This window comes from Aeromonas sp. ANP5, from assembly GCF_963870295.1.
Classification (GTDB): domain Bacteria; phylum Pseudomonadota; class Gammaproteobacteria; order Enterobacterales; family Aeromonadaceae; genus Aeromonas; species Aeromonas veronii.
In genome coordinates this window covers 56,284-139,503 of the sequence record NZ_CAWMRY010000008.1, presented here as the reverse complement: position 1 = coordinate 139,503, position 83,220 = coordinate 56,284, and the positions used below count along the sequence as shown (strand labels likewise).

Sequence of the window (83,220 nt, the reverse complement as noted above, 5' to 3'; positions counted from 1 at the left end):
CGGGACAGAGTCGATAAAAAAGCCCGCCGGTGTGAACCGGCGGGCTTTTTGTTTTCTGGTGTTCGGGAAGATCAGACCCCGACGTGGAACGCCTGTTTGAGGTTGCGGATAAACTCCGCATCCCGGCAGAGGGTCTTGCCCGGGCTATCGGAGATCTTGGCAACCGGGCCGCCATTGCACTCGATCAGCTTGAAGACGATGTTCATCGGGCTGACGCCGGGCAGATCGCAGGTGAGCTTGGTGCCGATGCCGAAGCTGGTGTTGATGCGGCCACGGAAGTGACGGAACAGCTGCACCGCCTTGTCGAGGTTGAGCCCGTCGGAGAAGACCAGGGTCTTGTCGGTGGGGTCGATGCCGAGCCGCTGATAGTGGCTGATCGCCTTCTCGCCCCACACCACGGGATCGCCGGAGTCGTGGCGCAAGCCCTGATAGCTGCTGGCCAGCTCGAAGTCGAAGTCCCGCAGGAAGGCATCCATGGTGATGCAGTCGGTCAGGGCGATACCGAGATGGTCGGTGAACTCGTCCAGCCAGCTGGTGAGGGCAGCGCGCTGGCTGTGCTCCAGCGGGAAGCCGAGTTGCTGGTGCGCCTGGAACCACTCATGGGCCTGGGTGCCGACCGCGGGCAGCTTGTACTTCTGGGCCAGCATGTAGTTGCTGGTGCCGCGAAACGCCGGCAGCCGCTCCTTGAGGCGACCCACTACCGCATCCTGTACCGCATGGGAGAAGCGGCGGCGGGTGCCGAAGTCGATGAGGTTGAACTCGCTCATCTCGTCGCTGCTCAGCTCCTTCTCCAGCTTGTCGATCTTCTGATCGAGCCGCTCCAGCGCATGGCTGACGCCGAACTGGGGGTAGCGGAAGCGGTTACGCATCTCGCTGATGATGGCAAGCACCGGGATTTCCCACAGGATCACATCCTGCCAGGGGCCCTCGACCCGCACATTGATGCGGCCATCCTGCTCGAACACCTTGAGCAGGGAGGCGTCGAGCGGCTTGCGGCGCAGGTGGTCGAGGTAGTCAGGAGTGAAGAAGGGACGCTCGGCCAGAAAATCGAGCTCTGGCCTGGTCAGTCGCAGGGAGCCGGCGAGGCGCAGTTGCTCCTCGATCTGCCCCATCATGGGCAGCAGATCCTCTTCATTGCGGCTGTGAAACTCGGCCACCACCTCGGCATCCGGATAGCGATGGAACACCGCCTGCTGCATATGCAGCTTGTAGGCGTCGGTGTCGAGCAGGCTGGTGAGGATTGGGGGCATATCAGGCTCCTCGCAGACTGGTGAGCACGATGGAGCTCCCCTGCCGCATATGTAACGTGCAGGCGTCGGTGTCGAGAAGGCTGGTAAGAATCGGTGGCATATCAGGCGTCCAGCAGGCGTTGTACATCGATCAGGGTCTGGGCCAGTTCGGCCCCTGCCTCGATCATCTGGGTGTGGGCGCTGGCAACCGTCGCGGGGGCGATGCCACGGCAGGCGTCGAGATGGACGATTACCCGGAAACCGGCGCGGCGCAGTTGCAGCACGCTGGTTTTGACACAGTAGTCGGTGGCAAGGCCGCCGACCAGTACGGTATCGACCTTGCGGGCTTGCAGGAATTCGATGAGTCCGGTGCTGCGCCGTTCGGCCAGGTCGTGGAAGCAGGTGCCGTAGGGATGGAGATCCGGTTCGACCCCCTTCCAGACGAAGAAGTCATAGTCGATGGGAGCGGGCAGGCCGTCGAGCAGCTCGAAGCCTTTGCTGCCCGGTACGCAGTGCACCGGCCAGGTGAGGTCGGCGTTGGGCAGATCCAGCGGCAGCAGCATGCCGGCGGGGTCAGAAACGGCCCAGTCGGCATTGGCGGGGTGAGAGTCCTTGCTGCCGATCCGCAGCGTGGCGAGGGTGGCCTGAGCGTTGAGCGCAGCCACAATATCATCACCGCCCGCAACGGGCAGTTCGTTCGGGCAGAGGGGGGTAAAGCCCTTCTGCGCATCAATATCCAGGCTGGCGACGGTTCCCATGATTGGCTCCTGCACATACTATTCGTGTGATATTATCTACCAAACATTAATGGAAGGCGAGCAGGGCGATCGGCATGCTGAGAATGAGTCTGGATATGGTGGTGCTGCGGTTGCATGAGGAGCGGCTCGAGCTGCTGCTCGAGACCCGCGATCGCCCCCCCTTTGCCCACTGCTGGCAACTGCCTGCGCTGCGCATCGACGAGACCCGGGATCGGGATCTGGATGCCGCCCAGCGCCGTCTGCTGGCGGAGTGGGGGCTCGGTCACTGCTACAGCGAGCAGGTCTGCACCCTCGGCAATCTGGAGCGGGATCCCCGCGGCTGGTCCACGACCCTGGTCTATCTCTGCCTTGTGGATCCGGAAGTGGAAGCGATCCACGGCTGCTGGCATCCACTCGCCAACCTGCCGGGGCTGAGCCTCGCCTTCGACCATGTTCAGCTCATCGCCAAGGGGCTGGAGCGGCTGCGGATCAAGAGCCGTTACAGCACCCTGCCGCTACAACTGCTGGGGCCCGAGTTCACCCTCTCCGAGGTGCAGCGCGCCTTTGAAATCATCCTGCAAACACCCATGAATACGGCGGCATTTCGCAAGCGGATCCATCGCGCCGACATTCTGGTGGATACCGGCCGCAAGCGCACCGGCAAACAGCGTCCCGCCATCCTCTACCGGCTGGAGAGCCCCTGCTGCGTGATGTTCGATCAAGTGATGCATGGAGCGGAAGCATGAGTGATACCAGCGTGCACAAGGTGCTGGTGAGTGCCTGCTTGCTGGGTCAGCCGGTGCGTTACGACGGTCAGAGCAAGGGGATCGTCAGCGACTGGCTGAGTGAGCTGGGTGCCGAGGGGCGGGCGCTGGCGTTTTGCCCCGAAGTGGCTGGCGGTTTGCCGACCCCGCGCCCTCCTGCCGAGCGGCAGGGCGAGCGCGTAGTGACGGCGAGCGGACTGGATGTGACTGCCGAGTTTGATCGCGGCGCCGAGCTGGCGCTGGAAATCTGTCAGACGCAGGGCATTCGCTTCGCCCTGCTGAAAGAGGGGAGCCCCTCATGTGGTAGCGGCCGTATCTATAACGGCCGCTTCGAAGGTGTTTCTGTGGCGGGCGAGGGCAAGACCACTGCCCTGCTGCGCCGCCACGGGATTGCAGTCTTTTCCGAAGATCAGTTGGCCGAGTTGGCCTCGGCACTCTCTTTGGATTCCTCCCCGGATTTGGCGGCAACTGGCAGCGGTGACTGACCGCTCTGCCACCCCTCCAGCACCTCGTCCTTCTCCTGCCAGCGCTGGTTTAGCCACTCCTGAAAACCGCGCTTGAACTGCTTGTCGTTGAAGTAATCTCCAATCAGCTGCTCATTCACCGGCAGCTCCTCAATCCGCACCTGAATGCGTTTTACCCGTCCCATCAGGAAGTCCTTGAACGGGGTCTCGGCGTTGTCCGGATAGCGGATGGTGACGTTGATCAGGCTGTCGAACTGCTCGCCCATGGCCGCCAGTGTAAAGGCCAGTCCTGCCGCCTTGGGCGGCATCAGGTGACGATAGCGGGAGCGGGCCGCATCCCGTTTCTGCTCGGTGAAGCGGGTTCCTTCCACGAAGTTGATGACGGTAGTGGGGATGTGGCGAAACTTCTCGCAGGCGTTGCGGGTGGTCTCGATATCCTTGCCGCGCAGATGGGGATTTCTTAACAGAAACTCTCTCGAATAGCGGCGCATAAAGGGCATATCGAGCCCCCAGCAGGCGAGCCCCAGCAGCGGGATGTAGATGAGCTCGTGCTTCATGAAGAACTTGGGCACCGGCAGCCTATCGCGGAACAGGTGGCCGAGCACCACGATATCGGTCCAGCTCATATGGTTGCTGATGATGAGATACCAGCCATCCTTGCGCAGCTTGGTATTGTCCTCTACCTGCCAGTCAATACGGGTGGTGAGGCGGATCACCAGCGCATTGCAGGCCAGCCACAGACGCATGAAGCGGTTGTTGAGGCGGCTGCAGGCGCGGCCAAAGGCCGGGATCGGCAGTACTAGTTTGGCCAGCGACACCAGCAGGATCAGGCTGGCGCACAAGGCGGTGAAAAGGATGGTCAGGCCCGCGCTGATGATCAGCACCAGCGGGCCGGGAAGCAGGGATAGCATGAATGTTTACTGCGCCTTGGTTGCCAGCAGTTGGCTCAGGGTCTGGTCCTTTTCGTGCCAGATCCCGTTCAACCACTGTTGAAACTCTTGTTGGAACTCGGGGTCATTGAAGTAATCCCCCACCAGCTTGCGGTCGATCGGCAAATAGCGGACCTGAACCTTGATTTGCCCGACCCGGCCACACATGAAGTCCCAGTAGCTGGGGATGCCGTCCGGATAGGCGATAGTGACATCCACCAGTTGATGCAACTGGTCACCCATGGCTGCCAGGGTAAAGGCGATGCCGCCTGCTTTCGGTTGGAGCAGGTGACGATAGGGCGAACCCTGCTTCTGATGTTTGCCCTTGGTGAAGCGGGTGCCTTCGACGAAGTTCATCACACTCACTGGAATGTGGCGGAACCTGGCACAGGCTTTACGGGTTGTTTCTATGTCTTTTCCCTTCAGATGGGGATGCTTTTCCAGAAATTTCCTGGAATATCGCCGCATGAAGGGGAAGTCGAGCGCCCACCATGCCAGACCGAGAAAAGGTACCCAAATCAGCTCTTTCTTGAGGAAAAACTTCAGGAAGGGGATTTTTTGGTTAAAAACCCGCTGCAATACCAGTATGTCGACCCAGGATTGATGGTTGGCAATCACCATATACCACTCATTCCGGCGCCCTTTGTCCACTCCGACCACCTCGAAAGGGGTTTTGATGATGGTTTTCTGGATCAGATTGTTGAAACCGATCCAGCAGCTGGCACAGCTATCGAGCAGCCAGTTGCAGAGGGTGCGCCACCCCTTGAGGGGGAGCAGGAGCTTGAGCAGACCCAGCGAGAAGATGGGGACAAACCAGAAGAGGGTGTTGAAAAAATAGAGCAGGGTGGAGAGGCTGCCGCGCAGTCGCTCTGTCAGCTTGTTGGGCATGAGTCGGGTCCGTCTTGCTGTCGATAAAGGGCCATCAAGTGGTCAGATCTGTGGCCATAATATCAGCCGATTGCCCGTGAGACCATTCAGAGCCGTTACGGGGTTGGACTCACCCTTTCCCTTCTGTCAGCTGCTGCGCAATCGCGACAGCAGCCTGTCCATGGCGCGATAACCGAGCGCCTCGATAAGATGCTCCTTGCCGATGGCGGGTTGCCCGGCCAGATCGGCGATGGTGCGTGACACCCGCAGGATGCGATGCCAGGCCCGGATGCTGAGCCCCAGCTTCTGGATGGCGTTCTCCAAAAATTCGGCATCTTGCGGTGATAAGCGGCAAATATCCTCTATCTCACGGCTATCCAGCAGGTTGTTGAGCTTGCCGTTACGACTCAGCATGCGCTCTCGCGCCGCCAGCACCCGATCGCGGATCTGCTGGCTCGACTCCCCCCGCTCCGCCTTGCCGGTCAGGCTCCCCTTGGGCAGCTGCGGCACCTCAACTGTCAGGTCGAAGCGGTCGAGAAAGGGGCCGGAGAGCTTGCCGAGGTAGCGCAAGATCTGATCCGGGCTGGAGCGGGTCTGGCCGTCGCCATAGTGGCCACAGGGGCTGGGATTCATGGCGCCGACCAGCTGGAAGCGGGCGGGAAAATCCACCTGGCGGGCGGCCCGGCTGATGGTGATGTGGCCCGTCTCCAGCGGCTCACGCAGGGAGTCGAGCACCTTGCGCTCGAATTCGGGCAGTTCGTCGAGAAACAGCACCCCGTTGTGGGCCAGCGAAATTTCGCCGGGCCGCGGGTGGCTGCCACCGCCCACCAGCGCCACCGCTGAGGCACTGTGGTGGGGCGTGCGATAGGGTCTGTGGTGCCAGTGACCGGCGCGCGGGGTGAGGCCACCGATGGAGTGGATTGCGGCGGTCTGCTGCGCCTCCTGCTCGCTGAGCGGCGGCAAGATGCCGGGCAATCGGCTCGCCAGCATGCTCTTGCCGGTGCCGGGCGGGCCGATGAACAGCAGGTTGTGGCTGCCGGCGGCGGCGATCTCCAGCGCCCGCTTGGCCTGAGACTGGCCGATAACATCCTGCAGATCTGGTACGTCGGGCAGGCTCTCCGAGCTTTGGGGGGCCGGCAGCGGCAGTTCGTACTGACCCGCCAGCCAGGCGGTGACGGCCAGCAACTGGTGGGCGGTGCGCACCTCGGCATCCTGAATGAGGGACGCTTCCGGGCCGTTCTCTCGCGGTACCAGCAGGGTGCGCCCCGCATCCCGGCAGGCGAGCACGGCGGGCAGCACCCCTAGTACGGGCCGGATCTCGCCGGTCAGGGCCAACTCGCCTAAAAATTCGTGATCGAGCAGATATTTTGCCGGTATCTGCTTGGAAGCGGCGAGAATGCCGATAGCGATAGCCAGATCAAAACGGCCTCCCTCCTTGGGCAGATCAGCGGGGGCCAGATTGACTGTGATGTGTTTGCTCGGGAACTCGAAATTGCCGTTGAGCAGGGCGCTGCGGACCCGATCTCGCGACTCCTTCACCGAGGTTTCTGGTAGGCCGACCATATTGAAGGCGGGCAGGCCGTTGGAGAGGTGAACTTCCACCGTAACTTGCGGGGCCGCGATCCCGAGGCTGGCACGGCTATAAACCACAGCTAATGACATAAATCCCGTCCTTGAGTTGATATATGTTCTGACTAACTGCTTGTTGTTGGTTTTTTATTCCAAAGTTCCGGCTGGGGAATAGCCAAAATCAGTGGGTTGTCACAGAAAAAAGTCTTGCCCAATAAAAATCACCGTGCTAGTTCTAATAGCCATTCGCGGTGAAAATCGCCCCAATTTCACAGGATTTCCGGTTGTAACTATGAACATGGCCTCCCGTTTCGTCAGCATTATTGTGGTCCTAGTGGTGATTATTATCTCACCGCTCGGGGCTCGTTTAGCTGTACGGAACAAGGGATAGACCCACCACCGGACAGAACGAAACAAGCGACCCCCGAGCCTCACAGCTCGGGGGTTTTTTTTCGACCAAAGGACAGGATTTTCCACATGAACGGCGCGCAGTTTTTGGTACAGGCTCTCAAGAAACAGGGTGTGACCCAGGTGTTTGGTTACCCGGGCGGGGCCATCATGCCGGTCTACGATGCTCTGTATGACGGTGGTCTGGCCCATCAGCTCTGCCGCCACGAGCAGGGCGCCGCCATGGCTGCGGTTGGTTATGCCCGCGCCTCTGGTCAGGTGGGCGTCTGCATCGCCACCTCCGGCCCCGGCGCCACCAATCTGGTGACCGGTCTGGCGGAGGCGCTGCTCGATTCGGTGCCGCTGGTGGCCATCAGCGGTCAGGTGCCCTGTTCCGCCATCGGCACCGATGCGTTTCAGGAGGTCGACGTGCTCGGCATGTCCCTCTCCTGTACCAAGCACTCCTTCATGGTGACGGATGCCGCCGATCTGGGGCGCGTGCTGGCAGAAGCTTTCGCTATCGCCACCGAAGGTCGCCCCGGCCCTGTGCTGATCGATCTCCCCAAGGATGTGCAACTGGCCGCGGTGCCTGCCCAGAGCCCGCTGTTTGCAGTGGAAGAGCCGGAGGCGCTCAACCCCTCGGAACTGACCGCAGCCCGCACTCTGATCGCTGCTGCCGAGCGCCCGGTACTCTACGTCGGTGGCGGGGTAGGCATGGCCAATGCCGAGCAGCAGCTGCGTGACTTTGCCGCCGTCACCGGCATGCCTGCGGTCACCACCCTCAAGGGGATCGGTGCACTCGACCCCGACAGCCCCGTTTATCTCGGCATGCTCGGCATGCACGGCACCAAGGCCGCCAACTACGCGGTGCAGCAGTGCGATCTGCTGCTGGTGGTGGGTGCCCGTTTCGACGACAGGGTGACTGGCAAGCTGGAAGAGTTCGCTCCCGAGGCCAAGGTGATCCATCTCGATGTGGATGCTGCCGAGTTCGGCAAGCGCCGCGCTGCCGAGGTGGGTATCACCACGGATCTCAAACAGGTGCTGCCGCGCCTCGCCATGACTCTCGACATTGCCCCCTGGCGTGAACACTGTGCCGCCATGGCCCGTGAATATGCGTTTCGCTACGACCATCCTGGTCAGGCCATCTATGCCCCGGCTCTGCTCAAGCAGCTCTCTGCCCGGCTGCTGGAGAGCAGCGTGGTGGCCTGCGATGTGGGTCAGCACCAGATGTGGGTCGCCCAACACATGCGCTTCACCAGCCCACGCAACCACCTTTCCAGCGCCGGTCTCGGCACCATGGGCTTTGGTCTGCCCGCCGCCATCGGCGCCAAGATGTCGCGTCCGGAGGATGAAGTGGTACTGGTGAGCGGTGACGGCTCTTTCATGATGAATGTGCAGGAGCTTGGCACCATCCGCCGCGCCCAGCTCAAGGTGAAGATGGTGCTGCTGGATAATCAGCGCCTCGGTATGGTGCGCCAGTGGCAGGAGCTGTTCTTCGACGGCCGCTACAGCGAGACCATCCTCTCCGACAACCCCGATTTCGTCGCCCTGGCTGCCGCCTTCGGCATTCCGGGCGAGACCATCACATACAAGGAGCAGATAGCCGGTGCCCTCGATCGCCTGCTGGCAAGCGAGAGTGCCTACCTGCTGCATGTGGCCATTTCAGAGGAAGAAAACGTCTGGCCCCTGGTTCCGCCGGGAGTCGCCAACCACCAGATGATGGAGCAACGCCCATGAACCCGCACACCCTTGCCCAGCCAGCATTTGCACAACACACCCTGCATATCCACGCCCAGCCCAGACCCGAAGTGATGGAGCGGGTGCTGCGGGTGGTGCGTCACCGCGGTTTCAATCTCTGCGCCCTTAATATGGAGCAGGATTGCCAACAGCTGCGGATCACGGTTACTGTCGAGTCGGTGCGTCCCATCCAGCAGTTGTGGAGCCAGCTGGTGAAGCTGGTGGACGTCTCCCGGGTCGATGCACTGGAACAGCAACCCCGGATCAGAGCTTAAGGAGCCAAGCCAATGTCACAGCCTTCCCAATCAGCCTCTCAACCAAAGTACATCTGGTTCAACGGCACACTGGTGCCCTGGCAAGATGCTCAGGTGCACGTGATGAGCCACGCCCTGCACTACGGCTCCTCGGTGTTTGAGGGTGTGCGCGCCTACGATACCCCCAAAGGAACCTGTATCTTCCGTCTGCAGGAGCACACCCGCCGCCTGTTCGACTCCGCCAAGATTTACTGGATGGACGTCCCCTACAGCGAGTCCGAAGTGAATGAAGCCTGCCGCACCGTGGTGCGCGAGAACGGCCTGAAGAGCGGCTACCTGCGCCCGCTGGCCTTTGTCGGCAACGTGGGGCTGGGGCTGCATCCGCCGCTGGATGCCAAGGCTGATCTGATGGTGGCAGCCCTGCCTTGGGGCGCTTATCTGGGGGAAGAGGGGCTGAAAAACGGGGTGGATGTCTGTGTCACCTCATGGAACCGGCTCGCTCCCAACACCATCCCCACCGGCGCCAAGGCGGGTGGCAACTATTTGTCATCCCAGCTGATCAGCCGCGAGGCCAAGCGCAACGGCTTTGCCGAGGGGCTGGCGCTGGATGTGAACGGCTACCTGAGCGAAGGGGCGGGGGAGAACCTGTTCCTGGTGAAGAATGGCGTGCTGTTTACCCCGCCTGCTACTGCTGCCATCCTGCCCGGCATCACCCGCGACACCATCATGACGCTGGCCCGTGATCTGGGTTACGAGGTGCGTGAGCAGGCGCTGCCCCGCGAGGCGCTCTATGTCGCAGATGAAATCTTTATGACCGGCACCGCCGCCGAGGTGACCCCGGTGCGCTCCGTCGATCGGATGAAGGTGGGCGCTGGCAGCCGTGGCCCGGTGACCGAGCAGCTGCAAAACGCCTTCTTCGGCCTGTTCAATGGCCAGACCGAGGACAAGTGGGGCTGGCTGACGCCCGTCAACGACTGATGAGAGAGGGGAGGCTCCATGCCTCCCCGAGTCGCTTCCGGTGAGCGCTTCCCAGAGGAGCCTTCACCAGGATCGATTCCGATCCACTCGTATCATCACCGCATAACGCATCGAGCCCATATGGGCATTCAGGGAGTAGAGACAATGCCGAAGTTGAGATCCGCCACCACCACCCACGGACGTAACATGGCCGGGGCTCGCGCCCTGTGGCGTGCCACCGGAATGACCGATCAGGATTTCGGCAAACCCATCATCGCCGTGGTCAACTCCTTCACCCAGTTCGTGCCGGGCCACGTCCACCTCAAGGATCTGGGTCAGCTGGTGGCGCGCGAGATTGAAGCCGCTGGCGGGGTGGCCAAGGAGTTCAACACCATCGCCGTAGATGACGGCATCGCCATGGGCCATGGCGGCATGCTCTACTCCCTGCCGTCGCGCGAGCTGATTGCCGACTCGGTGGAGTATATGGTCAACGCCCACTGCGCCGACGCCATGGTCTGTATCTCCAACTGCGACAAGATCACCCCGGGGATGCTGATGGCGGCCCTGCGCATCAACATTCCGGTGATCTTCGTCTCCGGCGGCCCGATGGAAGCGGGCAAGACCAAGCTCTCCGACCAGATCATCAAGCTGGATCTGGTAGACGCCATGATCCAGGGCGCCGACCCCAAGGTCTCCGATGCCCAGAGCGAACAGGTGGAACGCAGTGCTTGCCCCACCTGCGGCTCCTGCTCCGGCATGTTTACCGCCAACTCCATGAACTGCCTGACAGAGGCGCTTGGCCTCTCCCAGCCGGGCAACGGCTCAATGCTGGCAACCCACAGCGACCGCGAGCAACTGTTCAAGCTGGCGGGTCAGCGCATCGTGACTTTGGCCAAGCGCTGGTATGAGCAGGACGATGCCTCGGCACTGCCGCGCAATATCGCCACCAAGGCGGCATTTGAGAACGCCATGGCGCTCGATATCGCCATGGGCGGCTCTACCAATACCGTGCTGCACCTGCTGGCGGCAGCGCAGGAGGCGGGCGTCGACTTCACCATGGCTGATATCGACCGCATGTCCCGCAAGGTGCCGCAACTGTGCAAGGTGGCGCCCTCCACCCAGAAATATCACATGGAAGATGTGCACCGTGCCGGCGGCGTGGTCGCCATTCTGGGCCAGCTGGAAAAAGCGGGTCTGGTGCATGGGGATACCCGTACCGTGCTGGGTTGCTCTCTCGTCGAGCAGCTCGATGAATATGACGTCAGCCGCCAGCCGAGTCAGGAGGTGGTGGACTTCTACCGAGCTGGTCCGGCCGGCATCCGCACCACCAAGGCGTTCAGTCAGGATTGTCGCTGGCCAGAGCTGGATCTGGACCGCGCCGAAGGCTGCATCCGCTCGCTGGACAACGCTTACAGCCAGGAGGGCGGCCTGGCGGTGCTCTCTGGCAACCTCGCGGTCAACGGTGCCATCGTCAAGACTGCCGGGGTAGATGAGGAGAACCTCACCTTCCGTGGTCCGGCCCGGGTGTTCGAGAGTCAGGAGAGCGCGGTGAACGGCATCCTCGATGGTACCGTGAAAGCAGGCGAGGTAGTGGTGATCCGCTACGAAGGGCCGAAAGGGGGGCCGGGCATGCAGGAGATGCTCTACCCCACCACCTATCTGAAATCCATGGGATTGGGCAAGGCGTGCGCCCTGATCACCGATGGCCGTTTCTCCGGCGGTACTTCGGGTCTCTCCATCGGCCACGTCTCGCCGGAAGCTGCTTCCGGCGGCACTATCGGTCTGGTGGAGGATGGCGACATCATCAGCATCAACATCCCGGCCCGCAGCATGGTGCTGGAGGTGGCCGACAGCGTGCTGGCTGCCCGCCGCGTTGCCGTGGAAGCCCGTGGCTGGAAGCCGCTCGATCGTCAGCGCCAGGTCTCCTTTGCCCTGCGTGCCTACGCCATGTTCGCCACCAGCGCCGATAAAGGCGCGGTTCGCGATCGCTCGATGCTGGGGGAATAAATCATGGTCTCTGCGGCGGATTATCTACGCAAGGTGTTGCTCTCTCCCGTCTACGAGGCGGCGCGGGTCACCCCCTTGCAAACCCTGAAGAAACTCTCCGAGCGGCTCGGCAACCACGTCAGCCTGAAGCGGGAGGATCTGCAACCGGTCCACTCCTTCAAGCTGCGCGGCGCCTATCACAAGATTGCCACCCTGACTGAGGAGCAGAAGGCACGCGGCGTTATCGCCGCCTCTGCCGGCAACCACGCGCAGGGGGTCGCCCTGTCTGCCGCCAAGCTCGGCATCAAGGCGATCATCGTGATGCCCAAGACCACGCCGGATATCAAGATCGATGCGGTACGCCGTCAGGGCGGCAACGTAATGCTGTTCGGCAACAGCTTCGACGAGGCCTATGGCGAGAGTCGCCGCCTCTCCACGCTTGAGGGCTACACCCTGATCCCGCCGTTTGACGACGTTGAGGTGATCGCCGGGCAGGGCACCATCGGCAAGGAGCTGTTGGAGCAGGATACCCACCTCACCCACGTATTCGTGCCGGTGGGGGGGGGCGGGTTGGCCGCCGGGGTGGCGGTCTATATCAAGCAGCTGCTGCCGGATGTGAAGGTGATCGGGGTGGAGGCTGAAGGGTCTGCCTGCCTCAAGGCCGCGCTGGCGGCTGGCGAGCCGGTCAATCTGGAGCGGGTCTCGCTGTTTGCCGACGGGGTGGCGGTCAAGCGCATCGGCGAGGAGACCTTCCGCCTGTGCAACCAGTATCTGGACGAGGTGGTGACCGTCTCCAACGACCAGATCTGCGCCGCACTGAAAGACATCTTCGACGACTGCCGCGCCATTGCCGAACCGTCGGGGGCCCTGTCGCTGGCGGGCCTCAAGGCCTACAGCGAGCGGGAGCAGGTCAAGGGTGGCCGGATGGCGGCCATTCTGTCCGGTGCCAACGTCAACTTCCACAGCCTGCGCTACGTGTCGGAGCGCTGCGAGATTGGCGAGAAGCGCGAGGGCATGCTGGCGGTGACCATCCCCGAGCGCAAGGGGGCCTTCCTCGACTTCTGCCGTCAGCTCGGGCCGCGCATGGTGACCGAGTTCAACTATCGCTACGCCGATGCCGAGCAGGCGTCGCTGTTCGTCTCGGTGCGCCTCACCGGTGGTGACGAGGAGCTGGGCCAGATCATCGATCAGCTCGGCGGCAACGGCTATCCGGTGGTCAACATGACCGAGAGCGAGCTGGCCAAGAATCATGTGCGCTATATGATTGGCGGCCGCCCGGCCCGGCCCCTTGGTGAACGTCTCTACAGCTTCAAGTTTCCGGAGCAGCCGGGTGCCCTGATGCGCTTCCTCGAGACCCTCGGCTGTCGCTGGAACATCAGCCTGTTCCACTACCGCAACCACGGTGCCGACTACGGCCGGGTGCTCTGCGCCTTCGAGCTGCCGGACGAGGACGTGGCCGCCTTCCACGACTACCTGCGCGAGATTGGCTACGGCTGGAAAGAGGTGAGCGACGACCCCGCCTACCGGCTGTTTCTGGCCAGTTGAGCAAGGGGGGCTTCAAGGGAGGCTTTATGCCTCCCTTTTCTATTGCTGTGTGTGGATAGGTCCACTCCGTACGACGCAACGTCATGGTTTAACTGGCAAAACAGTGTGAATAGGTACACAGGTGATTTTTACGCCGGATATTGCTGGCAAGCTCACACTCCTGATGGCTTGGTCATTTGAGGCTGCGTTCGGATGGGATACCCTGAATAGCGGAGAGGCCGCCTGACGGCTTCACACAGGGAAGAGTGCGCACTCAGGCGCCCATAACGACTTATTGCAGAGGCGAAAATATGAATAAATCCATGCTTGCCGTATTGGTCAGTGGTTTGCTGGCGGCCGGAGCCGTGCAGGCTGCCGCTCAGGACAATACCTGGTATGTCGGTGGCAAGGCCGGTTGGTCCAATTACTATGGCGTTGACCACAACCAGTATGCCGAGTCGATTGCCCAGACGTTGGGTAATACCAGCGAGAACACGGATGATCTGGGTCTGGGCCTGTTCGCCGGTTACCAGCTCAACCCCAATCTGGGCTTCGAGCTGGGCTATGACTGGCTTGGCAAATACGACACCACTTCGGGCACTGGCGCCAATACCCTCAATACCGAAGCCAAAGGCCAGATGATTCAGGCCACCATGAAGATCAGCTTCCCGGCAACGAATGTGCTCGATCTTTATGGCCGACTGGGCGGTGCCTATGCCTGGACGGATAGCGAGATCAGCTTCGCCAATACCAGCGAGACCGGCAAGAAGCATGGCGCTGCCTTCGTTGGTGCGCTGGGTGCCGAATACGCCATCGATCGTGACTGGGCTGCCCGTCTGGAGTACCAGTACACCACGCCGCTGGGAGATGCCTCTCTCGATCGCTCCGGTATCGAGATGGATAACGGCCTGATCTCGTTCGGGATGCTCTATCGCTTCGGTCAGCAAGGTGGCGAGGTCGCTGCTCCGGCGCCCGCTCCGGCCGCCGAACCGGCACCTGTAGCCGTGGTGGAGCCCAAAACCTTCAGCCTGAGTTCCGATGTGCTGTTCGAGTTCAACAAGGCGACCCTGAAACCGGCTGCCAATCAGGCGCTCGATGCCCTGTTCAGCCAGATTGTGGCGGCCAATCCGAAAGATGGTGTCGCAACTGTCATCGGTTATACCGACCGCATCGGTTCCGACAACTACAACCTGGCGCTATCCGAGAAGCGGGCCCAGAGCGTGGCCAGCTATCTGGTATCCAAAGGCTTGTATGCCGACAAGGTACGAGTCGAGGGACGTGGCAAGGCCAATCCGGTCACTGGCAGCAGCTGTGCCAGCCGCTCCAAGCAGGAGCTGATCGCCTGTCTGGCACCGGATCGCCGGGTAGAAATCCATCTGGAAGGGGTCTCCCAGCCTGTCCAATAAGCAGAGCAACGGGATCGATAAATGTAAAAACGGGAGGCTTGGCCTCCCGTTTCTTATGGGGTGTTTACGATGTCGTGCCTCAGAGCCCGAACAGCGGGCGCAGGCGGATGCCGATGAGACTGCCAGCGAGGGCCATCAGCATCCAGACCCAGCCGTGCAGGCTGCCAGAGGCGGTGCCATCGAAGAAGCCGCCGAGGTTGCAGGCGGCGTACATGGCTCCCATCCCCATCAACAGGCCGCCGATGATGGAGGCCAGACTGTTGCCGGTCCGCATCGGGGCGAAGGTGCCGCCACCGCTCAAACAGCGCGCCAGCATGGCCCCCAGAATACCGAGCCAGAACATGCCGACCATGGGGTTGATAAAGAGCGGCTGGGCCAGTTTCGGGTTCCCCTCGAACAGGCCAAACAGGGAGGCACCGCGCAGCGCCATGTCATAGACGGCGCCGGTGATGGTCCAGGCCGAGCCGTGCAGAGCGACCACGGACGAGTTGAGCAGGGCGATGATGATGCCGCCGGTCAGCACGGTGAAGCGGCCATCGCGCCAGAACAGGTTGCCGCCGCTGAAGAGGGGCTTGAGCTCGCCGGTGCGCTTGAGTTCGCTGTTGCGAAACAGCAGGAACAGCGCGGCGACCAGCGCTAGGTTGAGCAGCATGCCGCTCCAGATATTGCCGGTCAAATCCTTGGCCAGCACCACATGGCTGGAGAAGGTAGCCTCCAGTTCGGGGCGGAACTGGTTGCTGATAAGGGTGCCGATGCCGTAGCAGATCAGCACCAGCCAGAAGCGGGGTTGCCCCTCGCCGCAGCAGTAAAGAGTGCCGGTGGCGCAGACGCCTGCCAGCTGCATGCCGATGCCGAACAGGAAGGCACCGACGATGAAGGGAATGCCGATAGCCATCACGTTACCCACCATGGCATCGCCAAACAGGGCGTGGCTAAAGGAGAGGAAGGTGGTGAACAGCAGAATTTCGATGGCGATGGTGAGCAGGTGAACCCGCACATAGTAACTGTTGTGCTTGGTCAGCATTTCGCGCCAACCGAAGACGATGCCGAAGCGGCTGAAGGAGAGGGTGAAGCCGAAGCCGAATCCGATCAGGGCCATCAGAGCCCATTTCATACCAAAGGTGTTGCCAAGCCAGAGTAACGCTCCCCCCGCGATTGCCACGATGGGGAGCGACCATTTTCGATTCATGTCTGTTGATCCTTGCAGTTGGTTTTCAGAGGGGCGGATCCTATTCCCTCATGGAGTCTAATGCTACCCATTTAACCTGTGCAGAGAAAAAGGGGAGCGCTGACTCCCGTCAGCACCGGGGATCAATGGCGGGTGGTGTCGAGATGGAAGTGGTGAGTCTGTCTGGTCAGGATGCGGGCGTGCTGGGCGACCATGGTCGCCTCTTCGGCGGCCTGACTGGCGCTCTGGTTGGCCTCGGCCGCCAACCGCGACATCTCGCCGACCTGATGGTGGATCCCCTGCACCAGCCGGGTCTCATCGCTCATCAACTGATCGACCTGAGCGATGCGCTGATTGATCTCCTCGCAGCTCTGCGCGATCTGGGCGACGCTTTGGCGCGCTGTCATCGTGTGAGTGACCGCCTGTTCGACCCGGGCCAGCTCGGTATCCATCTCGCTGGCGGCGCGCAGGCTGACATCCTGGATCTTGCCGATGATGGTGTTGATCTCTGTGGTGGCGCTGCCGGTGCGGGTCGCCAGTGAGCGTACTTCATCGGCCACCACGGCAAAACCGCGCCCCTGTTCACCTGCCCGCGCCGCTTCAATGGCGGCGTTCAGTGCCAGCAGATTGGTCTGCTCCGCAATATCGTGAATGGCGCCCGCCAGCCCGGCAATCTGCTGCGAGAGGCCAGCCAGATCCGAAATGGTATGGGAGACCTGCTTCACTCCCGTGACTTGTTCCCCGATCACCTGTTCCACAGTGTGGATGGCGATCGTCGCCTCTTGTGCCCGCTCTGCTGACTGCAGGGTTTGCTCCCCCACCTGATGTAGCTGGCTACCCGCCTGTTGAATGGAGTGGGTGAGCTGCTCGATGGCCTGTTCGATATGTTGGGCTGCTCCGACCTGTGCCTGACTGTCATCGGTGTGCCGTTGTGCCATGGCGGTCAGGCTGGTGGCGCGATCATCCAGCGTACTGGCGCTGCGCTGCAGGGACTCCACCAGGGTTGCCAGCTGGTCACGCATGGCCCCGATCTGGCGGATCAGCTCGCCGATGGCATCAAGCCCCGGCTCTGGCATGGGGCGGTTCAACTCCCCTTCGGCGATAGCGGCGGTCGCCTTGCCAGCGGCCAGCAGCCGCTGTTGGGTGGGGCGTCCCAGCCAGAAGATGAGCCCGGCCCCCAGCAGTGCGGCGCACAACAGCAGGCCGTAGCAGAGTCGGGTTGTGTTGGCGAGATGGGCCATTTGCTCGGCGGCATACTCGTTACCGCGGATGACGGTGGCGTCCACCCCTAGCCGGTGGGCGTTATAGAGGGTGTGCAGGCGTGCCGCAATCGCGCCCGCCTGCGCCAGATCCCCAGCCTTGATGGCGGGGACAAACTTGTTGTTGAGCAACTGCCAGAACAGCTCCCCCTGCACTTTTTGCTCCCCCAGCAGCAGCTCCCTGAGGGGCTCGTTCAGGCTGCTCTCTTGCCAGAAGCGGTTACGGCTCTCGAACTCTTGCTGCAGTCGGACGAGGGTTTGCAGCAGGGCCTCCCGCTCCTCCGGTTTGGCATGGAGCAGGGTGTAGACCTGCAACTGGGATTCGATGAGGTAGAGGGGGGGCGGCAGAATATCGGCTACCACATCCTTCCCCTGTCCCATCTGATCGGCTGCGCTCCGGACCGAATAAAGCCCGAAAAAGCTGATGGAGATCAGCGTGATAATGACCATGATCCCCAGAACCTGACCAAAAAGCAGGGATCTGTCGTGAATGTGCTTGAGCATGTTGCCTCCATTCGGCTCCGTTCATGGATAGCATAGCTCTCTGGCGGGATAGTGAGACTCGGGTGTGGTCTGTTGATGGCGAGTCGGATCTGGAGAAGGGGAAGTCGCAGTCTGAAGGCCGCTGGTGGCACGAAAAAGAACCCCGGCTGATGAGCCGGGGTCGATGGTGGTGAGGCGGTGTCAGGTTCGGCTTGGCGCGGCTTTGCCGCTGCGCAGCCCATCCAGACTGAACAGCACCAGCGCACTCCAGATGCAGGCAAAGGTGAGCAGTTTGTCCATCGCCAGCGCTTCCCCATAGAGGGTGACCGCGAGGATGAACATCAGGCTGGGGCCTATGTACTGGAAGAAGCCCAGGGTGGAGAGCTTGAGCCGGGTCGCGGCGGCAGTGAAGCAGAGCAGGGGGGCCGTGGTGACGGCGCCTGCGGCGATCAGCAGCAGGTTGAGGTGCCAGTCGTTCTGGGTGAGATGGCTGGTGGGGCTGTCGGCAAAGCCCCACAGATAGATGGCCGCTGGCGGCAGCATGATCATAGTTTCGATCAGCAGACCGGTGAGGGCATCGAGGGCCAGTTTTTTGCGCACCAGCCCATAGATGGCAAAGCTCGACGCCAGCACCAGCGCAATCCAGGGCAAGGAGCCAAAGGCGATAAGCTGGATCGCCACCCCGGCAAAGGCCAGCGCCACCGCCCACCACTGCAGGCGGCGCAGCTTCTCGCTCAGAAACACCATCCCCAGCAGCACGTTGAACAGCGGGTTGATGTAGTAGCCGAGGCTGGCATCCAGCATGTGACCGTTGTTGATGGCCCAGATAAACAGCAGCCAGTTGCCGCCGACGGTAACCGAGGTAAACGCCAGGGTGAGCAACACTTTTGGCTGGCGCAGCACCGCCTGCACCTTGTGCCACTGACGGCCTGCCAGGGTGAGTACCATCAGCAGCACGCAGGACCAGATCATCCGGTGGGTCAGGATCTCGGCGGCCGGGACGGCAGAGATGGTCTTGAAATAGATGGGGGCTATACCCCAAAGGGTATAGGCGCACAGGGCGTAGATGACGCCCTGACGCTGGATCTGTTGCGGCATGCGGATGACCTTTACTGAAGCGTTGGATGCGGGAAAACATCGCAAAAAATCAGTGTAGCGATCCTTTTGCGGGGAAAGAAGCGAATAAACGAAGTTTGAGGGAAAGGAGGAGGGTGACTGGCCGGTCAGCCTTTACCGCGGCGGATCTTGTCGACGTCCATCAACAGCCACAACATCAGGGCGATGGCGGAGATCCAGGGGCCCCAGGTCACGTAGGCCTCGCCGTGCCCCAGCACGAAGAACAGCAGGGGCAAACCGATCACCAGAAAAAGTACGCTTCCCAGAAAAAATAGCATTTTTGTCTTTATATTTAACATGTTGGCTTTTTTATCATTATAAGGATTGAGCCCGGTGATGGAAGGCCAAAAATGCAAAAGGGGGATTTCTCCCCCTTTTTGATCCGATAGTGCTGCTTTGTCGTGTTATTCCAGCTGAATCCAGGTGCTTTTCAGCTCGGTGTACTTCTCCAGCGCATGAAGTGACTTGTCGCGACCGTTACCGGACTGTTTGAAGCCGCCAAATGGCATGGTCATGTCACCACCGTCCCAGTTGTTGACGAACACGGTGCCAGCGCGCAGGGCGCGGGAGCCTTTCACCGCCTTGTTGAGATCCGCCGTCCAGATCGCCGCCGCCAGGCCATAGTCGGTGTCGTTGCCGAGCGTGATAGCCTCCTCCAGCGTATCGAAGCCGGTCACTGCCAGCACAGGGCCGAAGATCTCCTCGCGGAAGATGCGCATCTGCGGGGTCACGTCGTTGAAAATAGTGGGTTCGATATAGAAGCCGCCACTCTCCATATTGGTGCGATTGCCACCCAGCAGCAGCTTGGCCCCCTCCTGCTTGCCAATTTCGATATAGCGCAGCACCTGCTCCATCTGGATGTTGTCCACCATGGCGCCGATACGGGTCGCAGGGTCGAGCGGGTTGCTCGAGATCCACTCGCGGGCATGGGCCAGCAGTCGCTCCATAAATTGTGGTTTGATGCTGTTTTGTACCAGCAGGCGAGAGGCGGCGGTACACACTTCGCCCTGGTTGTAGAAGATGGCGCCAGCGGCGCTCTTGGCCGCTGCGTCCAGATCCGGCGCATCCGCCAGTATGATGTTGGGGCTCTTGCCGCCGCACTCCATAAAGGCGCGCTTGAGGTTGGACTTGCCGGAGCACTCCACCAGATGTTTGCCGATCTTGGTGGAGCCGGTGAAGGTGATGCAGTCCACATCCATATGCATGGCCAACGCCTCGCCCACGGTGTGGCCAAAGCCCGGCAGCACGTTGAACACACCGTCCGGAATACCCGCCTCCTTGGCCAGACCCGCGATACGCAGGGCGGTCAGGGGGGATTTCTCGGAAGGCTTGAGAATGACCGAGTTGCCGGTAGCGAGCGCCGGGCCCAGCTTCCAGCAGGCCATCACCAGCGGGAAGTTCCAGGGCACGATGGCGGCAACCACCCCGAGCGCTTCGCGGGTCACCAGTGCCAGGGCGGATTCCTCCACCGGGGCGACCTGATCGTAAATCTTGTCGATCGCTTCGGCGTTCCAGGCGATGCAGTTGGCGGCGGCGGGGGCATCATAGCCCATGGCATCGCCGATGGGTTTGCCCATATCCAGCGACTCCAGCAGCGCCAGCTCAACCTTGTTGAGGCGCATCAGCTCGGCGAAGCGCTGCAGGATCTGCTTGCGCTGTTTCGGTGGCAGGCCGCTCCAACGCTTGTCGTTGAAGGCGTCACGGGCAGCCTGTACCGCCAGTTCGGCATCGGCGGCATCGCAGGCTGCCACCTTGGTCAGCAGCTTGCCGTTGGCCGGGTTGATGCAATCGAAGGTGGCGCCATTGACGGCATCCCGATAGCTGCCGTTGATAAAGGCTTGCGAGGGCAGGGTCAGATGGGCGGCCTTGTGTTGCCACTGGGCCAGGGTCAGGTCACTCATGTTCACTCCTTGAACCGGCAAAAGTCAGTTTCCGCGTATCAATATGCTAAACATCCTGCCGCTTGTAAATCCATCTTGTAACAATTCATTAAACATTGCCCCCCTGCCGATGCGCGTCTGAATGTCAGAAACTGGCGGGGGTGTTGGCCGAGATCAGCACGCACTCCTGTTCGCCACTATTGCGAAAACGGTGGGGGGTGCGGCTGTCGAAGTAGTAGCCATCCCCGGCGCCCAGCAGGTAGATCTGCTCGCCCACGGTCACTTCAACCTCGCCCTTGATGACGATGCCGCACTCTTCACCCTCGTGGCTCAGCATGTCGTCGCCGGTGTCGGCGCCAGGTGGCAGCACCTCCTGCAACATGCCGATGGCGCGGTTGGCGCGGCTGTGCCCGACCAGCCGGTAGCTGATGGGATGCGTGCCGAGATCCGGCATATCGGCGGCGCGGAAGATCACTTCGGTGCCCATTTCAGTCTCTTCGGTGAAGAAGCTGGCTAGCGACATGGGGATCCCTTCCAGCACCTTGCGCAGGGAGGCGACAGAGGGGCTCACCTGATTTTTCTCGATCTGGGAGATAAATCCGTTGGTCACACCGGAACGCTTGGCCAGCTCGCGCTGGGAGAGGGCTGCCTTGGTGCGAACCGCCTTGAGGCGGTGACCGATATCCATCTATAGACACTCCTTGACTGTTTACTATTATTAAAATTGTGTTAAATATCTTATACCACCCTGCTGATGCGTCTAGCTAGGGGTGGCACCAGACAGGGCGATAACGGGCCCTTTTTTATGGATTCAGGTGTTTAATTTAATAGGCATTGGCCGACAGTTGCTAAACACCTTAAGGATGAGGTGACCATGAAACCGATCAGCGACATCAATACGCCCTCCGACATGTCCGCCTTCTGGATGCCGTTCACCGCCAACCAGCAGTTCAAGGCGGCGCCGCGCATCCTGAAGTCGGCAGAGGGGATGTATTATCACTCAGAGGATGGCCGCAAGATACTGGATGGCACAGCCGGACTCTGGTGTTGCAACGCGGGCCATGGTCGGCGCGAGATTGCCGAGGCGGTCTCCCAGCAGATTTCCCACCTCGATTTTGCCCCCACTTTCCAGATGGGCCACCCCCTGCCGTTTGAGCTGGCCAACCGGCTGGTGGAGATCGCCCCCAAGGGGTTTGGCCACGTCTTCTACACCAACTCGGGTTCCGAGTCGGTCGATACCGCGCTAAAAATCGCGCTGGCCTGGCAACGGGCTCGCGGTCAGGGCACCCGCACCCGGCTGATTGGCCGCGAGCGTGGCTATCACGGGGTCGGCTTTGGCGGCATCTCGGTGGGGGGGATTCCCGGCAACCGCAAGTGGTTCGGCTCCCTGCTGACCGGGGTGGATCATCTGCCCCATACCCTCAACATCGCCAAGAACGCCTTCACCAAAGGGCTGCCCGAGGAGGATGTGGCGCTGGCCGACGAGCTGGAGAAGATCGTCTTCCTGCACGATGCCAGCAATATCGCGGCGGTTATCGTCGAGCCCATCGCTGGCAGTACCGGCGTGCTGATGCCCCCCAAAGGCTACCTCAAGCGGCTGCGGGAGATCTGCACCAAGCACGGCATCCTGCTGATTTTTGACGAGGTGATCACCGGTTTCGGTCGCCTCGGCTCCCCCTTCGCTGCCCAGGAGTTCGATGTCATCCCCGACATGATCACCTGCGCCAAGGGGCTGACCAACGGTGCCATCCCCATGGGCGCGGTGCTGGTGCAGAAGCACATTTATGACGACATGATGGCGGCAGGCAAGGGAGCTATCGAGCTGTTCCACGGCTACACCTACTCCGGCCATCCGGTGGCTGCTGCTGCGGGTCTGGCGACCCTCGAGATCTATCGCAACGAGAACCTGCTCAGCCGTGCCGCCGATCTGGCTGGCTACTGGGAGGAGGCGGCCCATTCGCTGAAGGGCTGCAAGCATGTGAAGGATGTGCGCAACTACGGGCTGGTGGCGGGTATCGAGCTGGAATCGATGCCGGATGCACCGGGCAAGCGCGCCTATGAGGTGTTTGTCCGCTGTTTCGAGAAGGGGGCATTGATCCGGGTGACCGGCGATATCATCGCCCTGTCGCCGCCCCTCATCATCGAGCGCAGCCAGATCGACGATCTCTTCACCTTGCTGCAGGATGCCCTGCAGGCACAACCTTAACCCATTTGATGGCCCCGCACTGGCGGGGCCTTGCGTTGGTTTGCTCAGCGCATTTACCACATCAGTTATCACGGAGGATACATGACATACAGGGTCAGCAACTTCATCAACGGCCAACCGCAGGAGAGTCGCAGCGAGCGGCAAGGGGCCATCTTCAATCCCGCTTGTGGCAAGCAGCAGGGGAGCGTGGGGCTTTCCAGCGCCGCCGAGTGTCAGGAGGCGATCGCCATCGCCGAGCGCGCCTTTGCCGACTGGTCGCAAACCCCGCCGCTGGTGCGGGCCCGGATCTTTTTCCGCTTCAAGGAGTTGATGGAGCAGCATAGGGACGAGCTGGCCCAGCTTATCAGTCGCGAGCACGGCAAGGTCTTCTCCGATGCGCAGGGTGAGCTGACCCGCGGGCTGGAGGTGGTGGAGTTTGCCTGCGGCATTCCCCATCTGCTCAAGGGGGAGCACTCCCTCAACGTCGGCCGTGGGGTAGACAGCTACTCCATGATGCAGCCTGTGGGGGTCTGCGCCGGTATCACCCCGTTCAACTTCCCGGCCATGGTGCCGCTCTGGATGTTCCCGGTCGCCATCGCCTGCGGCAACACCTTTATTCTCAAACCCTCCGAGAAGGATCCCTCTCTCTCGCTGCGGATGGCCGAGCTGCTCAAGGAGGCCGGTCTGCCGGACGGCGTGCTCAACGTGGTGAACGGTGACAAGGAGGTGGTGGATGTGCTGCTGACCGACCCGCGAGTGGGTGCCGTGTCGTTTGTCGGTTCCACCCCCATCGCCCAGTATATCTATGCCACCGCCTCGGCCCACGGCAAACGGGTACAGGCGCTGGGCGGCGCCAAGAACCACATGGTGGTGATGCCGGATGCGGATCTCGATCAGGCGGTCTCTGCCTTGATGGGGGCCGCTTATGGGGCAGCGGGCGAGCGCTGCATGGCCATTTCGGTGGCCGTGGTGGTGGGTGACGAGACCGCCGATGCGCTGGTGGCCAAGCTGACGCCGTTGGTGGAAAAACTGCGGGTGGGCCCGGGGTTGGGCCAGAGCCCGGAAAACGAGATGGGGCCGCTCATCAGCAAGGAGCATCTGGCTAAGGTGCGCGGCTACGTTGATCAGGGGGTGGCTGAAGGGGCCGCTCTGCGGGTCGATGGCCGCACGCTGAGCCACGATGAGGGTTACTTTATCGGAGGCTGCCTGTTTGACGAGGTGACGCCGGAGATGCGCATCTACCGCGAGGAGATCTTCGGCCCTGTGCTCTCCATCGTGCGGGTGCCGGATTACGAGACGGCGCTGCGGCTTATCAACGAGCACGAGTACGGCAACGGCACCGCCATCTTTACCTGCGACGGCGACACCGCGCGGGACTTCACGGCGCGGGTGCAGGTCGGTATGGTAGGGGTGAACGTTCCCATTCCGGTGCCGATGGCGTTTCACAGCTTTGGCGGCTGGAAGCGCTCCATCTTCGGGCCGCTCAACATGCACGGGCCGGACGGTGTTCGCTTCTATACCCGGATGAAGACGGTGACGGCGCGCTGGCCCCAGAGCCTGCGCAGTGGTGCCGAGTTCTCCATGCCGACCATGAAGTGACGCGCTGGCGCGTGCTCATGGCCTAACCTCTTGCCCCCGCCGGTCAATGATTGGCGGGGGCTAACTCTGTAAAGGAACAACAGATGCGATTGGGAATTCTCGATTGTGACCGGCTCGATCCCGATCTGGCGGATCGTTTTGGCCCCGTTTACTCCGAGATGTTTATCAGGGGCTTTGCGGCCCTGGCCCCCGAACTGGAATTTCGGGTCTGGTCGGCTCTCGATGGGGAGCTGCCGGAGGATCTGCACGAGTGTGATGCCTGGCTCATCACCGGCTCGCGCCACGATGCTTACAGCGATATCCCCTGGATTCAGGCACTGCGGGCGTGGATCCGTCAGGCGCACGATGCCGACGTCAAGCTGGCCGGTGTCTGCTTCGGTCATCAGGTGATCGCCCAAGCGCTGGGCGGAGAGGTGGTGAAGTCCACCAAGGGATGGGGGCTGGGAGTGTCGGTGCATCCCATGCTGGCAGATGAGCCCTGGATGGCGCCAGCGCGGGATCAGATCCGCATTCTGGCCAGCCATCAGGATCAGGTGGCCCTGCTGCCGCCGGGGGCGACCCGACTGGCGGGCAACGATTTTTGTCCCAACTTCATGTTCCTGCAGGGGAACAACATAGTGGCCATTCAGGGACATCCGGAATTTTCGGTGGAGTACAACCGGGCGCTGATCGAGCGACGCCGCGGCCTGTTGCCCGACGAGCGCTACCAGAGCAGCCTCTCCTCGCTGGAGGGGGAGGTGGATTCGGCGACCATGATGCAGTGGCTGCTGCAGTTTCTGGGGATCCTGCCGCTGCGGGCTGGCGCGGCCTGAGCTCGGTTTGTCAGCCACCCCTTCGGATGCTAGATTTTGTAGCAAAATGAAGGATCAAGCGCTGAGATGTCGGGATCGGATGGTACACTGGCCGCCCATGTGGCGGCCTGTTTGTCTGGCTTGATTGCCGTCCCTGTCTGAGCCAAACCAGTGTGAGAGTGTGACGCCTTGAAACTACAGCAATTGAAGTACTTGATCGCGATCCGGGACCACAACCTCAACGTCTCGGTGGCATCCGATGCGCTTTATACCAGCCAGCCCGGGGTCAGCAAGCAGATCGGCCTGCTGGAGAGCGAGCTGGGAGTGCGGATCTTCGAGCGCCGTGGCAAGCATCTGCACCGCATCACCCCGGTGGGTGAGGAGATCATCAAGTGTGCCGAGGCGATGCTCAACATCGAGAGCAAGATCAAGGCGATCTCCCGCGAGTATCTGGATCCGACCGTGGGCACCCTCAACATCCACACTACCCACACCATCGCCCGCTATCTGCTGCCCAAATCGGTTACCTACTTCACCAAGAAGTACCCCAAGATCTCGTTCCACCTCCATCCGGTAATGTCGGCAAGCAAGGAGCAGATCAGCAAGGGTTACTCCGATTTCTCTATCGTTGCCCACGAGATTGGCTTCGACAAGGAGCTGATCGCGCTGCCCGCCTACCTCTGGACTCTCTCGCTGGTGGTGCCGCAGGATCACCCGCTGGCCAAGGTGAAGAAGCCGACGCTGGAGCAGCTCTGCCACTACCCCATCCTCAGCTACGAGAGTGGCGCCACTGGTCGGCAGGTGCAGGACGAGGTATTCCATGCCGCCGGTCTCACCCCGAGCTACTACATGACGGTGATGGACGCCGGGGTGATCAAACGCTACGTGGAGCTGGGTTTTGGTATCGGCATCATCTCCTCGCTGGTGGCCAACGACACCGACAGCCCCGGGCTGGTCTCCATCAATCTGGAGCACCTGTTCAAGCCCTGCCCGGCGCAGATCTGTTTCAGCAAGAGCATCCTGCTGCAGAACTACATGTATGACTTCATCAGCTCCTTCTCGCCCCACCTCACCAAGGAGGTGATCCAGAGTGTGATGCAGCAGCCGAGTCAGGCGCGCATCGACGAGCTGCTGGCCGGGGTAGAGCTGCCCATCTATTGATCCCGATCGGATTCCCGATCCCTGCCGGTTGTCTCTTCTGTCAGGCTGGGCTCTACTCGGGGTTCAGCCTGTCTCTTTTGGGCTATCTCCATCGTCCGAGGTCTCTATGTCCCGCATTCTGCTGCTTGCCAATCTCAACTGTGATCATGTGCTCTCCCTCTCCGAACCGCTGGTGGCGGGGGCCCGGCTGCAATATGTGGATCAGGGGCGCAGGCTCGGCGGTGGCGCGGCCAACACCGGCATCGGGCTGGTGTGGGCGGGCCACGAGGTGACCATTGCTTCCCGTATCGGGCTGGACGAGACCGGCGACTGGCTGCTGGAGCAGGCGGCCGGTTACGGGCTGGATTGCAGCCATGTGGAGCGCTTTGGCGGCGAGACCGGCGAGCTGCTGATCCTGGTGGACTCCACTGGCGAGCGCACCATACTGCGCCGCCCACGGCGTCCCGACTTGCCCGGCGATCTGCCGCTGGAGGGGGTGGACTGCCTCTATGTGAACTATCCCGGCACCGCCATCATCAGTTACATGCGCCAGATGCTCGGCAAGAGCTTCGTGGTAGCCCAGTATCCCAAGGGCGGCCAAGCGCGCCGTCCCTGCCATGTGCTGGTGGCCTCCCGCTCCGATCTCGGCGAGGTGAGCGATCCCTGGCAACATGCCCGCCAGCTGGCGGGGGAGCAGCTCGAATGGCTGGTGTTGACCGAAGGAAAGGCGGGCGCGGTGGCCATCCATGGCGAGGAGCAGATCCGGGTTGCCGCCCGGCCGGTCTCGGTGGTCGATACCACGGGGGCGGGGGATGCCTTCGCCGGTGGCCTGATCCACGGGCTGGCGCGGGGCATGGCGATCAAGGATGCGTTGCAGTGCGCGGTGGACTGGGGCGCGTTTGCCGTCGCCTCCGAGAGCTCCATCCCCTCGGTTGCCCTGAAAAACTGGCTGAAACAACCCCACTGAACCACCTCTTTGACGGTCGATTGAGGGGCGGTTTGCGGGCCATATGGCCGCTGGTCGAAGGGGCTTGGCGAGGGGGACTATTCGGTAGATTTACCCGCCATAAAGCGGGCAAACGCCGGGCTAACCCGGCAAGTTTGCGATCAATCAAAGAAAGTGTCGATTTATGTGCATCTTCATCGACACCCGGTTGTGCTGCTCTTAACCTGTCACTCCGCAACTCAGATTAAGAGACAGGCCCCCCTCTGGCGAACCAATGGGCAAACAGAGGCAAACCGGTTGTCTCCTGCCTCTTAGCTCAATGTTGTCGTCCTGATTCCTGGCTTGTAGTAAGAGGCAAGTGCGACCATGCAACTGACACGATTTACCGACTACGCCCTGCGTACCCTGACCTTCCTGGCGGTTCAGCCGGGGGATCGTCTGTCGACCATTACTGAAGTGGCCGATACCTTCGGCATCTCTCGCAACCACGTGGTCAAAATTGTGCACCAGCTTGGCATCAAGGGGTACATCGAGACGGTACGCGGCAAGCACGGTGGCATCCGCCTCGGTCGCTCGGCGGTCTCCATCAACCTGCGGGATGTGGTGATGGACATGGAGCATGTGCTCTGTCCGGTCGATTGCAAGCGCGAGAACTGCCGTCTCTCCGGTGGTTGCCGCATTCAGGGCATTCTGCGCCGCGCCATGAACGCCTTCCTCGAAGTGCTGGGTGAGTACACTCTGGCCGATGCGGTGCGCGATCCCAATCGTCTCTGCCACCTGCTGGGTATCGAGCAAGAGACTATTGTGACCATGGCCTGACGGGGCGTGGAATATCGAACAAGATGTGAAAGGGGCCTGATGGCCCCTTTTGCTTTTGTAAGCAGGTGGTTTTTAGCGACTGCCCGGCTGGCGGATCAGGGTGATGGCGCCATGCAGACAGGCGAGGCCGCAGGCACCGCAGCCATTGCAGGCATCCATATTGACGTTGATGCCGTCGGCGGTGGCCTTGATCGCCTGCTGGGGACAGGCATCTTCACAGAGCAGGCAGTAGAAGCCCTGCCGTGCCTGACAGCTCTCCTCGATCTGGACCCGGGTCTGCACCTGACGGCCCAGTTGCAGGTCGAGGGCGCCGGTGGGACAGGCTCTGGCGCAGCTGCCACAGTAGCTGCACTGGCCGCAGGCGAGATCGAGCACCGGAGTGCCGGCGATGGGGCTCCCTTCGTACTCCTCCTGGGTGGCCGGTTTGAGCAGACCGCGCGGGCAGGCTTTGAAACATTCGCCACAGCGGGTGCAGAGGGAGAGGTACTGGGACTCCTCGATGGCCCACGGCGGGCGCGCTTCATGGCAAACCACGACGGGCTTGCGCGAAGCTTGCCAACCTTGTGTCAGCCAACGGAGGAAATAGTGAGTCATGCTCGCCCCTGATACCTATTAGGGGTTAATTTTATCGAAGTTTCGGGAAGCAGGCCAGAGAATCGCGGCCGTCAGGATCGCAAGCGCAGTTGCCCTTGTGTAAGCTAGGCGGGTCTTTTTACGTGGTTGAATGAAAACATATGTGGCTATTTCTCTGGCGTGCGTCCCTGCTCTATGTCTTTCCCCTGCTGATGTGGGCCTACTGCCGCATCAAGGATATCGAGTTCGCCGAGCTCGATACCGGCGTCAACACCCACAAGTGGGTGGTGCTGGCCGCCTACCTCATCTACGTGGTGCTCTGGATCCTGGTTAACCGCTATCTCGAACTCTTCCTGCGTCAGCGGAGCCGTAAATGATTGACCCCGGGCTCTGGGGGATCTTGCTGCCTGCCGCCGTGCTGGCCCTCGGATTGGGCTGGCTGATCGGGCGGCGGGCCGCCACGGCGCAGGCTCAGGAGCTGATGCTGGCGCAGGAGCGGCATCAAGCGCTGCAGGATCGCTTCGACGAGTTGCAGGATGAGCGGATGCAGGGCCAGCAGAAGCTGGATCAGCAGCAGACCCTGCTGATCAAGCTCACCGCCCGCCTCAAGGATGCGGAAGCGACCCTGCGCAGCGAACGGTTGGCCGCCGCTGAGAAGCTGCAACTGCAACAGGAGGCGGAGCAGCGCCTCAGCCAGCAGTTCGAGAACCTCGCCAACCGGATCTTCGAGCAAAACTCCGGCAACTTCCGCGAATTGAACCAGAACAGCCTCGATCTGCTGCTCACCCCGCTCAAAGAGCAGCTCGAGGGCTTTCGTCGTCAGGTAGGCGAGACCCACGCCCAGGAGACGGCCCAGCGCCACAGCCTCAAGTTCGAACTGGAGCGCCTCGCCGAGCTCAATGCCCGCATGACCGAGGAGGCGGCAGCGCTAACCCGCGCCCTCAAGGGTGACAGCAAGCAGCAGGGCAACTGGGGTGAAGTGGTGCTGGCGCGGATCCTCAGCGAATGCGGCTTGCGCGAGGGCCACGAGTACCACACCCAGGTCAATATTGAGGTGGAGAAGGGCAAGCGCTACCAGCCCGACGTGATTGTCCACCTGCCGCAGGAAAAAGACATCATCATCGACGCCAAGGTGTCGCTGACCGCCTACGAACGCTGGTACAACGCCGATGACGAGCTGGAGAAGGCGGTGGCGCTCAAGGAGCACGTCGCCTCGGTGCGCAACCATATCCGCGAGCTGGGCCGCAAGGATTACCAGCAGTTGCCCGGGGTGCGCACCCTCGACTATGTGCTGATGTTCGTGGCGGTGGAGCCCGCCTTCTTCACCGCGATGGAGGCCGATCCTTCGCTGGTACGTTACGGTCTCGACAACAACATCCTGCTGGTGAGCCCCACCAACCTGATGGTGGCGCTGCGCACCATCGAGAACCTGTGGCGCTACGAGCGGCAGAACCAGAATGCCCGCCAGATTGCCGAGCGGGCCGGTCGTCTCTACGAAAAGCTGCGGCTGTTTGTGGAGGAGATGCAGCAGATGGGCGGCAGCCTGCACAAGGCGCAGGAGAGCTACGACAAGGCAATGGGACGGCTGGTCAACGGCCGTGGCAACCTGATTGCGCAGGTCGAGCGTTTCCGCGAGCTGGGGGTGGAGGTGACCAAGAGCCTGCCCGAGCCGCTGGTTGAGCGGGCGCTGGAGCGCGACAAGGAGCAGGAGTAGTTTTTACCTGCACCGTCATCAGCCAAGGCCCAAACCCAGTTTGGGCCTTTTGCTATCTGCCAGCTGGCCGAATGCTTACCCATCATCAGAAATCCGCAAATAAAAACGGCCCACCGAAGTGGGCCGTTTCTATTTGCAGTGCCGGTGTGGATCAGCGGCTGGCTGCGCGAGCGCTCAGTTCGGCTTTCTCGCTATCGCTCAGGAAGGCCAGGGTCAGGCCATTCTGCTGGGCGGTGCGGATTTCGCTTGCCGTCATGCCAGCGGCCGGGGCAGCCACCTCATATTCGTGCGGCAAGTCGATCCCTTCCACCGCCGGGTCATCGGTGTTGAGGCAGGCCAGCACGCCGGCAGCCAGGAACTGGCGGATCGGGTGCTCGGTCAGGCTCGCTACCGTGGTGGTCTGGACGTTGGAGGTGAGGCAGGATTCGATGCCGATGCGGTGTTCGGCCAGATAGGCCATCAGGGCCGGATCCTGAATCGCTTTGACGCCGTGGCCGATACGCTCGGCGCCCAGCTCGCGAATGGCTTGCCACATGCTCTCGGGGCCAGCGGCTTCACCGGCGTGTACGGTGACGCGCATGCCTGCATCGCGCACCTTGCGGAAGTGGTCGACAAAGAGTTCGCCCGGGAACCCCAGCTCGTCACCAGCCAGATCGATGGCCACCAGCTTGTCGCGGTGGGCCAGACAGGCGGCCAGCTCCTGATTGCACTGCTCGGTGCCGAAGGTGCGGCTCATGATGCCGATCAGGTTGGTCTTGATACCGAAGTCACGGCTGCCTGCGGCCACGCCGTCGATGATAGCTTCTACTACACCCTGCGGGTGCAGCTTGTGGGTCATCGCCATATAAGCAGGGCTGAAGCGTAGCTCGGCATAGTCGATACCGGCGCGCAGCAGATCTTCCACGTTTTCGTAGGCAACCCGGCGGCAGGCGTCATAGTCGGCCAGCACGGCCACACCCCAGTCCAGTTTCTTCAGGAAGGCAACCAGACTGGGCTCGTTTTCGACGATCTGTACGTGGGGGCGCAGCGCTTCCAGTTCGAAGGCGGGCAGCTGGATATTGTGTTGGCGACCCAGCTCGAGGATGGTTTGCGGGCGGATGTTGCCGTCCAGATGGCGGTGCAGGTCGGTCAGGGGGAGAGATCTGTCAATCATGGGGGCGCCCTCGTCGAGTCAGGTTTGAAAGCCTGCCATTCTAGGCGGGGCTTTCAAAAAAGATACCCCGTTTATGGTTAAACGGGGTTCTGGCAGGCGGTGATTTGTCAGGGCGTGATGGGAATCGTTTTTCCCCGGGACTCAGGAGAGATCGAGTTCCTTCAGCTTGCGGGTAAGGGTGTTGCGGCCCCAACCGAGCAGGCGCGCCGCCTCCTGCTTGTGGCCGTGGGTGTGTTCCAGCGCCGTCTCCAGCATGATCCGCTCGAACTGGGGCATGGCATCGGCCAGGATGTCTGTCTCTCCCAGCGCCAACTTGCTGGCCACCCACTCTTGCAACTGTTGCTGCCAGCAACCGGGCAACGCCGGTTGGCCCGGTTCGGCGTTGTGGGTGATGGGGGTGAGCAGCTCGGCAGGCAGGTCGCCGACCAGCACTTCTTGCCCCGAGGCCATCACGGTGAGCCAGCGGCAGACGTTCTCCAGCTGGCGCACGTTGCCCGGCCAGGGCAGGCGGCTGATATAGGTCTGGGTGTCAGGGTGCAGGCTCTTGGCCTCGACGTTCAGCTCCTTGGCGGCGCGCAGCAGGAAGTGGCGGGCCAGTTGGGGGATGTCCTCACGGCGCTCCTTGAGGGCGGGGATGTGGATGCGAATGACGTTGAGGCGGTGGAACAGGTCTTCCCGAAACTCGCCATCGGCGACCCGCTTCTCCAGATTTTGGTGGGTGGCGGCGATGATCCGTACATCCACCTGCACCGGCTGGTGGCCGCCTACCCGGTAGAACTGGCCATCGGCCAATACCCGCAGCAGCCGGGTCTGCACATCCAGCGGCATGTCGCCGATCTCGTCGAGAAACAGGGTACCGCCGTCGGCCTGCTCGAAGCGGCCGTGGCGGATGTTGTTGGCACCGGTGAAGGCCCCCTTCTCGTGACCGAACAGCTCGGATTCGATGAGATCTTTCGGGATAGCCGCCATGTTGAGGGCGATGAAGTTCTTGTGGGCGCGCGGGCTGTGCTTGTGCAGCGCATGGGCGACCAGCTCCTTGCCGGTACCGCTCTGGCCGTTGATCAGCACCGAGATGCTGGAGCGTGACAGGCGGCCGATGGCACGGAACACCTCCTGCATCGCCGGTGCTTCACCGATGATCTCCGGGGTGGCTGTCGCCTCTTGCTGGCGAGACTTGCGCTTGGTGCGCTGCTCCTTGAGGTGATTCTCGGCGCGCCGCACCAGGGTCACTGCTTCGTCGATGTCGAACGGTTTGGGCAGGTACTCGAAGGCGCCACGCTGGTAGGCGTTGACCGCGCTGTCGAGATCCGAGTGGGCGGTCATGATGATGATGGGCAGATCGGCCTGACGGCGGTGGATCTGCTCCAGCAGGCTCAAACCGTCGATGCCCGGCATCCGGATATCGGAGAGGATCACATCGGGCGAGCGCAGCTCAAGGGCGTGCAGCAGGGCTTCGCCATCGGCAAAGCTCTCGCAGTTGAAGCCTTCGCTGCCGAGAGTGCGCTCCAGCACCCAGCGGATAGAACTGTCGTCATCGACGATCCACACTTTGGCGGTCATGGGGTTCCCTTACTTGCGAAGCGGTAGAAAAATGGTGAATTCGGTGTGACCCGGCCAGCTGATGCAGTCAATTCGCCCCTTGTGCTGGTCGATCAGGTTCTGGGCGATGGAGAGGCCGAGCCCGGTTCCCCCCTCCTTGCCGGTGATCATCGGGTAGAACAGGGTGTCGCGAATGGCATCGGGAATGCCGGGGCCGTTGTCGATGATCTTGATCTCCGCTGCCAGCCGGTAACGCTGGCCGTGGATGGTGATCTGGAACGCGGTGCGGGTCTTGATACGGATAAGCCCGGTTTGATCGCCCAGCGCTTCGGCGGCATTGCGCACTATGTTGAGAAACGCCTGCTGCAGCTGATCCGGCTCCATCTCGAATTCGGGGATGCTGGGATCGTAATCCCGTTCGATGCGAACAGAGGGAGGGAGTTCGAGCTCCACCAGTCGGCGTACCTGCTCCAGCACCGAATGGACATTGTGCATCTGGTGACGGCCGGGGCGCTGGGGGCCGAGCAGCCGATCGACCAGTACCCGCAGCCGGTCGGCCTGTTCGATGATGATGCCGGTATATTCGCGCAGGGCCGGATCCGGCAGCTCTTTTTGCAGCAGCTGCGCCGCGCCGCGCAGGCCGCCGAGGGGATTCTTGATTTCGTGGGCCAGCCCGCGCACCAGCTCCTTGGCCGCCAGCTGTTGGGCATGTTGCTGCTGCTCCTGACTGATCTTCTTCTGCTGGTCGATCTTGCGCAGCTCCACCACCAGCAGACGCTGTTCGTGATCGGCCATCGGGGTTGCGCTCAGCTCCACCAGTCGCGGTTCTCCCTCTACCACCAGAGTCACTTCGCTATCGGTAAAGCCTTGCCCTGACACGAGGCACTGCTTGAGCCGCTGCAAATCGAGGGAGATATGTTCCAGCAGATGGGGTAGTTCGATGCCGATCAGCCTGCGTTCACTGAGGGAGAGCAGCTGTTCAGCCGCCGGGTTGACGAATTGGATGCAGAGCCGCTCATCCATCAGGATCACGGCGGTCAGCAAATTATCCAAGAGTGTTTTGGCGTTGTCCGAGCGGGTTGGCACAGGTTTCTCCCTAAAACGGTGCTACACACCTGTTATGCACCGATATGGTGCATAGAGTTTACCCGCATCGGTGCGCTATATCACCCCTAGTCGGCTTTGGGGGTGGGTTTGGGAGCCGGCGTCACGCTCGCTCTATGCAGGTAAAAGGTGACTGCACTGGATTTAGCAAGGATCGTACCGTCTTTGGCGAGCAGCTCGAGCTGAGCCTCGTGGGCGCCACGATCGACGTTTTCGACGCGGACAGAGAGGCTGTTGCTGACGATGGGGGCGGCTTTGCCATCCAGGGTCAGGCGCACATCATACTGGGTCGGAGGTTTGGGGCTGATGGTGCCCTGAAAGACGATGTTGCCTGTGTTGTCGCGCAGGGTGCTGCCCTGTTCCGGGGAGAGCAGTTCGATGGTCAGCTTGGCCGCCTCTTTCTCTTTCTTGGCATCGGCGCCAGTCAGGCTGTTGAAGTTATCCACCTGCACCGATCTGGGCGCGCTGCTGCCCAGCAGCGGAGCGACCCGCAGATCGACCTCTTTGGCGTTTTTGCCGGGTGGTGGCGCATCCGAGTAGTGGGTGATGCCATTGCCATCGACCCAGGAGTAGACCTTGGCCGCGTCCGCACCGAACGAGGTCAGCAACAGGAGGCCGAGCACCCCTATGCCATGCTTGTTGTTCATCCATCTCTCCTTGACGGTATTTTGCTTAATCCTATCAGAGAAAAAACCCGCCAGATGGCGGGTTTTGTCACGATTAAGCAAGCTGACCTGATTTAAACGGCCAGTCTGCTGAGACTTAGACGGAGTAGTACAGTTCGAACTCCAGCGGGTGCGGGGTCATGCGCACACGGTCAACATCCTGCTGTTTCAGTTCCAGATAGGAGTTGATGAAGTCATCACTGAACACGCCGCCGCGGGTCAGGAACTCGCGGTCAGCATCCAGAGCAGCCAGGGCTTCGTCCAGAGAACCGGCAACGGTCGGTACTTCTGCGGCTTCTTCCGGCGGCAGGTCGTACAGGTTCTTGTCCATGGCATCGCCCGGATGGATCTTGTTGATGATACCGTCCAGACCGGCCATCAGCTGGGCTGCGAAGGCCAGGTACGGGTTGGCAGCCGGATCCGGGAAGCGCACTTCGATACGACGGGCTTTCGGGCTCGGTACCACCGGGATACGGATGGAGGCAGAGCGGTTGCGGGCAGAGTAGGCCAGCATGACCGGTGCTTCATAACCCGGAACCAGACGCTTGTAGGAGTTGGTGGTCGGGTTGGCGAAGGCATTGATGGCTTTGGCGTGCTTGATGATACCGCCGATGTAGTGCAGCGCCATCTCGGACAGACCGCCATACAGGTCGCCAGCGAACAGGTTGACGCCGTTCTTGGCCAGAGACTGGTGGCAGTGCATGCCGGAGCCGTTGTCACCGAACATGGGTTTCGGCATGAAGGTAACGGTCTTGTTGTAGGCGTGGGCCACGTTGTGGATCACGTACTTCAGTACCTGTACTTCATCAGCTTTCAGCGTAAGAGTGTTGAAGCGGGTAGCGATCTCGTTCTGACCGGCAGTGGCCACTTCGTGGTGGTGAGCTTCAACGACCTGGCCCATCTCTTCCAGCACCAGACACATGGCGGCGCGGATATCCTGGGAAGAGTCGACCGGTGCAACCGGGAAGTAACCGCCTTTCACGAACGGACGGTGACCCTTGTTGCCATGCTCATAGGCAGTGCCGGAGTTCCATGCGGCTTCTTCAGATTCGATTTTCACGAAGCTGTGGCCCATGGTGTTGGAGAAAGTAATGTTGTCGAACATGAAGAATTCCGGCTCCGGCCCGAACAGCACGGTGTCAGCGATGCCGCTGGACTTCAGGAAATCTTCTGCACGCTTGGCGATGGAGCGCGGATCGCGGTCGTAGCCCTGCATGGTGGCAGGCTCCAGCACGTCACAAACGATGTTCAGGGTGGTCTCTTCGGTGAACGGGTCCAGCTTGGCGGAGGCTGCGTCCGGCATCAGTACCATGTCGGATTCGTTGATGCCCTTCCAGCCGCCGATGGAGGAACCATCGAACATCTTGCCGTCTTCGAAGAAATCTTCATCAACCTGGTGAGCAGGGATGGATACATGCTGCTCTTTACCCTTGGTGTCGGTAAAGCGCAGATCAACAAACTTGACTTCGTGTTCCTGGATCAGGGCCAAAACGTTCTGGGCTGACATGCTAAGTAACCTCCGGTGTTAAAACTCTCTGGGTGAATGCGTCGTCGTATTCACATAAGCCAGTATCGTGCCAAGTTTGTGACAGCTTGATTTCAGGGCAATCTCGCTGAAGAGGCTCCCCAAAATCAGGCGATCTCGACTCGCGTTGCATCATTTTAGTGCGATGGCGGATCGTTTTGGTGCACTGTAATGGTGCGCGAAATACGGTCACCGCCCATCTAAGCAGGGTTTGTCAGAGAGGTCTATGATCCAGATCTGTTGTTATGCGCGAATGTACTGCAATTCTGCTAGGCAGATCACAAAGGCAAGAGTACAATTAGCGCCCAATTTTACCCGGTGATTGAGGCGAGAATGTTAGAGAATTTACGCAATATTGCGATTATTGCGCACGTTGACCACGGCAAAACGACTCTGGTTGATAAGCTGCTGCAGCAGTCCGGCACCCTGGACCGCTCCACGGAAGGCCAGGAACGGATCATGGACTCCAATGATCTGGAACGGGAACGTGGCATCACCATTCTCGCCAAGAACACTGCGATCCGCTGGAATGACTACCGCATCAACATCGTTGATACACCGGGTCACGCCGACTTCGGTGGTGAAGTAGAGCGCGTACTGTCCATGGTTGACTCCGTGCTGCTGCTGGTTGACGCCGTTGACGGCCCGATGCCGCAAACCCGTTTCGTGACCCAGAAGGCGTTTGCTCAGGGTCTGAAGCCGATCGTGGTCATCAACAAGGTTGACCGTCCGGGTGCTCGTCCTGACTGGGTAATGGATCAGGTATTCGACCTGTTCGACAACCTGGGCGCGACTGACGAACAGCTGGATTTCAAAGTTGTTTACGCCTCTGCACTGAACGGTTGGGCCACCATGGATCAGGACGTCGAGTCCGAGAACATGGAGCCGCTGTTCCAGGCCATCGTTGACAACGTTGAAGCGCCGAAGGCTGATGCCGAAGGTGGTTTCCAGATGCAGATCTCCCAGCTGGACTACAACTCCTACGTGGGCGTTATCGGTATCGGCCGTATCACCCGTGGTCGCGTCAAGACCAACCAGCAAGTCACCATCGTTGGTGCTGACGGCAAGACCCGTAACGGTAAAGTCGGTCAGGTGCTGGGTTATCTGGGTCTGTCCCGTACTGAAGTTACCGACGCGCAAGCGGGTGACATCATCGCTATCACCGGTCTGGGCGAGCTGAAAATCTCCGACACCATCTGTGACAACGGTGCCGTTGAAGCCCTGCCGCCGCTCTCCGTTGACGAGCCGACCGTGAACATGACCTTCCAGGTCAACACCTCACCGTTCGCCGGTAAAGAGGGCAAGTTCGTGACCTCCCGTAACATTCTGGAGCGTCTGAACCAGGAGCTGGTCCACAACGTGGCCCTGCGCGTGGAAGAGACTGATGATCCGGACAAGTTCCGTGTATCCGGTCGTGGTGAACTGCACCTCTCCATCCTGATCGAAAACATGCGTCGCGAAGGTTACGAACTGGCAGTGTCCCGTCCGGAAGTAATCCTGCGTACTGTTGATGGTGTTCTGCAAGAACCGTTCGAAACCGTAACTGTGGACGTTGAAGAAGCGCACCAGGGTTCCGTGATGGAGCAACTGGGTCTGCGTAAAGGCGAAATGACCAACATGACGCCGGATGGCAAGGGTCGTGTCCGTCTGGACTTCATGATCCCGAGCCGTGGCCTGATCGGTTTCCAGACCGAGTTCATGACCATGACCTCAGGTACCGGTCTGCTGTACCACACCTTCGACCACTACGGTCCGCACAAGGGTGGCAGCATCGGTGAGCGTCAGAACGGCGTGCTGATCTCCAACGCTACCGGTAAGGCACTGACTTACGCCCTGTTCGGTCTGCAAGACCGTGGTCGTCTGTTCATCGGTCACGCGACCGAAGTGTACGAAGGCCAGGTGATCGGTATTCACTCCCGTTCCAACGACCTGACTGTTAACTGCCTGAAAGGCAAACAGCTGACCAACATGCGTGCCTCCGGTACCGACGAAGCTCAGGTGCTGACTCCGCCGATCCGCATGACTCTGGAACAGGCTCTCGAGTTCATCGATAACGACGAACTGGTCGAAGTGACTCCGAAGAACATCCGTATCCGCAAGAAATTGCTGACCGAGCTGGATCGCAAGCGCTCTGGCCGTGGTTAATGTCATGTGCTGAGTCTCGGCAGCCCTCGCGGCCGCTGACGGTTCACTGATAAACGGGCCCAAACCTCTGGTTTGGGCCCGTTGTTTTTATACCTGTGATTCACTCTGGCCATCTTGATGAGGTCGTCCAGGCTATCCGGTAATGGGGCTGATGAGCGTTGAGGGAAAGTCGTGGGGATGGGTGAGATAAAAAAGCCGCAGCGGGTGAACGCTGCGGCTTTTTGCTGGCTTGTAGCGAGGGATTACTGGCGCCAGAACGAGGGGAAGAAGAGTACGGCGACCGTCAGGATCTCCAGTCTCCCCAGCAGCATGCCGAATGACAGCAGCCACTTGGCCGATTCCGGCAGGCTGGCAAAGTTGGTACTGGGGCCGACCACCGGGCCCATGCCCGGGCCGACGTTGGCAACGGCGGTGATGGAGCTGGAGATGGCCGTCAGGGGGTCAAGCCCGATGGCACCCAGCAGCGCGGCTATCACCAGAATGATGGCGAAGTAGGCCAGCACGAAGGAGATCATCGAGCGGATGATGGCGTCATTGACCGTCCGGCCGTTGTACTTCTGGGGGAAGACGGCAGAGGGGTGCATCAGCTGGCGCATCTGCTTTCTGAACAGGGCAAACGCCACCTGTACCCGGAAGATCTTGAGACCACCCGCAGTGGAGCCGGAGCAGGCCCCCAGCGCCAGCAGCACGATGAAGACAATGCTGGCGAGCGGTCCCCAGGTGCCGAAGTCACCAAGACCGTAGCCGGTGGTGGTGAGCACCGAGACGATGTTGAAGCAGCTGATGCGCAGGGCATCCCAGAAGCCGAACAGGTCTCTCTCCCACAGATAGAAGGTCATGATGACGGTGACCCACACGACCAGCCAGAAGAAGCCACGCACCTGGGCATCCTTGAACAGGCTGTTGTCCCTGTGGTTGAGGCTCTGCACATAGAGCAGGAAGGGCAGGCCGCCGAGGAACATGAACAGGGTGCCAATCCAGTGGGCCGAGTTGGAGAAGTGGGACATGGATTGATCGGAGGTGGAGTAGCCGCCGGTACTGAGGGTGGTCATGGCGTGGTTGATCGCCTCGAACATGTTCATGCCGCTGGCCCAGTAGGCCATGAAGCAGAGCATGGAGAGCACCAGATAGACCACGACAATGTTGTTGGCGACCGTCTTGGCACGCGGGGCGCTTTTATCTGACCAGTCCGAGCTCTCGGTCTGGAACAGCTTCATGCCGCCGACGTTGAGGTAGGGCAGCACGGCAACCGCCATCACGATAAAGCCGACCCCGCCCAGCCACTGCAGTATGGATCGCCACAACAGGATGCTGTGGGCCATGTTGTCGAGGCCGGAGAGCACGGTGGACCCCGTGGTGGTCACCCCGGACATGGTCTCGAAGTAGGCGTCGGTGAAGTTGATGTGGGTGATGAAGACAAAGGGCAGCGCCCCGAAGATACAGGCCACCACCCAGACCGAGGTGGTGAGCAGGAACATCTCCCGCACCCCCAGGTGGAACTCCGCCTTGCGCCCGTAATGGAGGCAGAGCAGGGCGGCGCCGTGGGTGATCAGCACGGACTTGAGAAACTCGACAAATCCCTCTGACCCGGTGAGCAGTGCCAGCAAGGTGGGCAGCCACATGAAGAGCGCCAGCTTGGAGAGCACCAGCCCGAGGGTGAAGATAATTGGACGCAGCTTGATCATGTTCGATAACCTGGTCGTTGATTAACAAAAGACCCGGACCATCCCCTTGGGGGAGCTGAGCCGGGTCTGGTTTGACAGCCTGTGCACATGAAGACGTTACAGGAAGAAGGGGCTTGGCTGGAACAGCCGCTCCACTTCCGGGATGTACTTCTTGTCCACCAGGAACATGACCACATGGTCATCCTGCTGGATCTTGGTGCGATCGTGGGCTATCAGCACCTCATCCCCGCGTACTACGGCACCGATGGTGGTGCCCGGCGGCAGCTTGAGCTCGCCCACCGTCTTGCCGACCACCTTGGAGGTGTTCTCATCGCCGTGGGCGATCGCCTCGATCGCCTCGGCAGCACCGCGGCGCAAGCTGTAGACGTTGGCGATATCGGCCCGGCGCACGTGGGTCAGCAGGGCCGAGATGGTGGCCTGCTGCGGCGAGATGGCGATATCGATGGAGCCACCCTGCACCAGATCCACGTAGGCGCCGCGCTGGATCAGCACCATGGTCTTCTTGGCGCCCATCTTCTTGGCGAGCAGCGCCGACATGATGTTGGCCTCATCCTCGTTGGTCACGGCGATGAAGACGTCGATCTGGTCGATGTGCTCCTCGGCCAGTAGCTCCTGATCCGCCGCATCGCCGCAGAAGACGATGGTGTTCTCCAGCAGTTCGGAGAGCTGCTCCGCCCGCTTCTGGTTGCGCTCGATAAGCTTGACGCTGTAGCGCTTCTCCAGCTGACGGGCGAGGCCTGCGCCGATGTTGCCGCCACCGACGATCATGATGCGGCGGTAGGGGCTCTCTAGGCGCTGCAGCTCCGACATCACGGCACGGATATGGCCCGCGGCGGCGACGAAGAAGACCTCGTCATCCGCTTCGATGATGGTGGTCCCTTGCGGGCGGATCGGGCGGCCCTGACGGAAGATGGCCGCTACCCGGGTCTCGATGTTGGGCATGTGCTCGCGCAGGGTGGAGAGGGCGTTGCCCACCAGCGGGCCACCGTAGTAGGCCTTGACAGCCACGAGACCGACGCGGCCTCCAGCGAAATCAACCACTTGCAGGGCGCCCGGATATTCGATCAGGCGACGTACATAGTCGGTCACCAACTGCTCCGGCGCGATCAGGTGATCCACCGGCACCGATTCCGGCAGGAACAGGCGATCTCGCTCGGTCAGATAGGCCGGCGAGCGGATCCGTGCCACCTTGTTCGGGGTGTTGAACAGGGAGTAGGCCACCTGACAGGCGATCATGTTGGTCTCGTCACTGTTGGTGACGGCGACCAGCATGTCGGCATCCTGAGCACCCGCTTCGCGCAGCACCTTGGGGTGGGCGCCGTGACCGTTGACCACTCGCAGGTCAAACTTGTCCTGCAGTTCGCGCAGGCGTTCGCTGTCGGTGTCGACGATGGTGATGTCGTTGTTCTCTCCGGCCAGGTTCTCGGCCAGAGTGCCGCCGACCTGGCCGGCTCCCAAAATGATGATTTTCATAGGGAACGTCTACTCGCGTTGAGGCAGTAAAGGGGCATTTCGCCTGCATGGCGATTGCCCCGGAAGAAGCATGTCAGCGTCACAGCTTGACCAGCTTGGCGTAGTAGAAGCCATCCATCTCGGCTTCACCCGGCAGGAACTGGCGACCCGGGCAGTCCGGGGTGTCCTGTTCGTGCAATGGCACCAATTTGGCATCTTTGGTCGCGGCAAGGAAGGAGCGGATCTGTTCGCGGTTCTCTTCCGGCAGGACGGAGCAGGTGGCGTAGAGCAGGGTACCGCCGCTTTTCAGCTTGCCCCAGAGGGCATTGAGAATGCGGCGCTGCAGCTCGGCCAGCTCGCGAATGTCCTGATCACGGCGCAGCCACTTGATGTCTGGGTGGCGGCGGATGACGCCGGTGGCTGAGCAGGGGGCATCCAGCAGGATGCGGTCGAACTGACCCTCCGGCCACCACTGTTCCGGTGCCGCGGCATCGCCATGGATCACCTTGGCGCTCAGGCCGATGCGGTCCAGGTTCTCCTGCACTCGCTTGAGGCGGTTTTCGTCGGCATCGACGGCAACCACGCCAGCCAACTTGGGCTGACGCTCCAGCAGGTGGGCAGTCTTGCCGCCGGGGGCCGCGCAGGCATCCAGCACCCACTCGCCCGGTTGCGGGTCGAGCAGTGCTGCGGCCTGTTGTGCTGCACCATCCTGTACCGAGCAGTCACCCACTTCAAAGCCGGGCAGCTTGGTCACATCGCAAGGACGCTCCAGCAGGATGCAATCCTCGCCCTCTTCACCGGCCACGGCATTGATGCCGACTTCAGCCATGCGAGCCAGCATGGCATCGCGGCTCTGGCGCTGGCTGTTGTTGCGGATCCACATGGGGGGACGCTGGTTGTTCGCCTCCATGATGAATTCCCACTCATCGTGATAGGCCTGACGCAGGCGCTTGGTGAGCCACTCCGGATGACCGAGGCGAATGCTGGGAACACGGTCGATACGCAGCAGAATGACTTCGGCGCTGCGCTGGAAGTTGCGCAGCACGCCGTTGATGAGGCCACGCAGGGAGGTGCCCTTGAGCAGTTTGACGGCGTTGACGGTCTCGGCCACCGCGGCGTGAGCCGGAATGCGGGTGTAGATGAGCTGATAGAGACCGACCAGGATGAGGTAGTGGAAAATGCGGCTCTTGTTTTTGAGCGGCTTGTCCATCATCTCGTTGACTGCCGCATCGAGGCGGGGTAGCCAGCGCAGGGTGCCGTAGCAGAGTTCTTGCAGGAGAGCGCGATCGCGAGGTGCAACCTTCTCCTGGGCAGCAGGCAGAACAGCGGAGAGGGATTGACCCTGATCCAGCACCTGTTGAATAACGAGAGCGGCCTGTGCACGTGTTTTCATAGAGTTACCTTAGATGCGCAAGTCGGGGCCTGGGCCCCGCTTGTGTCAATTCAATCCAGTTCAATTCAATTGCGTGCCGGGTTCAAACCAGTCGCGGCGAGAGTTGAGCAGATCCGAAACGGACATCGCCTTCTTGCCGGGCGGTTGCAGGGTCAGCAGGCGCAGTACCCCTTTGCCGGTGGCGATATCGATCCCCTGCTTGTCGGCCTTGAGCAGGGTGCCGGCGGGTTGGCCGTGGTCGCTATCCACCACTGCGGCTTGCCAAACCTTGACGGTCTGGTCAGCCACTTCAAACCAGCTGATAGGCCAGGGGTTGAACGAGCGGATGCAGCGTTCGATGGCAACAGCCTCCATCGACCAGTCGATGCGGGCCTCTTCCTTGGAGAGCTTCTCGGCGTAGTTTGCCTGCGCATCATCTTGTGCCTCGGCAGCGGTTTCACCGGCGGCCATGGCATTGATGGTGTCGACCAGCGCCTGCGGGCCCAGCTCGGCCAGCTTGTCATATAGGCTGGCGGAGGTCTCGTCGGCGGCGATGGGGCAGGTCACTTTGCGGATCATGGCGCCGGTATCCAGCCCCACATCCATCTGCATGATGGTGACGCCAGTTTCGGCATCGCCCGCCCAGATGGAGCGCTGGATCGGTGCCGCGCCGCGCCAGCGGGGCAGCAGGGAGCCATGGACGTTGATGCAGCCCAGACGCGGGGTATCGAGCACCACCTTGGGCAGGATCAGGCCATAGGCCACCACCACCATCAGGTCGGCACCCAGTGCAGCAAGCTCGGCTTGCGCCTCTTCCTTGCGCAGAGAGGCAGGTTGGTAAACCGGCAGGTTGTGGGCCAGTGCCAGCTCTTTGACCGGGCTGGCGGTGAGCTTCTGGCCACGGCCTGCTGGCTTGTCGGGCTGGGTATAAACGGCAACGACCTCGTGGTCGGAAGACAACAACGCCGCCAGGTGACGGGCGGCGAAGTCGGGAGTACCGGCAAAAATCAGTTTCAGCTTATTCAATGGGGCAGATCCTCAGAGGACTTTGCGATCTTCACGGGCCATCTTTTCCAGCTTCTGGCGAATGCGCTGGCGCTTGAGCGGGGACAAGTAATCCACAAACAGCTTGCCGACCAGATGATCCATCTCATGCTGGATGCAGATGGCGAGCAGATCGTCGGCTTCCAGTTCGAATGGCTTGCCGTTGCGATCCAGGGCGCGGATTTTGATCTGTTCAGCGCGAGGCACCAGAGCACGGCTGCCGGGCACGGAGAGGCAACCCTCTTCAATGCCGGTGCTGCCGCACTGCTCGATGACCTCCGGATTGATCAATACCAGAGGATCTTCACGGTTTTCAGAGACATCGATCACTATGATGCGCTGGTGAATGTCGACCTGAGTCGCGGCCAGGCCAATGCCTTCCTCCGCGTACATGGTTTCGAACATATCATCTACAATCTGTTGTAACTCGGGTGTAAAGGTCTCGACAGGGGCTGCAACGGTGCGCAGGCGCTCATCGGGAAAACGCAATACATCTAGAATGGCCATAGTTTTTTCTTTAGTTTCGTATAAATGCAGTCAATATTGGCGTAATTCTAGTCATTTACGCCGACAAAAAACAGCAACACTTTGCGTACAGAAGTAACAGGGAGTGTTATGTATCTGAAGCAAACCATCCTCGCCTGCCTGCTGGTGACCGTGAGTCAGGCAGCACTGGCCGATCAGCTGAGGTTGAAAGCGGGTTACCCCGAAAGTTATGTAGTGCAAAAAGGCGACACCCTGTGGGATATCTCCGGCAAGTATCTTTCCGAACCCTGGCTCTGGCCCCGTCTCTGGAACATCAATCCGCAGATAGCCAATCCTCACTGGATCTACCCCGGTGATGTACTGCATCTGAGCTGGGTCAATGGTGAACCCCGGCTCGGCAAGGCGATGCAGGGTGGCAAGCAAGTTATCCGTCTCGGCCCGAAAACCCGTTACGAGAACAAAGCCAACCCCATTCCGACCCTGCCTATCAGCGAGATCGGCCCCTTCCTGCAAACCGACCATATTCTGGCTGACAGCCAGCAGCAGAAAACCTTGCCCTATCTGCTGGGGTCGGATCAAAAACATATCGGCATGCTGGAGGGGGACACCCTCTATGTGCAGGGCTCCCTGACGCCGGGGCAGGTTTATGGCATTTATCACCCCGGAGTGGTCTACAAGGATCGCGAAACCGGTGAACTGCTGGGCCAGGAGGCGATCTTTGCCGGTGTGGTGCGGGCCGTGGCACGTCTTGATGGTGATCGGACTGAAGTTACCCTCACTCACAACCAGCGGGAGGTGCTGCAGGGCGACAAGGTGATGCCGCTGCCGGCTCAGGAGAACATGCCCGCCGTCTTCACACCGAAAGCGGCACCTGCCATCACGCCGGGCTATATCATCGATTTGCCGAACAAGACCCGGGGCGGTGGCAAGTTTGATGTGGTGCTGATTAACCGGGGTGGTCGCGATCAACTGGTCGCCGGGGATGTGTTGGATGTCAGACGGCCCGGTGCTGCTCTGGTCACCAAGAATGGCGATGTGCAGTACAAGGAGCTCTCGTCGGTTTTTAACCGGATGTTTTATAGCAACAACAAGAAGGCACCACTGCCCTCTGAAGCTATTGCCCGCGTCATGTTGTTCAAGGTGTATGACAAGGTGAGTTACGGTCTCATCATGCAGAGTAACGACATGGTGAGTGCGGGTTATCAGGTCACTCACTTCTGACGTGAACTACCCCGACGCGCGTCTGGCGCTTTGGCTAACTCTCGATGCGGTCACCGGTATTGGTCCGGTGACCGCTGCACGTCTGTTGGAGCGGGTCGGGGGAAGTATTGAGACCCTGTTCCAGAGCGATGAAGCGCAACTGCATGGTATGGGGTTATCGTCAGAGCAGATCAAACAACTGCGCTGGCCCTCGCCAGTGGTTGAGCAGAGCCTGGCTTGGGCCGCTTTGCCTGACAATCTCCTTATTCCGCAAGATCACCCGATTTATCCACCCTTGTTGCGAGAAATTCCCGCGGCCCCCCTGTTGCTCTACTGTCGTGGCGATCTTGCTGCGCTGTCGCTACCTCAGCTGGCAATGGTGGGGACACGCCATCCTACCTATGCAGGCAAAGATAATGCCTCCCGCCTTTGTAGCGAGCTGGTTGGATGCGGGTTAGCCATCACCTCGGGCCTTGCGCTCGGTATCGATGGTGTTTGCCATCAGCAAGCGCTGGCTTGTGGTGGTATCACCCTTGCCGTATTGGGTTCCGGGCTGGATTGCCTCTACCCCAAACGCCATCAGGGGCTGGCAGGCCAGATTCTGGAGAGCGGTGGTTTGCTTATCTCCGAGCTGGCGCCGGATAAAGGACCGCTGGCTGAACATTTTCCTCGCCGCAACCGTATTATCAGTGGTCTGTCGCTGGGAACTCTGGTGGTGGAGGCGACCGAGCAGAGCGGTTCGCTGATCACCGCCCGTTATGCGCTTGAACAGGGGCGCGAAGTGTTTGCGGTACCCGGAGCCCCGCAAAACGCCCAGGCGATAGGGTGCAACAGATTTATTCAGCAGGGGGCCAAACTTGTGCTGAGTGCGGCCGATATAGTGGAAGAGCTGCCAGAGTGCATCGCACGGCCACATTCGTCGGTCATACCATCTGAGCAACCGCATAATAGCGAATTGCCTTATGCCGATTTGTTGGATAACGTAGATTATGAGACCACGAGCGTGGATACCGTTGCCGAGCGGGCCCAGCTTCCTGTCGAAGTGGTATTGGGCAGGTTGGTAGAGCTGGAGCTGGCCGGTGCAGTGATGGCGGTAGCCGGTGGATACGTCAGAGCGAGGAGGGCGAATCATGTTTGATGTATTGATGTACCTTTTCGAGACCTACATCCACAGCGATGCAGATGTGATGGTCGAGCAGGATGAGCTCACCGACGAGTTGAGCCGGGCCGGTTTCGATAAAGAAGAGATCGACAAGGCACTCGACTGGCTGGAGCGACTGGCCAATCTGCACGACAGCGAGCGGGAGGTCTATGTCACCGCCAGCGCGCAAGGCTCGATGCGTATCTATGCTCCGCAAGAGCTGGCACGCCTCAGCACCGAGTGCCGCGGCTTCCTGCTCTTTCTGGAACAGGCTCAGGTGCTGAATGCCGAAACCCGCGAGATCTGTATCGAGCGTCTACTCGAACTGGACAAGCCGGATATCGAGTTGGATGACCTGAAGTGGGTCGTCATGATGGTGCTGTTCAACGTACCGGGCAGTGAAAATGCCTACCAGCAGATGGAAGAGCTGGTGTTTGATGAGTCAGACGGCGTCATTCACTGACAGTCCGGTGCCGCGCTGGTAGAATTCAGGCCATCTGGATTTCAAGGCGCGGCCCATGTCAAAAATCGATCATCACCTCTTTTCAGCCCACGAACATGCCTTCGAGCGCGAGCCGTGCCCGCAGTGCGGGGCCGAGCTGGTGATCCGCCAGGGCAAACATGGCCCCTTTCTCGGCTGTTCTGCCTATCCTGCCTGTGATTACATACGCTCCCTGACGCCATCCGGCCGCGACATCGAAAAGGTGCTCGAAGGCTCTGCCTGTCCCGATTGCGGAGAGCCGCTGGCGATCAAGAAGGGGCGTTACGGTCTGTTTGTCGGTTGTACCCAGTATCCGGCCTGTCAGCACATCGAATCCCTGCAGGAGAGCGATGATACCCAGATCCTCTGCCCCGAGTGCGGCAAGGGGCATCTGGTGAGCCGCACCTCCCGCTACGGCAAGCAGTTTTACTCTTGTGATGGCTATCCACACTGCAAATATGTGGTGAACGACAAGCCGATCCCCATGCCTTGTCCCACGTGTGGCTGGGGCATCATGGTAGAGAAAAAAGTGAGGGGAACTCTGCGTTGGGTCTGTCCGCAAAAGAAATGCGGCCACCAAAGTGAGCAGGTATAATCCCGCCGCCGCAACCGGATTGAAACGTTTTCGGTGAACTTCAACCCCCCACTTGGAGTAAGGAAATTCCCACCATGAATAAACCCTTTGTTGCCGTATTGATGGGCTCTGATTCTGATTTCCCCGTGATGCAGACCACCCTCGAGGTGCTCAAGTCATTTGATATCGCAGTGGAAGTCAAAGTCACCTCCGCGCACCGCACGCCGGCTGCGACTCATCAGTATGTGACCGATGCCGAGGCCCGTGGCTGCAAGGTCTTTATCTGTGCTGCTGGTCTGGCTGCGCATCTGGCGGGTGCCGTAGCCGGCATCACGACTCGTCCCGTGATCGGGGTGCCCATCGATGGTGGCCCGCTCAAGGGGCTGGATGCGTTGCTCTCCACCGTGCAGATGCCGGGTGGTGTGCCGGTAGCGACCGTGGCGATCGGCAAAGCCGGTGCCAAGAACGCAGGTTATCTGGCAGCCCAGATGCTGGCAGTAGCCGATGATGAACTGGCGGCCAAGGTTCGGGCCGAACGCCAGAAGAATGCCGAAGAGGTGATGGCCAAGGATGCCGCCCTGCAGGCTCAACTCAAGTAAGTGAATAGGTGGCGATCCGGATGTGTCGTATTTTTCCTGTGCAACAGCAACACGTCACTTTGCCATGGTCGCCGCCATACGGATTCAACTTGCTACTAAGTGACGAGACGGCAGCCTGGCTGCCGCATTTTTCCTATGCCAAATGAATTTGAACAGGCGGTTGCCGCCCTCCAACAGGAAGGGGTGATTGCTTATGCGACCGAGGCCGTGTTTGGTCTGGGTTGTGATCCCGACTCCGAAGTGGCGGTGCAGCGACTGCTGGCCATCAAACAGCGTCCGGTGGAGAAGGGGTTGATCCTGATTGCTGCCGACGTAGAGCAATTGCAGGATTACATCGATCTGAGCCAACTTAGCGGTGAACAACTGGCTCGGGTTGAAGCCAGCTGGCCCGGCCCCTTTACCTGGATCATGCCTGCCCGTGCAACGACGCCGGCCTGGCTGACCGGGCAGTTCGAGACCCTCGCGGTACGCGTGACGGCTCATCCTCAGGTGCAGGCGTTGTGTCGCGCCTTTGGCAAGCCGCTGGTTTCTACCAGCGCCAACTTGACCGGTGAGGAGCCTGCCCGTCGGGTGGCCGATATTGGTGAGCGGCTGGCAAGCAAGTTGGCCTATATCCTGCCCGGTGAAGTGGGTGGTCAAGCTAACCCCTCCGAGATCAAGGACGCCCGAACCGGCGCCATTATTCGCCCCTCCTGAGCAGGCGGATACGTCATGATTTGCTATCAATCCGCTGAGCGGTGAGTTCACCGGATTGATTTAACTATAAAAATGGACAGGGCGTTCACGATCCTGCCTGACTGGAGACAAGATGAGCAAACCGGATGTGGCCCAGGTCAAGGCCTTCCTGTTGCAGTTGCAGGACGAGATCTGCCGTGGTCTGGAGCAGGCCGATGGCAGTGGACACTTTGTGGAAGATGCCTGGAGCCGTGAAGGCGGTGGCGGTGGTCGCACCCGTGTGCTGCGCCACGGCGCGGTGATCGAGCAGGGGGGCGTCAACTTCTCCCATGTCTATGGCGATGCCATGCCTGCCTCTGCTACAGCCCATCGGCCCGAGTTGGCCGGTCGCAAGTTTGAGGCGATGGGCGTGTCGCTGGTGATCCATCCGCACAACCCCTATGTGCCGACCAGCCATGCCAACGTCCGTTTCTTCATTGCCGAGAAAGAGGGTGAAGATCCCATTTGGTGGTTTGGCGGTGGCTTCGATTTGACGCCTTTCTACCCGTTTGCCGAGGATGTGCAGCATTGGCATCAGGTCTCCCGTGATCTCTGCCAGCCCTTTGGTGATGAGATCTACCCCGAGTTCAAATCCTGGTGCGATCGCTACTTCTTCCTCAAACACCGCAACGAGACGCGAGGGGTGGGCGGCCTCTTCTTCGACGATCTGAATCGCTGGCCCTTTGCCGACTGCTTTGCCTTTATGCAGGCGGTAGGTCGGGGATATCTCGATGCTTACCTGCCGATCATTGAACGACGCAAGGCGCTGCCCTATGGCGAGCGGGAGCGGGAGTTCCAGCTCTATCGTCGCGGCCGTTATGTGGAGTTCAATCTGGTGTATGACCGAGGCACCCTGTTCGGGTTGCAGACTGGCGGGCGTACCGAGTCGATCCTGATGTCGATGCCACCGCTGGCACGTTGGGAGTATGACTGGCAGCCGGAGGCGGGCACTCCTGAAGCCTTGCTCTACACCGATTACCTCACGCCGCGAGAGTGGCTGTGACCCGAGGGACCATGATGGTCCCTTTTTACTGGCCGTTATTCGGCTTGTTCCCGAGAGTTAAAACCCGTTAAATCGGAATATTGCCCTCTGATGGAACTCTTTGATGGATCGTTATCTGGTTTTTGGCCACCCGGTGCGCCACAGCAAGTCCCCCTTCATTCACACCCTGTTTGCCAGACAAACCCAGCAAGAGCTGGAGTATGGGCTGGCTGAACCCGCCGTCGACGAGTTTGCCCAAGCCCTGCGCACCTTCTTTGACCAAGGGGGCAAGGGATGCAATGTCACCGTTCCCTTCAAGGAGCAGGCATTTACTCTGGTCGATCGCTTGAGCCCAAGGGCCAAGCGGGCGGGCGCGGTCAATACCATCAAGCTGACCGATGATGGCGTGTTGCTGGGGGATAATACCGATGGCGCCGGTCTGGTCGCCGATCTCAAGTCCCATGGTGTGACGCTGGCGGATAGCCGGATCCTGCTGCTGGGTGCCGGTGGTGCGGCTCGTGGTGCATTGGCGCCGCTGCTGGCTGAGTTGCCGAGCGAGCTGGTGATCGCCAACCGTACCCACACAAAAGCGCAACAGTTGGCTGCCGAATTCCACGATCTGGGGCCTGTGACTGCTCAGACCTATGAGCAGTTGGCAGGGCCATTCGATCTCGTCATCAACTCTACCTCCGCCAGCCTGCAAGGAGAGCTGCCGCCGTTGGCCCCAGCCCTGATCCACACTGATATTGCCATCTACGACATGATGTATGGCGCCTCGGATACGGCTTTTATCAGTTGGGCCAAACAGCATGGAGCTCGTCAAACCATGGATGGACTCGGCATGCTGGTGGAACAGGCCGCCGAAGCGTTTACCGTGTGGCGCGGAATTCGTCCCGGGACTAAACAGGTATTGAGAGAGTTGAAGCGTAACTTGGGGGTGATATGAACCAGGGTATTCTGTTTCCCGACCTGATGGAGTGGCAGGCTGACGAACAGCGGGTGCGTTTTCCTGCCCAGCAGATGGGGGCGCTGATAGATTGTTACATCAGCCAGCGGCGACTGGAGAGAATGACCGGTCTGGCGCTGACGAGGGAGGATGACATCATCAGAGCCTTTGAAAGTGTGCGTTTTGACATTGAAGATCTGGCTGAAAAACTCATTGAAGAACAAGAGTTTGCTGAAGATGGTGCTATCTACCTCTGATTGTTCAAAGTTTTTTTGTTTTGTAGCGGAACTACTTTGAAATGGCGCTGACTAACTAGATAGTTGAGGAAGTGCTAGCTAGTCACCTTTATAACTCCCCGGTATTCGTACTGGGGATTTTTTTATCTGTATGAAAATAAAAGATTTTTTCTTAATTCGTAAGTTGTGAAACTAAATTACATAAATTACTTTCACTTTCTGCTGCTTTGCTGTACAGTTGTCTGCGTAGGGTACAGAGGTAAGATGTTCTATCTTTCAGACCTTTTATTTCACGTAATTGAATGTGGCTGAATAGCTGCCCCGATGAGGTTCTCGTCGGGGTGTTTTTTTATGCGTGCCATTTAGAGTAAATGCTTTAAATTGGCGATGCATTTGATAGAATGAGGCTGCTTCTTGAGGAATACCTGTCGTCTGGTACTCAAGATTCAGCTTCTTCCCAATTTTTTGAACTTATTATTTCAGGCTGGATGGCATCACTGTCGTCCGGCCTCATTTTTATCCCTTTCGGTTAGATTTTGTAATTAAATTTCATTTTTGTCTCTTTTTGTAATTGTTGTTCGTTTTGAAAGAACGAATTTGAAAACGCTATCAACGCCTACTTAAGTTAATTATTCATGTGAATTAACTGCCTATCTATATGAACTTTAAGCAGTATTGGATATAGCAGGGGAGGCGAATGCGGGGTGTTTGTCATGAGGCAGGTGAAAGCGGCAATCTGAAACCCTTTCAATCAGCGGAGGAGTGCTCCGCCAATTGCAAGGAGAGCGAGGAGTAGATTACTCCTCGGCAGGTTGCTGTTCGTCAGCGTTCAGCAGGTCGGTATCGTCACCACTGACGTACCATTCGGTCAGGGTTTGCGCCAGCTTCTCCACACCGATATTGGTGAGAGAGGAGAAGGCTTCGACCTGGATCTGGGAACCGAGGTTGGCAACGGCCTGGCGCACCTTGATCACCTGGTTGTTGCGCGGGCCGGGGCTCAATTTGTCAGCCTTGGTCAGCAGCAGCATGACGGGCAACTGACGATGCGAGCTCCACTCCAGCATGTTCATGTCGGTATCTTTGAGCGGGTGGCGGATGTCCATCAGGATCACCAGACCTTTCAATGACTCACGGCGCTGCAGATACTCTGCCAGTGACTTTTGCCACTTGAGCTTCATTTCCAGCGGAACTTGCGCATAACCATAACCCGGCAAGTCGACCAGGCGCTTGCCCGGTTCCAGCTCAAACAGGTTGATCAGCTGGGTACGACCGGGTGTCTTACTGGTACGCGCCAGGTTCTTGTGTTTGGTTAAGGTGTTCAATGCAGATGACTTACCGGCGTTGGAACGGCCGGCAAACGCGATCTCGACACCCCCATCATTTGGCAGGTGACGGATGTCGGGTGCGCTGGTCACAAAATGCACCTTATTGAAATTCAGAGTTTGTGTATCCAACGTAAATTCCCCATGGAGATAGAGGGTTATAGAGTTACTTTTTTGTAAAATGGTGTAAAATAGCGTCGCTTAAACGCGTTTATTTTAACATGCCTTCAGCGGCATGGGATCTGGAAGCCTAATAACGAAAAGTTGGAACGCCATGAAGAACCTAGTCATTACTCTTGCTCTGATGGTTGGCGTAACGGGGATGGCACAAGCCAAGGGCGATGCCGCTGCGGGACAGACCAAGGCTGCCGTTTGTGCGGCTTGTCATGGACCGGACGGAAACAGCCTGGTTGATATGTACCCCAAAATTGCTGGTCAGCACGCATCATATATCAAAAAGCAGTTAGTTGAACTGAAGGCTGCCGCTTCTGGTCAAATTGGCCGGGTTGCGCCAGTGATGGGGCCGATGGCGTTACCTTTGTCGGAACAGGACATGGATGACCTGGCGGCTTATTTCTCCAGCCTGAAGGTTACCCCTATCGCTGTCCCTGACGACGTGGTCGAAGCGGGCAAGGCACTCTATATGGGTGGTGACATGAGTCGCGGTCTGGCAGCTTGTACGGCTTGCCATGGTCCCCGTGGCTCGGGTGTCGAACAGGCGAAGTATCCCAACCTGTCCGGCCAGCATCCTGCCTATATCAAGGCTCAGCTCACCGCATTCCGTGCCGGCGCGCGTGACAACGATCCGAATGGCATGATGCGGGATGTTGCCAAGAAACTGACTGATCAGGATATCGAAGCCCTCTCCAAATATGTGGCGGGTCTGCACTGATATAGTCGATATAGTCGATACGGTCGATTTGAGTTGAAACGGGGAGCCTGGGCTCCCCGTTGTTTTTATGGCTTTCAGATAATTCTCGGTTTAATCCCCCCGTTCTGTAAGAGATCTCCCATTCTCAAGGCAGGCCAAGGCTCATAAAATTGCATAAAATATTAAATAATCATTATTTATCAACAGATTATATGAATGTTGATGTTTTTCGACATGTTGAGAATGTTTTGAGTGGATTGAGCCGCTTTATAGAGTTGGTACAGTAGGCTTAATGGATTCACCCACGGATTGGGTGGCGGTTTCACGACAGGGGGTTGTGAGCAGAGGATGGCTGGCGTGGCGGGATGCCATGGGCTCGGATGAGCTGGCAAAGGATTGAAGGATCAGGATGGTGACCATCTCCGGAGCGGGATGGGGTTGCGGGATGCAGACTCCCCGGCACGATGGCAGGATGCGGTCGAGACGGGTCAAACAGGCACACGCACATTCAGGAACGACCAATATAAGGTCAGGATGACCACACAACGATATGATGCGGCGACAAGTTGTCACGGAGAGGACGAAACAGATTGTTTTGCCATTCAGGATGGCGCACGCATGAACATATCAAGGCAGCTTCGGCTGCCTTTTTTCTTTTGGGTCATTAACCCGATCAGCCATTCTGTGTCAAAATACCAGCAACATGCCCAGAGGATACCGATCCTGCGGTGTTCAGTGGCCTGATTGGGCCTGATTGGTGCGGGATCCTGCTCTTGTTCCAGCCTTACTGTTCCTCGCATCGTATCCCACCGGGTGAGATCATCCCGGGTACGGGTCAAACCAGTTATTTTCGGAGTTAGCCATTCATGTCTGCCAAACAACCCACTCGCAAGCCTACTGGCAAGCGCAAAGAATCTGATGTCAGTGCTCAGGAAGGCCGTGAGCGTAAACGGGCTGCCAAGCGAAAGGGCCTGAAGGCTGGTTCTCGTCAGCAAGTTGAACAGCCGAAGAACAAGTCTGGCAACAGCCAGTCCAAAGATCCGCGTATCGGTTCCCGCAAGCCGGTAGTTCTGGTGGTGGATGACAAACAGAAGAAGCCGGCAGCACCCAAGGCGGTGAAAGAGAAGAAGCTGGTGATGACCCCCGAACAGGAGCTGGCTTCCATCGAAAACGATGATCGCTTGAATGATCTGCTGGATCGTCTTGATGCCGGTGAAACTCTGGATGCGGCCGAGCAGGCCTGGGTTGATCAGCGTGTCGACCGTTATCAGGAGCTGATGGATGAGCTGGGCATCATCGACAACGACGATGATGAAGATGACGAGCTGCCGTTTGATGATGGCGATGACGCCGAGTTCGACGAGCAGAAACCGGCCTCCGAAGAGGAGTTGTGGGACCGTTTCAACCAGGTTGATTTCAAGCCGGAACCCAAGCCTGAGCCGAAGAAAAAGTGATGAGTGGATGGATGCTGGCCGCCCTGTTGGGCGGCCTGATTTTGTCAGGATTGGCCATCTATGCAGGCATGCTGCTGGCCAGACTGAGGCGACAACAAGCGATGCAGTGGCAGGCTATAACTGCTCGCAATGAGCGAATTCTGGAGAGCGTTCGGGTCATTGCCCATGCGGTGGAGGAGGGGCAGTGCGATTACTCCGAAGGCGCCATTCGGCTGACCAATCTGCTGGATGCGTTGCAGATCAAGGGGGGGCGAGCGTTCGTTGCCGAGTTCCCGGGTCTGTACGGGCTGTATGAGAAGGTGAAAGATATGCCGACTCATGAGGCCAGACGCGCCCTCAAGCGCAATGAAGTGATGAAGATGGATCTCGAACGCAGCGGCTACGAGGCCGAGCTGGAGGCCCAGATCCTCAAGGATGTGGCCCAGCTGAAGGATTTTCAGTTAGGTCGGTGAGCCAACAATAACAACAAGAGAGGAAGCGAGCGTGCAAGCAGAACAGATTGTGTGGGATCAGGCCCTGATCGAAAAATATAACTACAGTGGCCCGCGATACACCTCTTATCCCACTGCGCTGGAGTTCAACGAGAGCTTCGGCTATCCGGATTTTGTCCGCGCAGCCGGCCAGTATCCCGAGCGCAATCTGTCGCTCTACGTGCATATCCCTTTCTGTCACAAGCTCTGCTACTACTGCGGCTGCAACAAGGTCATTACCCGTCATCAGCACAAGGCTGACGAGTATCTCGACTACCTGGAGCAGGAGATCAAGGCGCAAGCCCCGCTCTTCAAGCATCGTCTGGTTACCCAACTGCACTGGGGGGGCGGTACACCCACCTATCTGGATGAAGCGCAAACGCGCCGTCTGATGGCCATGCTGCGTGAGCACTTCCATTTCGCCGAAGAGGGGGAGTTCAGCATCGAGGTCGATCCGCGCGAGATTGCCATTACCATGCTGGATGTGCTGCGAGACGTCGGCTTCAACCGCATCAGCCTTGGGGTGCAGGACTTCAACAAGGATGTGCAGGTTGCGGTCAACCGCGAGCAGGACAACTACTTTATTAAAGCCATGTTGGAACGGGCCAGAGAACTGGGTTTTCGCTCGACCAACCTCGACCTTATCTATGGCCTGCCGCATCAGGATCGTGCCAGTTTCCACCATACGCTGGAAGAGGTGCTCAAGACGGATCCGGCGCGCCTCTCCATCTTCAACTATGCCCATCTGCCGAGTCGCTTTGCCGCCCAGCGCAAGCTGAAAGAAGACGACATGCCTGCTCCGCAAGAGAAGCTGGCCATGCTGCAGGACACCATTGCCTTCCTAACTGGCCAGGGTTATCAGTTCATCGGTATGGACCATTTTGCCAAACCCGATGACGAGCTGGCGGTCGCGCAGCGCGAGGGCAAGCTGCACCGCAACTTCCAGGGCTATACCACCCAGGGAGATTGCGATCTGCTGGGGCTGGGGGTCTCCTCCATCAGCATGATCGGTGATGCCTATTCCCAGAACCAGAAAGAGCTCAAGGCGTATTACGCACAGGTTGCAGAGCTGGGTCATGCCCAGTGGAAAGGCTGCTCGCTCAATCAGGATGATCTGATCCGCCGTGAGGTGATCAAGCGGCTTATCTGTGATTTCCGCCTGAACTTTGCCGCTGTCGAGCAGGTGCACGGGCTCAATTTCAGAGAGTATTTTGCCGACGATCTCAAGCTGCTGCAGACCTTCATCAACGATGGATTGGTGCGTATGACGGAGGATGGTCTGGAGGTCTCCTCCACGGGGCAGCTGCTGATCCGCAATATCTGCATGTGCTTCGATGTCTATCTGCGCAACAAGGCGCGCCAGCAGCAGTTCTCTCGCGTGATATAAGCTTGTTTGCCGATTAGAAAACAGAGAAGGGCGCCATCGTGGTGCCCTTCTCATCTGTATTTTTGCTTAAGCAGCGGGTCGGGAAGGTTCTGGCAAGAAGGCCGTGGGCTGAGGCAAGCGATAGGGCTGTGAAACGCAGATAAAAAGATGGGGGCGACTTGCGTCGCCCCCGGTAGTCGTATCGCTCAGATCCTTGAACGAAGTTGCTCCCTGCAATCCCTGACTGTTTACCTCTTCCTTTAGGTTTCCCCTTCCCAATCCTTTGGGGTGTCCTTTAGCCATCTTGGCCTGACGAGTCATCCTGTCCCGTCGCACTTTCTCCGTCCTGGGAGGTGTCCTTTACCACATCCTGTGGTGAGTCCATTTGCCCAACCCTGGCAGCCAGTCTTCCTGACCGACTTCATTGCGTCCGTGCATGAGTAACTATAAGGATTTTCTAACCGGCTACAACGCCAGATTGGAAAACGTTTTTGTCATTAGCCATTTCGAAAGTGGTGAGTTTCGATTTATTCATTTATAAACAACTAGTTAAGTTTCTCCTCTTCATGTTTTAAGATCTTATCTTCCGATTATCTCGGGGATCTTTTCGGCCGTTGGCTTACATATGGAATGGCAGATCTCTTACACGGTGTTTTGGTTGCTTCAGAAACAGATGTTGCCGTCTGGCGATGGTCATTAGGGGTGAGTTGGCGAGGCACACAAAGAGCGGCTGAATGGAGAAATTATGAGCGCTGGTTGAGTCGCTCATAGATGGTCTGGCGCTCCTCAGGAGTCAGCGAAGAGAAGTAGTGGGTAAAGAGGCGCAGCAACAGGGACTTGTTCATGCCATCTTGCTGGGTCAGATTACCCAGTTCGTCGATGGCCACCGTGCTCATGGAGAAGGTGGCTTTTTTGTAGCTGGGCTTCAGGTGCTCGCCACTCTCGATAAAGGCCAACGCCGACAAGGCCTCATCACGATGCAGGCCCAGTTCGAGGCTGACCACCTTGGGTTTGCCCTTGGCGTAGAACTCCGCATCTTCGATAAATTCGTCGACGGTGAACTTCTTCTGGTGATGCAGCTGGTGCTTTTTCTTCAGATCGGCCAGACCCATCTCACACCCCCACTTGCAGGAACTCTTTGGCGATGGCCCGGATCTCTTCGGCGGATTTGCCATCCGGCTCGATCTCCATCACCGACAGTCCCTTCTCTTCGCTGTCGTCATAGACGTTGCGGCCATAGGTGATGGCGTTTAGGACGTCGACACCGAACGAGGAGCAAACCTCTTTCGCTTCTAGAATGCGTTTTACCTGATTGGGCAGGGCGGGGCACTGGGTCAGCACTACGGCTGCATTGAGGGTCGGGTTGACCATCTTGCAGGTGGTGATGAGATCTTCCATGTGGGGCAGGGTCTTGAGGTCGCGGCGTTTCGGGCGCAAGGGGATCAGGGCGTGGGTGGCGACAGCCATGGTGGAGCGCAGAGCCCGGTTGTCTTGCCCGCCGCAATCGACGATGACGTAGTCGTAGCGGTTCTTCAGGCTGAGCAGGTCGTTGCGAATATTGCCATAGAGCTGTACGCAGTTGATTTGTGGCAGCTCCGGGTTGTCATTGCGCTCCTGAATCCAGTCAGAGGTGGTGCGCTGCGGGTCGCAGTCGACCAGTAACACCTCCCCCTGAAATTGGGATCTGAGGTAGACCGCCAGATTTTGTGCCAGGCAGCTCTTGCCACTCCCCCCCTTCTCTCCACCGACCAACAAGATCATGACGTTCCCCTATCCATGAGAAAACCGCTGATTTCAGTATAGGAGGGGCCAGTCTCATCACAAGGCGAGAGGAGTGATGCTCCTCTCGTTGTTTCGACTAGTAATGAACGCTGCCTCCCTGCCAGCGGCAGACATAGTCAGGCACCAGCATCTGGGGGGCCTTGTCGACATGGCATACCACCATGGGCATGGCAGGGGCTCCTTCAGCCTGACTGAGGGGGGGGAGCGCAGAGAGCAGCAAAGTCGCGAGCAACAGCATGGGTTTCATCTTCATAACAACTCCTTGGTAGTGCCATTCCTGTGTGATCTGGATCACTTTCTGAGTTAAGTCGAGGTTGGCGCCAGTGCAAGGCGAGACGAATAAATTCAATTAATGAAAAAAGTATCAAAAGGCGTTGTGGTGACCGACGAGGATGGTTGCCCACCTTGATGCGGACTTTGTGCATATTAAGTTGAACCGCACAAAGAGGTGGTGACTTATGGGGCTGAGCCTGATGGGGTTGGCATCAATGCCATGATCTGGAACAAGAAAAGATTTATGCAGTGAATGTGGTCGATGTGAGTATTTATTTCTCCCGCGTTCCTCTCGTCATGGCGATGTATTCAATACATGGGGAGTAATATTCAAATTCTATTTATGGGTTCATTTATTAATATGATTTTTAACGGTTTTTGTTATTTGAATTTAATCACTCCAGTGAACTGGCATGAATAAAAAATGAATCAACTTGAAATATAGCAGGGTGGTTTTGCATGGTTATTCGGTGCACTTTGTGTGGAAAATGCGCAATTTGCTACCGGGGTCATAGATTGGATGGTGAATATATTCAGTTCGGAATGAATGTGATCAATGTCTAAGTTTATCGCGATTCGCAGGGCTAACCTCGGTCTCGAAAGGCAAGGGCAGGATAGAACATAAGCCGATTACCCTACATAAAGAATATCCCGCCTTAGCCACGAGCATGAATAGAAGGAATCTATTCAATCACTCGCAGGGACCACTGCTAGACGGAATATAATCATGAGCAAATTTTATGTAGGTTCTGAAGTTGGCCAATTGCGCCGTGTCATGTTGCACCGCCCCAACCTCAGTCTGAAGCGTCTGACTCCTTCCAACTGCCAGGATCTGCTGTTCGATGACGTCCTGTCTGTTGAACGCGCCGGTCAGGAGCACGACAAATTCGCTCAGGTACTGCGCGATCAGAATGTCGAAGTTTTCCTGCTGACCAATCTGCTGGCGGAAACACTTGATGTGCCGGAAGCCAAAACCTGGCTGCTGCAACATCAGGTCTCCGACTACCGCCTCGGCTCTTCTTTTGCCAACGACGTGCGCTGCTTCCTGGCTGACATGCCGCACCGCGAACTGGCCCGCATTCTCTCCGGCGGCCTGACTTACTCCGAGATGCCCTACAGCGGCGTCAACATGGTAGTGGGCATGCACGCTCCGACCGATTTCATCATCGAGCCGCTGCCCAACCACCTCTTTACCCGTGACACCTCCTGCTGGGTTTACGGTGGCGTCTCCATCAACCCGATGGCCAAGCCGGCTCGTCGCCGCGAGACCAACCATGTGAAGGCCATCTACCGCTGGCACCCGATGTTTGCCGGGCAGGACTTCATCAAGTACTTCGGTGACGAGGAGCGTGACTACGATAACTCCACCATCGAGGGTGGCGACGTACTGGTTATCGGCCGCGGCGCCGTGCTGATCGGTATGTCCGAGCGCACCACCCCGCAAGGTGTCGAGCACTTGGCTCGCAGCCTGTTCAAACATGGTCAGGCCAAGCAGGTCATCGCCATGGAGTTGCCGAAACACCGCAGCTGCATGCACCTGGATACCGTCATGACCCACATGGATATCGACACCTTCTCCGTCTATCCGGAAGTGATCCGCAAGGATGTGCAGTGCTGGAGCCTGACTCCGGGCGGCGCCACTGGCATGAACATCAAGGAAGAGGGTTACTTCGTCACCGCTATCGAGAAAGCACTGGGCGTCGATCAGCTGAAGATCATCACCACTGGCGGTGACAGCTTCGAAGCCGAACGCGAGCAGTGGAACGACGCCAACAACGTACTGACCGTACGTCCCGGCGTGGTGGTGGGTTACGAGCGCAATACCTACACCAACGAGAAGTATGACAAAGCCGGTATCAAAGTTCTCTCCATCCCGGGTGATGAACTGGGCCGTGGCCGCGGCGGCGCCCGCTGCATGAGCTGCCCGATGGAACGCGACAGCATCTGATGAGACGGCGTGGCGCCGGCAGAAGCTGGCGCCACACAGAACCAAACTCGAGATTAACCACTATGAAAAAACCAACTGTCGTCGTCGCTCTGGGTGGCAATGCTCTGCTCCGTCGTGGTGAGCCACTGGAAGCGGATATCCAGCGCAAGAATATTGCAACTGCCGCCAAGACCATCGCCCTGATCGCTCAGGAGTACAACGTGGTGCTGGTGCATGGCAACGGCCCGCAAGTCGGCCTGCTGGCCCTGCAGAACAGCGCCTACACCAAGGTATCCCCCTATCCGCTGGATGTGCTGGGTGCCGAGTCCCAAGGCATGATCGGCTACATGCTGATCCAGGAACTGAAAAACCTGATGCCGAGCCGCAACGTCACCGCGCTGCTGACTCAGGTGCAAGTCGATCCCAAGGATCCGGCATTCGCCAACCCGACCAAATTTATCGGCCCCGTCTATGAAGAGGCTGAAGCCGGCACCCTGGCAGAAGAGAAGCACTGGGTGGTCAAGGCTGACGGCAAGTTCTTCCGCCGCGTAGTGCCGTCCCCGCTGCCCCAGCGCATCGTCGAAGGCGACGCCATCGAAACCCTGATTGCCCAGGGCCACCTCATCATCTGTACCGGTGGTGGCGGCATCCCTGTGACCTGGGATGGCCAGAGCCTGACCGGTATCGAAGCCGTCATCGACAAAGACATGTCTGCCGCCTACCTGGCCAAGCAGATCAAGGCCGACGCCCTGCTGATCCTGACCGACGCCGATGCCGTCTATCTGGATTGGGGCAAGCCGACCCAGCGTCCGCTGCGAGTCACCAGCCCGGACGAGCTGGCCGGGGTCAAGTTCGACGCAGGTTCCATGGGGCCGAAAGTCGAAGCCTCCTGTGAATTTGTCAAAGCGACCGGCGGCATGGTTGGCATCGGCTCGCTGGAAGATGGCCTCGCCATCCTCAAGGGTGAAGCCGGCACCAATATCGTCGCCACCCGCACCGTACATGCGTAATTACCGATATCTGTACTGAGAATGCGTAGTCAACACTACTGCCCGAACTGGTCTGAAACATATATAGAGAGAACTCATCATGGCTTTTAATCTGCGTAACCGTAACTTCCTGAAACTGCTGGACTTCACCCCGCGCGAAATCCAATACATGATCGACCTGGCCATCGACCTGAAGAAAGCCAAATACGGTGGCTACGAGCGCAAGCATCTGGTCGGCAAGAACATCGCCCTGATTTTCGAGAAAACCTCCACCCGTACCCGCTGTGCGTTTGAAGTTGCGGCCTTCGACCAGGGCGCGCAGGTCTCCTACCTTGGCCCAAGCGGTTCCCAAATCGGTCACAAGGAGTCCATGAAGGACACCGCCCGTGTACTGGGTCGCATGTATGACGGTATCGAATACCGCGGCTACGGTCAGGAGATCGTGGAAGAGCTTGGCGCCTACGCCGGAGTCCCGGTCTGGAACGGCCTGACCAACGAATTCCACCCGACCCAGATCCTGGCCGACTTCATGACCATGCTGGAGCACGGCAAGGGCAAGCGTCTGGATCAAATCAAGTTCGCCTACCTGGGTGATGCCCGCAACAACATGGGTAACTCCCTGATGGTCGGCGCCGCCAAAATGGGTATGGATATCCGTCTGGTCGCTCCGAAAGCCTTCTGGCCGGAAGAGGAGCTGGTTGCCAAGTGCCGCCTGATCGCCGAAGAGACCGGCGCACGCATCACCCTGACCGAAGATGTGAAAGAGGGTGTACTGGGTGCTGACTTCCTCTACACCGACGTCTGGGTATCCATGGGTGAAGCGAAAGAAGCCTGGGATCAGCGCGTCAAACTGATGACTCCGTATCAGGTCAACATGGATGTCATCAACGCCACCAAGAACCCGGATGTGAAGTTCATGCACTGCCTGCCGGCGTTCCACAACGACGAGACCACCATGGGCAAGGAAGTGGCTGACAAATATGGCATGAAAGGCCTGGAAGTGACCGAGGATGTGTTCGAATCCGAGCACAGCATCGTGTTCGACGAGGCCGAAAACCGGATGCACACCATCAAGGCAGTGATGGTTGCTACGCTGGGCGACTAAGGTCGCAGTAGTGGTGCCGGGGGGCGACCCCCGGCTTTTCGACCATGTGACAGCGGCATAATACCTCTAACCCTACAACCCGCAGCCTGCATGGATACCACACCCACAGAAGGAAGCTGGACCATGACCAAATTCAAGTTCCCGTCAGCCTACACGATACTGTTTGTGCTGATCGCCCTGGTGGCCGCCCTGAGCTGGATAGTGCCGGCCGGCAAATACGAGATGACCATGAACGAAGCCCTCGGCAAAGAAGTGCCGGTGGCGGGTACCTACAAACTGGTGGAGGGGAATCCCCAGGGGATCGTCGATGTGCTGCTGGCACCTATCGATGGCCTCTACAACCACGACACCTATGAGGCAGGCGCCATCGACGTCTCCCTCTTTATCCTGATCATCGGTGGTTTTCTTGGCATTGTGACCAAGACAGGTGCCATCGATGCCGGTATTGAACGTGTGACCGACCGTCTGCGTGGCCGTGAAGAGTGGATGATCCCGATCCTGATGGCGCTGTTCGCCGCAGGCGGCACCATCTACGGCATGGCCGAAGAGTCGCTGCCTTTCTACACCCTGCTGGTACCGGTGATGATGGCCGCACGCTTCGACCCTGTGGTGGCTGCAGCAACCGTATTGCTGGGTGCCGGTATCGGTACTCTGGGTTCCACCATCAACCCGTTTGCGACCGTTATTGCGGCCAACGCGGCCGGTATCTCCTTCACCGACGGTATCTGGCTGCGCGTCGCCATGCTGGTGGCTGGTTGGTTGCTCTGCGTTGCCTACGTCATGCGTTACGCCAAGATGGTGCGCAGCGATCCGAGCAAATCTCTGGTGGCTGACAAGTGGGAAGAGAACCGTGCCCACTTCCTTGGCAACAAGAGCGACCAGATGCTGGAGTTCACCCTGACCCGTAAAATCGTGCTGGGTATCTTCGTCGCCGCCTTCGCCGTGATGATCTACGGTGTGGCCGTGCTGGGCTGGTGGATGGCGCAGATCTCCGGCGTGTTCCTGGCTGCCGCCATCATCGTTGGTCTTATCTCCCGCATGAGCGAGGAGGAGCTGACCTCCAACTTTATCGACGGTGCCCGTGACCTGTTGGGAGTGGCGCTGATCATCGGTATCGCCCGCGGTATCGTGGTGGTGATGGATAACGGTATGATCACTCACACCATTTTGCACAGTGCAGAAGGGATCGTGACCGGCCTCTCCACCATCGTCTTTATCAACGTGATGTTCGTGCTGGAAGTGGTGCTCTCCTTCCTGGTGCCGTCCTCCTCCGGTCTGGCCGTACTGACCATGCCGATCATGGCGCCGCTGGCCGACTTCGCCAACGTGGGCCGCGATCTGGTAGTGACTGCTTACCAGTCTGCCTCCGGTCTGGTGAACCTGGTGACCCCGACCTCCGCCGTGGTCATGGGCGGTCTGGCCATCGCCAAGGTGCCTTATGTGCGCTGGCTGAAGTGGGTGGCTCCGCTGCTCGGTATCCTGACCGTGCTGATCGTGGTCTGCCTGAGCCTGGGCGCCGTGCTCTCCTGAGGGATAACAAGCAAGATGAAACGGGAGCCTGCGGGCTCCCGTTTTTTATGGGCGCAAGAAGTGATGGACACAAAATAGCAAGCAACAAACAGGCGACCCGCAGGTCGCCTCGATGTATTTGGGGGAAAGAGCTTAGCGGGCCTGCGCCAGGGTGCGCACCACGGCGGCATGGGCCTGACGGGTACGGCTGATATGGCGCGGCGCGACCAGCACCACGTCATTGCCTGCGACGGCGCCCATGATCTCGGGATTGGCGTTGCGATCCAGCAGGCGGGCCACCACGGTGGCGGCCCCCGGAGTGGTGTGGATCAGCACCATCTGCTGGTTGTGTACCACTTCGCGCACCATGTCGTGGATAGAGCGGGTACTGCCGGCGGGTTCCAGCTGCTCGTCGACCAGGGTGTAGACCTTCTTGCCGTTGGCATTCTGCGCCTTGGCAACGCCGAGACGGCGCAGCAGGCGGGAGATGGTGGACTGGCTGATGTCGGCAAAGCCGCGCTCCGACAGCTCGCGACGGATCTCTTCCTGGGTGCTGTAGCAGTGCTGACCGATGATCTGGCGACAGGCATCCAGCTGGGCCAGATCGGGCTCTTGGGCAACGGGACGACTGAGGGTTTTGACCACGGCGAATTCCTTTGATGATGACCGGAGGTAAACGCGCGATATCTGCCATAGCAGTCAGTTATCAGGTAAAAACACTGATAATCTATCTATATGCAGGGAATGAGCGGGCATTACCATCTTGCGATGGCAAATTATAGCTGACTGGAAATTTGGTGATGTGACAGGGTTCAAAAATGGGCCCCGCGGGGCCCAATCAGATATCAGTAACGCTCGCTGACGATGTCCTGAGTGAAGGACTTCTCACAATATTTGCACTTCATCCGTACCACGCCTTTCACTTCGCGCACCCGGAAGTAGCTGTCCACCGGCTCGTTGTGGGAGATGCAGTTGGAGTTGGGGCAGTGGAACACCCCGGCGATGAACTCCGGCAGCTCCAGCTGGTGCTTCTTCACCACATTGAAGTCTTCGATGATGTTGACGGTCGCTTTCGGGGCGAACAGCGCCAGCTGGTTGGCTTGTTGCTCGGTCAGGCGGGTGTTCTCAATCTTGATGAGATCCTTCTTGCCCAGTGCGCCGGATTTCAGGTTGAAGCCGACGGTGATCCGCTCCTGGGTTTCGACCAGCTGGAACAGCTTGAGGATCTTGATGCCCTGGCCAGCGGGGATGTGATCGATGACGGAGCCGTGACGGATGGCTTCGACTTGCAGTTGGTTCTTGTCAGACATGATATTCCCCTAAGCTCAGACAGTTTCGTTCAGTACCAGTGCCAGCAGCGCCTGGCGTGCATAGACCCCGTTCTCCGCCTGCTGGAAGTAGCAAGCGTGGGGAGTCTTGTCGACCGCCACATCGATCTCGTCGACGCGGGGCAGGGGATGCAGGATCTTCATGGTGGGCTTGGCCCCTTCCAGGGTTGCCAGCTCCAGAATGAACTTGGCGGCCATGTGCTTGTATTCGGTCTCGTCGAAGCGCTCTTTCTGGACGCGGGTCATGTAGAGGATGTCCAGCTCCGGCATCACCTCTTCCATGGTCTGGTGGATGCTGAACTGGATGCCCTTCTCTTCCAGCTCTTCGCAGATGTAGTCCGGCATCGCCAGCGCTTCCGGGGAGATGAAGAAGAAGCGGCAGTTGAACAGGCTGAGGGCCTGGGCCAGCGAGTGCACGGTGCGGCCATATTTCAGGTCACCGACGAAGGCGACGTTGAGGTTGTCCAGACGGCCCTGGGTCTCATGGATGGTGAACAGGTCGAGCAGGGTCTGGCTCGGATGCTGGTTGGAGCCGTCGCCGCCGTTGATGACCGGCACGCGGGAGAACTCGGAGGCCAGACGGGCCGCGCCCTCTTTCGGGTGGCGCATCACCACCGCATCCGAGTAGGAGCCGATGATCTTGATGGAGTCAGCCAGCGTCTCGCCCTTCTTGGCGCTGGTGTTGCCACCGTCGGCGAAGCCGATGATGTTGCCGCCAAGGCGCTGTACCGCGGTTTCGAACGAGAGGCGGGTGCGGGTGGAGGCTTCGAAGAAGCAGCTGGCAACCAGCTTGTCTTTCAACAGGCTGGTGTCAGGTTCAGCCTTCAACCGTTGTGCGGTTGAGACTACCAGTTCCATTTCTGACCGGGTCAGGTCCGAAATGGAGATGACATGTTTCTTATAGAGTGGATTGGTCATCGTCTGCATTCCCTTTGACATCATTGGAGGTTTTTCGGGCACAAAAAAAAGCCCCTGAAACAGGGGCTTTTTTTAAAAATAACTGGGGATCTTTGGGGTGGGAACCGGAAACAACGGGGCCGCTCTGGTGCGCACCACCCGTCTGCAAGGCTGTTTTCTGAATCAAAAACTGCATCGTTTCGTCCCGACCTTTTTCAAAACCGGACAGATTATAGGGCTGCTTTTTTAATTGTCAAAATTTTATTTCCGATGCCAATTTCAGCATGAAAAACGTTTAAGTGGCGGGAATGTGACGACAAATCCACACCTTGTGCGTCTCTTGCAGCGATTCCCCATCGCGGGCCATGGCGCGCAAATAACCGAGTCTGTGGTGTCCTTCCAGCAGGCAGTAGGGGCGGGGCAGGGGATGACCGTTCGGGTAGCTGGAACCCTCCTCCGGCACCAGCACGATGACAGGTTCGGGCCAGGTGCCTTCGCTCAGCATCTTCTCGCCGAGCCAGGAGCGGCGGACATAGCGGTTGCTGCGCAGCATCTCCCCCCAGCGCTCGATCACCTCCATATGGCGGGAGTCCACCTGATCCACCAGTTGCGCGGTGGGCCAGCTTTCACAGGTGAACTGATGGTTGGCGAGATCGATAAAGCTCCAGTTGGACTCAAAACCGCGCCAATGACGGTAAATCCACTGGGAAAGCACATTTTCAGGAATAAAGGGCACCAGCGGCGCGACCCGTTCAAGATAGGCGGGCAGGGACTCTGTTTTGCGTTCATCCCTGAAGTTGAGGGGCGCCAGTTGTTGGAGCAGTCGGTAATTGAGCATAAGTGGCCTCCCGGTACCTGATTTCACCCTACCCCCATTTATGTTCCATTCCTACCCCGGCAGGGCTGCAAATACAGCAAGTTATCCCGCTTTGCTGCACAAACAAGCGCGACTTGTTCGGGATTTGTGCAATCGCATCGAAAGCGTAAAAAAAGCCTTTACCTTTGATCTCCACTTTGTATACTACGCCTCGTTTGTTGCAGGGGCGTAGTTCCAATTGGTAGAACAGCGGTCTCCAAAACCGATGGTTGCGGGTTCGAGTCCTGCCGCCCCTGCCATTTTCAGAAAGGCCAGCTCATTGAGCTGGCCTTTCGCATTTTCGGCGTTCGCCAATTTATCCCTCTCTCCTTTCTCTTTTTCTTCTTGCCGTTAGCCCCCCGGTGAGACTGTGGCCACATTGATCTCGATGTCTGCCGCAAGAGCGTTCAGTGTGCTGCAACCCGCTGTTTCAGGACGGTGACCAGCCGTTGGTGGCGGGCGGGGAGCGGCCACTCGGCGCGGTAGATCAGCCAGAGGGTGTCGATCACTTCAATGCTGCTCTGGATTACCCGGATCTTCTCTTGCTGGGCAAAGGCGTTGACGGCGAAGCGGGGCAGCACGGTAAAGCCGAGGCCGCGGGCGACCGGCTCCAGGATCAGGCCGATCTGGTTGGTAAAGCCGCGCTGCGGGATCTCGTCAACGCGCTGGCCGGGGTAGCGTCGTCCCAACAGGCGTTGTGCCATGCTGCGGCCATCCGGGTGGTCGATAAAGCCGAGCTGACAGAGGAGCTGCCAGCTCTGCTCCTCGCCGTCGTTGGGTACCACCAGACAGAGGGGTTCGCGGGCGAAGGGCTCGGCGGCGATGCTGGGGTGTTCAGGCGGCTGATCCACCAGTCCCAGATCGCTGCGCCCCGCCAGTACCGCCTGCACTATGTCGGGGGTGGGGGCAAAGCGGTGCTGGATGGTGAGTCCGGGGTGCTCTTGTTGCTGGTCGAGCAGCAGGGGATAGAGCAGCAGACCAATGCTACCCGGGGTGGACAGGGTGATGGCGCCGTGGTGAGGGTCATCGTCAGAGAGGCGCGCCCGCAGCTGTTCGGCGGCCTGCGCCTGCTGGCGGGCGAAGTCGAGCAGCACCAGCCCGCGCGGGGTGAGCTCCAGCTGACGAGGCTTGCGCAGCAGCAGGGGGCCAAATTCGGCCTCGAGGCGCGAGATATGCTGACTGACGGCGGCTTGGGTGAGATCCAGCCGCTCGGCGGCACGGGTAAAACTGCCGGTTTCATGCACCACCACCAGGGTGTGGAGCCAGAGCGGATTAACCATAAATTTAATTTATTCCTTCCATTAGTTTGACCTTATTTTTCATTATGTCGCCCCTTCCTATCATGTCACCTGTTTCCCACACACAATTTCAAGGTGACGTATGACCTATCCACGCAACTTCTCCCACATCGGCATCACGGTGACTGACCTCGACAAGGCAGTCGAGTTCTATACCAAGGTGATGGGCTGGTATCTCATCATGCCGGCCACCACCATCACCGAGGATGACTCTGCCATCGGCGTGATGTGCAACGACGTGTTTGGCCCGGGTTGGGGCTCCTTCCGCATCGCTCACCTCTCCACCGGCGACAAGATCGGCATCGAGCTGTTCGAGTTCCCCAACAGCGAGCAGCGCGAAAACAACTTCGAATTCTGGAAGACCGGAGTGTTCCACTTCAGCGTGCAGGATCCGGATGTCGAGGGGCTGGCGGCGCGCATCGTCGCGGCGGGCGGCAAGCAGCGGATGCCGGTACGCGAGTACTACCCGGGCGAGAAACCCTACCGCATGGTCTACATGGAAGATCCCTTCGGCAACATCATCGAGATCTACAGCCACAGCTATGAGCTGACCTACTCCGCCGGTGCATATCAGGGGTAAGTGACAGGCCGCCTTCGGGCGGCCTGCTGCTTTGTTGTTACAAGAGTCAGTAGCATGGAATAGCGATCTGGTTCACACGAATAGCGCGTTATGTTGTTGATAGATGAGAAAATATACAGATTCACTAAAGTCTGTTCATATTGCGGCCGATAGCCTTTGATACATCAGGGTTTTCCCTGCCTGACACAACAACAAGGATTCGTCGTCATGACCCTCTCTCTGCGCGGCAAGCTGCTGGCCACCAGTCTTGGCGTAGTGCTGCTGATGGCATCACTGCTCGGCATCGTTGCCTTTCACACCCTAAAATCCCGCACCATGAGCGCCATCCAGAGCGAGGCGGTCAACTATGGCCACGCCTACTCGGTCGCCATCGGCGAATGGATGACGGATCGCAAGAACACCGTCCATGCGCTGGTCAATCTGATCAGCGATAACCCCCAAGCCGAGCTGGTGCCGCACCTGAAGCAGGCCTACACCTCGGGCGGCTTCGGCCTCACCTATTTTGGCTCCGCGCAGGGGGTGATGACCCGGCAGGATCCCTCCCTCAACACCGGCAACTATGACCCGCGCGAGCGCCCCTGGTATCAGGATGCGGTGAAGGCGGGTCAGCTCATCGTCACAGCCCCCTATGTCAGCGTCACCATGCAGAAGCTGGTGGTCACTCTTTCCGAGCCGGTGCGCCATCAGGGGGAGCTGGTCGGTGCCGTGGGGGCCAACCTGGCGCTCGACAAGCTGATCGACGAGGTGCTGGCGATGAAGGTGCAGGGTGAGGGCTACGCCATGCTGCTCGACAGCAGCGGCCTCATTGTCGGTCATCCGCAGAAGGATTTGGCGCTCAAGCCCATCGCCGAGCTGGCGCCGGGACTCTCGGCCGTCACCTTCCAGCAGTGGGGTCGCGAAAACAGCGAGCTGCACGCCGCCACCCTCGACGGGCGGGATGTGCTGCTGGCGGTACAACCGGTGCCGGGCACCGACTGGCTGCTGGCAATGGTGATGTATCGCGATGTGCTGGAGGCGCCGCTCAGCAGTCTGCTGTGGGAGCTGGTGGGGTTGACCCTGGTGCTGATGCTGGTGTTCAGCGCCCTGCTCACCGCCACCTTCAAATACCTGTTCGCCGATCTCGGTCGGGTCGCGCACGCCCTGCACGACATCGCCCACGGCGAGGGGGATCTCACCGTTCACATCAACACTCACAGCAAGGATGAGGTGGGTCAGCTGGCCCAGAACTTCAACCAGTTCGTGGCGCGGCTGCACGGTATCGTCAGCCGGTTGCGGGATGTTACCGTCGAGCTGGCGGCACAGTCCCGTGCCCAGGCGGCCGGGGCGCAGGCTCGCAGTCAGCGGGTGCGCCAGCAGCAGGATGAGATCGTGATGGTGGCGACCGCGGTGACCGAGATGGCTTCCGCTACCCAGGAGATCGCCGGTAACGCCGAGTTTGCCGCCACCACCGCCACCGATGCGGTCGCACTGGCGGTCGCCGGCCAATCCCAGGTTGGCCAGAGTCAGCGCAGCATTACCGGTCTGGCGGACGAAGTGGCCGATGCCAGCCAGATCATCAACGAGCTCGACAGCCATGCCCAGAAGATCAGCGGCATTCTGGCGACCATCAGCGGCATCGCCGAGCAGACCAACCTGCTGGCGCTCAACGCCGCCATCGAGGCGGCCCGGGCCGGTGAGCAGGGCCGCGGTTTCGCGGTAGTTGCGGACGAGGTGAGGGTGCTGTCGCGCCGTACTCACGACTCCACCGACGAGATCCAGCAGATGATCGAGACCCTGCAGCAGACCACCCGTCGCGCCGTGGGTGGCATGGAGACCAGCCGTCAGCTGGCGGGTACCAGCGTCGAGGATGCGGAAGCGGCCAACCAGAGCCTTGCCCGGATCAACGAGGCGATCGGCTCTATCAGCGACATGGCGACCCAGATCGCCGCCGCGGCCGAGGAGCAGACTTCGGTGACCGGCGAGATCAGCCGCAATACCGAAAATATCCGCCACGTCTCGCAAGAGCTGGCCGAGCAGGCGGGCAACGAGGCGGCGCAGGCGGCCGAACTCAAGTCGCTGACCGAGCGGCTGGAGCAGGAGATCGGCCGCTTCCGGCTTTAACATCCCGCCACGCCAGCAACAGAAAGGGCAGCCCGCGGGCTGCCCTTTGCTATTTTACGACTGGCTTAAGGGGTCTGTTTGACCCAAATCAGCTGGTCGGTGGAAAAGCCCAGCGACTTCGCTTTGGCGACCAGCGCATCCACCTTCGCCTTGGGCGGGTTGGGTGAGCGGGAGAGGATCCAGAGGTAGTCGTGGTTGTAGCTGGTCACCAGCGAGAGCTGGTAATCGGGGTCGAGGTCGATGACGTTGTAGCCGCCGTAGAAGGGGCCGAAGAAGCTCACCTTGAGCCGTGCCTCGTCCGGGCTGCCGACGAAGTAGGCCTTGCCCTCGGCTTCGCGCCAGCTGCCATCGCTCTGCTTGCCGCGGTTGAGCACCTTGACGCCGCCATCGTCCCGCAGGCTGTAGGTGGCGCTCACCTGCTCTAGCCCCCGCTCGAAGCTGTGGTCGAGGCGGGCGATTTCGTACCAGGTACCGAGATAACGATCGAGCTGGAAGCCGGTAACGGGGCGGATGCCATCGGCAATCCCGGTACAGGCTGTCAGCAGCAAAGCGGTGAACAGGCAAAGCAGTGAACGCATAAGTAATCCTTCTCTTGTTATCCCTCGATGATGCGCAGCTGGCCATCCCGGAAGCGGGAGGCCTGATCCGTCGGCGTGCTGCCGAAGAAGCGCTTGTACTCCCGACTGAACTGGGAGTTGCTCTCGTAACCGACTCTGGCCGCCGCGGTACCCGCCTTGATACCGTCGTGCAGCATCATCATCCGCGCCTTGTGGAGGCGAAACGACTTGATGTACTGCAGCGGCGAGGTGGCAGTGACCGCCTTGAAGTGGTGGTGAAAGGCGGAGACGCTCATGTTCACCTCCCGCGCCAGCTCCTCCATGGTGAGGTTGTCGGCATAACGGGACTCTATCATACGCAGCACCCGGGCGATCTGGCCCACATGGTTGTGGCGATTGGCGAGCGCTTGCAGCGCCGGGCCGCCCCCCTCGGTGAGGGCGTGGAACAGCATCTCCCGCACCGTCTGCGGTCCCAGCACCCTGGCGTGCAGCGGGTTGTCCATCAGCTCGATCAGTCGCTCGGCAGCGCAGAACATGGTTTCGGACAGGGGGACCGAGTGGACGCCGCTCTTTTGCGGCGCGGGGGCGGGCAGGGCATCGCCAAGCTCCAGCAGCAGCTCTTGCAGGGTGACCAGATCGATCTCGATGGTAAAACCGATAAGCGGCTGCTCGGGGGAGGCGAAGCACTCGCACTCGCAGGGCAGCGGCAGGGTCATCAGCAGATAGTGGTTGGGGTCGTAGCGAAACACTTGATCCGCCAGATAACCCACCTTGTGTCCCTGCAGGATAACGATCATCCGCGGCTGGTAGAGCACCGGAGTGCGGCCATGGTGCTCGGTGGTATAGATGAGGTTGACCTGTTTTACCGGTGATGGGGTGATGCCGGGTGCAGTGACGTGGCGGGTCAATCTGGCGGCGAGGTCGCTGTAACGGTTTTGCATGGGTGCTCTTTGATTCGACTGTTCCGGTTTTTGCTGCTTTGTAGAAATAGGCAAGAATCAAGCAGGATGTTGTCTTGATGGTAGGGTGGTTCTGGAGAAAAATGCAATCACGATTTCGCGGCCTGGCCGCCCTGACTATCAGAAGAAGGCAATGTCGATGAACAACTTTACTCTCCATACCCCGACCAAAATCCTGTTCGGCCAAGGGCAGATCGCCCAGTTGCGCGAGCAGCTCCCGAGCGATGCCCGCGTCATGATCACCTATGGCGGCGGCAGCGTGGTACGCAGCGGCTTGCTGGAACAGATCCGCAGCGAACTGGCTGGCTTCACTCTGTTTGAATTTGGCGGCATCGAGCCGAACCCGGCCTACGAGACCCTGATGGGCGCCGTGGAGCTGGCCCGTGCCGAGCGTGTCGACTTCCTGCTCGCCGTTGGCGGTGGCTCCGTGCTTGATGGCACCAAGTTTATCGCTGCTGCCGCGCACTACGATCCGGCCAAGGATCCCTGGCACATTCTCGAGACCGTCGGCAGCGAAGTGCGTTCCGCCATCCCGCTCGGTTCAGTGCTGACCCTGCCTGCGACCGGTTCCGAAATGAACATGGGCGCCGTCATCACCCGTCGCAGCAGTGGTGACAAGGTGCACTTCTTCTCGCCGTTCGTGATGCCGCGCTTCGCCGTGCTCGATCCGGTGCTCACCTACACCCTGCCCGAGCGTCAGGTAGCGAACGGGGTAGTGGATGCCTTTGTTCACATAGTGGAGCAGTACCTCACCTATCCGGTCAATGCCAAGGTGCAGGATCGCTTCGCTGAAGGCTTGCTGCTGACCCTGATCGAAGAGGGCCCCAAGGCGCTGGCCGAGCCGCAGAACTACGAGGTACGCGCCAACATCATGTGGAGCGCCACAATGGCGTTGAACGGCCTGATCGGTGCCGGTGTACCGCAGGATTGGGCCACCCACATGCTGGGTCACGAGCTGACTGCCCTGCACGGCCTCGACCACGCCCAGACTCTGGCGGTGGTGCTGCCCGCCCTGCTGCAGGCCAAGCGCAAACAGAAACATGCCAAGCTGCTGCAATACGCAGAGCGGGTGTGGGGTTTGCACAGCGGCAGCGAAGCGGAGCGCATCGATGATGCCATCGCCGCGACCCGCGACTTCTTCGAGCGGATGGGGGTCAAGACCCGACTGCGCGACTACGGTCTGAAAGATCTGGGTATCGACACCCTGATCGGCAAGCTGGGGGAGCACGGTATGACTGCCATCGGCGAGCACGGCGATATCGATCTGGTGCAGAGCCAGCATATTTATGAAGCGGCCTGGTAAGGGCCGCCAATCGGTGCCAAACGGGCGAAACGATTGAATTGCCGGGGCCCTTTCCCGCCATCTGGCGGCTGAGTGGCCCCGCTTTTGTTGGGAAAATGTTACTTTTCGGCGTTTCGCTGCGAGAAGTGAGACGAAAGCGGATTTCGTAAGAACAAAAAACGCTAAGATAGAGGGCCGGTAAAACATTTTTTTTGACTGGTTGGATCACTTTTTTCAGCCGTTTTTACTGGTATAAGCCTCTAATTTGGTTTGTTTTTTTTAATTGTAGCCAGGGATGGGCTGAATTCTGTACGAGTGCCGTCGGGACTGCGGTTGTAATAAAACTCCAAAATTTGATACTAATCACCTTCGCGCCTGAAAAGCGGGGGCCTGACCATGACAGGAGGTTGAGGTAAAGCCTACTGATTTTCATAACAAAGAGCCCAAGACCTGCACTTTGGTCATGTCTTGTTTCGCCAGAAATGAGACACTGGGCAGCGATTGTTTATTAACCATCAGGGAATAGTCATGCAGATTGGAATACCGAGAGAGAGTCTCGTCGGTGAGACCCGGGTCGCAGCGACCCCGGCTACCGTCGAGCAGCTGAAAAAGCTCGGCTTCGAGGTCGCCATCGAGACCGGCGCAGGCCTGTCGGCCAGCTTCGATGATGCCGCCTTCGAGGCTGCCGGTGCCAGCGTGGTGCCGAATGTCTGGCAAGCCGACCTTATCTTCAAGGTCAATGCGCCGACCGATGCCGAGATCGCACAAATTAAAGATGGCGCCACTCTGATCAGCTTCATCTGGCCTGCCCAGAACCCCGAGCTGGTCAAGAAGCTGTCCGAGCGCAACATCAATGTAATGGCGATGGATATGGTGCCGCGGATCTCCCGTGCCCAGTCCCTCGATGCCCTCTCCTCCATGGCCAACATCGGTGGCTATCGTGCCGTTGTTGAAGCTGCGCACCAGTTCGGTCGCTTCTTCACCGGCCAAATCACTGCTGCCGGTAAAGTGCCGCCTGCCAAGGTGCTGGTAATCGGTGCCGGCGTAGCCGGTCTGGCTGCCATCGGTACTGCCGGTTCCCTCGGTGCCATCGTGCGTGCCTTCGATACCCGTCTGGAAGTGGCCGAGCAGATCGAATCCATGGGTGGCGAGTTCCTCAAGCTCGACTTCGGCGGTGAGGATGGTTCCTCCTCCGATGGTTACGCCAAAGTGATGAGCGAAGAGTTCATCAAGGCCGAGATGGAGCTGTTTGCCCAGCAGGCCAAAGAGGTGGACATCATCATCACCACCGCCCTGATCCCGGGCAAGCCGGCTCCCAAGCTGATCACCAAAGAGATGGTCGACAGCATGAAGCCGGGCTCCGTCATCGTGGACATGGCCGCCCAGGCTGGCGGTAACTGTGAATACACAGTGCCGGGTGAACTGCATGTCACCGACAACGGCGTCAAGGTGATTGGTTACACCGATCTGCCGGGTCGTCTGCCTGCCCAATCCTCCCAGCTCTACGGTACCAACCTGGTCAACCTGATGAAGCTGATGTGCAAGGAGAAGGACGGCAACGTTGCCATCGACTTCGAAGACGTAGTTCAGCGCAACATGACGGTGATCCAGGCCGGTGAAGTGACCTTCCCGCCGCCCGCCATCTCCGTCTCTGCTGCACCGCAGAAACCGGCCGCCGCCAAACCGGCCGCCAAGAAGGAAGAGGCCAAACCCTCCAACAAGAAGTTCGTGTTCGGTGCCCTCGGCATCGCCGCCTTCGGCTGGATCGCCTCCGTTGCCCCGGCAGCCTTCCTCTCCCACTTCACCGTATTCATCCTGGCCTGTGTGGTCGGTTACTACGTTGTGTGGAACGTCTCTCACGCCCTGCATACGCCGCTGATGTCGGTCACCAATGCCATCTCCGGCATTATCGTGGTCGGTGCCCTGCTGCAGATCGGGCAAGGGTCGACTCTGGTCACCGCATTGGCCTTCATCGCCGTGCTGATTGCCAGTATCAACATCTTCGGCGGCTTCACCGTCACTCAGCGCATGCTGAAGATGTTCCGTAAGGATTAAGGGGGTTTAACGTGTCTCAAGGACTGGTAACAGCATCCTATATCGTTGCCGCCGTGCTCTTCATCCTCAGTCTCGCGGGACTGTCGAAGCAAGAAACGGCCAAGCATGGCAACCTGTTCGGTATCGCGGGTATGGCTATCGCCCTGCTCGCTACCGTATTCAACCCGGAGACCAGTGGTGTTCACTGGATCATCCTGGCCATGGTGATCGGCGGTGCCATCGGCGTGCGTCTGGCACTCAAGGTCGAAATGACCGAGATGCCCGAGCTGGTGGCCGTGCTGCACAGCTTCGTGGGTATGGCGGCAGTACTGGTGGGCTTCAACAGCTTCATCGATCTGCACCCCTCTGCACCTGCTGAGGTCGTCGTCTCCGTCGGTTCCAATCTGGATGCCACCCTGGCAGCCGCCCGTGCGGCGTTCGAGCAGGCCAACAGCGTTGCCCAGGTCGAGCACCTGACCGGCGCCATGCTGAACATCCATCTGGTCGAGATCTTCCTGGGCGTCTTCATCGGTGCCGTAACCTTTACCGGTTCCGTGGTTGCCTTCGGCAAACTGCGCGGTCTGATCTCCTCCAAGCCACTGATGCTGCCGCACCGCCACAAGCTGAACCTGCTGGCCGTGGTCGCTTCTCTGGCGCTGATGGTCTACTTCGTCAACGCGGGCGGCTCTACCTTCGCCCTGCTGGTGATGACCCTGATCGCCTTCGCCTTCGGCTGGCATCTGGTTGCCTCCATCGGTGGCGCCGACATGCCGGTGGTGGTCTCCATGCTGAACTCCTACTCCGGTTGGGCGGCAGCGGCGGCGGGCTTCATGCTCTCCAATGACCTGTTGATCGTCACCGGTGCCCTGGTGGGTTCCTCCGGTGCCATCCTCTCTTACATCATGTGCAAGGCGATGAACCGCTCCTTCATCTCCGTGATCGCCGGTGGCTTCGGCTCCGATGGCGTGGCCTCCACGGCTGATCAGGAGATGGGCGAATACCGCGAAACCAGCGCCGAGGAAGTGGCTGACCTGCTGAAGAACTCCAGCTCCGTCATCATCACCCCGGGCTACGGTATGGCGGTGGCACAGGCTCAGTATCCGGTTGCCGAGATCACCCAGAAGCTGCGTGACCGCGGCGTCAAGGTGCGCTTCGGTATCCACCCGGTTGCCGGTCGTCTGCCTGGCCACATGAACGTGCTGCTGGCGGAAGCGAAAGTACCGTATGACATCGTGCTGGAAATGGACGAGATCAACGAGGACTTCGCCGATACCGATACCGTGCTGGTGATCGGTGCCAACGACACCGTCAACCCGGCCGCGATGGAAGATCCGGGCAGCCCGATCGCCGGCATGCCGGTGCTGGAAGTGTGGAAAGCGCAGAACGTCATCGGCTTCAAGCGCTCCATGAACACTGGCTACGCCGGTGTCCAGAACCCGCTGTTCTTCAAGGAAAATACCCAGATGCTGTTTGGCGATGCCAAGGCCAGCGTCGAGGCAATCCTGAAAGCACTGTAAGTGCCATTCAGACAGTGAATATCAAGGAGGCTTCGGCCTCCTTTTTTATTGCTCATCCCTTGTATATCCTCAATCCATACGGACCATGAGGGATCTCCATGATGTGGTATCAGGGTTGGCGAAGGATCGGGTTGTACGGCTGGCTGCTGGCCTCCCTGTTTGGTGCTGGTTCGGCCGTGGCGACGAACGAGCCGCCGACTCTGACGCTGCTGACCGAGCTGTGGCCCCCTTATGTGATGCGTGGTGACAATGGCGAGCTGGCCGGCGCCGATCTCGATCTGGCCTGTACCGTGTTGCGCCAGATGGGTTATCGCACCGAAATCAGGGTGCTGCCCTGGAAGCGGGTTCTGCAGCAAGCCCGTCTCAAGCAGGGGGATGCGGTAGTCGACGTCTTCTTTGAACCTTCCCGCCAGCATTGGCTCCACTACCCCGAAGAGCCGCTCTCTTATAGCGGTGAAGTGCTCTTCTATCCGACGGTTCGTCCGGTGGATTTCAGGCAGCTCTCCGACCTCAAGGGTCTGCGGATAGGTATTCAGGAAGATTATGCCTACAGCCCCGATTTTCTGACCGATCCCGGGGTGATCCGGATGCCGATGACGGGAGAGGGGAATGCCATCAAACAACTGCATCTGATGATGGCCGGTCGGCTGGACGGGGTGGTGCTCAACGAGCGGGTCGGTCGCTACTTGCTGCATACCCAGGGGCTGCAGGATCAGGTGAACCACGGCTCGCGCCTGCTGACCGACGACAACCGCAACTTCCTCGCGTTTACCCACAAGCCCGGCCACGACCAGCTGGCTATCCGCTTCTCCTCTGCCCTCAAGGCATTCAAACAGACCCCCGCCTACAAGCAGCTGCTGGCTCGCTATCACCTCTGAGTCGCCGCCCTGCTGTGCGCCGCTTCACAATTTGTCGCACTTTGTTAAAAGGTGGGCATAATGGCGAACAAAAAGGGGATGCCGCTCAACATTAGTTGATCTTGTTGATAGTAGAATCAACTGCGGTTTATTCAAAGTTACTCATATATGTCCACAGCAGCCACCACTGACCAGATCAATTCGTTAACGGATGAAGAACGTCATCTGATCGCCAGTTTCGAGCCCGCGGTCGAGGCGCTGGCCGCGCTGTTTGGTGCGGGGTGCGAGGTGGTGTTGCATGCGTTCGATACGCTGGATGCATCGGTCATCAAGATTGCCAACGGCCATGTCACCGGTCGTCGGGAGGGGGCGCCGGTCACCGACTTTGCCCTCAACCGCTTGCAGGGGGAGGAGGGCAGCCAGTGGAGCAGCTACTTCAGCCGTACCCGCGACGGGACGCTGATGAAGTCCTCCTCCATCACCATCAGCAACCGGCAGGGAAAGCCCATCGGCATGCTCTGCGTGAACTTCAGTCTGGATACCTCCCTTGGCAGCCTGCTCGATACCTTTGCGTTGCCAACGGCACCGGCGCCGCTCAACAACGAGACCTTTGCCAGCTCGGTGGACGATCTGGTGACTCAGGTGATTGAGAAGGTGGATCGGGACGATTCGCTCTCCTGCACGGTGCGCAACAAGGAGATAGTGACCCGGCTCTTCGACATGGGGATCTTCGAGATCAAGGAGGCGGCCCAGCTGGTTGCCCGGATGCTCGGCATCTCCCGTCATACTGTTTATCTGCATATCCGCAACCACAAGGCGGATCTGAACAAGCAATAACTGCCTGCGGGCACCCTGAACATGAGAAACACTGCGATGAAAGCACAATGGACCGACTTTATTACCCTGCTCAAGCGTGAAGTGGTGCCGGCCCTGGGCTGTACCGAGCCGATGTCGGTGGCGCTGGCGGCGGCCAACTGCCGCAAGCTGCTGGGGGAGACCCCGACCCGCATCAGCGTCTGGGTCAGTGGCAATCTGTTCAAGAACGGCATGGGGGTCGGGGTGCCGGGTACCGGCATGATCGGTCTGCCGGTGGCCGCTGCGGTCGGCATCACAGGGGGCAATCCCGATGCCGGGCTGGAGGTGCTCAAGACCCTCACACCAGAACAGGTGGAAGCGGCCAAGGTGTTGCTGCCGGTCATCAAGGTGGATGTTAAGGATGTACCGGACGTGCTCTACGCCGAGGTGCTGGCCGAAGTGGAGGGCCATAGCGCCCGAGTGGTGATCTGTACCGACCACACCCGCATCATCTTGATGGAGAAGGATGGCGAGGTGCTGATGGAGCAGAACAGCGCCCCCGGCGTGCAGATCCAGCCAGCCAAATCCGCCAAACCGGCCATGACCCTGCGGGAGATCGTCGATTTTGCATTGGAAGTGCCGCTGGCGGAGATCGACTTTATCCGCGAGGCCGCCACCATGAATCAGGCGCTGGCAGATGAAGGGTTGCAGGGTTACGGCCTGAAGATCGGCAAGATCCTCACCGAGCAGGTGGAGCGCAAGCTGCTCTCCGATGACCTGATGACCCTGGCGATGCGCCTCTCCTCCGCTGCCTCCGATGCGCGGATGGATGGCGCCATGCTGCCCGCCATGTCCAACTCCGGTTCCGGCAATCAGGGCATTGCCGCCACCATGCCTGTGGTCGCGGCTGCCCGCTTCCTCAAGGCGAGCGACGAGCAGCTGACCCGGGCACTGGTGATGAGCCATCTGGTGGCCATCTACATCAAGACCTATCAGAACAAGTTGTCGGCCCTCTGCGCCGCCAGTACCGCCGCCATGGGCTCCGGCGCCGCCATCACCTGGCTGCTGGGCGGCCAGTATCAGCAGATCAGCCACTGTATCAACAACATGATTGGCGATGTCTCCGGCATCATCTGCGACGGCGCGGGCAGCGCCTGCTCCATGAAGGTCTCCACTTCCACCTCGGCGGCGGTTAAGTCTTCGCTGATGGCCATCAACAACCTGCATGTCCCCCAGAGCGAGGGGATCGTCTCCGACGATGTGGACCAGACCATCGCCAATCTGGGCCGCCTCTCCAAAGAGGGGATGCTGGATACCGACATCGAAATCATCAACATCATGCGAGCGAAACAGCAGAAGCAGTGAATCTGTGACAAGGGGGCGATAGACCCCCTTGTTCTTGTCACGACGGCGCAGACCGTCTGACACGGTTGCCAGGGCAAGCATGGCGCTTGCTCTTGTTTCTCGGGCGCAAGCCCGCTTTTTGGGGAGTCATACCATGACATTTAGCGTTATCGGCAATCTGGCCATCGCCGCCATCTTGCTGTTCTTTCTCTACCGGTTACAGGAAAAACATGTGAGCTTCACCCGCCGGGTATTTGCCGGTTTGGGGCTCGGTATTCTGTTCGGCGCCGCGTTGCAACTGCTTTACGGTGCAGGTTCGCCCGTCATTGTTCAGACCATCGACTATCTGGATATCGTGGGTAGTGGCTATGTGAAGCTGCTGCAGATGATCATCATCCCACTCATCATGGTCTCCATCATCAGCGCTATCTTGAAGCTCAATGGTGGCACTGCGCTGGGCAAGATCAGCGCCATGACCATAGGCGTGTTGATCTTCACCACCGCCATCGCCGCCGGGGCGGGCATCCTGATGTCCAACCTGTTTGGCCTTACCGCCGAAGGGCTCACCTCCGGGGCTGCCGAAAGCGCCCGTGGCGCCGCGCTGCAGACCACCCTCGGCAGCGTCGAGAGCATGTCGTTTGCCAAGATGATGCTGGAGTTCATTCCCGCCAACCCCTTCCTCGACATGACCGGGGCGCGCAAGACCTCCACCATCGCCGTGGTGATCTTCTCCATCTTCATCGGCCTTTCTGCCACCGGCATCGCCCGCAAGAAGCCGGAGATCTTCGCCAGCTTCAGTCACTTCGTGGCTGTGGCTCATGCCATCGTGATGCGGATGGTGACTCTGGTGCTGCGCCTGACCCCGTTTGGCGTGCTGGCGCTGATGACCAAGGTGGTCTCCGGTTCCAACTATGCTGACATCCTCAACCTGCTCAGCTTTGTGATGGCCTCCTACGGTGCCATCGCCATCATGTTTGTCGTGCACCTGCTGCTGGTGAGCATGGTCGGTATCAACCCGCTGCGCTTCCTCAAGAAGATCACGCCGGTGCTGGCGTTTGCCTTCACCTCGCGCACCAGTGCGGGCTCCATTCCGATGAACGTGCAGACCCAGACCAAGTCGCTGGGTATTCCTGAGGGGATCGCCAACTTCGCCGCTTCCTTCGGTTCCACCATCGGCCAGAACGGCTGTGCCGGTATCTATCCGGCCATGCTGGCCGTGATGATTGCCCCGACCGTCGGGGTCAACCCGATGGATCCCGGTTTCATCATGACCCTGATCGCCATCATCACCGTCAGCTCCTTCGGGGTGGCCGGCATTGGCGGCGGCGCCACCTTTGCCGCGCTGATCGTGCTCTCCGCGCTGGACTTCCCGGTGGCGCTGGCCGGTCTGCTCATCTCCATCGAGCCGCTGATCGACATGGGCCGTACCGCGCTCAACGTTTCCGGCTCCATCACCGCAGGGACGGTCACCAGCCGCCTGATGGGCGAGACCGACATGCATGTGTTCAACAGCGATCATGAAGTGAGTCTGGACGGCGAAGAGTCCACCGTCTGATTTGCTGTCGGTTGATCTGCCTGTGGAAAGGGGTGACCCTTTCCCGTCATAGACCGCAGGGAGGGCATGCCCTCCCTGCGCCATTGAGAGGAAAAACTATGAGAATTCTGATCATAGGTGGCGAAGCCGCCGGTATGAGTGCGGCGGCCAAGGCGCGCCGTCTGGCCAAAGATGCCGACATCGTGGTGTATGAGGCCTCCGAAGTGATCTCCTTCGGTGCTTGCGGCCTGCCTTACTTCGTCGGCGACGAGTTTCAGGAGCCCGGCTACATGGCCGAGTTCACCCCCGAGCAGTTCGCCGCCAAGGGGATCGAGGTCAAGATTGGCCATCGGGTATTGAGCGTTGACGCAACTGCCCAGACCCTGCAGGTGGAGCACAACGGCGACACCTTCACCGACCGCTACGATCGCCTGATGATCGCCACCGGTGCCCGCGAAGTGATGCCCCCCATCCCCGGTTTGCAGCAGCAAGGGGTATTCGGTCTGCGCCGGATGGCCGACGGACTGGCGCTGAAGGCGGCGGTGCAAGACAAGAACAATCGCCGCGCAGTGGTGATCGGCTCCGGCTTTATCGGGCTGGAAGTGGTCGAGGCGCTGGTCCATCAGGGCAAAGAGGTGCGTCTCATCGAGCTGGCGGATCGAGTCATCCCCGATGCGTTTGATGGCGA

The 83,220-nt window shown here is 59.5% G+C and carries 78 protein-coding genes and 1 tRNA gene (1 of these 79 only partly in view); 45 read left to right on the top strand and 34 right to left on the bottom strand.

Annotated features, from left to right (window positions below; all coding sequences use genetic code 11):
- Positions 1-71 precede the first annotated feature (71 nt).
- Both pncB and AACT07_RS07050 read right to left on the bottom strand, forming a co-directional pair.
- Entirely contained in the window at positions 72-1,250 is a 1,179-nt protein-coding gene (gene pncB / locus AACT07_RS07055; RefSeq protein WP_005342020.1) for a nicotinate phosphoribosyltransferase, read from the bottom strand.
- 101 nt (positions 1,251-1,351) lie between these two features.
- Positions 1,352-1,987 carry a nicotinamidase gene (locus AACT07_RS07050; protein ID WP_005357452.1) on the bottom strand — a complete coding sequence of 212 codons (636 nt, stop codon included), beginning with the start codon at positions 1,985-1,987 and terminating at the stop codon, positions 1,352-1,354.
- Between the two features lie 74 nt (positions 1,988-2,061).
- On the opposite strand from AACT07_RS07050, the gene AACT07_RS07045 reads away from it, so the two are divergent.
- Together AACT07_RS07045 and AACT07_RS07040 are read left to right on the top strand one after the other, a co-directional pair.
- Entirely contained in the window at positions 2,062-2,712 is a 651-nt protein-coding gene (locus AACT07_RS07045; protein WP_005339607.1) for an NUDIX hydrolase, read from the top strand.
- Complete coding sequence (locus tag AACT07_RS07040; protein WP_069527024.1) at positions 2,709-3,215, top strand: DUF523 domain-containing protein; 507 nt, start codon at positions 2,709-2,711, stop codon at positions 3,213-3,215. Before AACT07_RS07045 ends, AACT07_RS07040 begins: the two co-directional genes overlap by 4 nt.
- Here the strand turns inward: AACT07_RS07040 and AACT07_RS07035 are convergent.
- The 3 genes from AACT07_RS07035 to AACT07_RS07025 all read right to left on the bottom strand — a co-directional run bounded on the left by AACT07_RS07035 (position 3,140) and on the right by AACT07_RS07025 (position 6,652).
- Positions 3,140-4,105, bottom strand: coding sequence for an acyltransferase (locus AACT07_RS07035; protein ID WP_058056256.1), 966 nt, complete (start codon positions 4,103-4,105; stop codon positions 3,140-3,142). The two genes, AACT07_RS07040 and AACT07_RS07035, sit on opposite strands and share 76 nt — an antisense overlap.
- 6 nt (positions 4,106-4,111) lie before the next feature.
- Positions 4,112-5,011 (bottom strand): acyltransferase, encoded by a 900-nt coding sequence (locus AACT07_RS07030; RefSeq protein WP_069527023.1) that lies wholly within the window; start codon positions 5,009-5,011, stop codon positions 4,112-4,114.
- 126 nt (positions 5,012-5,137) lie between these two features.
- A complete protein-coding gene (locus tag AACT07_RS07025) occupies positions 5,138-6,652 on the bottom strand; it encodes a YifB family Mg chelatase-like AAA ATPase (protein WP_069527022.1) in 1,515 nt (504 codons plus the stop codon).
- A 384-nt stretch (positions 6,653-7,036) separates the two neighbouring features.
- Here AACT07_RS07025 and ilvG point away from each other — a divergent pair, with 384 nt between their 5' ends.
- From ilvG to ompA, 6 genes are all read left to right on the top strand, one after another.
- Positions 7,037-8,683 carry an acetolactate synthase 2 catalytic subunit gene (gene ilvG, locus AACT07_RS07020; protein WP_069527021.1) on the top strand — a complete coding sequence of 549 codons (1,647 nt, stop codon included), beginning with the start codon at positions 7,037-7,039 and terminating at the stop codon, positions 8,681-8,683.
- Entirely contained in the window at positions 8,680-8,958 is a 279-nt protein-coding gene (gene ilvM, locus AACT07_RS07015; protein WP_005342011.1) for an acetolactate synthase 2 small subunit, read from the top strand. The genes ilvG and ilvM overlap by 4 nt, the downstream gene beginning before the upstream one ends.
- 12 nt (positions 8,959-8,970) lie before the next feature.
- A complete protein-coding gene (locus AACT07_RS07010) occupies positions 8,971-9,915 on the top strand; it encodes a branched-chain amino acid transaminase (RefSeq protein ID WP_069527020.1) in 945 nt (314 codons plus the stop codon).
- Positions 9,916-10,059: 144 nt separating this feature from the next.
- Complete coding sequence (gene ilvD / locus AACT07_RS07005) at positions 10,060-11,901, top strand: dihydroxy-acid dehydratase (RefSeq protein ID WP_069527019.1); 1,842 nt, start codon at positions 10,060-10,062, stop codon at positions 11,899-11,901.
- Between the two features lie 3 nt (positions 11,902-11,904).
- On the top strand, positions 11,905-13,425 hold the full coding sequence (gene ilvA / locus AACT07_RS07000; protein WP_069527018.1) for a threonine ammonia-lyase, biosynthetic: 1,521 nt from the start codon (positions 11,905-11,907) through the stop codon (positions 13,423-13,425).
- 290 nt (positions 13,426-13,715) lie between these two features.
- Positions 13,716-14,810, top strand: a complete 1,095-nt coding sequence (ompA, locus tag AACT07_RS06995) for a porin OmpA (RefSeq protein ID WP_069527017.1) — start codon at positions 13,716-13,718, stop codon at positions 14,808-14,810.
- 79 nt (positions 14,811-14,889) lie between these two features.
- Here ompA and AACT07_RS06990 read toward each other — a convergent pair whose 3' ends face one another.
- The 6 genes from AACT07_RS06990 to AACT07_RS06965 form a co-directional block, all read right to left on the bottom strand.
- Complete coding sequence (locus AACT07_RS06990) at positions 14,890-15,999, bottom strand: YeeE/YedE thiosulfate transporter family protein (protein WP_171902756.1); 1,110 nt, start codon at positions 15,997-15,999, stop codon at positions 14,890-14,892.
- Between the two features lie 122 nt (positions 16,000-16,121).
- Positions 16,122-17,741, bottom strand: a complete 1,620-nt coding sequence (locus tag AACT07_RS06985) for a methyl-accepting chemotaxis protein (RefSeq protein ID WP_069527016.1) — start codon at positions 17,739-17,741, stop codon at positions 16,122-16,124.
- A 180-nt stretch (positions 17,742-17,921) separates the two neighbouring features.
- Complete coding sequence (gene rarD / locus AACT07_RS06980; protein WP_005356175.1) at positions 17,922-18,818, bottom strand: EamA family transporter RarD; 897 nt, start codon at positions 18,816-18,818, stop codon at positions 17,922-17,924.
- Positions 18,819-18,943: 125 nt separating this feature from the next.
- Complete coding sequence (locus AACT07_RS06975; protein WP_005341999.1) at positions 18,944-19,114, bottom strand: hypothetical protein; 171 nt, start codon at positions 19,112-19,114, stop codon at positions 18,944-18,946.
- A 126-nt stretch (positions 19,115-19,240) separates the two neighbouring features.
- Positions 19,241-20,737 (bottom strand): aldehyde dehydrogenase, encoded by a 1,497-nt coding sequence (locus tag AACT07_RS06970; protein ID WP_069527015.1) that lies wholly within the window; start codon positions 20,735-20,737, stop codon positions 19,241-19,243.
- Between the two features lie 124 nt (positions 20,738-20,861).
- Positions 20,862-21,404, bottom strand: a complete 543-nt coding sequence (locus AACT07_RS06965) for a cupin domain-containing protein (RefSeq protein WP_005339643.1) — start codon at positions 21,402-21,404, stop codon at positions 20,862-20,864.
- A 186-nt stretch (positions 21,405-21,590) separates the two neighbouring features.
- On the opposite strand from AACT07_RS06965, the gene AACT07_RS06960 reads away from it, so the two are divergent.
- The 6 genes from AACT07_RS06960 (at position 21,591) to AACT07_RS06935 (ending at position 28,196) form a co-directional block, all read left to right on the top strand.
- On the top strand, positions 21,591-22,922 hold the full coding sequence (locus tag AACT07_RS06960; RefSeq protein ID WP_064337567.1) for an aspartate aminotransferase family protein: 1,332 nt from the start codon (positions 21,591-21,593) through the stop codon (positions 22,920-22,922).
- Between the two features lie 81 nt (positions 22,923-23,003).
- Positions 23,004-24,500, top strand: coding sequence for a CoA-acylating methylmalonate-semialdehyde dehydrogenase (locus tag AACT07_RS06955; protein WP_069527014.1), 1,497 nt, complete (start codon positions 23,004-23,006; stop codon positions 24,498-24,500).
- A gap of 83 nt (positions 24,501-24,583) precedes the next feature.
- Positions 24,584-25,312 (top strand): glutamine amidotransferase-related protein, encoded by a 729-nt coding sequence (locus AACT07_RS06950; RefSeq protein WP_069527013.1) that lies wholly within the window; start codon positions 24,584-24,586, stop codon positions 25,310-25,312.
- A gap of 168 nt (positions 25,313-25,480) precedes the next feature.
- Positions 25,481-26,452, top strand: coding sequence for a LysR substrate-binding domain-containing protein (locus AACT07_RS06945; protein ID WP_042012323.1), 972 nt, complete (start codon positions 25,481-25,483; stop codon positions 26,450-26,452).
- Positions 26,453-26,558: 106 nt separating this feature from the next.
- Positions 26,559-27,398, top strand: coding sequence for a PfkB family carbohydrate kinase (locus tag AACT07_RS06940; protein ID WP_042062429.1), 840 nt, complete (start codon positions 26,559-26,561; stop codon positions 27,396-27,398).
- A gap of 345 nt (positions 27,399-27,743) precedes the next feature.
- Positions 27,744-28,196, top strand: coding sequence for an Rrf2 family transcriptional regulator (locus AACT07_RS06935; protein WP_005339654.1), 453 nt, complete (start codon positions 27,744-27,746; stop codon positions 28,194-28,196).
- 72 nt (positions 28,197-28,268) lie between these two features.
- On the opposite strand, the gene AACT07_RS06930 is transcribed toward AACT07_RS06935, so the two are convergent.
- Positions 28,269-28,790, bottom strand: coding sequence for a ferredoxin-type protein NapF (locus AACT07_RS06930; RefSeq protein WP_069527012.1), 522 nt, complete (start codon positions 28,788-28,790; stop codon positions 28,269-28,271).
- Between the two features lie 140 nt (positions 28,791-28,930).
- On the opposite strand from AACT07_RS06930, the gene AACT07_RS06925 reads away from it, so the two are divergent.
- Positions 28,931-29,146 (top strand): hypothetical protein, encoded by a 216-nt coding sequence (locus AACT07_RS06925; RefSeq protein WP_005339659.1) that lies wholly within the window; start codon positions 28,931-28,933, stop codon positions 29,144-29,146.
- A complete protein-coding gene (gene rmuC / locus AACT07_RS06920) occupies positions 29,143-30,483 on the top strand; it encodes a DNA recombination protein RmuC (protein WP_069527011.1) in 1,341 nt (446 codons plus the stop codon). The genes AACT07_RS06925 and rmuC overlap by 4 nt, the downstream gene beginning before the upstream one ends.
- Before the next feature lie 151 nt (positions 30,484-30,634).
- On the opposite strand, the gene add is transcribed toward rmuC, so the two are convergent.
- The 5 genes from add to glnA all read right to left on the bottom strand — a co-directional run bounded on the left by add (position 30,635) and on the right by glnA (position 36,451).
- On the bottom strand, positions 30,635-31,636 hold the full coding sequence (gene add / locus AACT07_RS06915; protein ID WP_021231491.1) for an adenosine deaminase: 1,002 nt from the start codon (positions 31,634-31,636) through the stop codon (positions 30,635-30,637).
- A 141-nt stretch (positions 31,637-31,777) separates the two neighbouring features.
- Positions 31,778-33,196: a nitrogen regulation protein NR(I) gene (gene glnG / locus AACT07_RS06910; protein ID WP_069527010.1), complete on the bottom strand. Its 1,419-nt coding sequence runs from the start codon at positions 33,194-33,196 to the stop codon at positions 31,778-31,780.
- Between the two features lie 9 nt (positions 33,197-33,205).
- Complete coding sequence (glnL, locus tag AACT07_RS06905; protein ID WP_005356202.1) at positions 33,206-34,261, bottom strand: nitrogen regulation protein NR(II); 1,056 nt, start codon at positions 34,259-34,261, stop codon at positions 33,206-33,208.
- Positions 34,262-34,347: 86 nt separating this feature from the next.
- Positions 34,348-34,926 (bottom strand): DUF4124 domain-containing protein, encoded by a 579-nt coding sequence (locus tag AACT07_RS06900; protein WP_069527009.1) that lies wholly within the window; start codon positions 34,924-34,926, stop codon positions 34,348-34,350.
- 115 nt (positions 34,927-35,041) lie between these two features.
- Positions 35,042-36,451, bottom strand: a complete 1,410-nt coding sequence (glnA, locus tag AACT07_RS06895) for a glutamate--ammonia ligase (protein WP_005339672.1) — start codon at positions 36,449-36,451, stop codon at positions 35,042-35,044.
- A gap of 351 nt (positions 36,452-36,802) precedes the next feature.
- Between glnA and typA the strand changes: the two genes are divergently transcribed.
- Positions 36,803-38,614, top strand: a complete 1,812-nt coding sequence (gene typA, locus AACT07_RS06890) for a translational GTPase TypA (RefSeq protein WP_005339679.1) — start codon at positions 36,803-36,805, stop codon at positions 38,612-38,614.
- Positions 38,615-38,856: 242 nt separating this feature from the next.
- Here the strand turns inward: typA and AACT07_RS06885 are convergent, their stop codons facing one another.
- The 5 genes from AACT07_RS06885 to def all read right to left on the bottom strand — a co-directional run bounded on the left by AACT07_RS06885 (position 38,857) and on the right by def (position 44,674).
- A complete protein-coding gene (locus AACT07_RS06885; RefSeq protein WP_069527008.1) occupies positions 38,857-40,299 on the bottom strand; it encodes a TrkH family potassium uptake protein in 1,443 nt (480 codons plus the stop codon).
- Positions 40,300-40,395: 96 nt separating this feature from the next.
- Complete coding sequence (gene trkA, locus AACT07_RS06880; protein WP_005339689.1) at positions 40,396-41,772, bottom strand: Trk system potassium transporter TrkA; 1,377 nt, start codon at positions 41,770-41,772, stop codon at positions 40,396-40,398.
- Between the two features lie 79 nt (positions 41,773-41,851).
- Positions 41,852-43,144, bottom strand: a complete 1,293-nt coding sequence (rsmB, locus tag AACT07_RS06875) for a 16S rRNA (cytosine(967)-C(5))-methyltransferase RsmB (RefSeq protein WP_069527007.1) — start codon at positions 43,142-43,144, stop codon at positions 41,852-41,854.
- Between the two features lie 60 nt (positions 43,145-43,204).
- Positions 43,205-44,149, bottom strand: coding sequence for a methionyl-tRNA formyltransferase (gene fmt, locus AACT07_RS06870; RefSeq protein WP_069527006.1), 945 nt, complete (start codon positions 44,147-44,149; stop codon positions 43,205-43,207).
- A gap of 12 nt (positions 44,150-44,161) precedes the next feature.
- Positions 44,162-44,674 (bottom strand): peptide deformylase, encoded by a 513-nt coding sequence (gene def / locus AACT07_RS06865; RefSeq protein ID WP_005357510.1) that lies wholly within the window; start codon positions 44,672-44,674, stop codon positions 44,162-44,164.
- A 108-nt stretch (positions 44,675-44,782) separates the two neighbouring features.
- Between def and AACT07_RS06860 the strand changes: the two genes are divergently transcribed.
- The 9 genes from AACT07_RS06860 to AACT07_RS06820 all read left to right on the top strand — a co-directional run bounded on the left by AACT07_RS06860 (position 44,783) and on the right by AACT07_RS06820 (position 51,547).
- Positions 44,783-45,874 carry a LysM peptidoglycan-binding domain-containing protein gene (locus AACT07_RS06860; protein ID WP_069527005.1) on the top strand — a complete coding sequence of 364 codons (1,092 nt, stop codon included), beginning with the start codon at positions 44,783-44,785 and terminating at the stop codon, positions 45,872-45,874.
- 1 nt (position 45,875) lies between these two features.
- Positions 45,876-46,991: a DNA-processing protein DprA gene (gene dprA, locus AACT07_RS06855; RefSeq protein ID WP_069527004.1), complete on the top strand. Its 1,116-nt coding sequence runs from the start codon at positions 45,876-45,878 to the stop codon at positions 46,989-46,991.
- On the top strand, positions 46,984-47,457 hold the full coding sequence (locus tag AACT07_RS06850) for a DUF494 family protein (RefSeq protein ID WP_005339699.1): 474 nt from the start codon (positions 46,984-46,986) through the stop codon (positions 47,455-47,457). Before dprA ends, AACT07_RS06850 begins: the two co-directional genes overlap by 8 nt.
- A gap of 55 nt (positions 47,458-47,512) precedes the next feature.
- A complete protein-coding gene (locus AACT07_RS06845) occupies positions 47,513-48,070 on the top strand; it encodes a DNA topoisomerase family protein (protein WP_069527003.1) in 558 nt (185 codons plus the stop codon).
- A 74-nt stretch (positions 48,071-48,144) separates the two neighbouring features.
- A complete protein-coding gene (gene purE / locus AACT07_RS06840; protein WP_005339704.1) occupies positions 48,145-48,648 on the top strand; it encodes a 5-(carboxyamino)imidazole ribonucleotide mutase in 504 nt (167 codons plus the stop codon).
- Positions 48,649-48,783: 135 nt separating this feature from the next.
- Positions 48,784-49,344, top strand: a complete 561-nt coding sequence (locus AACT07_RS06835; RefSeq protein WP_005356244.1) for a Sua5/YciO/YrdC/YwlC family protein — start codon at positions 48,784-48,786, stop codon at positions 49,342-49,344.
- 112 nt (positions 49,345-49,456) lie between these two features.
- Positions 49,457-50,365, top strand: a complete 909-nt coding sequence (gene hemF / locus AACT07_RS06830) for an oxygen-dependent coproporphyrinogen oxidase (protein ID WP_069527002.1) — start codon at positions 49,457-49,459, stop codon at positions 50,363-50,365.
- 103 nt (positions 50,366-50,468) lie between these two features.
- Positions 50,469-51,290, top strand: a complete 822-nt coding sequence (gene aroE, locus AACT07_RS06825) for a shikimate dehydrogenase (RefSeq protein WP_069527001.1) — start codon at positions 50,469-50,471, stop codon at positions 51,288-51,290.
- Entirely contained in the window at positions 51,287-51,547 is a 261-nt protein-coding gene (locus AACT07_RS06820; protein ID WP_069527000.1) for a DUF1488 family protein, read from the top strand. The genes aroE and AACT07_RS06820 overlap by 4 nt, the downstream gene beginning before the upstream one ends.
- A gap of 776 nt (positions 51,548-52,323) precedes the next feature.
- On the opposite strand, the gene yihA is transcribed toward AACT07_RS06820, so the two are convergent.
- A complete protein-coding gene (gene yihA / locus AACT07_RS06815) occupies positions 52,324-52,980 on the bottom strand; it encodes a ribosome biogenesis GTP-binding protein YihA/YsxC (RefSeq protein ID WP_005339709.1) in 657 nt (218 codons plus the stop codon).
- A gap of 142 nt (positions 52,981-53,122) precedes the next feature.
- Between yihA and AACT07_RS06810 the strand changes: the two genes are divergently transcribed.
- From AACT07_RS06810 to hemN, 4 genes are all read left to right on the top strand, one after another.
- The gene (locus AACT07_RS06810) at positions 53,123-53,740 is read left to right on the top strand and encodes a c-type cytochrome (protein ID WP_069526999.1); all 618 of its coding nucleotides are present in this window, start codon (positions 53,123-53,125) and stop codon (positions 53,738-53,740) included.
- An 845-nt stretch (positions 53,741-54,585) separates the two neighbouring features.
- A complete protein-coding gene (yihI, locus tag AACT07_RS06805) occupies positions 54,586-55,173 on the top strand; it encodes a Der GTPase-activating protein YihI (protein ID WP_069526998.1) in 588 nt (195 codons plus the stop codon).
- Positions 55,174-55,184: 11 nt separating this feature from the next.
- Entirely contained in the window at positions 55,185-55,625 is a 441-nt protein-coding gene (locus tag AACT07_RS06800) for a DUF2489 domain-containing protein (RefSeq protein ID WP_047438993.1), read from the top strand.
- Positions 55,626-55,656: 31 nt separating this feature from the next.
- Complete coding sequence (gene hemN, locus AACT07_RS06795; protein ID WP_069526997.1) at positions 55,657-57,030, top strand: oxygen-independent coproporphyrinogen III oxidase; 1,374 nt, start codon at positions 55,657-55,659, stop codon at positions 57,028-57,030.
- A gap of 722 nt (positions 57,031-57,752) precedes the next feature.
- Here the strand turns inward: hemN and AACT07_RS06790 are convergent.
- The 3 genes from AACT07_RS06790 to AACT07_RS06780 all read right to left on the bottom strand — a co-directional run bounded on the left by AACT07_RS06790 (position 57,753) and on the right by AACT07_RS06780 (position 59,044).
- The gene (locus tag AACT07_RS06790; protein WP_005339715.1) at positions 57,753-58,121 is read right to left on the bottom strand and encodes a hypothetical protein; all 369 of its coding nucleotides are present in this window, start codon (positions 58,119-58,121) and stop codon (positions 57,753-57,755) included.
- Position 58,122: 1 nt separating this feature from the next.
- A complete protein-coding gene (locus AACT07_RS06785; protein WP_005339716.1) occupies positions 58,123-58,770 on the bottom strand; it encodes an AAA family ATPase in 648 nt (215 codons plus the stop codon).
- 97 nt (positions 58,771-58,867) lie between these two features.
- Entirely contained in the window at positions 58,868-59,044 is a 177-nt protein-coding gene (locus AACT07_RS06780) for a hypothetical protein (RefSeq protein ID WP_171902755.1), read from the bottom strand.
- Between the two features lie 747 nt (positions 59,045-59,791).
- Here AACT07_RS06780 and arcA point away from each other — a divergent pair.
- The 4 genes from arcA (at position 59,792) to AACT07_RS06760 (ending at position 64,615) form a co-directional block, all read left to right on the top strand.
- A complete protein-coding gene (gene arcA / locus AACT07_RS06775) occupies positions 59,792-61,012 on the top strand; it encodes an arginine deiminase (protein WP_069526996.1) in 1,221 nt (406 codons plus the stop codon).
- 62 nt (positions 61,013-61,074) lie between these two features.
- Positions 61,075-62,001, top strand: coding sequence for a carbamate kinase (gene arcC / locus AACT07_RS06770; RefSeq protein WP_069526995.1), 927 nt, complete (start codon positions 61,075-61,077; stop codon positions 61,999-62,001).
- Between the two features lie 79 nt (positions 62,002-62,080).
- Positions 62,081-63,085, top strand: a complete 1,005-nt coding sequence (gene argF / locus AACT07_RS06765) for an ornithine carbamoyltransferase (protein WP_005339721.1) — start codon at positions 62,081-62,083, stop codon at positions 63,083-63,085.
- A 123-nt stretch (positions 63,086-63,208) separates the two neighbouring features.
- Positions 63,209-64,615, top strand: a complete 1,407-nt coding sequence (locus AACT07_RS06760; RefSeq protein ID WP_005339725.1) for a YfcC family protein — start codon at positions 63,209-63,211, stop codon at positions 64,613-64,615.
- A gap of 132 nt (positions 64,616-64,747) precedes the next feature.
- Here the strand turns inward: AACT07_RS06760 and AACT07_RS06755 are convergent, their stop codons facing one another.
- The 5 genes from AACT07_RS06755 to AACT07_RS06735 form a co-directional block, all read right to left on the bottom strand.
- The gene (locus AACT07_RS06755) at positions 64,748-65,239 is read right to left on the bottom strand and encodes an arginine repressor (protein WP_005339728.1); all 492 of its coding nucleotides are present in this window, start codon (positions 65,237-65,239) and stop codon (positions 64,748-64,750) included.
- 200 nt (positions 65,240-65,439) lie between these two features.
- Positions 65,440-65,904, bottom strand: a complete 465-nt coding sequence (pyrI, locus tag AACT07_RS06750; protein WP_005339730.1) for an aspartate carbamoyltransferase regulatory subunit — start codon at positions 65,902-65,904, stop codon at positions 65,440-65,442.
- 15 nt (positions 65,905-65,919) lie between these two features.
- Positions 65,920-66,840: an aspartate carbamoyltransferase gene (gene pyrB, locus AACT07_RS06745; protein WP_069526994.1), complete on the bottom strand. Its 921-nt coding sequence runs from the start codon at positions 66,838-66,840 to the stop codon at positions 65,920-65,922.
- Positions 66,821-67,015, bottom strand: a complete 195-nt coding sequence (locus AACT07_RS06740) for a hypothetical protein (protein WP_133249581.1) — start codon at positions 67,013-67,015, stop codon at positions 66,821-66,823. Before AACT07_RS06740 ends, pyrB begins: the two co-directional genes overlap by 20 nt.
- 99 nt (positions 67,016-67,114) lie before the next feature.
- On the bottom strand, positions 67,115-67,657 hold the full coding sequence (locus tag AACT07_RS06735; RefSeq protein WP_069526993.1) for a hypothetical protein: 543 nt from the start codon (positions 67,655-67,657) through the stop codon (positions 67,115-67,117).
- A gap of 201 nt (positions 67,658-67,858) precedes the next feature.
- Here AACT07_RS06735 and AACT07_RS06730 point away from each other — a divergent pair.
- Positions 67,859-67,935 (top strand) — tRNA-Trp (locus AACT07_RS06730).
- A gap of 147 nt (positions 67,936-68,082) precedes the next feature.
- Here AACT07_RS06730 and AACT07_RS06725 read toward each other — a convergent pair.
- The gene (locus AACT07_RS06725) at positions 68,083-68,955 is read right to left on the bottom strand and encodes a LysR family transcriptional regulator (protein WP_069526992.1); all 873 of its coding nucleotides are present in this window, start codon (positions 68,953-68,955) and stop codon (positions 68,083-68,085) included.
- 100 nt (positions 68,956-69,055) lie between these two features.
- Between AACT07_RS06725 and AACT07_RS06720 the strand changes: the two genes are divergently transcribed.
- Together AACT07_RS06720 and AACT07_RS06715 are read left to right on the top strand one after the other, a co-directional pair.
- Positions 69,056-69,553 carry a lactoylglutathione lyase family protein gene (locus tag AACT07_RS06720; RefSeq protein ID WP_041209527.1) on the top strand — a complete coding sequence of 166 codons (498 nt, stop codon included), beginning with the start codon at positions 69,056-69,058 and terminating at the stop codon, positions 69,551-69,553.
- 207 nt (positions 69,554-69,760) lie between these two features.
- The gene (locus tag AACT07_RS06715; protein WP_069526991.1) at positions 69,761-71,653 is read left to right on the top strand and encodes a methyl-accepting chemotaxis protein; all 1,893 of its coding nucleotides are present in this window, start codon (positions 69,761-69,763) and stop codon (positions 71,651-71,653) included.
- Positions 71,654-71,718: 65 nt separating this feature from the next.
- Here the strand turns inward: AACT07_RS06715 and AACT07_RS06710 are convergent, their stop codons facing one another.
- Positions 71,719-72,231, bottom strand: a complete 513-nt coding sequence (locus tag AACT07_RS06710; protein ID WP_069526990.1) for a lipocalin family protein — start codon at positions 72,229-72,231, stop codon at positions 71,719-71,721.
- Between the two features lie 17 nt (positions 72,232-72,248).
- Entirely contained in the window at positions 72,249-73,151 is a 903-nt protein-coding gene (locus AACT07_RS06705) for an AraC family transcriptional regulator (protein WP_019446575.1), read from the bottom strand.
- Positions 73,152-73,308: 157 nt separating this feature from the next.
- On the opposite strand from AACT07_RS06705, the gene yqhD reads away from it, so the two are divergent.
- The 8 genes from yqhD to AACT07_RS06665 form a co-directional block, all read left to right on the top strand.
- On the top strand, positions 73,309-74,472 hold the full coding sequence (gene yqhD, locus AACT07_RS06700) for an alcohol dehydrogenase (RefSeq protein WP_069526989.1): 1,164 nt from the start codon (positions 73,309-73,311) through the stop codon (positions 74,470-74,472).
- A gap of 507 nt (positions 74,473-74,979) precedes the next feature.
- The gene (pntA, locus tag AACT07_RS06695) at positions 74,980-76,506 is read left to right on the top strand and encodes a Re/Si-specific NAD(P)(+) transhydrogenase subunit alpha (RefSeq protein WP_069526988.1); all 1,527 of its coding nucleotides are present in this window, start codon (positions 74,980-74,982) and stop codon (positions 76,504-76,506) included.
- Between the two features lie 11 nt (positions 76,507-76,517).
- On the top strand, positions 76,518-78,002 hold the full coding sequence (pntB, locus tag AACT07_RS06690; RefSeq protein WP_069526987.1) for a Re/Si-specific NAD(P)(+) transhydrogenase subunit beta: 1,485 nt from the start codon (positions 76,518-76,520) through the stop codon (positions 78,000-78,002).
- A gap of 98 nt (positions 78,003-78,100) precedes the next feature.
- A complete protein-coding gene (locus tag AACT07_RS06685) occupies positions 78,101-78,880 on the top strand; it encodes a substrate-binding periplasmic protein (RefSeq protein WP_069526986.1) in 780 nt (259 codons plus the stop codon).
- Between the two features lie 147 nt (positions 78,881-79,027).
- A complete protein-coding gene (locus AACT07_RS06680; RefSeq protein WP_069526985.1) occupies positions 79,028-79,696 on the top strand; it encodes a helix-turn-helix transcriptional regulator in 669 nt (222 codons plus the stop codon).
- Positions 79,697-79,717: 21 nt separating this feature from the next.
- Complete coding sequence (locus AACT07_RS06675) at positions 79,718-81,019, top strand: L-cysteine desulfidase family protein (protein WP_069526984.1); 1,302 nt, start codon at positions 79,718-79,720, stop codon at positions 81,017-81,019.
- A 133-nt stretch (positions 81,020-81,152) separates the two neighbouring features.
- The gene (locus AACT07_RS06670; RefSeq protein WP_005341918.1) at positions 81,153-82,553 is read left to right on the top strand and encodes an L-cystine transporter; all 1,401 of its coding nucleotides are present in this window, start codon (positions 81,153-81,155) and stop codon (positions 82,551-82,553) included.
- A gap of 98 nt (positions 82,554-82,651) precedes the next feature.
- Positions 82,652-83,220, top strand: the beginning of a protein-coding gene (locus tag AACT07_RS06665; protein ID WP_069526983.1) for a CoA-disulfide reductase. 760 nt of this gene lie beyond the right edge of the window; the window shows 569 of its 1,329 coding nt (coding positions 1-569); it begins with the start codon at positions 82,652-82,654; its stop codon lies off the right edge, out of view.

Coding starts and splice junctions, on each gene's coding strand:
- rsmB (WP_069527007.1), bottom strand. CDS start 43,144: ATGAAAACACGTGCACAGGCCGCTCTCGTTATTCAACAGGTGCTGGAT.
- AACT07_RS07050 (WP_005357452.1), bottom strand. CDS start 1,987: ATGGGAACCGTCGCCAGCCTGGATATTGATGCGCAGAAGGGCTTTACC.
- AACT07_RS06820 (WP_069527000.1), top strand. CDS start 51,287: ATGAACCAGGGTATTCTGTTTCCCGACCTGATGGAGTGGCAGGCTGAC.
- ilvA (WP_069527018.1), top strand. CDS start 11,905: ATGGTCTCTGCGGCGGATTATCTACGCAAGGTGTTGCTCTCTCCCGTC.
- AACT07_RS07030 (WP_069527023.1), bottom strand. CDS start 5,011: ATGCCCAACAAGCTGACAGAGCGACTGCGCGGCAGCCTCTCCACCCTG.
- AACT07_RS06900 (WP_069527009.1), bottom strand. CDS start 34,926: ATGAACAACAAGCATGGCATAGGGGTGCTCGGCCTCCTGTTGCTGACC.
- AACT07_RS06975 (WP_005341999.1), bottom strand. CDS start 19,114: ATGCTATTTTTTCTGGGAAGCGTACTTTTTCTGGTGATCGGTTTGCCC.
- yqhD (WP_069526989.1), top strand. CDS start 73,309: ATGAACAACTTTACTCTCCATACCCCGACCAAAATCCTGTTCGGCCAA.
- typA (WP_005339679.1), top strand. CDS start 36,803: ATGTTAGAGAATTTACGCAATATTGCGATTATTGCGCACGTTGACCAC.
- ilvM (WP_005342011.1), top strand. CDS start 8,680: ATGAACCCGCACACCCTTGCCCAGCCAGCATTTGCACAACACACCCTG.
- AACT07_RS07045 (WP_005339607.1), top strand. CDS start 2,062: ATGCTGAGAATGAGTCTGGATATGGTGGTGCTGCGGTTGCATGAGGAG.
- pntA (WP_069526988.1), top strand. CDS start 74,980: ATGCAGATTGGAATACCGAGAGAGAGTCTCGTCGGTGAGACCCGGGTC.
- AACT07_RS06860 (WP_069527005.1), top strand. CDS start 44,783: ATGTATCTGAAGCAAACCATCCTCGCCTGCCTGCTGGTGACCGTGAGT.
- AACT07_RS06885 (WP_069527008.1), bottom strand. CDS start 40,299: ATGATCAAGCTGCGTCCAATTATCTTCACCCTCGGGCTGGTGCTCTCC.
- AACT07_RS06680 (WP_069526985.1), top strand. CDS start 79,028: ATGTCCACAGCAGCCACCACTGACCAGATCAATTCGTTAACGGATGAA.
- ilvG (WP_069527021.1), top strand. CDS start 7,037: ATGAACGGCGCGCAGTTTTTGGTACAGGCTCTCAAGAAACAGGGTGTG.
- argF (WP_005339721.1), top strand. CDS start 62,081: ATGGCTTTTAATCTGCGTAACCGTAACTTCCTGAAACTGCTGGACTTC.
- pyrB (WP_069526994.1), bottom strand. CDS start 66,840: ATGACCAATCCACTCTATAAGAAACATGTCATCTCCATTTCGGACCTG.
- add (WP_021231491.1), bottom strand. CDS start 31,636: ATGATTGACAGATCTCTCCCCCTGACCGACCTGCACCGCCATCTGGAC.
- AACT07_RS06960 (WP_064337567.1), top strand. CDS start 21,591: ATGAAACCGATCAGCGACATCAATACGCCCTCCGACATGTCCGCCTTC.
- def (WP_005357510.1), bottom strand. CDS start 44,674: ATGGCCATTCTAGATGTATTGCGTTTTCCCGATGAGCGCCTGCGCACC.
- arcC (WP_069526995.1), top strand. CDS start 61,075: ATGAAAAAACCAACTGTCGTCGTCGCTCTGGGTGGCAATGCTCTGCTC.
- AACT07_RS06785 (WP_005339716.1), bottom strand. CDS start 58,770: ATGATCTTGTTGGTCGGTGGAGAGAAGGGGGGGAGTGGCAAGAGCTGC.
- hemF (WP_069527002.1), top strand. CDS start 49,457: ATGAGCAAACCGGATGTGGCCCAGGTCAAGGCCTTCCTGTTGCAGTTG.
- AACT07_RS06950 (WP_069527013.1), top strand. CDS start 24,584: ATGCGATTGGGAATTCTCGATTGTGACCGGCTCGATCCCGATCTGGCG.
- AACT07_RS06710 (WP_069526990.1), bottom strand. CDS start 72,231: ATGCGTTCACTGCTTTGCCTGTTCACCGCTTTGCTGCTGACAGCCTGT.
- AACT07_RS06850 (WP_005339699.1), top strand. CDS start 46,984: ATGTTTGATGTATTGATGTACCTTTTCGAGACCTACATCCACAGCGAT.
- AACT07_RS06685 (WP_069526986.1), top strand. CDS start 78,101: ATGATGTGGTATCAGGGTTGGCGAAGGATCGGGTTGTACGGCTGGCTG.
- AACT07_RS06760 (WP_005339725.1), top strand. CDS start 63,209: ATGACCAAATTCAAGTTCCCGTCAGCCTACACGATACTGTTTGTGCTG.
- purE (WP_005339704.1), top strand. CDS start 48,145: ATGAATAAACCCTTTGTTGCCGTATTGATGGGCTCTGATTCTGATTTC.
- AACT07_RS07040 (WP_069527024.1), top strand. CDS start 2,709: ATGAGTGATACCAGCGTGCACAAGGTGCTGGTGAGTGCCTGCTTGCTG.
- AACT07_RS06965 (WP_005339643.1), bottom strand. CDS start 21,404: ATGGATATCGGTCACCGCCTCAAGGCGGTTCGCACCAAGGCAGCCCTC.
- trkA (WP_005339689.1), bottom strand. CDS start 41,772: ATGAAAATCATCATTTTGGGAGCCGGCCAGGTCGGCGGCACTCTGGCC.
- AACT07_RS06740 (WP_133249581.1), bottom strand. CDS start 67,015: ATGCAGTTTTTGATTCAGAAAACAGCCTTGCAGACGGGTGGTGCGCAC.
- yihI (WP_069526998.1), top strand. CDS start 54,586: ATGTCTGCCAAACAACCCACTCGCAAGCCTACTGGCAAGCGCAAAGAA.
- AACT07_RS06715 (WP_069526991.1), top strand. CDS start 69,761: ATGACCCTCTCTCTGCGCGGCAAGCTGCTGGCCACCAGTCTTGGCGTA.
- AACT07_RS06970 (WP_069527015.1), bottom strand. CDS start 20,737: ATGAGTGACCTGACCCTGGCCCAGTGGCAACACAAGGCCGCCCATCTG.
- AACT07_RS06925 (WP_005339659.1), top strand. CDS start 28,931: ATGTGGCTATTTCTCTGGCGTGCGTCCCTGCTCTATGTCTTTCCCCTG.
- ilvD (WP_069527019.1), top strand. CDS start 10,060: ATGCCGAAGTTGAGATCCGCCACCACCACCCACGGACGTAACATGGCC.
- AACT07_RS06845 (WP_069527003.1), top strand. CDS start 47,513: ATGTCAAAAATCGATCATCACCTCTTTTCAGCCCACGAACATGCCTTC.
- AACT07_RS06940 (WP_042062429.1), top strand. CDS start 26,559: ATGTCCCGCATTCTGCTGCTTGCCAATCTCAACTGTGATCATGTGCTC.
- AACT07_RS07010 (WP_069527020.1), top strand. CDS start 8,971: ATGTCACAGCCTTCCCAATCAGCCTCTCAACCAAAGTACATCTGGTTC.
- AACT07_RS06985 (WP_069527016.1), bottom strand. CDS start 17,741: ATGCTCAAGCACATTCACGACAGATCCCTGCTTTTTGGTCAGGTTCTG.
- glnA (WP_005339672.1), bottom strand. CDS start 36,451: ATGTCAGCCCAGAACGTTTTGGCCCTGATCCAGGAACACGAAGTCAAG.
- AACT07_RS06780 (WP_171902755.1), bottom strand. CDS start 59,044: ATGAAGATGAAACCCATGCTGTTGCTCGCGACTTTGCTGCTCTCTGCG.
- AACT07_RS06955 (WP_069527014.1), top strand. CDS start 23,004: ATGACATACAGGGTCAGCAACTTCATCAACGGCCAACCGCAGGAGAGT.
- AACT07_RS06930 (WP_069527012.1), bottom strand. CDS start 28,790: ATGACTCACTATTTCCTCCGTTGGCTGACACAAGGTTGGCAAGCTTCG.
- AACT07_RS06735 (WP_069526993.1), bottom strand. CDS start 67,657: ATGCTCAATTACCGACTGCTCCAACAACTGGCGCCCCTCAACTTCAGG.
- AACT07_RS06705 (WP_019446575.1), bottom strand. CDS start 73,151: ATGCAAAACCGTTACAGCGACCTCGCCGCCAGATTGACCCGCCACGTC.
- rmuC (WP_069527011.1), top strand. CDS start 29,143: ATGATTGACCCCGGGCTCTGGGGGATCTTGCTGCCTGCCGCCGTGCTG.
- AACT07_RS06800 (WP_047438993.1), top strand. CDS start 55,185: ATGCTGGCCGCCCTGTTGGGCGGCCTGATTTTGTCAGGATTGGCCATC.
- glnG (WP_069527010.1), bottom strand. CDS start 33,196: ATGACCGCCAAAGTGTGGATCGTCGATGACGACAGTTCTATCCGCTGG.
- AACT07_RS06720 (WP_041209527.1), top strand. CDS start 69,056: ATGACCTATCCACGCAACTTCTCCCACATCGGCATCACGGTGACTGAC.
- rarD (WP_005356175.1), bottom strand. CDS start 18,818: ATGCCGCAACAGATCCAGCGTCAGGGCGTCATCTACGCCCTGTGCGCC.
- AACT07_RS06725 (WP_069526992.1), bottom strand. CDS start 68,955: ATGGTTAATCCGCTCTGGCTCCACACCCTGGTGGTGGTGCATGAAACC.
- AACT07_RS07025 (WP_069527022.1), bottom strand. CDS start 6,652: ATGTCATTAGCTGTGGTTTATAGCCGTGCCAGCCTCGGGATCGCGGCC.
- pyrI (WP_005339730.1), bottom strand. CDS start 65,904: ATGTCTGACAAGAACCAACTGCAAGTCGAAGCCATCCGTCACGGCTCC.
- AACT07_RS07035 (WP_058056256.1), bottom strand. CDS start 4,105: ATGCTATCCCTGCTTCCCGGCCCGCTGGTGCTGATCATCAGCGCGGGC.
- AACT07_RS06670 (WP_005341918.1), top strand. CDS start 81,153: ATGACATTTAGCGTTATCGGCAATCTGGCCATCGCCGCCATCTTGCTG.
- AACT07_RS06810 (WP_069526999.1), top strand. CDS start 53,123: ATGAAGAACCTAGTCATTACTCTTGCTCTGATGGTTGGCGTAACGGGG.
- ompA (WP_069527017.1), top strand. CDS start 13,716: ATGAATAAATCCATGCTTGCCGTATTGGTCAGTGGTTTGCTGGCGGCC.
- pncB (WP_005342020.1), bottom strand. CDS start 1,250: ATGCCCCCAATCCTCACCAGCCTGCTCGACACCGACGCCTACAAGCTG.
- aroE (WP_069527001.1), top strand. CDS start 50,469: ATGGATCGTTATCTGGTTTTTGGCCACCCGGTGCGCCACAGCAAGTCC.
- AACT07_RS06990 (WP_171902756.1), bottom strand. CDS start 15,999: ATGAATCGAAAATGGTCGCTCCCCATCGTGGCAATCGCGGGGGGAGCG.
- AACT07_RS06790 (WP_005339715.1), bottom strand. CDS start 58,121: ATGGGTCTGGCCGATCTGAAGAAAAAGCACCAGCTGCATCACCAGAAG.
- AACT07_RS06835 (WP_005356244.1), top strand. CDS start 48,784: ATGCCAAATGAATTTGAACAGGCGGTTGCCGCCCTCCAACAGGAAGGG.
- AACT07_RS06675 (WP_069526984.1), top strand. CDS start 79,718: ATGAGAAACACTGCGATGAAAGCACAATGGACCGACTTTATTACCCTG.
- arcA (WP_069526996.1), top strand. CDS start 59,792: ATGAGCAAATTTTATGTAGGTTCTGAAGTTGGCCAATTGCGCCGTGTC.
- AACT07_RS06935 (WP_005339654.1), top strand. CDS start 27,744: ATGCAACTGACACGATTTACCGACTACGCCCTGCGTACCCTGACCTTC.